Below are 115343 nucleotides of genomic sequence, written 5' to 3'. Positions count from 1 at the left end.
CGCCGTCGCGGAACAGCCGCCCTCCGGCGGCGTCGGACTTCAGCACCTCGACGTGCGGCGCAATGTCGCTCGCGACCACCGGCAGCCCGTACGCGGACGCCTCCAGCAACGTCAACGGCAGACCCTCCAACCGGGACGGTTGCACGAAGCCGGCGGCCCCGCCGTACAACTCGGCGAGCAGGTCGCCGTACGCGAACCCGGTGAAGACGATCCGGTCGTCAGTCCCGGCTTCCCGGCGCAACCGGTCCACGAAGTCGTCGGTGAACGACGACCCGCCGACGATCGCCAGGCGCATCGGGGTCTCGGTACGGCGGAAGGCCCGGATCAGCAGGTCGGCCGCCTTTTCCGGGACCAACCGACCGACCAGCAGCAGGTAGCCGCCGGGGGTCAACCCGAACCGGTCCTGGATCTGACGGGTCCGCGCCGGTCGGGCCGGGTTCACGCCGTTGGGAATGTAGGTCGTCGGACGGCCGAACCGGGCGCCGTAGTGGGCGGCGAGCCCCTGGGAGACCGCCACCCGCTGGTGCGGGACGTACCCGCTGAACCAGTGGGCGCTGCCCAGCACCGCCCGCGCGGCGAGCCCCCACTTGCCCCGCTGGTTGTCCAGCCCGTGCACGGTCAGCACCACGCGCGCCCGGGACAGGGCACGGGGAAGCGGGGCGACCAGGGCCGGCCCGAGCCCGTGGTAGTGCACGATGTCGGGCCGCGCGGTCATGGCCGCCACAGTCGAGGTCGCCGCGTGCACGATGGCGTCGAGGTGCTTGCTCGCGATCGTGTGGGTCTGGCGCAGTCGTACGCCCCGGTAGCCGTCGGCGGGTGTCTCGCCGTAGCTCCGGCGGCAGTAGACGGTGACCTCGTGCCCGTAGCTGGCGAGCCGGCTGGCCATCTCCTCCACGTGCCGTTCGATCCCGCCGTAGGTCGCCGGCATCCCCTTCTGGCCGATCATTGCGATCCGCAGCGGACGCCAGGCGATGCCGGGGTCGGCGGCGCTCGCTCCGGGCGCCCGGGTGGGGGCCGCCCGCTGCCGGGGAATCGCAGGGCTTCCGGCGTGCTGGTCGACATCCTCGGCCTGCAGGTTGGGATGGCCCACGTTGACTCCCGCGTGACTAGGTCCGCGCCCGCCGCCCGGGCAGATCAACACCTTGCCATGAACGGGCCCGTTCGCCAGCTGATCAACTGGATAAAAAATTCATCCATGGGATTCGTTGGACAGGAAATGTCATCCCGATGACATCGGGGTGGACCGTGATGGCACCGGGCGAGACCTCAGCGGGAGGCCGGCTCACCCTGCGTCCGCACCTTGCTCCGGCCCCTCAGCACGGTCAGCGCGACGGAGATCGCTGCGGCGACACCGATGCCGGTCCACAACAGCGGGTCGGTCCGCAGTTCCGCGGGCAGTTGCTGGACGAGGACGAGGACGCCCATCACCACGACGAACCAGCCGAACGACTTGCGCAGGACGTCGGCGGGGATCCGACCGGCGAGCCGCCCGCCGGCAACGCTGCCAGCGACGGCGGCGAGGGTGACCGCTGCCGCGAGGTTCCAGTCGATGTTTACGCTGGACAGGTAGCCAGCGAGGCCGGCGAACGACTTCATCGCGATGACCACCAGCGAGGTTCCGACCGCGACCGGCATCGGCAGTCCACCGAGCAGGGCCAGGGCGGGCACCACCAGGAAGCCGCCGCCGGCACCGACCAGGCCGGTCACCAGCCCGACCACCAGACCGTCGAGGATCACCCGCAGCATCGGCAGTTCGTGCGGCACTGCCCTGCCCTTGGTGTCGCGCCGACCGCGAATCATCGTGACCGCGGTGGCCAGCATCATCACGGCGAACCCGCTGAGCAGGAACGCCGCCGGGATGAACCCGGCCAGGCGTCCGCCGATGTAGGCACCGACCATGCCGGCGAAACCGAAGATCAGGCCGGTACGCCAGCGCACCCGGTTGGCCCGAGCGTGCGGCAGGACGCCCACCACGCTGGTGGCGCCGACAACGAGCAGCGAGGTTGCGATGGCCTCTCTCGTGGGTAGGTCGGCGACGTAGACCAGCAGCGGCACGGCGAGGATCGATCCGCCGCCGCCGAGCAGCCCGAGGCTGACGCCGATCAGCACGGCCAGTCCGACGGTCAGCGCCAGGGTCGGTGTCATGCGCGTTCACCGGTGCTGTCACGCAACTGGCCGACGATGGTGTCCAGGTCACAGGTGGCGCCCCGGTTGTACGGCAGTTTGCCGAGCACCATGCCCATGGCGCAGGTGTTGGTGACAGCGGCGACGGTGAGGCCGGCGCCGATGAGTCCGGCCACCCACTTCAGCTGCGGCACGAACACCGAGCCGAGGATGCTGACCAGCACGATCGAGCCGGCGACGAGGCGGACCTGGCGTTCGAGGTCCCACCGGGGGGTTCCCTGCCTGATCGGCGCGTTGGCCGCCTGCCAGGCGAGGATGCCGCCGTCGAGGACCTTCAGTTTCGGCAGACCGACGCCGGCCAGGGTCTGCTCGGCCTGGGTGGCGCGGGCACCGGAGCGACAGATCAGCACGACGTCCTCGTCCAGGTGGCGGCGCAGCTCTTCGCGGTGCTCCTTGAGCAGGTCGAGCGGCACGTTGTAGGAGCCGGGGATGTGCGACGTCTCGAACTCCGCCGGGGTACGCACGTCCAGCAGGCGCGGCGCGTGGCCGGAGTCGATCAGCTCCCGCAGCCCGGTGGCATCGACGGTGGCGGGGCGGTCGGTCTCGGAAGGGCTCATTTCTCCTCTTTCACGGGCAAGTCGCAACACACATGGCAGGGGGTATCCGACCGACACCTGCGCGGCGCCGGCCGGGGTCCGTCCTGTTCGGGTCAGGCGTCGGTGGCCATCGCCACGCCGGCGCGCTCGGCCCGGTCGAACGTGTCGTCGATGACGACCACCTCGCGGCCGGCGTTCGCCAGCAGCGACGCCGCCGCAGTGGCCCGGTAGCCGGAGCCGCAGTGCACCCAGACGGCGCCGACCGGCACCTCGGCCAGCCGCATGGGCAGTTCAGGCAGCGGGATGTGCAGGGCGCCTTCGATGTGGCTGGCCCGCCACTCGTTGGTCATTCGCACGTCGAGGACCACGTCCGCGGCAGGGAGGCCGGCCGGGACATGCCCAGCGCGGGCCGCCGCGAGAGCCACGAAGTCGGACATCCGTATCTCCCGTAGCTGACCGGGCTCGGCCGCCCAACGCTCCACCTCGCCGGTGACGTGCGCGGCCGGGCGGTCGATGCCGATCCGGACCAGCTCACGCTGGGCCTCGGCGACCTGTCCCGGAGTCTCCGCGAGCAGGGTGATCGGCACCCCCCAGTCGATCAGCCAACCGAGCCAGGTGGCCATCGGGCCGTCCAGGCCGAGGCTGACCGTGCCGGCCAGGTGCAGGGCGGCGTACGCCTTGCGGTGCCGCAGGTCCACCACCCACTGCCCGTCAGCCATCCGCTCGCGCAGCTCGGCGGCGTCGGCGCGGCTCACCGGGGTGAGGTCGACAGGGGCCGGTCCGGCCAGGTTCTCCACGCCCATGTGGGCGTAGTACGCCGGGTAGGCGTCCAGACCGGCGAGGGTCTCCGTGACGAAGTCGTCCGCGGCAACCCGCAGGACCTGGTTCTTCGCCTTCTCCCGGCCGATCGTCGACTCTGGGGCGTCCGATTGACTGGCTGAGCAGAAGCTGCCGAAACCGTGCGTCGGCCACACCTCGGCCCCGTCGGGCAGTAGATCCGCCAGCCGCCTCGCCGAGGCGTGCTGGTGGTGGGCCAACTCGTGGGCGTACTGCTTGCCGAGCAGGTCGGTGCGGCCCGTCGTGCCGAACAGCAGTGATCCGCCGGTGAAGACACCGGCCGGCCGCCAATCGCCGTCGATGGCCTCATCCAGCACGTACGACAGGTGGTGGAAGGTGTGACCGGGCGTACCGATCACCCGCAGTCGGAGCGAGTCGGAGACGGCCACCTGGTCGCCGTCGGAGACGCGCGTCCGCTCGAAGCCGACCTCGTCGGCTGCGGCCACCAGATACTGGGCGCCGGTGATCCGAGCGAGTTCCAGCCCTCCGGAGACGTAGTCGTTGTGGATGTGCGTTTCCACGACATGGGTGATGCGGACGCCCAAGGTCCCGGCGAGGTACATCACGCGGTCGATGTCCCGCTGGGGGTCGACCACGATCGCCACCTGACCGTCGGAGGCGAGGTAGCTGCGATCGCCGAGGGAAGACGTCCCGACGACGGAAACCTCAACTGTCATGTCCACTCCTTCAAGTTCGACAAAGCACTCATACCCCGGGGGGTATGCAAATGGCACACTGCTGCCGCGTTTTCACTTGCACGCCGCCACCCACCCGGGCCGGGGCTACGGCGTGAGTGGGTGGCAGCCTCAGGCGAGGGCCAGGAAGAGCTTCTCCAGCTCCTCTTCGGTCATCTCCGGCTCCTCGCCACGCTCGCGCGCGGCCCCACAGTGCCGCATTCCCGAAGCAATGATCTTGAAGCCTGCTCGGTCGATCGCCTTGGACACTGCGGCGAGCTGGGTCAGCGCCTCCCGGCAGTCCTGACCGCTCTCCATCATTTCGATAACCGCGTTGAGCTGCCCACGGGCCCGCTTGAGCCTGGTCAGCGCATCCGACGTCATCTCCGGTCGAAGCTTCATCGGCACCTCCTGCAACCGACGATACCCCCAGGGGTATCAGTTCGCCAACCATACCCCGATCGGCCAGCGTGCAACGGGACACAGCCGTGCAAGGCCGACGAGCCCCGGCCAATCCCTCAAAGGATCAGCCGGGGCTCGTCGGTGGTGCCCGTCAGACGAGATCGAACCGGTCGAGCTCCATGACCTTGGTCCAGGCGGCCACGAAGTCGGTCACGAACTTGTCGCGGGCGTCCTGGCTGGCGTAGACCTCCGCGAGGGCGCGCAGCTGCGAGTTGGACCCGAAGATGAGGTCGACCGCGGTGGCGGTCCACTTCACCTCGTCGGTGGCCAGGTCGCGGATCTCGTACACGTGCTCGTCGGACTTCGACGCGCTCCACCGGGTCCCCGGGGAGAGCAGGTTGGCGAAGAAGTCGTTGGTGAGCACGCCCGGCCGGTCGGTGAGGACACCGTGCTGGCTGCCACCGACGTTGGCGCCGAGGGAGCGCAGACCGCCGATGAGGACGGTCATCTCGGGCGCGGTCAGGTTGAGCATGTAGGCACGGTCGACGAGCAGCACCTCCGGCTGGGTCTTCTCGCCGGCACGCAGGTAGTTGCGGAACCCGTCGGCGCGCGGCTCCATGACCCGGAAGGAGTCGGTGTCGGTCTGCTCCTGGGTCGCGTCGGTGCGGCCCGGCCGGAACGGCACTGTCACCTCGACGCCGGCGTCCCGCGCCGCCTTCTCCACGGCGGCCGAACCAGCCAGCACGATCAGGTCGGCGAGCGAGATGGTCGCCCCGCCAGCGGAGTTGAACTCCTGCTGGATGCCCTCAAGGGTGGTCAGCACGGTTGCCAGCTGCTCGGGCTGGTTGACCTCCCAGTTGCGCTGCGGCTCAAGGCGAATGCGCGCCCCGTTGGCGCCGCCGCGCTTGTCGGTGTGCCGGAAGCTCGCGGCAGAGGCCCAGGCGGTGGAGACCAGCTGGTCGATAGTGAGACCGGACTCCAGGACCTTCGCCTTGAGGGCGGCGATGTCGGCGTCGCCCACCAGCTCGTGGTCGACGGCCGGGACCGGGTCCTGCCACAGCTGCGGCTCGGCGACCCACGGCCCGAGGAAGCGCTCGACCGGGCCCATGTCGCGGTGCAGCAGCTTGTACCACGCCTTGGCGAAGGCCAGCGCGAACTGGTCGGGGTTCTCCAGGAAGCGGCGGGAGATCTTCTCGTACGCCGGGTCGACGCGCAGCGACAGGTCGGTCGTGAGCATCGTCGGCCGGTGCTTCTTCGCCGGATCGAACGGGTCCGGGATGATCGCCTCGGCGTCCTTGGCGACCCACTGCTTCGCGCCGCCGGGGCTGGTGGTGAGCTCCCACTCGTAGCCGAAAAGGATCTCGAAGAAGCGGTTGCTCCACTGCGTCGGTACGTCGGTCCACGTCACCTCGAGACCACTGGTGATCGTGTCGGCGCCCTTGCCGCTGCCGTGGGTGCTCAGCCAGCCCAGGCCCTGCGCCTCCAGCGGGGCGCCCTCGGGCTCCGGACCCACGTGGTTGTCGGCGACGCCGGCACCGTGGGTCTTACCGAAGGTGTGACCACCGGCGATGAGGGCGACGGTCTCCTCGTCGTTCATCGCCATCCGGCCGAAGGTCTCGCGGATGAAGTGCGCCGCCGCGGCCGGGTCCGCGTTACCGCGCGGGCCCTCCGGGTTGACGTAGATGAGCCCCATCTCGGTCGAGCCGACGCCGGCTGCCATCTCCTTCTCGGAGGCGTAACGCTCGTCGCCCAGCCAGGTGTCCTCCGGGCCCCAGAAGATCTCCTCGGGCTCCCAGACGTCCTCGCGACCGAAGCCGAAGCCGAAGGTCTTGAAGCCCATCGACTCCAGGGCGACGTTGCCGGCGAGCACGAGCAGGTCGGCCCAGGAGATCTTCTGGCCGTACTTCTGCTTCACCGGCCAGAGCAGCCGGCGAGCCTTGTCCAGGTTGGCGTTGTCCGGCCAGCTGTTCAGCGGCGCGAACCGCTGCCCACCGTCGCCGGCGCCGCCCCGACCGTCCTCGATGCGGTACGTGCCGGCGGCGTGCCAGCTCATCCGGATCATCAGGCCGCCGTAGTGGCCGAAGTCGGCCGGCCACCAGTCCTGCGAGGTGGTGAGTACCTCGACGATGTCGCGCTTGAGGGCCTCGACGTCGAGCTTCGCGAACTCCTTGGCGTAGCTGAAGTTCTCGCCCAGCGGGTTGCCCTTGGACGAGTGGGCGTGCAGCACCGAGAGGTCGAGCTGGTTCGGCCACCAGTCCCGGTTGGTGCGCGGACGACCGCCGGTCTTCGGGGTCGGCGAGTCGATCGCCGGGTTCTCACTCTCGCTGCCGTGCGCGGTGACCGAGTCGTGCGCGACCGGGCAGCCGGCCGCTGCCTTCTGGTCCACGCCCTGCGCACTGGTGGGGCCGTTGTCCTGGGTGTCGCTCATGTGCTTCCTTCCGAGCTTGCGGATCTCTGGGGCGTGCGTTCGGTCGCACAGTCGGGGCAGGTGCCCCAGTAGACGACCTCCGCCTCGTCGACCGTGAAACCGTGGTCGCCGGAGGCGGTGAGACAGGGGGCGTGACCGACGGCGCAGTCGACGTCGGCGATGGCGCCGCAGGAGCGGCACACGACATGGTGGTGGTTGTCCGCGATCCGGGACTCGTAGCGGGCGGTCGCCCCGGCCGGCTGGATGCGCCGCACCAGACCGGCGTCGGTGAGCACGCGCAGCACGTCGTACACCGCCTGGTGGGAGACCGTGGGATGGTCCGCCCGGACCAGCTCGATCACCGCGTCGGTGCCGACGTGCGGGTGGTCGCGCAGCGCCGCGAGCACCGCCAATCGGGGCCGGGTCACGCGCAACGAGGCAGCCCGCAGTTGCGCCTCGAAGTCGGACATCACGGGTACGAACACTAGCTCACTTTTTTGGAACGAATCAAGTTTTGCGCCGCTCGTGATGCCCCAACGGCGGACGATTCACCCGAGGTTAACCTGCGGGAGGAAAAAATATCGGACAGCCATGTCGAGAAGTGCCGACCGGCTTCGTCCCCGGAGTGAACGTGACCACGATGGGTCACCACCAGCACCCGAGGAGCATCACGATGGCGAAGTACCTGCTGCTCAAGCACTACCGGGGCGGCCCGGCCGCCGCGGTGAACGACGTGCCGATGGACCAGTGGACCCCGGCGGAGATCTCGGCCCACATGCAGTACATGCGCGACTTCGCGGCCCGACTCGAGGGCACCGGCGAGTTCGTCGACGGTCAGGCACTCGCCCCCGAAGGGACATTCGTCCGGTACGACGGCGAGGGCCGCCCGCCGGTCACCGACGGCCCCTTCGCCGAGACCAAGGACCTCATCGCCGGCTGGATGGTGATCGACGTCGACAGCTACGACCGGGCCGTCGAGCTGGCCGGTGAGCTGTCGGCCGCTCCCGGGGCAGGCGGGAAGCCGATCCACGAGTGGCTGGAGCTGCGCCCGTTCCTGAGCGAGCCGCCCACCATCACGGAGTGACGGCTCCGATGGACGAGACGCTGCTGCGGAGCCTCACGCCGAGCGTCCTCGGGATCCTCGTCCGCCGCGGAATCGACTTCGCGGCGGCCGAGGACGCCGTGCAGGACGCCCTGGTCGAGGCGGTCCGCGTCTGGCCGAGCGACCCGCCGCGCGACCCGAAGGGCTGGCTGACCACTGTGGCGTGGCGACGGTTCCTCGACGCGGCCCGCGCCGACGCCGCTCGCCGTCGGCGCGAGGACCTGGTCGACGAGGAGCCGACCCCCGGGCCGGCCCGCACGGTGGACGACACGCTTCAGCTCTACTTCCTGTGCGCCCACCCGTCGCTGACGCCGTCGTCAGCTGTCGCTCTCACGCTGCGCGCTGTCGGCGGGCTGACCACCCGGCAGATCGCCCACGCCTACCTGGTGCCCGAGGCGACAATGGCGCAGCGCATCAGCCGGGCGAAGCGCACCGTCTCCGGGCTGCGCTTCGACCGACCCGGTGACGTCGCCACCGTGCTGCGCGTCCTCTACCTGGTCTTCAACGAGGGCTACTCCGGTGACGTGGACCTCGCCGCCGAGGCCATCCGGCTCACCCGGCAGCTCGCGGCCGCGATCGACCACCCCGAGGTGGCGGGGCTGCTCGCCCTCATGCTGTTGCACCACGCCCGGCGCGCCGCCCGGACCGCTCCCGATGGCAGCCTGGTGCCGCTCGCCGAGCAGGACCGCAGCCGCTGGGACACCCGGTCCATCGCCGAGGGCGTCGAGATCCTGCAGGGGGCCCTGGCCCGCGACCAACTGGGTGAGTTCCAGGCCCAGGCCGCCATCGCGGCGCTGCACGCGGACGCGCCGACCGCCGAGGAGACCGACTGGGTGCAGATCGTGGAGTGGTACGACGAACTCGCGCGCCTGACCGACAACCCGGTCGTCCGACTCAACCGCGCGGTGGCGGTCGGTGCGGCCGACGGTCCCCGGGCCGGCCTGGCGGCGCTCGCGGCGGTGGACGACGCGCTGCCCCGGTACACGGCGGTGGCGGCGTACCTGCACGAGCGCGACGGCGATCTGGCAAGGGCGGCGCGGCTGTACAGCGAGGCCGCCCAGCAGGCCCCCAACCTCGCCGAACGCGACCACCTGACCCGCCAGGCCGCCCGGCTCAACGCCCGCGGGCGTCGCTGACCGGCATGCGGTCCGGAAAGTCTCCGGAAGTTTCGGCGGCCTCCACTCGGACCGGCGCTCCGCCATCACGACTCCGTGACGACGGCCCTGAGCTCTGATCGACTACTGACCTGGATGGATGCCGCTCGGCGACGACAGCGGTGTTGCCACCCTGTTTCCGAAAATTGTTGACAAGTAGACGGCTGGGTTAATACGGTCGCCATCGACGGCGCTCGATTGTCGTCAGCACCAGCCACCACGACCCACTTTCTCCGGTCGTCGTGCAGGACGACCGGCCCACCACCACCGAGCGGTACGACGCCGTGGCCGTCACCCGACCACCGGCAGCCTGCCGAGGCGTACCGCGCCGCTGGCCCCCGCCAGCCGTCAGAGGAGGCAACAGTTCCATGACCGACACCAGCCACACCAAACCGAGAGGCCGCGGCCGCATGCGGTTGCTCCTGGGCGCTGCGTGCGCCGCCGTCGTGGCCGTCGCCGGCACGATGACGGCCACCAACGCGTACGCCGAGGCCGACCGGACCCTCACCTCGAACCTCACCGGCACGCACAACGGGTACTACTTCTCGTTCTGGAAGGACAGCGGCAACGCCAGCATGACGCTGCGCGCGGACGGCCGATACACCAGCAGTTGGGACCGGAGCACCAACAACTGGGTCGGCGGCAAGGGTTGGGCCACCGGTAACCGACGGACGGTCACCTACTCGGGCAGCTACAACCCGGGCAACAACAACACCTACCTGGCCCTGTACGGGTGGACGCGCAACCCGCTCATCGAGTACTACGTGGTGGAGAACTTCGGCACCTACAACCCGAGCAGCGGCGCGCAGCGGATGGGCACGGTCACCACCGACGGCGGCACGTACGACATCCTCCGCAGCCAGCGGGTCAACGCCCCGTCGATCGACGGCAACCAGACGTTCTACCAGTTCTGGAGCGTCCGCCAGCAGAAGCGCTCGAGTGGCACCATCACCACCGCCAACCACTTCGACGCCTGGGCCCGCGCCGGCCTGAACCTCGGCACCAACCACAGTTACCAGGTGATGGCCACCGAGGGTTACCAGAGCAGCGGAAGCTCCGACATCACCGTCCGGGAGGGCAGCGGCGGCGGCAACCCGACCACCCCGCCCACCACCGGCAACCCGGGGACCGGAAACTGCACCGCGACGCTCTCCGCCGGCCAGCAGTGGGGTGACCGGTTCAACCTCAATGTCGCGGTCAGCGGCACCAACAACTGGGTCGTCAGCCTCGGCCTCGGTGGCGGCCAGAGCATCCAGAACAGCTGGAACGCCGCCGTCAACGGCAACAGTGGCACCGTCACCGCGACGCCGAACGGCAACGGCAACAACTTCGGGATAACGATCATGGCCAACGGCAACTGGAACTGGCCCACGGTCACCTGTCGCACCAGTTGATCTCGACCGGTTCCTGACTGACATCGCACCACTGGCGTGGCGGCCTCGGCCGCCACGCCAGACTGCGTTCGGCAGGCATCCCCCGTCCGCCTCGGCGTCCAGGACGGCCTTGGGTCGACCCCGCTCGACGTGCCCCTTTGCTCTGCACCCGCCGAGGCACCACCGGCCTGCCGCTGAATGGCGCCTCCGCGGGTGCAGAGCAAAGGGCGGAGTCTGCGGGCACGGTCCCGTCGCGAGACGTGGTCGTCGCCACCGCCGGTCACACCTGCGGCACCGCGGTCCCTCCTCCGGCCGTCGATTCGTCCGCCGACGGTGCCGAGGTCGGGTCCGTCGCCGGGTTCTCCGTCGTTTCCGCGGTCGGTGCCGCCGTCGTTCCGCCCGTCGGGGCTGCCGTCGGGCCCTCCGTCGGCTCCGCAGGCGCGCTCTCGGACGCGGTGGGACTCGGCGCGTCCGCAGTGCTCCCACCGGACGGCGTCGACGGGTCCACCGTCCCCTCGCCCCCGGTCCGGGTGGGCGTCGGGGTCGGGGTCGCGGAGCCGGGCGCTCGGACCGGCATGCCAGCGGAACTGCGGGTGGCTGGTTCACCACCGCCGACGCCGGGGCCCGGGTCCCGCTGCGGCGGCACCGTTGGCGACACCGTGGGCGGCACCACGGGAGGCGTCGACGGTCGCCCGGTCGGGCCGGGCATGAACCCGACGGGATCGGCGAGCACCAGGACGGCAGCCGCGGCGGCCAACGATCCGAGAAGCACCGCGAGCGCTCGCGGCCCAGGAGTGGCCGCCCCGCTCACCGAGCCGCCGAGGGCCGACCGGCGGGCAGCCGTGACCTCGGTCCGCACCCCGATCTCGGTCGCCCCGGTCGCAGTGGACAGCGCGTGGTCGGACGGGCCCGCGAGTGTCTGCGCCGCACTGGCCATGGCCGCTGCCGTCGGAAATCGCTGGGAGGGATCCTTGGCCATCGCGGTGGCGACGAGACGTCGCACCTCCGCCGGAACGTCTCCGGGCAGCGGCGACGGTTCCTCCTCGAGATGCCGCAGCGCCACCGCGACGGCATTCTCGCCCTGGTGCGGCGGCCGACCGGCCAGGCAGTGGTAGACGACAGCCCCCAGCGCGTAGATGTCGATCGCCGGCGTGATCTCGTTCTTCGCGACCTGCTCCGGTGCCATGTACAGGGCGGTGCCGACGATCTGGTTCGCCCCGGTCAGGCTCGCCGCTTCCTGCGTCACCGCAACACCGAAATCGACGAGTACGACGTGCCCGTCCGGCTCGATGATCAAGTTGCTGGGTTTGACGTCACGGTGGACGACACCGGCGTCATGCGCGGCCTGCAGGGCACTGGCGGTCTGCGCGGCGATCGACATCGTCTCGGCCACGTCCAGCGGGCCGACCTCGGCGATCCGCTCCGACAAGGGCTGCCCCTGCACGCATTCCATCACGATGTAGGCGAGGACGGGCGCTCCGGACCGGGACACCTCACCGTAGTCGTAGACCTGGGCGACACCTGGGTGACGCAGGGCTGCCATGGCCCGCGCCTCGCGCCGGAACCGCTCACCGAAGCCGCCGTCGGTGACCAACCGAGGTTGCAGCATCTTGACCGCCACGCAGCGGTCGAGGGTTTCGTCGACCGCCCGCCACACGTCACCCATTCCGCCGCTGGCGATGCTTTCGACCAGGCGGTAACGGTCTCCGACGACTTGCCCCACGTTCGGCATATCTTTCGGTACCCCGGACTCCCCGATCTCAAGCACACCGGCACCTCTCGGTCCGGGTGACCGGTGATCGTGTGCCGAGAGGTGCCGGGCACCGCAGGGGGTGACCCGCCCCGCCGCTGGGCGGCGGGGCGGGCTCGGCCGATTACGGCCTGATCAGCTGTTCAGGCGGGCCAGCAGGGCGGTGGCCATGCCCTGCTCACCTCGGGCGTTGGGGTGGAACGGCGCGGCCGAGTTCTGCGGCACCAGACCCTCGACCCAGCGGGTGCCGCTGCCCTTGCACGCGTCGCGGCCGATGGACGGGGTGTAGACATCGGCGTAGGTGGCACCGTTGGCGCTCGCGGCGCTGGCCAGCATCGCGTTGAGCGACTTCTCGATGCCACGCAGGTACGGCACGTCCTGGTAGGCGATCGGGACGACCGGCCAGCAGCCGTAACCGCTGTCCGGCAGGATCGCCGGGTATCCGAGCACCACGACCCGCGCGCCCGGTGCGGCCTGCCGGACCGCCTGGAGCACGGCGGTGACCTTCGGCGTGGCGGCGACGATCCGCGCCTGCAACTGGTCGACACCTCCGGCGGTGTACCGGTTCTTGCACGGAGATCCGAGCGGGCTGCTGACGCTCGCCTCCGCGCAGTCTCCGATGATCCCGGAGAAGCCGATGTCGTTGCCGCCGATCTGCACCGTCACCAGCGAGGTGTTCGACGTGACCGCGTTGAGCTGCGGCGGCAGCGTGATGCCCAGTTGGCCGCTACCGCCGTAGAGGATGTCGTCCGTGGTGGCGCCGGAGCAGCTCACGTCGGCGAACGACGACGAGCCGGCGGACGCCGCCACCAGCGACGGGTAGTTGCGGTTGGACCGGAGGCAGTTGAGGTCGACCTGAGTGGGGATGAGCGGGCCAGCGGTGTACGAGTCGCCCAGCGCGACGTAGCGGCCGGTGGGCACGGCGGCGCTGGCGGGGGTGGCGACGGTGAGCAGCACGCCGGCGGTGGCGACGGCGAGTGCGGCCAACCGGCTGGCTGCCCGCAGGCGGGGCAGGCGGGGACGGGTCATGGCGCCTCCCAGGAGGGATCACGGGGGTGGTGGTGCCCGAGATCCTGTCGCCACCGACGTCACCCGTCAATATCGATGACCCTCACTAAATACCGGTCCAAAGTGTGGGACGCATCGGTGGCGGTCACTCCAGCGGCGTATCACCACCGCCCTCAAGGCAGCGCACTAACCCGCATTTCGGTAGCCGTCCGGCGCCGGCGCCTGGCTCGGCGCGTAGATCACGCGAAGGACGCCCGTCGGGAACGCCTCCGACGTCACCAGCCGCAGGTGGTACGCCGCGTCGCCCTCGTCGAACAGCTTGCGGCCCTTACGGGCGGCCACCGGGTGCACCAGCAGGCGCAGCTCGTCGACCAGGCCTGCGGCGAGCAGTTGCTGGACCACGGAGATCGACCCGGGGATGAGGATTCCCCGGACGCCAGCGTCGGCCTTGAGCGCGGCGACGGCGTCGAGGAGGCCACCGTTGATCAGCTCCGAGTTGCGCCAGGAGAACTCCAGCGGCTGGCGCGAGACGACGACCTTGCGCATGTCGCCGAGTTGCGTGGCGAACGGTGCGTCCTCGCCACCCGCGGCCTCCCGGCCGGGCCAGGCCCCGGCGAAGCTGTCGTACGTCTCGCGGCCGATGAGCAGCACGTCGGCGGTGTCATAGTCCTCGGTGACGGCGCGGCCCATGTTTTCGTCGAAGTACGGGAAGTGCCAGTCCGGGTCGATCTCGGCCACACCGTCGGCCGAGATGAACAGCGTGGAGATGACCTTTGCCATCGCGGGGGATCCCTTCGAGTGGGGTGACGTCGGTAGGTCGACCGGCGCATCGTCCCAAACTCGTCAGTCACCGGCCGCCCCCGATGACGCGTGTCGTATCCCCTCTTTGTCAGCCGGACGTCACGGGAGCGATCCAATGCCACGTTTCGAGCGGCTTCAACTGCCCCAACCCATTCGTCCTCTCGATGACCTCATCGTCGCTTCGGACGTATCCGGCGGACTCAGCGACCCGCTGCGAGGGCACATTGCCCTGCACGATGCTCAGCCGCACTCGGGTGAAGCCGAGTTCTTCGTGGCAGAACCTCGTCATCAACCGCAGAGAACGCGACGCCATACCGCGGCGGCGGTGCGTCGGGCCGATGGCGTACCCCAGCACCCCGATCGCCGCGTGGAGTGCGACGAGGCCAAGCGGCTCCCCGCCGTCGCGCGTCACGGCCAGATCGACAATGCCCTGGGCACGGCGCCGCCGGATTCTGACCAGAAAGGCGTCCGCGTCGAATGGGAAAGGGATATCGGTGTTCGCGGCCATGTCCGGCGCGTCGAAGAGGCCCGGCATGTGCGGCAGATCGGTGTCGAGCCAGTCTCGCAGCACGATCCCCTCAGCTTTCAGTACGAGAGGGGAGGCGGTTGGATCGACCGCTGGCGAAATTGTTGATTCACAACTCACACAACATCCTTACACGGACGTCGCCGCCGGCCTGAGCGCCGGAACCGACCGGCCCTTGGTCGCGAGACGAGGGGCACCGGAGGGGTGGGCTCAACGCGGACTCGACGGAGGCCGATCCGCGCCTTTGTCCAGTTTCGGGACCGCTGATGCGATCGGCCGTTGATTGATCGACTCGCCTTCAAGGAAGTCGCGGCGTCAGGCCGACCGAGATACCGCGACTTCCATGAACCCGAGTGGATCAAGCGCCGGACCGGGCGAGGCCGGCCCAACCGAGCGCCGGGGGCCGGGGCCGGCGTGGTGCGGGCGGGCTCGGCGTGACGCCGAGCCCGCCCGTCACCGTCGTGCTGATCGAATCGGGTCAGCGCTGCAGGGTCAGCAGACCCGGCCGGTACGGCAGGAGGCCGTAGTCGCCGCCGGAGCTGGGGGAACGGCCCTGGTAGAGCAGTTGCAGGTTGCAGGGGTCGACGGTCATGGTCTGGTCGGCGTTGGTGCGCAGCAGCTCACCGTGGCTGATGTCGTTGGTCCAGGTGGCGCCGCTGTTGGCCTTGCCGGCGAACGGGTTGCTCTCGCTGGTGGCCTGCGGCGTCCAGGAACCACCCAGGCTGGTGGCGGTGAACGAGCGGAAGTAGCGGCCCTGCGAGCCGATTGCCTCGACGATCATCAGGTAGCGACTCTGGCCCTGGAGTTTGTAGACCTGAACGGCCTCGAAGAGGTTGTTCGTGGTGTCGCTCATGATGGTCGTGTAGTTGGAGCCGAAGCTGCCCGGGAAGTTCCCGATCGGCATGCTGGCCCGGTAGATCTTGCCGTTGTCACCGGCGAAGAACAGGTACATGTTCTGGTCGTCACCGATGACCGCCTGGTCGATCGGCCCGGTGCCCGAACCGGTGATGCTTCCGCTGAACAGGGTCTGTGCGGCCGACCAGCCGTTCGGGTTGGTGGGGTTGGTCGAGGTCCGGTAGGAGAACGCCGGCCCACCCCACTGGTAGGCGAGCACCCAGATGTTCTTCGGCGCGAAGTAGAACAGCGACGGCGCGACTGTCGCGTTGTTCATCGCGTTCTGGCTGGCCGAGGCCATCTGCGAGTAGTTCGTGAAGAGGCCGAAGTTCATCGAGCCCCACCTGGTCCCGGTGTCGTGGGTGGTGGCGTAGACGAGTTGCTGGCCGTTGTAGGGGGCGACGGTGAAGTCCTTGAGCGACACCCAGCCCGACCTCGGGGTCGCCAGCTGGCCCGTCGACGACCAGCGGTACGTGGACGGGAGGTTGCACGTGGTCGGCGGCGGGGTGGTCGGCGGCGGATCGGTCGGCGGTGGGGTCGTCGGCGGGGTCGTCGTGCCGCCGGTGCAGGCGACACCGTTCAGGGCGAAGCTCGTCGGGTCGGGGTTGCTGCCCGTCCAGGACCCGTTGAACCCGAACGACACAGTGCCGTTGGTCGGGACCGCCCCGTTGTAGCCCACGTTCTTCGCCGTCACCGCCGACCCGCTCTGTGTCAGCGACGTGTTCCAGGACTGCGTCACCGTCTGTCCGGCGCCGTAGGACCAGGTCAACGTCCAGCTGCTCAAGGGATCACCGAGGTTCGTGATCGCCACGTTGGCGCCGAAGCCGCCCTGCCACTGCGACGACACGGCGTAGTTCACCGAACAACCCTCGGCCGCGGCGACAGCCGGCAGCGCCGCGACGACTGTCGACGACACCAGTAGACCGACGCCGGCAGCAACCAGACCGACATTGGTGGCTCTGGATCTGGCCATATAGCACCCTCCTCGCGGGACGGCGGCCTATACATTGGTGGCGGTCGCTGTGCGGTGACCGATTGTGAGCGTTAACAGGCCGCGTCACGCATGTTACGGGAGCGCTCCCATACCCTCAAGCTCATCTATCCCTCATTTTTCACGTCGACTTTTCCGGTGCGGCTGGCCCGGTGACGACGCTCCTCAGACGACCGTCACTGTGAGCACGCCAAACTGATCTCCCCGTTGCACGTAGTGCGGCAGGTAGAACTTCCACGTCACCGTCAGCTCGCGCCCGGCCCGCATCGAGGCCGGCACCTCGGCGACCATTTCGAACACGGCGCTGCCGCCGGCGGGGATCTGCGGGAGCGGGCCGCAGTTCAGCCGGTACAGCTGGGCCGAGTTCACCGCGTCGTTCGTCGCGTCGCCGAGCGAGAACCGTTCGACGAGGTAGCCCGGGCAGGGGTCCAGCGCGAGAGGGCCGTCGGTCGGGTTGCCGAGCGTCACCCGGAAGGTGAGCCGCGACCCGGCCGCAGCGGTCGCCGGCCCCTGGACAGCGACGGTGAGCCGGTCCAGCGGCGAGGACGGGGGCCTCGACACCGCCACCGGCTCGGTGAACCCACTCGCGGACAGCGTCGCTCGCGCCCGCGGGTTCACCCCCTCCCCCTGCGGACAACCCGGACGCTCGTCGGCGGTGACCGGCGCGCGCACCGTGCCGCCGTCGTGCGGTAGCTCGATCGCGAGTTCCACCGGCACGACGGTCGGCTGACAGAACGGCCCGGACCAGTCCAGACGTAGGCTGGCGTGGCCGCCGGCCGGCACGGCGACCACCCGGGTGCGGCCCTCCTCATTGATGCCGTGGGTGTAGAGCATCGGGATCTCGCGGCCGCCGGCGAGCATGGTCGTGGGCACCTCGCCCTGCAATGTGCACTCGACAGTCGACGAGTTCCGCACGTCCACTTCGCCGATGAGCTTGCCGATGGCCGCGTCGAAGCCCCGGGGGGTCTCACCGCCGGTGCCGGGCCGCGTCCAGCTGGTGAGCCGGCCGGTCAGCTGCTCCGCCCGGCACGGCTCGCTGCCGGCGGCCGGCGTCCTCGGGGCGGCGGGCCGCCCGTTGAGGTCCTCGTCGGTGATCTTCAGGTCGGCCCACGGGACGCTGCCGTCGGCGAGCAGTACGGTGGGCGCCGGCGCCGGCGCCACGGCCGTCGGGTCCGAGCGACCCGGCTGGGCGTTCGGCTCGGCGCACGCCGCCACCGCGGCGAGGACGATCAGCAGTGGCACCAGTAGTCGACGCATGCCGTCATCCTCACCCGAACCGACCGCACGAACCTGAGTAGCCGGGCTCAGCGACGATCACTCTCCGCTGGGCCCGGGTGTCTCGGCGATCACCACGGGAGTGCCGAGCTCGACGGTACGGGAGACCGTGCACAACCGGTCGTGCGACTGCTGCAGCGACCGGGGCAGCGCTGTACGGGCCGCGTCGCCGTCCGCGCCGTCGGGGAACGTCACTGTGAACTCGACCCGCAGGTTCCGCATCCGGTTTCCGCCGGCCTCGTCCCGGATCTTGTCACCGGTGACGGCGACGGTGAACTCGGTCGGCTCGGCGCGACGGCTGGTGATGTGGTCCACGTCCACGGCGGTGCAACCGCCGATGGCGGCCAGCAGCAACTCCACCGGGGTGAAACTGCCGTCCTCGCCCGTGCCCAACGACACCGACCCGCCACGGGAGTTCCGCACGACGTAGTTGCCCAGGCTGGTGCGCTCGATCGCCACCGAACGGAAGGTGTCCTCAGTCATGACAGAAAACTACCGGTAACCGCGATCACGAGTACATGAGATGCAAGGTCATCCCGGCATCGGCATGGGCCAGGTTGTGACAGTGGTTGGCCCACACCCCCGGGTTGTCGGCCCGGAACGCCACCTTCCACACCTCGCCCGGACGGACGTCGAACGAGTCGAGCCACAACGGGCTACCGGCCGCCGGCTCGCCATCGCGGGCCAGCACCAGGACGTGGTGGCCGTGCAGGTGCCACGGGTGCACGATCTGCGACCGGTTGACGATCGTGAACAGGACGACGTCGCCCCGGCGTACGACCTGCGGTGCGATGTCCGGGTCGGCCGCGCCGTTGACGGTGTGGGCGTACCGCGGCAGCAGTTTGCGCAGGTCGAGGCCGCGATCGAGGACCAGGGTGAACGTCTTGTCGAACCGGGACCAGGGCGCTGCGGCGGTCGCGCCGTAGCCGAGCGGGTCGAGCACCGGCCAGGCGCTGGTCGCCGTCGACACCGGTCCGGTCGAGTAGACCGCGCGTCCGTCGACGAACAGCGCCACAGGGGTCGCCGGCGCGGTGAAGACCAGGTCGTAGCGGCCCCCGGCCGGGATCAGCACTGCGGTGTCCTCCAGCGGCGTCGGACCCCGCAGGTCGACGCCGTCGACCGCGGCCACCCGGAACGCGGTACCGGCCACTGCGTAGCGGTGCGTCGTGCTGTCGGTGTTGATCAGTCGCAACCGCACCGGCACGCCAGCCTCGACCTGCTCCACTCTCGGCGCGGGCAACGGACGGCCCGCCAGGGTGTGTACCGGCACTGTGACGTCGAGGCCGGTCACCGGCCCTTGTCGCACCACCAGCACACCGTAGAGACCCATCCGCACGCCGACGTCGGAGGCAGAGTGCGTGTGGTACCAGTACGTTCCGGCCTGATCGGCGCGGAACCGGTAGACGAACTCCTGCCCGGGCCGCACCGCCGCCTGCGTCACCCCGGGCACACCGTCCTGATCGTTCGGCACGTCGTACCCGTGCCAGTGCACTGTGACGCCGCGGCCGATGTCCCGGTTGCGCAGCGTCACTTCCACCACGTCGCCGACGGTGGCGGTCAGCTCCGGCCCGGGTACCTGCCCGTTGAACGCCCAGGCCGCGACGTTCCGGCCGTCCGCGTCCACGGTGGCGGTCCCGGCGGTCAGGGTGAACCGCCGGGTAGGTTCGTCGGCGATCCGGGTCGCCGGATAGGCGTGGTCGTGCGGGACGGCGGGCGCGGCGCCCGGGGCGACGGTGAGCCCCACTCCGGTCAGCAGCGCCGCGACGGCCACCGCGAGAGCCATCCGGGACACCGTCCGGGACTGGCGCGCGCCGAGGGCACGTCCCGAGACCACTGTCGCCGCGACGACCCCGGCGACCGCGAGCAGCCCCGCCCCGGCCGACGCCGGATAGCCGTGCAGGATCGTCACGAGCAGGGCGCTGCTCGTGGCGTACCCGGCGAAGAGCAGCGGAAGCGCGACGGCCCGGATGTCGCCCGGGGCCCGCAGCAACCGCGGACCGGCGACGCCCACCGCCGCGAGCGACAGCGGGCCCGCGATCAAGATCTTCTCCGCGGCGAACCACCAGCCGGCGCGGGCGAGGGCGGTGATCGTGATCGCGCGGGCGAGCGTGGCGAGCAGCGCGACGGCAGCCAGTCCCAGTGCGAGCGGGCGGCGGCGGGCGGCGGACGCGGCGCCACCCCCCAGCCAGCCGGCGGTCGCGAGGACCGCGATCACGAGGTCGGCCACGAGCAGCGACCCGGTGCTCATGCCGGCTCCGCTTCCCGGGCGGGCACCCGAGTGGTGTCGGCCCGTTCCATGCCGGCCAGCTTGCGCGCCGCCCGGTGCACGCCGACCACGACGTGCACCGCGATGATTCCGTTGAGCGCGTGCAACCCGCCGATGGTCAGGCCGAGTGGAGTGCTGACACCCGACGCGTCAGTGGACGCCTCGGCCAGCATGGCGATGAGCGGCTGAAGGAGGACGAGGCCGATCGGCAGGATCGCCAGTCCGATGAGCTTTCCCGGCGCCTTCGCCAGCGCGGCGAACACTGCGGTGAGCACTGTGAGAATCGGGATGACCGCCATGCCGTTGACGCTGTGCAGCGCGTACGCGTCCTCACCGGCGGGTCTGGTGAAGCCGCCCACGGCGGCGAGAACGAACTGCACCGCGAACGCGACGAGCAACAGCAAGCTGATGACGACGAGTGCCTTGCGCATGGGTTACCTCCTAGAGGTGCGCCGAGGCGAGGGCCCGGGCGACGTGATCGGTGGCCGTGATCGCCCCGTACGCGACCAACCGCACGAGGTCGGCGTCGGCGGGGTGGGAGAGCCGCCACAGCGCGACGTCCCCTGGGCTGATCGCGCTGGGCGCGAACGCCGCCAGCAACGCGATCCGCGTCCCGATGCGGTCCGTGCCCGGCACATCCCGGACCAGGTCGACGGCCCAGTCCGCGGGCCGGGCCGGGAACCGCCCGTCCTCCCAGCGCACTGTCGCGGTGACGGTCTCGCGCGCCACGTCGCCCAGCAGATCCCCGCCCCGGGTGGCGGCATTGCGCAACGACGCGTAGGCGACGCCCACCGGGCTGTCCCCCGCCCAGGCTGGCGCTGCCGTCGTTTCGGCGTCGAGGAGCTGGAGGCTTCGGCCGGGCTCCTTCGACTCCCGGGCCGCCTTGGCGTAGAGCCGACCCCCTACCGAACGCACCAGTGGGGACCGTTGCAGGCCACCGGGGAGCAGATCGGGGTCGAGCAACGCCGAGACGACCCGGTTGATGAAGTGGAAGGCGAGCAGGGTGCCGGTGATCTCCGGGCGGTACGGGCTGGTCCAGTCGGCGGCCCTGGGGCTGCGGCTCGCCTGCGCCCAGCGGACGAGCTGGGCGTGCCCCGGCTCGGATGGCGTCTCGCCCCGGGCGACGGCCTCGGCCAGCCTCGGTTCACCCAGCGCGTGCAGCAGCAGCACGTGGGCGTCGACGCAGAATTGACAGCGGTTGGCCCTGGACACCGCAGCCGCGACGAGTTCGCGGTCGACCCGGGGCGCGTTCCCGGCGAGTAGCGCCTCCCGCATCAGTGCCCAGGTCGCGGCCAGCACCTCCGGCACGGCCGAGAGCGCCTGGAAGGTCGGCAACGGCCCGAGGAAGTCGTCGCGCGACTGTTGGTAGACCGCTGCGGTGAGGCCGGTGGCCGCCCGTGTCGGGGTGGGAGTGAAGAAGCGGTATGTCATGGGCTCGATGCTTGTGCCGGCGGACCGGGAAAGCGTCGTTCCGCCGCAGACACTTGCCGCGCCGCGCATACCGCGCCCGTGGTACGCCGCAGGTACCACGCGCGCGGGATGCTGCACCGACGACTGCCGTTCTACAGTGCGACCATGCGCCGCGACCTCCCGTACGCCCTCGGCGGTCTCGCCCTCGGCGTCCTCCTGCTCGGCAACGCCGTGCTCACCCCGGACGCCGCGCCGGTCGAGGTGCTCGACATCGCCCTGGTCCTGGCCATGGCGGTGGGCCTGGCGGCGTGCCGGCGCTACCCGGTGGTGGCGCTGGGCGTGGTCACCGTCGCCATGCTGGCCGTTCACGTCCGCGTGCACCCGGGGGTGTCCGCCGCGTTTCCCGTGCTCGGCGCGGTCTACGTCACCGCCTGGCAGGGGCGTCGGTGGGCCGCCGCCGTGGCCAGCCTCGCCTTCCTCGGTGGCTTCCTGGCCCGCGACATCTCGATGGCGCCGGCCGGCCGCCCCGGCCAACTCGTCGCCGAGCGGACGGCCCTGCTGCTGGGCTGGTTCGTGGCGGCCAACGTCGCCGGACTCGTCGCACGGCAGCGCCAGGCCTACCTGGAGCAGGTCGAGCAGCGGGCGATCGAGGCCGAACGCACCCGCGAGGAGATGGCGTTGCGGCGCGCCGGGGAGGAGCGCCTGCGCATCGCCCGCGACCTGCACGACTCGCTGACCCACAGCATCTCGGTGATCAAGGTGCAGGCCGGTATCGCCGTGCACCTGGCCCGCAAACACGGCGAGACACCGTCGCCCACGTTGCTGGCGATCCAGGAGGCCAGCGGCGCCGCGATGCGGGAGCTGCGCACGACCCTCGACGTCCTGCGCGCACCCGCCGACGGCGATCGCGTCGGGCTGGCCCGGGTGGACGAGCTGGCCGAGCGGACCCGCGCGGTCGGCGTACCGGTGCAGGTGACCGTCACCGGTCAGCGCGGAAACCTGCCCGACGAGGTCGACCAGGCCGGGTACCGGGTCATCCAGGAGGCCCTCACCAACGTGGCCCGCCACGCCGGCCCCGCGACCGCGCACATCCAGGTGGCGTACGCCCCGGCGCAGCTGACCGTCGCGGTCATCGACGACGGCCAGGCGTCGCCGGCCGAGCCCCCGACGCCCGGCGTGGGCCTGCGCGGCATGCGGGAGCGGGTCAGCGCACTGGGCGGCACGCTGCGGGCCGCCGCGCACGACGACCACGGGTTCACCGTGCGGGCCACCTTCCCGCTCGACGGGTGCGCGGTGACCGCCCGCCGCGGGGAGGAGCCGGGATGATCCGGGTGCTGCTCGCCGACGACCAGGCGCTGATGCGCGCCGGCTTCCGGGCACTGCTCGACGCCGAGGACCATCTGGAGGTCGTCGGCGAGGCGACCGACGGCACCTCTGCCGTCCACCTGTCGCGATGTCTGCGCCCCGACGTCGTCCTGATGGACGTGCAGATGCCGGGCCTCGACGGCATCGAGGCCACCCGGCGCATCGCCGCCGATCCCGACCTCGCCGCGGTCCGCGTTCTCATCCTCACCAACTACGGGCTCGACTCCTACGTGTTCGCCGCCCTCCGCGCGGGCGCCAGCGGCTTCCTCCTCAAGGACGCCGACCCCACCGACCTGCTGCACGCCGTCACCGTCGTCGCGCGCGGCGACGCGTTGCTCGCGCCGACCGTCACCCGCACGCTGATCAGTGAGTTCGTGGCCGGCCCACCGCCGGCGGTGCCGACGGCCGGACGCGACGTGCTGACCGCCCGGGAGCAGGAGGTCGTCGAGCTGGTCGCCCGCGGGCTGACCAACGACGAGATCGCCGCGCGCATGGTGATCAGTCCGCTGACCGCCAAGACACACGTCAACCGGGCCATGACGAAGCTGCACTGCCGCGACCGGGCCCAGCTTGTCGTGTGGGCGTACGAATCGGGGCTGATCACGCCACGTCGACGGTGATCGCCGTCTCCGCGAGCGGAGCCGATCAGCCCCCTTGGGAACATGAGGGACGGTCGACGCACTAGCATTGCCGCCGTCCGCGACGGCTCTGCTGAATCGAGGCGACATGCGTTGGCTCCGTCGACTGCTGGGCGGTAGGAAGGTCCAGCTCGACCCGGGACGCCAGCAGGCGCTGCTGCACGACGTCCAGTCCCGGTACGGCTCCCACGCGCGGATCCGGTTCAACGAGCAGGTCGACGCGCTCACCGGTTCGCTCGACAGCGACGACGGCCTGGTGGTGGCGACCCGGATCGTGAGTCAGGTCGCCGACGAGGCCCACGTGGACCTTCAGGCCCAGGCCCAGGAGATCCACCGACGGACGGGCCGACGGCTGCTGGTGCACCGCCGTAACTACCGGCCGCTGTGGAAGGAGGCCGGCCCGGCCCTGCGCTGGCCGCTGTTCGCGTTGCCGTGCGGCTTCCACCCGTACGCGCAGGTGACCGCCGCCGTCACTGTGGTCGGCAACCGGGCGCCCCGGCTCGACCGGGTGACCGACCCGAACCCGCTGGTGACCCGCGTGTTCGAGGTGCTCGACCTCACCACCTCCGGCTGGGAGTACGGCCGGGTGCGGGTGGACACCGACGCCGCCACCCTGGCCGATCGACTGATCGTCAGCGCCGGGCGGGTCCTCGCGGCCATGGACGACCCGCCGCGACTGCCGCCCGCGGTCCGGGAGCTGATGCGTCGTAACAACACCGTCGCCGTGCACGATCCGGCCGGCCCTCGGGCGGTCGGCGGGATCAACCTGGGCGCGCGGATGCGGGAGGAGTTCCTGGTCTGAGCCCGGCGGACCCGCGGTGACGACAACTGCGCGCAACCGCTTGCCGCCCCAGTGAGCACCGCTCGACCATGTGCGGATGGGGCCGGAGCGTCGGGTGATCGTCGGGGTCGACGTGGGCACCACTGCCGTGCGGGCTGTCGCGTTCGCACTGGACGGCACCGCACGACACGTCGCCACGCGGGAGTACCCGCTGCTTGAGCCGATGCCCGGCTGGCAGGTACAGGAGCCGGACGTGCTCATGGCGGCCACAGTGGCGGCGTTGTCCGCGTGTGTGGCCGGCACCGCCGGGGCGGAGGTGGTCGCGCTCGCGCTGAGTTCCGCCAGGTACGGCCTGATCGGGCTGGACGCGGCCATGACGCCGGTTACGCCACTGCTGACCCGGCGTGACATGCGGTCGTCGGAGGCGGCCCGTGAGTTGCGGTTGTCCGGCCAGAGCCGGGAGCTGCACCGGTTGACGGGCACACCTGTGCACCCGATGAACCCGTTCTGCAAGCTCCTGTGGTTCGCCCGGCACGAGCCGTACCTGTGCACGGCGACCCGGTGGTGGATCGGCCTCAAGGACTATGTGGTCCATCGACTCACCGGAATGTTGGTGACCGAGTTGTCCTCGGCGTCCGGCACCGGGATGTTCGACGTGCACCGTCGGGGCTGGAGTACCGCCGTCCTCGATCTCGCCGGGTTGTCCGAGAGTCAGCTGCCCCCGGTCCTGCCCACGACGGCGGTGCTGCGGTTGTCGCCGACGGCCGGGCGCGCGGTGGGCCTGCCCTCCGGCACACCGGTCGTCGTCGGCGCGGGAGACGGTCCCTTGCGGAGCCTGGGCGCGGCGGCGATCGACAACACCGTCGGTGGGCTGACGCTCGGGGCTACCGGGGCTCTGCGGACGGTCGTCGAGGGTCCCCTCTCCGAGCCGGTCGAGACGTTCTCCTGCGCTGCGTTGACCGACGACGCGTGGGTTGTCGGCGGCGCGGTCAGCAACGGCGGCAACGTCGTACGGTGGGCGGGGCGTGTCCTCGGTGACGACAGTGCCGTGCCTGCGCTCCTGGATCTCGCCGGGCGGATCGCGCCGGGCAGCGACGGTCTCGTGATGTTGCCCTACCTGCTGGCCGACGAGGCCCCGCTGCAGGGCTACGCAGCGCCGGGCGCGTTCCTGGGGCTGCGCAGCGAGCACTCGCGCGGCCACCTGGTCCGGGCCGCCGTCGAGGGCGTCTGCCTGCAACTCGGTGGTGTCCGTGACCGGCTGGCCGAGCTGACGCCGATCGGCAGCATCCGCCTGACCGGTGGGGCCTTCCGGTCTCCGCTGTGGCGCGAGGTGATGGCTGCGGTCCTGGACTGCCCGGTCCGCGTCGCAGGTGTGGCCGACCACGTCCCCCTCGGCGCGGCGGCGCTCGGGCTCTTCGCGATCGGCCACACCTCCGATCTTCGGGAGGCGGTCACGCAGCTCGATCCCGCTGTCGCGGGCGGCGAGCCCGTCGCTGTCGACCCGGCTCTCGCCGCGGCCTATCGCGGGCTGCGGACGAGGCTGCCCGCGCTCATCACGGTCGCGGGTCGCCTGGGTGAGATCCTCGACGCAAGCGTCGGCCTCAGTGCTCCGGCTCGTCCTTGACCTGCGCCACCAGTTGGGTCGGGTTGACGTAGCGCAGCGCGACGACGAGCAGGACCAGCATCATCGAGGTGTAGATGACCGCCATGGCGTCGACCGACTGCTGGGCCCTGATCCCGGACGCGGACATCGAGTAGTAGAGCGCCACCACGAGGGTCTGCGAGTCGGGCCCCGCGGTCAGGAAGGTGAGCTCGAACATGCCCACGGTCCGCACGAGCACGAGGATCGCGGAGGCGAGGATGCCCGGCACGAGCAGCGGCGTGAGGACCCGCAGGAACACCGTCCGCAGGCCCGCGCCGCACATGCGCGCCGCGCTCTCGATCCGCGGGTCGATCTGCTCGATGAACGGGGTCATGGTCAGGATGACGAAGGGCACCGACGGTACAAGGTTGGCGAGCACCACCCCGGACATGTGCCCGGCCAGGCCGAACTTGTACAGGACGGTCGCCAGCGGAATGCCGTACGTGATCGGGGGCATCAGGATGGGCAGCAGGAACACGAGGAAGATCAGTCGTTTGCCGGGGAACGAGCGCCGCGCGAGGGCGTAGGCGGCCGGCACGCCGATCACCAGCGAGAGCCCCACCACGAGTACGGAGACCTCCAGCGTCACGACGATGACCTGGAGGAGCGCGAACTCGTCCCAGGCTCGGGCGTACCAGCTGGTGGTGTAGCCGTCCGGGAGCCAGGTGTCGAACCACCGCTGGCCGAACGAGCTGACCAGCACGGACGCCACGACGCCGAGCAGGTTGAGGAAGAAGAAGATGACGGCGCCCCACACGATCCAGGCGGCCGGCCGGGCGACGATGCGCCGCCGCCGGTCGGTGCTGGTGGCGGGGGGCCGCGCGGGTGGGGCCTGGGTGGTCGTTGCCATCAGCCCTTGCCTCCGGTGGAGCCGGTGTAGAAGCGGCCGCGAGCGGCCAGCACCACCGCGATGATGACCAGCTCGACGAAGCCCATGATCATGGCAATCGCCGACGCGTACGGGTAGTCGTACTGCTCGTACGCCGCCTGGTAGGCGGCGAGGGAGATGACCCGGGTCTCACCGGCGGGGTTGCCGACCAGGACGGCCGACGGGAACACGCTGAACGCCAGGACGAACGTCAGGCAGAAGGTCGTGGCGAGGCCGGGCATCAGCAGCGGCAGGGTGATCCGGGTGAACCGGCGACGCCAGTCCGCGCCCAGGGTCGCGGCCGCCCGTTCCAGGGTCGGGTCGATGCCGGACAGGTACGAGAGCACCAGCAGGAACGCGAACGGAAAGCCGGTGATCACCAGGGAGAAGAACACCCCCCAGTAGTTGTGGGTCAGCCGCACCGGTTCGTCGACGAGGTGGGTGGCCAGCAGGATCCGGTTGAACCAGCCGGTCGGGCCGAGGAAGTTCAGCAACCCCTGCGCGGTGAGGACCGTGCCGAGCGTGATCGGCACGACCAGCAGCGTGGTGACCAGCCGCTTGCCCCGGAACCGGCCGCGCATCCGGTAGGCGATCGGCACCGCGGCGAGGACGTTCAGGAGCGCGGCGGGCAACGCGATCCGCAGCGTGATCCAGATCGTCCCCCGCTCGTAGGAGTCGGAGAAGAACCGGGCGTAGTCGCTGAACGGCCCGCCCCGGGTCGGCTGGAACGAGAGCGTCAGCCCGTAGAAGAACGGATAGAGGAACAGGGCGATGACGAAGACCAGGGCCGGGACCAGCAACCAGAGCTGACGGTCGACGCCCCGCTCGGCGAGACGGTGCTGCCAGTGCGCCAACGGCCTCCCGGGCCCGGCGCCGCTCACCGCGTCGCCCCCGGCGCATCCGTGAGGCGGTCGGTCGCCGCCGATTCGTCGGCGGGATAGACGAGCAGCCGCTGCGGGTCGACGGCGAGTTTGATCTGGTCTCCCGGCGCGATCCGCTGCTCGGTCCGCAGGTGCAGCAGCAGCCCGGTGTCGGTGCGGGCCTCGGCCGCCAACTCGCGGCCCTGGTACTCCACCACCTCCACGGTCGCCGACATGGCGTTGCGGGTCTCGCCGGGCCCGTCGACGCGGATGTCCTCGGGGCGTACCGCGACCACCGCCTCCACCCCGGTCCGCAGGGTCCCCACCACCTCACCGAGCAGGCGGTGGCCGGACGACTCCACTGTGGCCCTGCCGCCGTCGGACTGCTCCGCCCGCCCCCGCCACAGGTTGCGGTAGCCCATGAAGTCGGCGACGTGCCAGTTCGCCGGCCGGGTGTGCAGCTCACGTGGCGAGCCGATCTGCTGCACCCGCCCCTCCCGCAGCACCACCAGCCGGTCGGCCAGGGACAGCGCCTCCTCCTGGTCGTGGGTCACGTAGACGGTGGTGAGCCCCAGCGACTGGTGCAGCCGGCGGATCTCGGTCCGCATCTCCAGGCGCAGCTTGGCGTCGAGGTTGCTCAACGGTTCGTCCATCAACACCAGGGACGGCTCGAACACGACGGCACGGGCGATGGCCACGCGTTGCTGCTGGCCACCAGAGAGCTGACCGGGCAGCTTGTCGACGTGGTCCTCCAGTCGCACCAGCCGCACCGCCTCCTCCGTACGCCGGCGCGTCTCCTCCCTGGGCAGTCGCCGCATGCGCAGCCCGAAGGCGATGTTCGCCCGGACCGTCAGGTGCGGGAAGAGGGCGTAGCTCTGGAACACCATGCCGAAGCCGCGCCGCTCCGGTGGGAGCGTGTCGATGCGCCGCTCGTCCTGCCAGATGCTCCCCGCCGTCAACGGGAGCAGGCCGGCCAGGCAGTTCAAGGCCGTCGACTTGCCGCAGCCGGACGGGCCGAGCAGGGCGATGAACTCTCCCGCCTCGATCGTCAGGTCCAGTTCGGTGAGCGCGGCCTGGCCGCCGAACCGGCGGGACACCCCGTCCAGCCGCAGCTGGGTGAAGGCGCTCATCCCTGCTTGACCTTGCCGCCGCCGATCTCGCGGTCCCAGCGGCTGAACGCCGCCACCAGGCTCTTGGCGTCGAGCGGGACCTCGGTCGGGTTCCCGGCGATCAGCGCGTCGTACTCGGGGCGACCGAACTCCCGGATCGCGTCCTGGCTCTTCTGCGGCGCCGACGAGAGCTGGACCTCCTTGATCGCCGGGCCCGGGTAGAAGTAGCCCTCGTCGTACGCCTTCGCCTGCTGTTCGGGGGTGAGCATGAACGCCAGCAGGGCCAGCACCGCGGCCTGGGTGTCGGTCGATACGCCCTTGGGCATGACGGCGTAGTGCGCGTCGGTGACCCAGTGGAAGCCGTCGATGGGGGTGATCCTGGCCTCCTTGGGCACCGTGCCGAGCACCCGCGGGTTGATGTCCCAACCGGTCGTGCTGACGATCAGGTGCGCGGTGCCGTTGGCGAGGTTCTTCATCGTCTCGGTGGTGCCGGACGGGTAGTAGTCGACGTACTGGCCCAACTCCTTGAGGAAGGCCCACGTCTTGTCCCATCCCGCGGTGGGGTCCTTGGGGTTCGAGTCGCCCAGGATGTAGGGCAGACCCATCAGGAACGTCCGACCCGGGCCGGAGTTGGCCGGGCGGGCGTACTGGAATTTCCTGGGGTTGGCCCTGGCCCAGGAGAGCAGGGCCTCCGCGCTGGTGGGTGGTGAGGCGAGGCGCGCCGGCAGATATTCGAGCAGGGGCCCTGACGGGTAGTAGGTGACGGTGACGCCCGCGTTGCCGGCGAGCTTCTGCATCGCGGCCGCCGGCTCCAGGTAGTTGCTCATCCCGCCGAGGCGGTCCTGGAAGGTCGGCAACACGTCGATCCAGAGCCCCTGCTCGATTCCGGCCGCCAGGCCGTCGACGCCGGTCAGCACGAGACCGATGTCCACCCGGTCAGCGCCCTGCTGGGCCTTGATCTTCCCGGCCAGCTCGGGCGCCGGCGCTTTCGAATAGGTCACCCGGGAGATCACGTCGGGGTTCTTCGAGACGAACTCGTCGATCATCCCCTGGGTCAGCTGGAGGTTGCCCGCCACGTCGAGGACGTTGAGTGTGACGGCCTTGCCGGGCCGCTGTGGCACCTCGCCGGTGCTGTCGCCAGCGGTGTCACCGGGAGCCTCGGGTGCCCCACACCCGACGGCGCCCACCAGGAGTGACGATGCCGTGACCAGGAGAGCGCCGCGCCGCGAGATACCCATGAGCCGTTCCCTCCGCCAGGTGTCATCCCCGCTGATTGAGGCAGCCGGCGCGCCGCGGCGGCAACGGGTTGCCATGTATTGCCTCGCACGAATGCGATCGGGCAGCCGGATTGTTGCCGGGGCATTGCCGAGTATTCACCGCCGCCATAGCATGATCACGGCGCGTAGCCGGGAGGAGCATGAAGATGCCCGACCACACCAGGCCGCCGGGAACGAGAGTCACGATCTACGACGTCGCCTCCGAGGCCGACGTCTCACCGTCCACCGTGTCCCGCGCCTTCTCCCGACCGAGTCGGGTCAACTCCGAGACCGCCGAACGGATCCGGCAGGTCGCCGAGCGGCTGGGCTACCGGACCAACCCCCTCGCCCGCGCCCTCACCACCTCCCGCACCCAGATGATCGCGCTGGTCATCGCCGACATCACCAACCCGGTGTACGCCGAGATCGTGCGCGGCGCGCAGGAGGTCGCGGCCGATGGCGAATACACCACTGTGCTGATCGACGCCCAGGAGTCCGACCGGCTGGAACGGGCGGCGGTCGAACGCACCATGTCGACAGTCGACGGCATCGTGCTGGCCAGCAGCCGGATGTCCGACTCGGCCATCCGGATGGTCGCCAAGCAGCGGCCGGTGGTGGTCCTCAACCGCGCCCTCGCCGACGTGCCGTGCGTCGTCACGGACGACCCGCGTGGGGTACGACGGGCAGCTGAGCACCTCGGCGAACTGGGGCACGACCACATCACCTACGTCGCCGGGCCGCAGGCGTCCTGGCCCAACGGCATCCGCTGGCGCTCGCTGCTCGAGGCGGGCATGGAGTTGGAGATCAAGGTTCGCCAGATCGGGCCGTTCAGCCCCACCATGGCAGGCGGTGAGCGGGCCGCGCAGGAGCTGTGCGCGCGTCCCGCGACGGCGGTCCTCGCCTTCAACGACCAGATGGCCATCGGGATCATCCGCGGCCTCAGCCGGATGGGTGTCAACGTTCCGGGCGACGTCAGCGTCGTGGGATTCGACAACATCCTCGCCGCCGACATCGTCACCCCCGGGCTCACCACCGTCGCGGCACCGCTCTTCGCGGAGGGCTCGGCCGCTACCCGGCACCTCCTCACGATGATCGAGGGGGCACCCGGGCACACCGGCCGACCAATGGTCCTGCCGGTACGCCTCGTGGTCCGCGACTCGACAGCCGTGCGCAAGCCGAGCCCCGGTCGGGCCCGACCAGCGTGGGTACGGCAGCGGCCCGTTCCCGGCCCGGCGGCCCACCTGCCGTGAGGGCCGCACGGCCCCGCGACAAGAAACGACAACTCGTTGCCGAGGCAGAGCCACGCCGGGAAGGATCGACGCGCATCCATCCAGCAACGTCGTTGCGCTCGCGGGACGGGCCGAACGGCGTCCCCAGCGGACGAACGAGGAGATGGCGATGAACCGAGCTTCGGTGCCCCGGCTACGGCGAACCCTCATCGTGCTGGGCACGGCACTCGCCACCGTCGCGGCCACCCTCACTGTCGCCACCACCGCGCCGGTGGCCGCGGCCCCGTCGTCGCCGGACGACTACAGCGGCTCCGACCTGTGGCTGCGGTACGTGCCGGTCGACGACGCGAAGCTGCTGCGCGACTACCGCCGCGCGGCCACGGCGATCGTGGTCGAGAACGCCGACACCACGAAGGTCCACCGGCACACGACGGACCTCGCCATGGCCCCCGGCTCCGCCGAGAAGCTCGTCGAGACCACGCTGGGCGCCGCCCGCGACGAACTGGTCCGCGGCCTGGGTGGGCTGCTCGGTCAGCCGACACCCGTGGCGACTGTCGACGGCGGCTCGGTCCCGGACGGCGCGATATTGGTGGGCACGCCGACGAGTTCGCCGCTGGTGGGCCGCACCATCGCGACCCGCGACCTGGCCACCGTGGGCGACGAGGGTTACCTCGTCCGCTCGGTGTCGACGGGCAGGTCGCGGTTCACCGTCATCGCCGGCAACACCGACCTCGGCGCGCTGTACGGCACCTTCGCCTTCCTCCGGCTGCTACAGACCCAGAAACCCATCGATCACCTCCGCGTCGCCGAGTCACCGAAGATCAAGCATCGGTTGCTGAACAACTGGGAGACCGAGCGCCTCTACGCGGGCAACAACGCCTCCGGAATCGGCGGGCTGAACGGGGAGAGCGGGGCGATCTTCAACTTCGCCGCGACCGGTGCCAGCGCCGGCCGGAACCTGCCCGTCATTCTCGACCGCTACCTCGTCATGGCCCGCGCGTTGGCGTCGCTGGGCATCAACGGCATCACCATCAACAACGTCAACGCCGACAACGCGTACCTGACCAGCGCCCGCATCGCGCAGGAGGCTGCCCTCGCCGACGCGCTGCGCCCGTACGGGATCAGGCTGGGCCTGTCGATCCGCTACACCGCGCCCACCGACAGCCGGTTCGCACCGGACACGCTGACCAACAGTCAACTCGACCCGTACGGCGCGGATTTCCGGGGCTGGTGGCACCGCCGGGCCCAGCAGATCCAGGCCGCGATCCCGGACTTCATGGGCCTCACCGTCAAGGCCAACTCCGAGGGCCAGCCGGGGCCACAGGACTTCGGGTACGACCACGGTGACGGCGCCAACGCCATCGCCGCCGCGGTGGCACCGCTCGGGATGACAGTGCACTGGCGGACGTTCGTCTACAACGCCGAGGTCGACAACGACCGGCTCAAGCGGGCCTACCTGGAGTTCGGGCCGATCGACGACGAGGTGCAGCCGGACGGCAGCCGGGGGCGCTTCGCCGACAATGTGTTCCTCCAGACCAAGAACGGGCCACTGGACTTCCAGGCCCGGGAGCCCATCCACCCGATGTTCGGCCGGATGGAGAACACCAACCAGGCCCTGGAACTCCAGATCACGCAGGAGTACACCGGCCAGAACTGGATGCTGGCCTACCTCGGCCCGATGTACGAGGAGATCCTCAAGACCGACACGTACGCGACCGACGCGAACGGGAAGCTGCTGAAGAAGCGCCTGGTCGGCAACATCGTCGACGGGACCGCCCAGCACCACCCGGACACCGCCATCGTGGGTGTCGCCAACCTCGGCAACGCCGACAACCTGACCGGGCACCACTTCGCCCAGGCCAACCTGTTCGCCTTCGGACGTCAGGCGTGGGACTGGACGCTCGAATCGGCGGACATCGCGACCGACTGGACGCGGATGACCTGGAGCAACGACCGGCGCGTCGTCGACACCATCCGCGCGATGATGATGGGCTCGTGGGAGTCGCTGGTCAGCTACCAGACGCCGCTGGGCATCGGCCACCAGTTCGCCGAGGGCGTCCACTACCGTCCCGACCCCGCCGACTGGGCCGGGCGTGACGACTGGAGCCCGACCTACTACAACAAGGCCGACAGCGTCGGTCTGGGCTTCGACCGCTCCCCCACCGGCAGCAACCTGGCCGCCCAGTACTTTCCCCGCTTGCAGCGGCGCTACGGGAACATCGACTCGGTTCCGGAGAACCTGCTGATGTGGTTCCACCACGTGCCGTGGGGCCATCGGATGGACAGCGGCCGGACGTTCTGGGACGAGCTGGTCTACCGCTACCAGATGGGCGTGCAGTACGTGACCTGGATGCGGGAGACCTGGGACGCGCTCCGGCCCGACATCGACGCACGCCGGTTCGCTGAGGTACGCGCCAAGCTGGCGGTCCACGAGGCGGACGCCGCCGACTGGCGGGACACGTCGGTGAACTACTGGAAGGAGTTCAGCGGGCGGGACATCCCGGTCGACGACGCACCGCTGTCGGCGACGATCGTCGTGAACGGGAAGACGTTCGGCGGCTTCAACCTGTCGGACGCCTCGTACACCATCCCGGTGCCGGCCGGGGCGTCGCCGACCATCACGAAGGTACGGACGGCCGACCGGAAGGCCCGCTACGAGATCGTCTCCCAGGCGTCCGCCGTACCCGGTCAGGCGGTCGTCAAGGTCACGACGGAGGGCTTCTTCGGCCCCCTGGTGAAGAACTACGTCTTCAACCTGGTGCCCGACACGACGCTGAGGGCCCTGCGGGTCGGCGGCAAGCGCCTGACGTCCTTCGCGCCGACGGTGCTGCGCTACAACGCCCTCGTGCCGGCCGGCACCACCACAGTGCCGACGGTCACCGCCACCACCGCCGACCCCGCCGCCTCGGTCGCTGTCGAGCAGGCGACCGGCCCCACCGGTCAGGCTCGGATCACCGTCACGAACGGCGGAGCGTCGTCGGTCTACACGGTGGACCTGAACACCACCCTCACCGGCAGCGACGAGTTCGACTCGACCCAGCTCGGCCCGCAGTGGCAGTGGGTCCGTCCGGACGAGAGCAGCCGGCGTCTGACCGACGGGTCCCTGGTCGTCACCGCGCAGCAGGGCGACCTCCAGGGCAACGCCAACACCGCGCGGAACCTGGCCCTGCAGGACGTCGACGGCGACTGGACGGCCGAGTCCCGGGTCGTCTTCTCCCGCCCACTCGCCGCCAACAACGAACAGGGCGGTGTGCTCGGGTACGCAGACGACGACAACTACGTGAAGCTCGCCTGGGAGATGGGCAACGCGACAGCGGCCGTCAACAAGACCCGGATCGTCTTCCTGCGCGAACAGAACGGCACGGCGTCCACCCTGGAGATCACCGGAGCCGACGCCCAGCGGATCGTCGGGGCCGACGGCGCCATCTGGCTGCGACTGACCAAGATCGGCGACAGCTACCGCGCCTACTACTCCACCGACGGAAGCGTCTACCGCTACATCGGCTCCCAGACGCTGAACGTGGAGCCGACGAAGGCTGGGCTGCTGGCGTTCAACCGGGCCGGCACGTCCACCGACCTCGACGTCGCCTTCGACTACTTCCGGATCGAGAGCCGAGGGGAGCACATCCGCTAGGTGCTACTGGCGAATTGCGGCTCGTGGGGGTGGAATGCCGTTCCTGTCGGCACGTCATACGGCCCCCGAAGCCTCCAGAACCAGACGGATCTCGGTCAGCTCGTAGTTGGCGCGGTCGAAGGCGGCGGCCATCGGGATGTTCGTAGTGTCAGTGGTCGCGGTGATGCGCTCGGCGCGTTCGTTCGCGTGGAAGCGGGTGATCTCGGCGAGGATCTCGTCGATCAGTCCCTTGCCGCGCTGCTCGGGTACGACTCCGAGATACCCGACGTTGCGGTTGTACGGGGTCGCTGACGGGATGGCCAGGCCGGCGAGAGTGCCGTCGGGCAGCTCCGCCAGCCTCCACCAGGAGCGCTCACCCGGGCAGTCGAGGTAGAACTTCATGTCCTCTTCGGCCAGTTGCCTGGCGCTCTTTGTGCGCAGCTCGTCACGGGTGGCCTCGTCGAGGCTGTCGCCCGACACCCGGACGAAGGCCTCCAGGAACTCCTCGTCGCTGCCCTCGCGGAACGTCAGCCGACCGTCGGCCTCGGGCAGTCCCGCCGCCGGAGTCCACTCGTAGCGCAGACGCTGAATCTCCCGGCTCAGCCCCGTGCGCAGGCCCGCCTCGCGACGCCAGGCCACCGCCTCGCTGAGTTCCGGTCGGCTGCTCCAGTCCGTTGGGAGGGAGAGATTGTACAGCGGCCGCGCACCGAAGGCGGCATGCGCGGCGTCAAGGAGCCTGGTGGCGACGGCGACCGGATCGGCAACGGTGGAACGGACCTGAAGGCAATCGAGCGCTATGGGGCGCTCGCTGTCGGCACGACCCCACCACACCGCACGGGCAAGGACGTACCCGTTCTCGTCCTCGGCAAGCCAGATCCATTCCGGGCGGAACTGGTTGGCACCGAGCTCCTCGCGGATCTTCTCAGCGGTCAGGGCGGTGATGGGACCGTCGGCCGGGTACGCGGCGGCACGGTCCAGGGCGGTGGAGTCCGCAATAGCGGAAAAGAATCTCACTCGGCGCATGATCACGAATGGAAGATGGCAGAGCAATGCATTTCCTGCTGGCGGCCGCTTACCGTCGCGAACATCACCGCGGCGAAGACGGCTCCCGATGTAGGGCGCTCGTCACCCCCAGGGATGCACTATGGGCCGAGGCTTTGACACTGGACGACCGCGACACCGCCGCACGCCAGCGAGCACAGCTCAGGGTCCACTGGGATCACTGCTCCGCCGACTGGCCGACCACCTGGTCGCCAAGAGGGCTGCGCCGGTACAGCACGTGCCGTCCATCGCGGGCGCGAGTGATCAGGCCTGTCGCGTGGAGGACCTGTAGGTGTTGTGACACGGCGCTGGGTGTGACTGTGAGCCGGCGGGCCATTTCCACTGTCGGTAGCGGTTCGGCAAGGAGGCGGAGCAGTCGCGCTCTGGGCGCGCCGAGGAGCGACGTGACGGCGGTCGCGTCGGCGGTCGGTGTCGGCGCCCAGAGCGTTGCTACTCCACGGCAGGGGTACGCCAGCATTGGCGGCTCGTCCGGGCTGACTGGCGGGGCGGGCCTGTGGGAGAAGATGGATGGCACCAGCAGCAGTCCTCGGCCGGCTGCCGCGACGTGATGCCTGCCGATCATCTTGTCGATGTGCAGGACGCCGTCCTGCCAGCGCAGATTCGGGTGCATATCGGCGAAGAGCAGGCGTGCGCCTCCTACGGCCAGTTGTCGGGCGCGGTAGGTCGTGTCCGCCTCCAGGACGAGTCGCATCTGCGGCCAAGTCGGCTTGATCGCTGTTTGCCAATAGCGGTGCAGGCGGTCACAGATGGCGTCGCGGAGTGCGAGCACCGGCTCATCCTCGTTCGCGGTGATTCCCTGAACGACTGCCGGTAGCCCGCCACGCAGGTACAGGGCCAGCAGGTCGCGGCGTACGACGTCCGGAGGTGTTCGGCGTACGGCGGCCAGTTCGTCCTCGAAGGTCGCGGCGAAGGTCGCCGGTCGGGGCGTGAGGAAGTCCGGAACGCAGCGGTCTGGCCCGACCAGTGACATCAACAGGTCGGCGCCGGGCGCGTCGAGTCTGCCGAGAACCGACCTGCGCCAGGGCAGGTGCAGCGCGTACAGGCCAGGGTCGCGTAACACTCGCAGGCTGAGCACGGCCTCGTGGAGCGGCGAGATCGCGAAGCGGGTGTCCGCAAGGTCTTCGACGCCGAGCATGATGCTGATCATTAAGCTGCACACTACATCTCTTGGCGATCGCCGCCGAGGTGCCGTGGACTCTCCGGCATGACACAGATCAACATGACAGACCAGGCCATTCGGCGCACGGCGATTGTCACGGGTGCGGCACGCGGCATCGGTGCCGGGGTGGCCAGGCGTTTGGCGCGCGATGGCCTCGCGGTCGCCGTGGTCGACCTGGTCGAGGACGACTGCGCCGGCACCGTGACCGCCATCACCCTCGACGGCGGAACAGCGGCGGCGTTCGCCGCCGACGTCAACGACGAGTCGGCCGTGACTGCCACTGTCGCTCGGATCGCCGCCGAGTTGGGATCACCGACGGTGCTGATCAACAACGCCGGCATCGGCGGCCCCAACGCCGGCGTCGAGGAGACGAGCACCCAGCAGTGGGATGCGGTCACCGGGGTCAGCCTGCGCGGAGCGTTCTTCCTGACCCGGGCCGTGACCCCCTACATGGTGGCGGCCAACTGGGGACGGATCGTCAACATGTCGAGCATTTCCGCGCTCGGAGATTCCGGCCGCGTTGACTACGCCGCCGCGAAGGCCGGTCTGATCGGCTTCACCAAATCGCTCGCGCTGCGACTCGGGCAGCATGGCGTGACGGCGAACGCCATCGGGCCAGGCTTCGTGGTCAGTGACATGACCAGGGTCGGGGCCCAGCGACGGGGCCGCAGCTTCGAGGAGCACCAGCGGATCGTGGCGCAGACCATCCCGGTACGCCGGGTCGGCCAGCCCGAGGACATCGCGCACACCGCGTCGTACCTGGTCAGCCCCGAAGCCGGGTTCGTCTCCGGCCAGGTCATCTACGTCGCCGGCGGGCCGGTGGACTGACGTGATCGACGCTTTCGGACAGGCGGTTCGCACATGAGTCGCAGTCGCCGCCCAGAACCTGACGAAGGATGATTGTCGTGCCAGCCTCTACCCACCTCCCATCCCTTTCGCCGGATGTGCCGATGCACGATGGCCAGCTCACAGTCTCACTCAACGCGGTGCGTGAGCTGGTGGACGCGCAGTTCCCCGAGTGGCGAAGCCTGCCTATCCGGTGCGTCGCTTCGCAGGGAACGGTCAATGCCATCTTCCGTATCGGGGAACGGTTCACGGCCCGGTTTCCCCTTCAGCCTCATGAGGTCGACGCGGCGCAGGTCTGGCTGGAACGCGAGGCGGAAGCGGCCCGAGAACTGATGGGTCGTACGCGATTTCCCACCCCCGAGCCGGTCGCCATCGGTGACCCCGGCGCCGGCTACCCGCTTCCGTGGTCGGTACAGACCTGGGTACCCGGTGTCATAGCCACCGACGAGGACCCAGGCGACTTGGTCGCGTTCGCGCACGATCTGGCCGATTTCGTCACTGGTGTGCGAGCCATCGACACACGGGGACGCACGTTCACAGGGCAGGGTCGCGGTGGCGAGCTACCAGCGCACGACGGGTGGATGGAAACCTGCTTCGGGCGCAGCGAGGCACTGCTGGACGTCCCGCTGCTCCGCCGGATCTGGAAGGTCATGAGGGAACTGCCGCGGGGCGAGGCCCCGGACAGGATGAACCATGGTGATCTCATTCCGGGCAACGTCCTCGTCTCCGGTGGGCGGCTGGCCGGGGTTCTCGACGTGGGCGGACTGGGGCCTGCCGACCCTGCCCTCGATCTCGTCAGCGCCTGGCACCTGCTGGAACGCGAGCCACGTCGGGCATTTCGGCAGCAACTCGGCTGCGACGATCTCGAATGGGAGCGCGGCAAAGCGTGGGCCTTCCAGCAGGCAATGGGGGTGGTTTGGTACTACCACCAGACCAACGCCGCCATGAGTCGGATGGGCCGACGCACACTCGCGCGCATCATTGCCGATTCAACATCAGCCTGAGTCGGCACGCCCGAACGAGTCGTCGCCGCCAACAATACCGCCGCGTCGGCTGCCGCATACCGCCACAGCACCAACGAAAGCCGCGACCGGGCCCGTCCCCAAGTTGGGACGGGCCCGGTCACGCTCCCCCGAGCAGGATCCGTTGCCGTCAGCCCCCGATCGCGATGGCGAAGACGTGCATGGTCGGCACGTTCGTCGCGGGTCGGGCGCTGATGTTCGGCAACACCACCGAGGCCACCGCCTTGCTCTGCAACGCGACACCCACGTAGTAGATGCAGGCCGCGGTGGCCTGGCGGGTGTTGTTGGGCCGGTTCTGGTAGGCGGACACGATGGCCGCGGTCCCGCCGGAGTGCGGCCCGCCGTACCAGTCGGGCGTGCTCAGCGTGAACGTCTGGCGGGTGCCGTCGGCGTAGACGACCGTGCCGGTCCCGGACACCGCGCCGTAGGTGCCGGTCAGCAGGAAACCGAGCGTGCTGCCAGTGCCGGTCACGCCGATGGTCTGGCCCGAGGCGATGGCGTTGTCGGCGGCCCCGGAGCTGACGTTGGGCCAGCGGAAGTTGACCCCGTTGCGGCTGATCGTGCCGCCCGGGCTGGCGCCGGCCTGCGCCAGGGCCTGCGCGGAGAGCGACGCCCCGCCGCCGTCGAAGTTGCCGACGTTGGTGTTGCTGTCGCTGGTGATGCCGACGTTGCTGAAGCTCTGCTCCAGCGTCGGTGTGGCGACCCCGGAACTGGTGACCCGGTAGGTGCGTCCGCCCGACACTGTGACGTCGATCAGGTCGGACTCGATCCGGGTGGTCCGGGCCGCCGTACCGTCGGCGGTGTCGACCACAGTCACGGTGCCGGTCAGGATCCGGGAGCGCAGGCGGACAGTGCCGGACCGGTCCGGTCGGATGAGGATCTCGGTGGCCACACCGCTCGCCCAGGTGACGCCGACCGTGTGCCCACCCCGACCGCGCAGGCCGGTCACCCGCCCGCTCGGCCAGGCGGGCGGCAGCGCGGGCAGGACGTGCAGCTCGCCGGTGTGACTCTGCAACAGCATCTCGGCGATGCCGGCGGTGGCGCCGAAGTTGCCGTCGATCTGGAACGGTGGGTGCAGGTCGAACATGTTGGGCGCGAGTCGCGCGGTGGTGGCGAGGTAGCGGATCAGGTCGTGCGCCCGCTTGCCCTCTTCCATCCGAGCCCAGAAGTTGATTTTCCAGGCCAGCGACCAGCCGGTTCCGTCGTCGCCGCGCAGCGCCAGGGTCCGCCTGGCCGCCTCGAACAGCTGCGGTGTGCCGCGCTTGGTGATCTGGTTGCTGGGGGCCAGCCCGTACAGGTGCGAGATGTGCCGGTGGTTGGGCTCGGTCTCCACCCAGTCGTAGAGCCACTCCATGATGTTGCCGCGCGAGCCGACCTTCATGGGTGGGAGCCGGTCCCGGGTGGCGCGGACCTGCGCCCGGAAGGTGCTGTCCACGTCGAGGATCTCGCTCGCCCTGGCGCATGCGTCGAACAGGTCCCGCAGGATCTGGTTGTCCATGGTGGGGCCGGCGCAGATGCTGGCGTTCGAATGGTGGCTCAGCTCCGGCGAGTTCGACGGGTTGGTCACCAGGTAGCCGAGGGTCGGCTCGGTCACCAGGGTGTTGAGGAAGAACTGCGCCGCGCCCTTCATGGCCGGGTAGTTCGTCCGCAGGAACTCGATGTCGCCGTTGAACAGGTAGTGGTCCCAGATCAACGTGGACAGCCAGGCGCCACCGGTCTGCCACATGCCCCAGAACGCGCCGTCCACCACCGCGGTCGCCCGCCACGCGTCGGTGTTGTGGTGGGTGACCCAGCCACTGGCGGCGCCGTACTGCACCTGGGCGGTCCGCGCTCCGGTGACGGCGAGGTCTCTGACCATGTCGAAGACCGGGTTGTGACACTCGGCCAGGTTGGTGGTGTTGGCCGGCCAGTAGTTCATCGGCAGGTTGGCGTTGATCGTGTACTTCGAGTCCCAGGAGGGGGCCAGCGAGTCGTTCCAGATGCCCTGGAGGTTGGCCGGCTGGGTGCCGGGCCGCGAGGACGAGATCAGCAGGTACCGCCCGAACTGGAACAGCAGCGCCGAGAACTGCGGGTCGTTGACGCTGTTGTGCTGGGCGATCCGGACATCCGTCGTCTGGTCGGCCGCGGACGTGCGGCCCAGATCGAGAGTGACCCGCCCGAACAACGCCTGGTAGTCGGCCACGTGCCGGCTGCGCAGCTGGTCGTAGCTGCTGGCCCGCGCGGCGGTGAGGCGCTGCCGGGCGATGCCCTGGTAGTCGCCGCCGACGTTGCGGTAGTTGACGTAACTGGAGCCGATGGAGACCAGCAGGATCACGCTGTTGGCGTTTGTCACCCGCAGGGTGCCGCCGGAGCTGGACACGCTGCCGCCGCTGACTGTCGCGTTGGCCAGGGCGAGGAAGCGGACCGCGCCGGTGACGCCCTCCATGTTTCCGGAGACACCGTCGAGACCGATCGTGGTGCCGTCCGGGCTGGACACCGTGGTGCGCTGCGGGCTGTCGAAGGTGGCGGTGAAACTGATCGAGCCGGTCCGGTCGGCGGTCAAGCGGATCGCGATGACCTGGTCCGGCGCGCTGGCGAACACCTCCCGCTGGTGACGGACGCCGTTCAGCACGTACGTCGTCGTGGCGGTGGCGGTGGTGAGGTCGAGCGTCCGGTTGTGCTGCGAGGCTCCGCTGGCGGATCCGAAGGCGAGGCGGAGGTTGCCGACCGTCTGGTAGGCCAACTGGCCGCCGGGGTTACCCATCATGGTCTGGTTGACCAGATCCTGGGCCTGGGTCCACTGGTTCGCGTTGACCAGCCGGCGAATCTCCGCGAGGGCTCCCGCGCCCCTGGGGTTGCTGGGGTCGTGCGGACCGCCGGCCCAGACGGTGTCCTCGTTGAGCTGAAGTCGCTCGGTGTCGACGTTGCCGAAGACCATGGCGCCGAGCCGGCCGTTGCCAATGGGCAGCGCCCGCAGCCAGTCGGTGCCGGCCCCTTCGTCGTACCACAGGGCCATGTCCCCGGCGGCCAACACCTGCGGCGGCGCCACCGAGTCAGCTCGTGCCACGGCGGTCCACGGCACCGGCAGGAGAGCGCCGCCCGCGCCGGCCGCGCCGATCTTGAGGGCTTGCCGTCGGGTCAGGTCTGACATCGATCCTCCAAACGGTGACCAGTCCGGCCACCCCGAAGCGTGACAACTATGGGACTCGACATGGGGATCCGCTTGGTGGCGCCAACCGGGACCCTGCCTGAGCAGGCCGACGCCGGGCCTTGGCGAGCCAGACATCTGATGTGTTTCGGGAAGGTTACTCCGAGGCCACAGAATAGGCAACGGTCGATCGATAGGTGGACGCGCGGCCCCTCTGGCCGGTCAGCGAGACGAACGGGCGGGTGAACAGCGGCAGACCGAGGCGGCACGGCACTGTGATTCGCCAGATCGACGCCCACGGCCACCCACCCCGATGGCCATACATCAGATGTACGGAGACGAGCGGCCGAATGCCGCTGGCACCAGCTCCGACGTACACCCTCGAAACGGCAGCGCAACCCCGCCGGGCCCACGGACGTGTAGTGGGAAATCCCAATCGATGCGTCACTCGGAGGAGCCATGACACTGACCGCGCTCCGCGCCCTCCTGCCCGTCGCCGCGCTGGCCGGCCTGGCCGCCTGCACCGCCACCGCCCCCACTCCCGCCGCCGAGGCGAGCAGCACGCCACCGGCCAGCGCCGCACCCACCTCGCCCGCGACCCCGTCCACCGCCGTCAGCGCGTCACCGACCCGCAGCGCGTCACCCGACACCGCCCGGGCCGTCTGTCCGGTGAGCGCGACGACCCTCCAGCGCGCCTCCGGGTTGGACAGCAGCACCCACCGGATCGACAGGGATCAGATCAGGTGCGCCAGGCAGTGGGCCACTGCCGGTGTGATCGCCGTCGACCCCGGGATGCAGGGCGACGGTGTGCTGTTGTTCAAGCACTCGAACGGTGGGTGGCAGAAGGTGGGCGAGGGCAGCGCACTCGAATGCACCCCGTTCGGCATACCGCCAGAGATCGGCGACCAGGTCGGCTGTAGCGACCACTGAACGGTCGGGTGGCGTCGACGCGGCACGCAGCCTCCCGACGGAGGAGCCCGGACCGGCTGTTGCACCGGTCCGGGCTCCTCTGTCGGTGGAGACGATCAGTCGCAACCCAGTGTCTGCGTCGTGCGGGGCCAGGCCTCCACCCGCTCGGAACCCGGGTAGACCACGTACGCCAGGTTGTCGGAGTCGCTTGCCGCCAACCACAGTTGCTGCCCGTCCGGGCCGGTGTAGTCGGTGGTGCGGGCATCAGCCGGCAACTCGGCGCCCGGGGCGTAGCTGGCGCGGACCTGCGCAGCGAGCCGTCCCGAGGGGTCCCGGACGTACTGCCGGTTCGCCGCCGGGCCGGTCTGACCCGGCAGCGGCCAGGTGACGTGCAGGAAGGTCAGATCCTGCCAACCACAGTGCTCGGACCCCGCGTACGACTCGACGGCCTTGTCCTGACCCGCGCCGTTGCTCCAGTAGGCAACCTCGGCGTCACCCGATCCGCAGGCCGCGACGACGAGAGTGCCGACGATCAACGCCCAGCGGACCGGCCAGCTGGAGCGGAAGCCGGACACCACTGACCCCCTTCGCCGGTGAGCTGCCAGGTGCTGACCCTCGTACCCGCTACTTGTGGGCCAACCTATCAAGCTGCTTGGCGGAGGTGGTGATCTCTGGAGACCGTGACCGTACGAACGGTGACGACCGTGGATCCGCCATGACACCGTGCGTTGGCCGCCGCCCGGCGCGTCGCGTCCGCAATCTGGTTGTCCTCCGCCGGCAGGCGGGTGACCATGGGCGGCATGGCGGGAGGACGGCGGTGAGATCGCCTCTTCAGGGCGGACTACCGCCGGGCGGCGCGGCGGTGGTCGGCGCCGTCGTGGAGATCGCCTGCGACGAGTCGGGTTTCTCGGGTACGAACCTGCTGCACTCGACCGCCCCGGTGATCACGCACGCGAGCGTCGACCTGGTCGTCGACGAGGCGGTCGCGCTCATCACCGCCCTGCGGTCCGGGTTCCGGTTCTCGCCGCACGAACTCAAGTCCGGCCGGTTTCTGCGCGGCTCGGGTGCGCAGGAGGCACTGGAGTGGTTCCTGGCGGCGCTGGCCGGCCGCGCGCACGTCCACCTCATCGACAAGGAGTTCTTCCTCGTCACCCGGATCGTGGACTTCCTGCTGACCGAGCCGTCGTACGCGGCGGGCACCCGCCTGGCTCGCGAGCACCATCCGGCCGCTCTCGCCCTGCACGAGGCCGGACGACCGACCGGAGGCGACTGGGATGCCTTCCTGTCGGCGTTCGTCGACCTGGTCCGGATGAAGCGGAGACTTCCGGTCGACCAGACGGTGCGGCGGTTCTTCCAGGCCCGGGACGCGCTGCGGCGACACGGCCTCGGCACGGTGGCCGACGCCGTCCTCGACGGGCTCCGCCCGAACCATGTGCGGGCCATGGTGGCCCGGCTCGACGTCGACGATCGCACGGTCCCTCCCCCGCTGGAACCGCTGCTGCCGGCGCTGGCCGAAACGGTCCTGTCCTGGAGCGGCGGCCAACGGCAGGTGCTGGTGACCCACGACGAGCAGAGCGCCCTGACGGCCGACCGGCTGACCCGCCTTCAGCGGGTGCTGGCCGCCAACGGCGACGCGTCGGCGGCCGGCGTCGACCGGGCTGAGGCGTTGCCGGACGGCGTGTCACCCCTGGCGGGGCTGGTGATGGTCGACTCCCGCGACGATCCGCGCGTCCAGGTCGCGGATCTCCTCGCGGGAGTGGCCCGGCGGATGCCCGGCATCATCGACGACGCGCTCCGTCAGCCGCCGCCCGTTCCCACCGGGTGACGACAGCAGCCCTGGTCACGACGCGGCACGGGCTCGGAGGGCTTGCGTGGTCGCCGAGTCAGCGGGAAAGAACGCCTCGACGGCCAGCCCGGCGACTGTGACATCCCGCGGCGTACCGAAGAGGGTCGTGGTGCTGACGAAGGACAGCTCCTGGTCACCGTGCCGGTATCGGAGCGGGACGAGAACACGTGAGAGCACATCGCTGGCCGGTGTCGTGTCGACGTCGCCACCGGGATAGCCGCGCAGCTCCTCATGCAGGTCGTACAGGATCGGGTCGTTTGTCGTCGCCGCCTGTTGGTGCAGCCGTTTCAGCAGGTGGGCACGCCATTCGGGCAGATTGACGATGCGCGGTGCCAGGCCGTCGGGGTGCAGGCTGAGGCGCAGCACGTTGATCGGTGGGGTGAGCAGGTGCGGCTGCGCGTCCATGGTGAACAGGGCGACGGCAGGGTTGGCGTCGACGAGGTGCCAGTGCTGGTCCACGAGCAGCGCGGGGTACGGGCGGTGACCGTCGAGGATCTGCCGTACGGCGGCCCGTACCGGCGCCAACTCGGGGTCCCCCAGTTCGTGGCGGGGGTAGGCCGGCGCGTAACCGCCGGCCAGCAGCATCGTGTTGCGCTCGGCCAGCGGCATCTCCAGGTGCTCGGCCAGCCGCAGGATGAGGTCCGGGCTCGGCCGCGACCGGCCGGTCTCGACGAAGCTCAGATGCCGGGCCGACACTCCCGCCTCGATCGACAGGTCGAGCTGGCTCATCCCGCGAGTCCGCCGCCAGTCGCGCAGCAGCTCCCCCACCGGTCGCTTCGGCCGAGTTGAGATCGTCACTCACCGACCCTAGTTCCGCGCCGGCACCCCGGCCATTACCTGCCAGGTAATCGACAGCCCACCACGACACCGGAAAAATCTCTCCCGGCACGACCGATCCGGTACGGCGGCGACCCGGCGACCCACGCCGATCGCCGGCCCCTGCCACCCAGGTCACCGCACCAGACGCAAAGGACGGACCATCATGACCGCGTACGCGCTCGCGCACCTCCGCAAGGCACCCATCCACGACGAGGTGCTGACGTACCTGGAGCGAATCGACGCCACCCTCGCACCCTTCGCTGGCCGGTTCCTCGTCCACGGCGGTGCCGTCGACGTGCTGGAGGGCGACTGGCCCGGCGACGTGATCGTCATCGAGTTTCCGGACCTGAACCAGGCCCGCTCCTGGTACCGGTCCAGCGCCTATCAGGAGATCAAGCCCTTGCGGACGAGGCACCTCACCGGCGACGTGATCCTCGTTGACGGGGTCGAGTCCGGCCACGACTCGTCGCAGATGGCCGCGACCATCCGCCGCGCCACCGGTCGGTAGCGCCCGACGCACGAGCGCCGTCCCGAAGAACCGGATGGCTCGCCGTTCTCAAGGCACCCTGACACCGGCCAGCCGGCCGTAGTCTCATCGGATGCAGGACATCCAGACGCACACCCTGGTCATTCCCGGCGTCGACCTGGTCTACGACGTCCGCGGCCCGCTCCCTCCCACTGGCGCCCATCGTGCGCTGCTCATGATCGGCCAGCCGATGACGGCGGAGGGCTTCACCGCCCTCGCCCCGCACTTCACGGACCGCACGGTCCTCACCTACGACCCGCGTGGCCTGGGCCGCAGCGTCCGCAAGGACGGTCGGTCCGACCACACGCCGCAGCAGCAGGCGGCCGACCTGCACGCGCTCGTCGAGGCGCTCGACGTCGGGCCGGTCGACCTGTTCGCCAGCAGCGGCGGCGCGGTGACCGCACTCGAACTGGTCGCCACCCACCCCGGTGACGTCGCCACCCTGGTGGCGCACGAACCGCCGATCAACGCAGTGCTCCCCGACGCCACGGCCGCCGAGCGCGCCCGAGCCGGCTTCTACGAGGCGTACCAGGCGAAGGGCTCGGGCGCGGGAATGGCCGCGTTCATCGCGATGACCTCCTGGCAGGGCGAGTTCACCGATGCCTACTTCGCCCAGCCCACCCCCGACCCGGCGATGTTCGGCATGACCGCCGACGACGACGGCAGCCGCGACGACCCGCTGCTGTCGCAGAACTCGTGGGCGATCACCGACTACCGCCCCGACGCGGGGCTGCTCACCGCCGCTCCCACCCGGATCGTGGTAGCTGTCGGCGAGGAGTCGGCCGGCACGTACACCGCCCGCACCGCCCTGGGCCTCGCGGCGCTGCTCGGCCAGGAGGCCGTGGTGTTCCCAAGCCACCACGGCGGGTTCCTCGGCGGCGAGTTCGGCTACGCGGGCAAGCCCGAGGAGTTCGCCGCGCGGCTGCGGGAGGTGCTGGACGCGGGCTGACCCCTGCTCAACGGGTTGCGTCGGAGTAGACCTCGACGTCGTAGAGCAACTGCACATCACGGCGGCCGTTGGTGATGCCGACGAAGACCGGGTCACCGGCCGGGGTGCGGCCCTGACGCCACGCCTGCTCCCGGGCGGCCTCCCGCGACTCGTGATGGATTCTGCCCTCGTGATGCAGTTGCAGCACCCGACGGGCGGTGGCGCGGTCACTGTCGAGGTGGACTCGCAGGAGAGGCACGTCGGAACCTCCTTGCGCAACCGTCACTCCAACTTTCCTACGAACAACCACCTTACCGCCGTTAAATTGCCTGTCCATCTGTTTAGGATGCCTCCATGCCCCCCGTCGACCCCGGCATGTCCACCTCGCCCTCGGCGACGCGACCGGACAATCACGCCGCGCCGCCGGTATGGCTGCGCGCAGCGCCGTTGCGGGCGCGGAGGAAGCCACCCCTGACCCTCGATCGCATCGTGGACGCGGCAGTGATCGTGCTGGACGAGCTTGGCGCCGAGGGCCTGACGATGCGCTGCCTCGCGCAGCGGCTCGACGTGACGGCGACCGCGTTGTACTGGCACGTGAGGACGAAGGACGACGTCCTGGACCTGGCCGTCGACCGGATCTTCGGCGATGTGCCCGTTCCGGACGCGAGCGACAGCTGGCTGGAGGACATCCGCGTCCTCGTTCGCGCCTGGCGCGGCGCCATTCTGGACCATCCCTGGGCAGCAGGGCTCGTCGGCCGCCCCATGCTCGGTCCGAACGTGCTGGCCCGCACCGAGTTTCTGCAATCGGCGCTGGTACGCGGCGGCTGTAGCGGGCTGCACCTCGCGGTGGCGACGCGCCTGCTGGCCAACTACGTCATCGGCGCCTCGCTCACCGAAGCCACCTGGCGACGAACCACGGAGCCGGAAACCAGGGCCGCGGCCCGCGCCCACGTCGTCGCGAGCGCCAACGCCTATCCGACCCTCGACGCCTCGGGCCACCTCGACGACACGCGATGGGACGACGACCTGCTGTTCGAGGAGGGCCTCGACGCCATTCTCCGCACGGCGGCCCGGCGGTAGCGAGCGAGCCCACCGGTACCGGTGCCAGCCCCGCACCGCCCGGAACGATCAGGAGGCCGGAGCTCGTGCAGTTGGCCCGACCGGCCGTATCGTGGGACGAGGAGGCGACGATCCGCCGCCTTCGATGAAGGGCCTCCCGCAGCGGCCGAGGAGAACGAGATGACTGGTCTGGCGACCGTCGGCGCCTTCGTGGGCGTCCTGCTCGTCGGTCTCGTGGTCCTGGTCCGTAAGCCGGCCGACGCTCGGTCAGTGCTCAGATGGTCGGCCCTGGCGATCACCGTGCTGGTGGCCGCCGTGCTGACTCCCTTCACCGTGGACGACTCGGGCGCCGCAGCCGGCTATCTGCTCGGCGTTCCCGTCGTCGCGGCGATACTGCCCGTTCTCGCCCAGCGGGTCGGTCGGCTGACCCTGGTCGCCGATCTGGTGGCCGCGCTCGTGATCACCGGATGGGGCCTGCTGCTCGGGCTGGGCATCGGTGGCGCGTTCCTACCAGCGGTGATACTCCTGATCGCCAGCGCCGCGGGCACCTGGGCGCCGCGGCCGTCCACCACCGGTTGACCCGGTGACGCGCGGTCAGCCGTCCGGGGTGAACAGCCCCTGGACGCCGACGACGATCGCGATGAGGCCGAAGATCGCGAGCAACAGCCGGACCCCGGTGGCGCCGTCCGACCGATCGTCGCGCGGCGTCGACCGCCCGGTCAGTCGGCCCCACAGCAGGGCGAGCCCCACCCCGACCCCCACCACCTCGAAGTGGAACACCCGGGGCCCGGACACCAGGTGGACGATCAGGTAGTAGCCGCCGGTCACCAGTGCCACGAGGCCGACCACCCACGCGATCGGGGCGGCCCGACCGGCGAGGCGGCCCAGGTCGTCGCCGACTCGTGGCAGCAGCCGCAGCACCGCCACGGCGAGCAGGAAGCCACCGACGATGTTGGCGAGGTCGAGCAGCAGAGCCATAATCACGAGGAGTCTCCGTTGATCGGGTGATCAGCCGGTGGGAGCGTACCCACGGACCCGGTCGGTTGAAACGAGCCGGACGGCACGCCCCCACGGTGGACTCACCACGTCAGCGCGTGCACCGCCACACCAGCGGCCGATACGCCTGCTTCTCGTAGACCGCCCCGACCACCGTCAGACCGTCGTCGCTGATTCCCTCGGCCGTGTACGTGCCCGCCTCGGTCGCCCGGACCTCGGGGTGGCCCGGCAACCGGCGGGAGGTGCCATCCCGGGCGACGACCAGCGGCGCACCGTCGCTGACCAGCAGCTCACCGTTACCGGCAACGCCGTTCGCCCCGGGGTAGGGCAACAGGTTCACCGCCCCGGTAGCGAGGTTCCACCGGACCGGCAGCATCTGCACGGCGCCGCTGCGCTTGCCGCCGGGAACCATACCGATCGCCCATTCGCCCCGAGCCGAGTCGACCGACGCCCGCGGGTAGCCGTCGGGCACCGCCAGCGCCGACCCGACGCCCTGCGGAGTCCACCGGTAGGGCTGATCGCCCATGGTGCCGACCATCGTGCCGTCCTCGGTGATCCCGGTCGCGGACGACCCCCGCTGGCCGACCAGCCGGTACTTCTGGGGTTGGTCCATCGACCACAGCACAGCCTGGTGCGAGTCGTCGGACCTGCGGGCGGTGCCGACGATGTCGCCCCGACCGTTGACGGCGTGCACGAGCACCGCGTCGTAGCCGGGTGGAGTGGCCAGAAAACGCAGCTTCCCGTCCCGGTACAGCCAGCCGGTGCCGTCGCCGTCGGTGCCGACCACATCGCCACGGGTGCTGACCGCGGCCGCGTGCCGCGCGGCCGCCGGCAGGACGACCGGCCGGCCGTCGGTCCACAGCACGACCCGTCCGTCCTCCTGCCCGGTGCCGATGTCGCCGACGATGTGCCGCCCGCTGGGGTCGACCCTGTTGGCCACCGCGACCGGACCGCCGACCGGCTGCGGCAACCACGACGCCTGACAGGTGATCGGCGGGCGCGGGGCGGCCGACCCGCTTGCGGCGGGTGACACAGCGAGCGCCGGCGGGGTGGGAACTGGCGGGCCGGCGGGCCCGCCGACCTGGACGGCGCCGACGACGCCGACCCCGGCCAGCACCGTCAGTGCCGCGATCCCGCCGACGCGGCGACGCTTGCGGCGCCGCCGGCCGTCGCGGACCGCCCGGCCCAGGTCGACCCGGGGCTCGGGCACCGGCACCGAGCGCAGCAGCTCGGCCATCCGCTGATCGTCCACCGTGGTCATCTCGGACTCCTCACTGACATCTCGGTGACGTCGAGCACCTGGCGGACGGCCGCCAGCGCCCGAGCCGTCTGCGACTTCACGTTGCCCTCGGAGCAGCCCATCGCGGCGGCCGTGTCGGTCAACGACAGGTCGCACAGGAACCGCAGGACCAGCACGGTGCGCTGCCCGCGCGGGAGTCGAGCGAGCGCGGCGAGCAGGCTGTCCCGCTCGGCCAGGTCGTCCTGTGGCGTCACCGGCGAGCGCTCCGGCTCCGGCATCGACCCCAGCAGCCGGACCTTCGCCCAGCTCAACCGCTTCTCGTCGACGAGCTTGTGCACCAGCATCCGATGGACGTACGCGTCGACGTTGTCGGCCCGGCTGACCCGGCGCCAGTTAACGTAGAGCGCGGTAATCGTCTGCTGCACCACGTCGTCGGCCAGATGGGCGTCGCCGCACATCAGGAACGCGGTCCGATGCAGGCTCGGCAGTCGCGCGGAGACGTACTCCACGAACTCACCCTCGGCATCCACCATCGAGGCTCCCTCCTCCGCAAGCTCGACGGGACCGGACGACCATCAGGTTGCGTCCCCGTCAAAGTACGGTCGGAAGCCAGACCACTCGACCGACGCGGCCGGGCCGGTGGTGTCCCGGCCCGGCCGCGGTGCGGGCGGAGCAGCTTTCAGGCGGTCAGTGCGGTGGCGAGTCGGCGAGCCTCGGTCACCAACCGACTCGTGCCGCCGCGCGCCACCACGTCCGCCAGCCCTGGCACCTCGATGAGCACGCCGGTGGCCCTGGCCGTCTCGGCCGCCAGGGCCAGCAGGTCGGGCATGCCGCGAGGCGGGGCCGGCGCCGCCAGCATCGGTGGCAACGCGGCGGCGAGCAACCGCCAGACGCTCAGCCGGGCACCGGCGGCGATCGCGTCGCGCAGCGGTGTGACCACCCTGGTCAGCGTCACCTGGCCGTCGGCCGCCAGTGCGCCCAACTGGCCGCCGACACCCGGAGCATCAAGGTCACCAGCGGCCGCCAGCATCAGCAGGGCGTCGAGGGCGGCCACCCGGTCCACCTCGTGCCGGGCGCACAGCCCGTAGGCCAGCGCCAGGTCGAGCGCCGGACCACCCGCGCCGGCACACTCGGCGAGTACCGGCAGGATCGCGGCGGCATCCTGGGCGTCCTGCTGCGCCGCGCTGGCGAACTCGGGCAGCAGGTGGGCGGCGACCAGCCCCCGGTGCCCTGGTAGCAGCGCCGGCCACAGGTTGCTCGAGTCGCCCGGCCCTCGTCCGATCGGCCGTGCCCGGACGGTGAGCAGCCCGAGCGGATCCGCGACCTCCTCGGGTGGGGCAGTCGTGACGAGGGTGCGCCGCACGGGTAGCCCGTCGTAGCCGAAGTCGTAGGTGTGCCTGCGCTCGCGTCGGTCGACCGTCACCAACTGCTGGACCGTTGCCGGCAGGGCGTCACCGCGCAGCCACCCGGCCAGCTCGTCGCCGGCCGCAGTGCCGAGCGCGGCGGCCCGGCTCGCCAGCGACTCGTCCACGCCGGCGGGCAGTCGCAGCAGGGCCTGGGTGAGATCCCACCGCCACACCGGGCGGTCGCCGAGGGCGGCCACCCGTTCGTAGAGCGCGGTCGGGTCAAGGGCACCGGTGGCGCAGGTCGGGGCGGCCAGCAGGCCGGGGTCGTCCCGCCCGTCCAGGCGCTGTCCGATCTCCGCGAGCCGGGCGCAGTAGACAAGCGTGAGCGCGGACTGGAGCGGCGGGTCGACGGCCGACCGGCGGCGGAACGGGCGCAACGTCCGGGGCAGTAACTGGCTGAGGATGCTGGACCACTGGTCGCGGCGGCTGGTCGCCTCGGACGGCGCGGCGGCGGCCAGCAGGACGCCGTTGAGCTGGACCGACACGTTGAACTGCGACCACATGTTGTCCCAGGCACCCGCCTGGCCCCGCCGCAGCACCGGCAGCAGGGCGGTGGACAGCCGGTCCCGGTCGGTGGTGGTCAACCGAACCAGCCCGTCCAGGACCCGTTCCACTGTCAACGCGGACCGGCGTGGGGTGAGCAGCCCGGAGACCTCCTCGACGAGCTCGTCCACCTCGGTGATCGGCGGTGCGGCGAGCGCGGGCGACACCGGCGGGGGTAGCTCGTCGCCGGCCACCCTCACGGTGACAGTGGCGACCGGCCGGTGGCCGTACCGCTGGGCCAACGCCGTCGCGCGGTCGCTTAGGTCGGCGGCCGGGTGTTCGGTGCCCGAGGCGAGGACCTCGGCGATGTCGGCCGCCCGATCGGGGTTGTGCCGGGCCAGTCGGTCCAGCCAGGACAGCTGTGCCCGCACCAGCGTCTTCTCCGGCCGGCCCAGCACGACCCGCGAGGTGTCCAGCAACGACTCGAACTCCACCGGCCCGTCCGCGTCGCGCAGCGCTCGCTGCGCGAGGCCGGCCACCGGCCCGGGCCCGTCGGCGAGCAACCGCAGGTATCCGCTCGCCCGCGCGGCCACCTCGTCCGGGCTGGGTCGAAGCTCTTCGTGCAGGGCGAGGAACGGACGCAGCGCGCCCGGCCGGTCACCGCGCAGCAGCCGACCCAGCACCCCGTCCAGGAGCACGGCCCGGTCGAGCCGCCCCTCCGCCGCGAGTGCGGCCAGCGTCGCGGGCACCGCCCGCCCGCCGCCGCCGAACCCCAGGTCGGTGCCGATCCCGTCGACATCGAACAGGCGCGGCAGCAGCACGTCCAGGAACGGGTCGGCGCGCAGCCGGTCGAGCAGCGGTGCCCGCCGTTGCTCGTCGGACGACCGTTGCCACCACATCGACTGCGCCCAGCCGACGACGAACGCGTCGCCGGTCGGCGGCGGCACCTTCTCCGCCAGCAACAGCCCGGCGACGAAGCGCCAACCGTCCCACGCTCGGCTGCGGGGCAGCCGCTCGGCCAGCCGGTACGCCAGGTCGGCCAGCCAGGGCACTCCTCGCTGTCGGGCCGCGGCAACCACCGGCTCGGGGTCGGCATCCGTCAACATGATCGACTGCCTGCCGAGCAGGGCGGCGGCCTTCGTCGCGGTGCTCAGCGTGCCCACCGCGGCGACCGCCAGCGCGGTCGCCTCACTCCCCCACGCCCAGTGGTCGCGCCGTTGTCGGACATGGGCGATCAGTTCGTCACCGAGCGCCCGCCGAGCCGGATCGTCCAGGGTGTGCAGCATCGACCCGACGGTCGTCACATCGCCGCGGCTCAGTGCCCTGAAGAAGTCCGTCACACCGCCACCTCCGCCAGCATGGACACCGCGAGGGCGTGCTTGCACGGGCCGCGCTGTCCCCGGTACTTCCCCCACCACCGGCAGGTGCAGGTGAGGTTCCCGTCGGGAAGTCGGCGGACGCGGTAGTCGTCGTCGCCGCTGCGTACCGTGGCATGATCGCCGTCGCGGCGGACCGCGCCCCGCTCGACCAGCGTGCGCGCGCCGACCAGCCGGGGATTGTCCCGCTCGGCTCGGCCGGCGTCGTGCGGCATGACCCGGTGGAAGTACCCGGCGTCGGCGACGTCGTAGCCGACCCGGCCGGCGGTGCCGAGCTGGGCCAGGGCCGCGCGGACCCGGTCGTCGGACAGGCCGGTCGCCTCGGCCAGCGCGGCGACGTCGATCGTCGGATCCCAGGAGAGCAGGGCACCGACCAGCTCCGCGTCGTCGATCACCTCGTCGCTGGCGAGCGCGAGCAACGCGGCCCCCTCGCCGGAGAATCCCCGGTACGGCTCGGGCGAGAGGGTCAGCGACAGCCGCAAGGACCCGGTGTCCAGTTCCCACGTGCTCGGCACCGCCGGTGAGCCGGCGCGCACCGCTGGCCCGTACACCCGCAGGGTGCGGGCGTGCCGGAGCAGCCCGCGTAGCGCCGCGAGCCGCCCCGCGCCGGCCAGACAGACCGCCCCCGGCGTCGGGCGTGAGGTCAGGCGGAGGGTACGCCCGGCCGGCACCGCCCACAGCACTGAACGGTCGCTGCTCCCGGGCAACCGGCGCAGGAACGCCGTGGCCTCGGCGGCGGGGATCTCGGCGCGCGGCTCGAAGCCGGCGGTGAGCACGTGCACCTCGGCGAAACCGCGCATCCAACGCCCCGGCAGCGGGACCTTCCGCTCCACCACCGCACCCTCCATGGTGGAGACGGTGAGGTCGTCCGGGCCGACGGCCAGGTGCAACGGCTCGATGCCACCCACCCGGGCGAGGGCCTCCCGCAGCGGCGGGTTGACGTCCACGTTTGTCGTGCCGTGCCCGGCGATCTCACCGTCGAAGCCGGCCGGGAGCACGTCCATCCGGGCGTACACCCCGCAACAGCCGGAGAAGGACTCGAATCGCAGCCGCTCCCGGCTGCCCGTCACCACCGGGTCGAGGCTCGCCGGGCTGACCGGCTGGTGGTAACGGGTACGGGCCACCTCGGCCACGGCGAGCAGCCCGCCCGCCGCCGCTGCCGGGGTGGTGAGAAACCCGGAGAAGAAGCGCGGATTGGCCGCCGGGCCGCCGCTGGTCTGAAGGTCGAGGCCAGCGGTACGCAGAGCGGACGGCTGGAGATATCGGTACGTCTGGACGGCGTTCACGGGCACACCGTAGAGCCACCGACCGACACCTGGCCGGTCTCAGCCGACGGCGCTGGTCATCCGGCGTACCGCTTCGGTGATGAGCTCCGGTGCGGTGGCCAGGTTCAGTCTCACGTGCCCCCCACCGCCGGTCCCGAAGGCCGATCCAGGGTTGAGCGCCACCCGGCCACGATCGAGAAACACGGTGGCCGGGTCGTCGCCGAGGCCCAGGGCGCGGCAGTCGAGCCAGGCCAGGTAGGTGGCCTGACCAGGTTGGTACCGGACGGACGGCAGGTGCTCGGCGAGCAGCGCGGACAGCAGTCGGCGGTTGTCGTCCAGGCCGGTCAACAGGGTGTCGAGCCACTCGCCGCCGTCGCGGAAGGCCGCGGTGTGGGCGATCACGCCGAGGTGGCTGGTGCTGACGCTGACCCCGAACGGGACGCGGGCGAGGTCTTCGGCCGCGGCCGGACCGGCGACGAGGAGCCCACCGCGCAGACCGGACAGATTCCACCCCTTGGAGGCCGACATCAGCGACAGGCCGTTCTCCGCGCCGGGCACCGAGAGGTACGGCACGAACCGCGCTCCCTCAGCCACCACCGGCGCGTGGATCTCGTCGGCGACCACCCGCACCCCGTGCCGCTGGGCCAGACCGGCGACGGCGGTCAGCTCGGCCGCGCTGTGCACGACGCCGGTCGGGTTGTGCGGGCTGCAGAGCAGGTACGCCGCCGGCCGTCCACCGGTGCGGGCCCGCCGGAACGCGTCCTCGAGCGCGTCGAGGTCGATCCGCAGGGCCTCGCCGAGCGGCGCCTCCACGATCCGGCGGTCGGCGTGCGCCGCGGACTCGTAGAACGGCGGGTAGACCGGGCAGTTGACGATCACCGCGTCCCCTGGCTCGGTGACCAGCCGCAGCGCCTCGACGACACCGTGCATGACGTCGGGCACCAGCGCGGTGCGCTCCACGGCCAGCCCGTCCCAACCCCACCGCCGCGCGGCGAACTCGGCCAACGCCTGCGGGTACGCCGTGCCGGCGGTGTAGCCGGTGTCACCGCGCGCGACGGCGTCGGTGATCGCCCGGGCGACCGGCTCGGCCAGGGGCACGTCCATCTCCGCCACCCAGAGGGGCAGCACGTCGTCGGGGTACTCCCGCCACTTGAGGCTCGTCCGTTGCCGGAGCTGGTCGATCGTGAGCTGGCGGAGGGGGTTGACGGCGGTTGGGGCACCACTGAGCAGGCCAGTCATGACCCGAGCCTATTTCCCCGCGTCCGGCCCGACGACCCGGGCCACCGCTGATTTGTCCACTGTGGTCGTACCGGAAGGATTCTCCGGCGCTCTTTGGCATTGACCTGCGTCTTTGTGTGTGGGCTCCGATCCGTTTCGGAGACGACGGCGAAAGATTGCTGCGGGTCGCTGGTCAATGACCTAGGCTCCCGAATATCCACATCGACGGCCCGCCCTCACGCCGTGCCAGCCACCGACCTCGCACGCCGGCCATCGCAACCCTCGACGCCGATTGGAGTAATCGATGACCTGGCGTCCAACCATTGCCGCACTGGCCGGCCTGTGCCTCGCGGTCAGCGCCACCACACTGCCCGCCGGTGCTGCCGCCAACGCCGAGCAGGTCAGCGCTCACGCCGCGCTCGCCGGTCCGCCCGGCCCACCGCCCGGGGTCTGCCCGACGGGGGCCAGTTACGGCCCACCGCTGCCGGCCAGCACCCTGACGGCCCCACGGATCCGGGGCGGATTCACGTTCCTCGAAGGGCCGGTCTGGGTCGCCGACGGTGGCTACCTGCTGATGTCCGACATGGCCGGCGGCACCGGGCCGTACAACGTCCAGCCGTCGACGATCCGCCGGTTCACCCCGCCGGCGACCTTCGACACGTTCATCGCCAACGCCGGCAGCAACGGCCTGGCGCTCAGCGCCGACGCCCAGCAGCTCGTCGCGGCCACCCACGACCAGCGGAGCGTGTCCGCGTACCGCCTGAGCGACCGGGCCCGCAGCACCGTCGCGGCCAACTACCAGGGCCGGGCGTTCAATTCGCCGAACGATGTCGCGGTCCGCTCCGACGGCGTCGTCTACTTCACCGACCCCAACTTCCAGCGCGGCAACCGCCCGGACCAGATGAGCGGGCGTACCAGCGTCTTCCGCGTCTCCAACGGTCAGGTGTCGCTTGTCGACGACCGGTTGCGCCAACCCAACGGCATCTCGCTCTCCCCGGACGGGTCCGCGCTGTACGTGGGCGCCTACTCCGAGAACAAGATCTACAAGTACGTGGTCCAGCCCGACGGCAGCATCGGCGCCCGCAGCGTCTTCGTGAACTACATCGGCGGTCCGGACGGCGGCACGATCGACTGCGCCGGCAACGTGTACTGGACCTCGGGCGGGGACTCCCTGGTCCACGTCTACTCCCCCACGGGCACCCAGCTCGGCACGATCCGGCCCGGCAACTCCGGCACCACGAACGTGGCGTTCGGCGGCCCGGACCGGCAGACCCTCTACATCACGTCGGGTCCGTGGGGCGACTCCGGGCTGTACAGCGTGCGGCTCAACATCCCCGGATACCCGTACTGAGCGCGGCTGGCTGGCGCGCCGCTGCCGTCGTAGCCCGACGTGGCGGCGCGCCAGCCAGCGGTGGCGGCGATGAACACCACCGCCCCGACCACCATCAGCGCGGCGGCCAGGAAGGTCTGCCGCCGCGCCTCCGACGTCGCCTGACACATCCCGGCCACCCGTACACTCGGCCCATGGCGAACCGCCACGGCACCGGGGAGCCCGGGCGCATCATCGGGGCCGGTCTGCGGATGATCCGTACCCACCTCGCCGCAGGCGACCGGGTCATCGTGGTGACGGCGTGCGAGCACACCCTGGCGCGTACGGTGCTCGACGCGACAGGTCTCGCCGGGGTCGAGCTCGTGGCCTCGCGCATTCACGGGCCGAGGCTGATCGTGCACAACCACGGGGCGACCAAGATGGTTCAGCTCGCCGCCCAGGGGGTGACTCCACCGTGGCCGGTGGCCTACAGCGACTCGTTGTCGGATCTGCCCATCCTCCGCGCTGCCGAGCAGCCCGTGCTGGTAAACGCGAACCCGCGGCAGGCCGCCAGGGCGCGGCGGTTACTCGGCGCCCGGCTGACCACCGTCACCTGGACGGGTGGGCACGGTCCGGCGGAGGAACCTGACACGTGAGCCGGCTCCCGGGTGACGTCCGGCGCCACTGTCGCTGGGCCGCCGGTAGAAGAACGTTCCTCTGCCGGAGCGGCCCAGCGACCCCCCACCAACAAGCGGCGACCCGAGAACCCGCCGCTCCGGGCACCCCACATCCCACAGTTGGAGACCCCCGCCGATGAGAGGCCGCTACGACAACCTGACCCGTACCCGCGCGCTCCACCCGGAGCGCGACTACCTGGACATCTACCAGACGATGCTGCGCTACGAGTTTCCGTGGGACCTGAAGCTCGGGCTCAACCTCGCCTTCAACAGGTCCTTCTCCATCCCCGCCATCGCCGCCGTGCACACCGCCACGGGCGAGCTGACCGAACGCACCCAGCAGCGGATCGACGACACCGGCCTGCTGATGTACGAGATGGTGCTCAACGGCTTCGACCAGCCTCGGGGCCGCGACGCGTTGCGGCGGGTCAACCAGCTCCACCGTCCGTACGACATCAGCAACGACGACTTCCGCTACGTCCTCGGCTGCCTGGTCGTGATCCCCACCCGGTGGTTGCAGGAGTACGGCTGGCGCCCACCCTGCTGCCACGAACGTCACGCCACGTACCTGTTCTACCGGGAACTCGGCCGACGGATGGGCATCACCGACATTCCCGGGTCGTACGACGAGTTCGAGACCTGGTTCGACGCGCACGACGCGGTTCACCTTCAGCCCAACGACGACGCGGCGGCCATCGAACGCGCCACGCGTACGCTGATGCTCACCCGGATCCCGCGGATGCTCGCGCCCCTGGGAAACGCTCTGGTCAGCGCCATGTACGACGCGCCGCTGCGGCGCGCGACGCGGGTCGACAGGCCGGCCTGGCCGGTCCGAGCCGGGTTGCACCTGGCCTTGAAGACGCGCTCGCGGTGGCAACGGTGGTTCGGAGCGCCACGGGCGACCGCGTTGTTCGTCGACGGGATCAAGACCAAGAGCTACCCCGACGGGTACGAGATCAGCCAGCTCGGCCCACGCCACGAGTAACACGTCGGCGCTGCTGGCGTCCATCGCCTCGACTGCGCGGGGGGCGCCAGCAGCCGTCTAGCAGGACGACCGGACGTCGAGGACGACCGGGGTTCTCTGGGTGACGGTGCCGTCGCTGACCCGGAGTTGGGGGACGTACCGACCGGGCGCCGACAGACGCGTTTCGGAGGTTTCTGAAACGCGCTTGACATTGATGTCGACCTTTGGCTGCCTGCGGAGAGTCGGCCGGCCGGATTGAGGCCAGGGCGGGCAGTGCGCCGTGCCCCTGAGAATTTCCTCCCTGCTTGTAACGTGGAATCAGCTTCGACGTATGGATGACGCAAGCAGCCACGGAGGCGACATGACCGATGATCGCCAGGGTCGGCCAGAGGACAGCCGCGATCACCGGATCATGTGGGCCGTCACGCTGGTCACCGCCGCCGCCGGGGTTCCCGCTGCACTGCTGGCCGGGAGGCCCGTCTCCACCACGCTGCTCGGCGTGCTGCTCCTGGTGGCACTGCCGGCCCTGACCCTGTGGCACACCATCCGCGGCGACCTGGCGGGGCACCCCCGTCACTTCGTACTGTCGCTGAGGGTCATCTCCGTAGCTGTTTTGCTGGGCACCGTGATGGCCGTCGCGGTGCCCGCCGGGCGGAATTTCGTCCTGCACAAGGCGTTCGGCTGGCCCGATGAGGACTCGGGGATCGAACAGGTCCTCGCGGTGGCGCCGCCACCCACCTCGCCCACCACGCCGGTTGAGCGGAGCTACCGGCGGGCCCGGATCGTGATCGAGAACCCGTCTGCCCGGCCCAGATTGGTAACCCACCTGGAAGTGACGTCACAACGGAGAGTGCGGCATGCCTGCCATGGCCAGGGAAAAGAGGGCCGGCACACCTACACCATCACAGGCGCGGTGGATCTGAAGTCGGGCCGGGATCAGCGGTTCATCGGCTCGGCGCAGGAAGAGGTCTCGGCCGAGGAGGTAACCGACGAGGAGGCCGGCGCAGCGAAATCCGCTCGCAGCGGAGGGGCCGCCAGCCTGCCGGTGGATGGCAGGATCCGAGTACCAGGCTGCGGCCCGACGGAAGTCGCGTCGATCTCGGTCTCCTTCGACGTGACAGTCGCGCTCGCTCCCCAGTCCTTCACCACGATCGAGGTGGACTTCGCACCGGAACTCCTGCGCGCCGCCAGACTGAGCGGACTGAACCCACGCGACATGTCCGTGACGGCCACTCTCGGAAAGGGTGGCGAAATCAGGCTGCGGAACTGCAGGGAAGACTACTGCTGAGAAGGTCGGCAGTAACGCGCCCGGCGCGGCTGGGACCGGCCCGCCGACTGTCCACTGGGGACAGTCGGCGAACCGGCTCTCAGCGGACGTCGGTGGTGGTCCAGCGTGGGGAGGCGTTGGTGACCGGGACGGTGTCACCGACAAGCGTGGTCACCGCCTGGGTGTCGCGCCGCACGCTGGTGCCGACCCAGAGTTCGACGTCACCGGGTTCCACGACGCGGGTGAACGTGCGGTCGGAGAAGGCCAGGCGGGTGGTGGGCACCGTCAGCTCGACAGTGACGGACTGGCCCGGTTCCAGGTGGACCCGCCGGTAGCCGAGCAGCTGAGCGACCGGCCGGGTCACCGATGCGACCAGGTCGCGACCGTAGAGCTGGACCACGTCGTCGCCGGCGACCGTACCGGTGTTCGTCACCCGCACGGTCACCCCTACCGACCCGTCGGTAGGCACCGTGCTGGGCACGGTGAGATCGCCGTACGCGAACGTCGTGTAGGACAGGCCGTGGCCGAACGGCGCCACCGGCGTCGCCAGCAGGTTCGTCCCCGCGTTCCCCGCGCCGAGGGTGGGGTGCAGGTAGGAGTACGGCTGCGCGCCGGCCGACCCGGGCAGGGTGACCGGCAGCCGGCCCGACGGGTTGACCCGCCCGGAGAGCACTCCCGCGATCGCCCCGGCGCCCTCCTCACCCGGGAAGAACGCCTGCACCACCGCCGCGCAGCGTGAGAGCGCCCAACCAAGGGCGTACGGCCGGCCGGTGAGCAACACGAGGACGACAGGTGTGCCGGTCGCCAGCACCGACTCGACCAGTTCACGCTGGACGCCGGGCAGTTCCAGGTCGTCCCGGTCGCAGCCTTCGCCGACGGTGCCGCGCCCGAAGAGGCCGGCGTGGTCGCCGACGACCAGGACGGCGACGTCCGCGTCGGAGGCCGTGGTGACGGCCTCGTCGAAGCCGGACCGGTCGTCGGTGTCCACGTCGCAGCCGCGTGCCCAGGTGACGAGCTCGCCGCCGAACTCGGCCCGCACGGCGTCGAGCACTGTCGACACCTCGATGCCGGTCTCCACGCCGGGATGCTGGACGAGGACGTGGTTGAGGAACGAGTAGCACCCGAAGAGCGCACTCTGCCGGTCGGCGTTCGGGCCGATGAGGGCCACCCGTCGCCCCGCCGGCAGCGGCAGCACATCCCGGTTGGCGACCAGCACGACCGATTCCTCGGCGAGCCGGCGGGCGATCGACCGGTGCTCCGGCGAGTCGAGGTCGATCGCCGGGGGCGGCTCGTCGCTGAAGGTCGCGTCGAGCAGACCCAGGTCCAGCTTCTGGCGCAGTACCCGCAGCACCGCGCGGTCGATGAGCGCCTCGTCGAGCGTGCCCGTCCGCACCGACTCCCCCAGGGTCAGGTAGGCGTCGCCGGTCGGCAGTTCGACGTCGAGGCCGGCAGTCAGCGCCTGCCCGGCCGCCTCCGAGTGATCGCTCGCCACGTGGTGCAACAGGTTCAGGAACGCCACCCCGTAGTAGTCGGCCACCACAGTGCCGTCGAAGCCCCACTGGTCCCGCAGGACGCCGGTCAGCATGGTCGGGTCGGCGGCGACGGGCATCCCGTCGATCTCGGCGTACGAGTGCATGACACTGCGGGCGTCACCGTCGATGATCGCCATCTCGAACGGGGGGAGCAGTACGTCGGCCAGTTCACGGCGACCGATGTGCACCGGTCCGAAGTTGCGCCCGGCGCGTGAGGCGGAGTAACCGGCGAAGTGCTTGAGGGTGGCGTGCACCCCCTGCGACTGGAGGCCGCGCACGTACGACGTGCCGATGGTGCCGACCAGGTACGGGTCTTCGGCGATGCACTCGTCCACCCGGCCCCAGCGGGGGTCACGGATCACGTCGAGCACCGGAGAGAGCCCCTGGTGGATGCCCAGGGCCCGCATCGAGGCGCCGATCGCCGCGGCCATCTCGGTGACCAGTTCGGGGTCGAACGCGGCGCCCCAGGCCAGCGGGGTGGGGAAGGTGGCGGCCTTCCACGCCGAGAGCCCGGTGAGGCACTCCTCGTGGACGATCGCCGGGATGCCGAGCCGCGTCCCGGTGACCAGGTCGCGCTGGAACTTCCACAACCAGGCCGCGTGTTCGGCCGCGTCCACGGGGCGGGTGCCGTAGGTGCGGGTGAGGTGACCGAGCCCGTGCCGGGAGAACTCCTCGAGCTTGGCGTTCCCGCCGAACTCTCCCTGCATCGGTGCCACCGCCTCGCCGTCTTCTTTCTCCCAGAAGCCGACGAGCTGGGCGATCTTCTCCTCGATCGTCATTCGGCCGAGGAGATCGCGCAGGCGGGCCTCGCCGTCGTGCCCGTCCTGCCGGCCGTGCTCCGGACCTGACTGAGCCGGCGCCGGCCCGCCCACTACCGTGTGGACCTGAGTCATGCTGTGCCTTCCTCTGGTGTGCTCGTACCGCTGCCGCTCAGCCCTTTACCGCGCCCTGCAGACCACCGACGATCTGCTTCTCCGCGAGTGTGAAGAAGAGCAGTGCCGGCAGCATCGCCAGCGAGGTGAAGGCGAGTACGCCTGCCGTGTCGGTCGTGTACTGGCTGGAGAAGTTCTGCACGCCCAGCGGCAGGGTGTGCAGGTTGACGTCGCTGAGCACGAGCAGCGGCAGCAGGAACGAGTTCCAGCTCGCCACGAATGCCAGGACGCCAACGGTGACGAGCGCGGGCCGCGACAGCGGCATCGCGATGCGCCAGAGGAAACCGAGCCGACTCGCACCGTCGATCGAGGCGGCGTCCTCCAACTCTCTCGGGATCGCCGAGAGGAAGGGACGCAGGATCACGATCGTCAGTGGCAGTGAGAAGGCGACCTGCGGCAGGATCACCGCGTAGTAGGAGTTGACCAGGTTCAGGTCACGCAGCATGAGGTAGAGCGGCAGGATCGCCGCACCGGCCGGAAACAGCAGGCCGAGGGTGAAGAAGGTGTAGAGCCCTTCCCGCCCGCGGAAGCTGTAGCGGGCGAGCACGAACGCGGCGGCCATCCCGAGGACGACCACTGCCAGCGTGGTGCCCAGGGCGATGACCGCGCTGTTGAACGCCTGTTGCCAGAAGTTGCTCTGGGTCAGCACCCTGGCGTAGTTGTCCCAGACGAACGGGTCGGGTAGGCCGGCCGGGTCCGCGACGATCTGCGGGGTGGTGCGGAAACCGCCGATGACCACGTAGATGACCGGGGCGATCGACACTGCCGCGATCGCGAGGGCGAGCGCGTAGGTGAGCGGCGTGCCCCAGGAGACCTGGCGGCGTCCGGTGGACGGGGGGAGAACCGAGTTCACGGCCATCGTCACTTCGCCCTTCCGGTGATGGCGCCCTCGATGTCGCGGCGGAGCAGGAACCGCTGGAACAGCAGCGCCGCCACGAACGAGATGACGAACAGGATTACCGCCACGGCGTTGCCGTAGCCCCAGAGCCGGGCGAAGAACCCGTTGTCCACCATGTACGTCGCCATGGTGGCCGATGCGCCGAGGGACCGCACCGCGGGCACCGAGGTCACCCAGATCATGTCGAAGATCTGCAGTGAGCCGATCATGGACAGGAACATCCAGATCCGGATCGTCGGGCCGAGCAGCGGGATCGTGACGTGCCGCTGGATCTGCCACCAGCTCGCGCCGTCGATGGCGGCGGCCTCGGTCAGCTCGTCGGGCACATTGGACAGTCCGGCGAGGAGCAGGATGATGGCGAAGCCGACATACTTCCAGGTGAGGACGGCAAGCAGGGTCCAGATGACCACATCCAGGTCCGCCAGCCAGGCCTGCACAAGGCCGCCCATTCCCAGGGACCGCAGCAGCGCGTCGACGGTGCCGTCGCCGGTCAGCAGCAGCTTCCACATGATGCCGACGGTGACCTCGGCCAGCACGTACGGCACGAACACCAGCAGGCGGAACACGGCCCGCCCACGGAAGCGACGGTTGAGCAGCAGGGCGACGCCCAGGGCGATCGGGCCCTGGATCAGCAGCGACCCGAACACGATGATGGCGTTGTTGCGCAACGCGTCGAGGAAGATCGGGTCCTGGAAGGCGAGGGTGTAGTTGCGCAGGCCCACGAACTCGGTGGGAGGCCCGACACCGCGCCACCGGAACAGGCTGTAGTAGACCGCGAAGCCCATTGGCACCAGCACGAACATCACGTAGATGACGACGGCCGGCGTGGTGAGCCCGATGATCTCGTACCACTTGCGGCGGTTGTCGGCACGGCGGGCGGAGTCGCGCCCGGCCTCGCGGGGGCCCGCCGGCGACGCGGAAGCGCCGCCGGCGGGCATACGGATCTGGTTGGCGGAGGTCACTTGCTTGCGGCCGCCTTCATCGCCGAGACGACCTTCTCAGGCGTCCCGTTGCCGGCGAAGATGGCGACGATCGCGTCGTTCATCGCGGTGCCGACGGTGCTGCCGTAGGCCGTGTCCAGCCAGAGCTGGACGTAGCTCGCCCCGGAGGTGGCCTCCAGGATGGACTTCAGCGCGGGGTCCTTCACGGCGTCCGCCGCACCCTTGACGACGGGAAGACCGGTGCCGGTATCGGCGTAGCCCTTCTGCACCTCGGGGCTCACGATGTACTTGAGGAACTCGACGCACTCGGCCGGGGCGTTCTTGGCACAGGAGAACCCGTCGCCACCGCCGAGGGCCGCCTTCGGGTCACCCGGGGAACCGGAGATCGCCGGCACCGGGAACCAGCCGAGGAACGAGGCGAGCTTCGTCTTGTCCGTGGCCACGGTGTCCAGCGTGCCGCGGTTCCAGTCACCCATGAGCTCCATCGCGGCCTTGCCGTTGGCGAGCATGCCGTTGGCGCTGGTCGGATCGTTCTGGCCCGGGGTGGCGATGAAGTTCGGCTGGAACGGCTTGGTGTCGATGAAGGCCTTCAGGTCCTGGCCGGCCTTCACGAAGCACGGGTCGTCGAAGTTCTTCTCCGCCGATGCCTTCTTGAGGGTGTCGACAGAGCAGGCGCGCAGCGCCATGTTGTACCACCAGTGCGCGGCCGGCCACTTGTCACCGGCACCCACGGCGATCGGAATGACGTTGATCGCCTTGAGCTTGGTGACCGCGGCGTTGAGCTCCTCGAAGGTGGTCGGCGGCGCCGCGATGCCCGCCCTGGCGAACATCTCCTTGTTGTACCAGACGCCCTCGATGCCCATCCGGAACGGTAGGCCGTACTGCTTGCCCTTGACCTGCCAGATCTCCGCGGCGCTGCCGATGTTGCCGACCTCGGTCTTGGCCTGGTCGGTGATGTCCTTGAGGTAGTCGGCCTCGACCTGCTCGGTCATCTCGCCGCCGCCCCAGGCCTGGAAGATGTCCGGCGGGTCGCTGCTCAGCAGCGCGGCAGGGAGCCGGGTGCGCTGGAGTTGGTTCGTCTCGATCGCCTCGATCTCGATCTTGACGGTGGGGTGGAGTGCGGAGAAGTCCTTGGCGACCTTCTCCCAGTAGGTCTTGCCGGGCCCGTCCTGTGAGGCGTTGTGCCACCAGGTCAGGGTCACCGGGTCCTTGTACAGCTCGCCTTGAGGGGCCGCCTCTTCGCCGCCGCCGCTACACCCGGCGACCACGAGAACACTTGTCATTAACAGTGCCAGGACGGCACTCGCACGCCGCTTAATTGCCATCGATGTCTCCTCGACTAGTCAGTCGCGGTACTCGGCCTGCGGCGAAGTTTTACAGTCATGTAACTTGATGTCAATCGGTATCGATAACGTTTTCGAGTCGCTGACGACGCGCCCCCGACGGGGCCCTATCATCATCGACGTGGTGTTTCAGCAGCGCGTCAAGATGTCGGATGTGGCACGTACTGCCGGCGTCTCGGTCGCGACCGTGTCCAAGGTTGTCAACGGCCGCTACGGCGTGGCCCAGGCGACCGTGGAGCGCGTCCAGCAGGTCATCCACGAGCTCGGCTACGAGGCGAGCCTGGGGGCGCAGAGCCTGCGCAGCCACCGCACCAACGTGCTCGGCATCCTGGTCGCCGAGTTCGAGCCGTTCTCGACCGAACTGCTCAAGGGGGCGTCGCAGGAGGTCGCCGGCAGTGGTTACCAGCTGTTGGCCTACTCCAGCGGTGACGGCGAAGGTGCCGCCGTGGGGTGGGAGCGGCGCTCACTCGCCCGGCTCTCCGGCACTCTCATCGACGGTGCCGTGATCGTCACGCCGACAGTGGTCGAGACCGAACACAGCTTCCACGTGGTGGCCGTGGACCCGCACACCGGGCCGTCCGACCTGCCCACTGTCGATTCGGACAACTTCGCCGGCGCCGTGCTGGCGACAAACTACCTACTGTCCCTCGGCCACACGCGGATCGGGCACATCAGTGGACGCACCGATCTGAAGTCGGCGCAGCTGCGCGAGGCCGGCTTCCGCAGTGCGATGGCCGAAGCCGGCGTGCCGGTGGACGAGCGGCTCGTCCGCGTCGGCGGTTTCCGGATCGAGAGCGCCGCCGGCACGGCCGCGGAGCTTCTCGCCCTCACCGACCGGCCGAGCGCGATCTTCGCGGGTAACGACCTCTCCGCGATCTCCACGATGAACGTGGCCCGCGACATGGGCCTCTCGGTGCCCGACGACCTGTCGGTGATCGGCTTCGACAACGTACCGGAGTCGGCGCTGGTCAACCCGCCGCTGACGACCATCATGCAGCCGCTACAGCGGATGGGCGCCGAAGCGTTGCGCCTGCTGGTCGACCTGATCGCCGGCGTCGAACGCGACACCCACATCCGGCTCCCCACCGAGCTGGTCATCCGTTCCTCCTGCCGCCCGCTGCACTGACGCCCGGGGCCGGGCCCTAGACCGGGTAGGAGTCGTCGATCACCATCTCCCGGATCTCGATAATGCCGGGCCAGTGCCGGGAGACCGGGTCGGTACCGCGGCGCAACCAGAGGGTCGCGCCGTCGGCGGCCGTCGCGGTCTCGATGACGTGGTCGGCATCCGCCTCGATGCGGCCGGTCTCGACCGGACCCAGGCCGAGCCTCTCCGACTCGGTCCGCAGGTCGGCGCGGGCGAGGAACAACAGGGCCGCGCGACCCGGGTCGACGCCGACCGCAGCGGGCTCGACGCGGGCCAGCCACGGCTCCAGCGCCTCCACCGTCCCGGCGATCGTGGTCGCCGGGACGGTGACGAAGAGCCGGGCGACGAACTCGGCCTCGGTCGGTCCGATGTCCAAGGTGCGGTCGGGGGTTCGCCCGGTGCCGTGGGTCGCGCCCTCCCAGCCCAGCTCCTGGTCGGCCCGGTTGATCACCAGGTGGGTGGCCGGCGGGTCGGACGGGGCTTCGAGGGTTTCGGCGTAGCGGACGTTCTTCGAGAAGACGAAGTCCTGCTCGCGCCACCCGAAGCGGTGCAGCAGCGGGCGTGCCATGGCGTGCATGGCGCGTTCCTCACTGACCGCGACGAGGCGGCCCGACAGCAGCACGTCAGCGCGTTCGACGTCGACGTCCACCCCGTCGGCGCCGAGCTCGTCGGCGAGCGGGGCGTATCGGCGCAGAGTGGCGGCGGCGTTCCCGGTGCCGCGTTCCAGCCTGAGCATCGCCTTCATCGCGAACGGCGGCTTGTTCCTGGCCACAACTGCCCCCTCATGCCGGTGCGAGCGGTTACCCGACGAGCAGGAACGGGTGACCTGCTCCGATGATCTTCGCGCAGGGACCGTCAGCCCGCACTCCTCGTGCCCGGTCGGATCAGGTAGGTGAGGTGACCCGCCGGCGGTCGAGGTGGGTTGGGCACGCGACAGGGTGGCGAAACGTGAATCTCACCTAAGTCGACAATTCTTCCCCCTAGGTTCGATGCGCAGGACGCCGCCGAACCGGGGAGAGACGTGGACAGCTATCCGGCGATCGAGGATCACGGCCTCATCGGCGACCTGCAGACCGCCGCGCTGGTCACGTGCGACGGGACTGTCGACTGGTTCTGCGCGCCGCGGTTCGACTCGCCGAGCATCTTCGCCGCGCTGCTGGACAAGGAGAAGGGCGGCTACTTCCAGATCGCTCCGCACGACGTGCGGTACGTGACGAAGCAGCTCTACCTTCCCGGCACCCCCATCCTGATCACCCGGTTCATCAGCGCCGACGGGGTGGCCGAGGTGATGGACTTCATGCCGGTCACCGGCGAGCGGGCCACCGACGCGCACCGGCTGGTCCGCATCGTCACCATGGTCCGAGGCAGCATGCGCTTCCGGGTGGAGTGCCGGCCCCGGTTCGACTACGCCCGCGAAGAGCATCGGCTGGAACGCCACCACAACGGTTACGTCTTCCGCAGCCGGTCGGCGACGCTGACGTTCAACCCGGTCGACCCGGTGCGGCGGTTGATCTCCGAACAGGGTGACGTCCACCTTGAGGGCGGCGACCTGGTCGCGTACGGCACGCTGAACGAGGGCGACACCGGCGGGGTGGTCCTGGAGACCGCCGGTGCGGAGCCGCGCGTCATCCCGCCGGAAGAGATCCAGGCCATGTTCGAGTGGACCCGGGACTACTGGCGGCGCTGGCTTGAACGCTCCCGCTACACCGGTCGCTGGCGGGAGATGGTCGAGCGCTCCGCCATCACGCTGAAACTCATGACGTACGCGCCCACCGGCGCGATGATCGCCGCGCCCACCGCCGCGCTGCCGGAGCTGGTCGGCGGGACGCGCAACTGGGACTACCGCTACACCTGGGTCCGCGACACGTCGTTCTCGGTGCACGCGCTGCTCGGCCTCGGCTTCACCGAGGAGGTCAGCCGGTACATGAACTGGCTGGACGAGCGGATCCGCGAGGCCGGCGACCACCAGGATCCACTCAAGATCATGTACCGGGTGGACGGCTCCTCCGACCTGCACGAGGAGGTGCTGGACCACCTGGAGGGCTATCGCGGCTCCCGGCCGGTGCGGATCGGCAACGGCGCCGCCGACCAACTCCAGCTCGACATCCACGGCGAGGCGCTCTACGCCATGCACCTCGCCGACGAGCAGGGCATCCGCGTCTCGCACCAGGTGTGGAAGAGCACCGTCCGGCTGGTCGACTGGCTCTGCCACAACTGGGACCAGCCCGACGCCGGCATCTGGGAGAGCCGCCACCACCCCCGCAACTACACCTTCGGTCGGGTGATGTCCTGGGTCGCGCTGGACCGGGCCATCAGGCTGGCCACCCGCACCGGCCGGCCCGGGGACATGACCTGCTGGACCGAGCAGCGCAACCGCATCTACAACCAGGTCATGGAGCGCGGATACAACCGGGGCCGCGGCACCTTCGTGCAGGCGTACGACGAGACAGTGCTGGACGCGGCGCTGCTCGCCATGCCGGCGGTCGGCTTCGTCACGCCGAGCGACCCACTGTGGCAGTCCACCCTGCAGGCGATCGAGCGCGAACTGGTCTCCGACAGCCTGGTCCACCGGTACGACCCGGTCCACTCCCCCGACGGTCTCCCCGGCCACGAGGGCACCTTCAACATGTGCACCTTCTGGTACGTCGAGGCGCTGGCCCGTTCCGGTCGCCTCGACGACGCCCGACTCACGTTCGAGAAGATGTTCACCTTCAGCAACCACCTCGGCCTCTACGCCGAGGAGATCGCCGCGACCGGGGAGCAGATCGGCAACTATCCCCAGGCGTTCAGCCACCTCTCTCTGATCAACTCCGCGCTGACGCTCAACGACCTGCTCGACACCGAGGCCGACGCCCGCCGCCGCCGGTAGCGCCAGCAGGTTCGGTCAGCCCGCCGCCGGCACGGAGCCGACGGCGGGAAGAGCTTGACGCGCCCACGTCCATCCCGCATCGTCGACGTGCATCGACCATCTCGAATGTATGGACACGGGGGAACCGATGAAGGCCTTCGTCACCACCGTCTCGGCCGCGGCCCTGCTGCTCCTGGCCACGGGCAGCGCATCCCACGGCCAGCCAGCCGCCGACCCGCCCTGCACGGGGCAGATCCACCCGAACCCGGGGTTCGAGCGTGGCACCACCGGCTGGACGGCCGGCCCCCGCATCGTCGTGTTCGGCGACGCGGCCCGGCCCGCGCACACCGGCCGCGCGTACGCCACCTTCGCCGGGTTGGACGTGACCCGTGCCGACCTGCTGCGCACCACCGTCACTGTGCCGGCCAACTGCGACCTGACGGTCCGCTTCTGGGTGCGGACCACCACGGAGACCAGCCGCGGCGACTACCTGAACGTCGGACTGGCGGTCACCGGGATACCCCCGAAGACGAGGTTCTCGCTGGCCTTCGACGGCGGGGCGCAGTGGCGGCAGTACGTCATGTCGAGCGGCACCGCGACGGCCGAGCGCACCGCGACGGTCAGCTTCCTCGCCAGCGAGACGGCCGGCAACGGTGCGACCGCCTTCGACGTCGACGACGCGTCCTTCACGTTGAGCTGACCTGCGCGAGACAGCCCTCCGACTAGGTAATCGCTTTCGGGCCGCGCGATCTCGGCCCAACATCAGCCGCAGGTCAACTCAGCGTGGTTGCGTGGACCAGTCCACCGTCTCGAGAGCGGGGTGGCTCTTGACCGCCTCGACCAGGGGCCCGGCCCCGCTGACCTTGGTGGCCAGTAGGTCGTAGTCCGTCCAGACGAACCAGGACCGATCCGTGGGCCACAGATTCGTCGCTGAGAACGCATAGGACCCTCCGCGTTCTTCGAGCAGTTCGGGGACTGCTGACAACGGCCCCCGCCACACGTGAGGGTTGTCGAAGTCACCGGCCGGCAAGGACGCGTAGAAGGCGACGCAGTCGGTCCCGGGGCCGTCGATCGAACAACGACTCAGGGTGTCCAACAGGGCATCAAGGCTCTCCTCGTCGAGGGACCCTTCGGGCGGTGGCTGGACGGCAACGGGCCAACTGCGGTGTGGGAACCAACGGTGGCATGGCGGGTAACTCCGATCCGATGCCTGTCCCCGCCCCTCGGCGAAATGCTCCGACCAGAGTGCCCGTCGCCAAGGGCTTGCCGGTCGCACGACGAAGCCCAAGGGAATACCGGTATCGGTGGTCTCCTCGTCGAGGTTGATGCCTCCGATGCTGGAATTCTCGTACATCGCATGAAGAATCCAGGTCGACGATTGCCAACCAGCGGCGTCATATCCGGTGGTTGCCTCCCAAGCAGGACGGTCCGCAAGCCAGGTCAACAGCGGGGCCGGAGCCTCAACGCGTTCCATCGACACGCCGCCATCGTGCCGCACCAGCCAGACCGACGCGGTACCGCCTCTGACCCGACGACGACTTCGGCCCGGAGCCCGCCTGCCAACACCCTCGGAACGCACCCGCAGAACAGATGAAGACCGAACTGTCAATATGCGAATCGAGGTTGGTGAGGCCACAGGCAACCTCGGAACTGCAAGGCATTGAGATACCGATCTCTGCCGGCGAATCTCCTGGCCGGTGAGGGAAAGCAACTCTATGCTTGCCGCCGAATGCGCTGCGGCTCATCCGGGCCGAGGGTTACCCCGATACAAGGATTTGCGAATGCACCGGAAGTCTGCTCTGAGCAACGGCACTGCTGGCGTCGGCGAAGGAGCACCTGACGGCCAACCGCCGACCTCTACCGCAGAGGGTGCCGCGCGCCGATCCGCGGTCGCCGAGGAACAGGCATTTCTGGATGTGGCCACGGCCCGGCGCGACAGGCTGGCCGATCACCTACAGGTCGAGCTGTCGTCAGAGGCCCAGGACGCGTTGGAGCGGGCTCGGCAGCGCATGCTCCGGCAGCAGTACGACGAGCTACGGCGAGCAGAGGAAGGGCTGGTCTTCGGCCGCCTCGACGGCCTTGATGGCACAGTGCGCCACGTGGGCCGTGTCGGTCTCCGCAACGACGGCGAGGGCGGTGAGCCACTGCTGGTGGACTGGCGGGCTCCCGCAGCTCGGCCGTTCTACACCGCTACGGCCGTCGACCCACAGGGTCAGGCGCGGCGCCGGCACATCCGTACGACGGGATCGGCCGTCGTCGGCGTGGACGACGAGCCCCTGGACGGGACCACAACGGCGGAACTCGTCGGCGAAGGCGCCCTACTTGCCGCCCTCGGCCAGCGGCGCACCGGTCACATGTCGACGGCGATCTCCACCCTGCAACGCGAACAGGACGACATCATCCGGGCGGAGGCGACCGGCCCGCTGGTCGTCCAGGGCGGTCCCGGCACGGGCAAGACCGTGGTGGCCCTGCATCGCGTCGCGTACCTGCTGTTCACCTACCGCAAGCTGGCCGACCAGGCGGTCCTGGTCCTGGGCCCGTCGCCGCGGTTCCTCCAGTACATCGCCCAGGTGCTGCCCGCGCTCGGTGAGACCGCCGTCGTCTCGGCGACCTGCGACACGCTGCTGGCCGACGTCCAGGTGGGCCGCGACGAGAGTCGGCTTCTCGCCGAGATCAAGGGCCGCGCCCTCTGGCAGCCCGCGCTCGAAAGCTACGTCGCGTCGCTGCTCCCCCGGCCGCGCGAGCTGAAGCTGCGCTGGGAGGGCGACTTCTACGTCATCCCGCCCGCAACGGTGGCGCAGGCGCTCGCCTCGGCGGTGCAGGGACGCCCGTACCACCGCGCCCGCGCGGTGTTCGCCGAGCAGTTGCACCACCTCCTTGCCGATGTCGTCGCCGAGCAGCGCGAGGCGCTGATGGAAGAGATGGAGGAGGGCTTCGAGGACATCCTCGCCCGCGTCGACAGGAGCATGGAGCAGGACCACCAGCCCACCCGGACGTCCACCGGCAGTGACGTCGACGGACTACTTTCCGAGGAGGAGGTCGAGCAGCTCCGTTGTCGTATCGCCGAGAACGCCACCATCGCCCGGTTCATCGAGGCATGGTGGCCCACCCTCGACCCCGAGACCCTGCTGGGTGATTTCCTGACCGACCGCGCCCTGCTGGCCCGGTTCACCCCGCAGCTGTCCCCCGAGGAGATCACCGCCGTCGCCGCCGAGCCCGCCCCCTGGGCATCAAGCGACATCCCGCTGCTCGACGCCCTCGCCGACCTGCTCGGCGAGGTCGACACCCCTCAACCACAGGGCGAGTTCCTCGCCGAACGGGCTCGCCGCCAGCGCGGCTGGGTGTACGGCCACGTCGTCATCGACGAGGCGCAGGAGCTGTCCGAGATGCAGTGGCAGATGGTTCTCCGGCGTTGTCCCAGTCGCTCCATCACCGCCGTCGGCGACATCGACCAGGCCGAGGCAGCCCACCGGCACACCACGTGGGCACAAGCGGTGCAGGCTGCCTTCGGAGACCGCTGGACCGGCGCGGAACTCACCATCTGCTACCGGACCCCGCGCGAGGTCATGGACCTCACCGAACCGGTCTTGAAGAGGGCTGGCAGCCACAACACGCCGCCACGAGCGGTCCGTTCCTCCGGCATCGCCCCCTGGGAGCTCGCCATCACCCCCGCTGAGCTTGCCGGCGCCGCCGTCGAAGCGGTGCGGCAGTTGCGGCTCCGGTGGCACGGCGGCACGGTCGGCGTCATCGCCCCCGCGACCCGCATCGCCGAACTCTCAGCCGTGCTCAGTGATGTGCCGGTGCTCACCGCGACCCAGTCCAAGGGATTGGAATGGGACGCGACGCTGCTCATCGACCCTCAGGGCATCGCCGCCGAACCGCGCGGCTGGAACGGCCTCTACGTCGCGCTCACCCGATGCACCCAGGAACTCGGCCAACTGACACTCACGCAGCAATCGGCACACCCATGACGTCTGTTGGACGCTGTTCGAGATGCGCGCTGTTCTGCTGAACCAGGAACGGTCGCCCACGTCCTGACGAGCGTTCGAACAAGTCCGAACAAGCCGGTGAGCAGCCCGGACAGGCGCGCTTGTGTTCGGGACAGCAATCGGCGGTAGCTGCCCCCAATTCGTCGCCCATACGCTGACCCCAATCACCCGTGACGCCGGCGAATCGAAGCTGGGAAACGAGTTCGCCCACACGGGTCCGGACGTCGGACATGTTCGGCAATGCGTCACCGCTGCCGGCTCATTCGAACGGCAGCCATGCAGAAAGTGAGGCGAGATCTTGAGGAGATCACTGCTAGCGCTGGCAACAGCCATCGTGCTTCCGCTGAGCACACTGGCTGTGCCGACTCCCGCGCTTGCTGCGGGCTGCACGGACACCGATTACATCGAAATGCGGTTCGCGTCGGCCCCATGGCGCTACGGCTACAGCAGTTCGTCCAAGGTGGCCGGATACGCCTACCCCGAATACACCTACACGATGGACGGGCGCTGCACCAGCCCAGCCGGCCTCCTGTGGTACCGAAGGGCAGCGGATCCGGTCGTGGTGTACATCTACAGCGCGCACCGGATCAACTAGTCACGCGCCTTCGGTGATGTGGGCATAGCGCCAAAAGCGCCCTCCGTGCTGGGATTATCGCGCCTCTCGCGGGCCGCATCGTTTCGGCACGAGGGGCGCTTTCCCGATACACCGATCGCACGCGTCTCGGCGTCGTCGAGATCATCGGGGTCGTCAGGGTGAGGACGCACCGCCGCACTGAAGCACGGCTTCCACGATGATCTCACCCTGCTCGCCCCTCCCCCGTTCCCGCCAGCCAGCGGCGTCGCAGGTGCCCGCCGAGCGTCAGTGATCATTGAGCGGTGATGACCCCTGCGGCGCCGCCGGCCGACTCCGGTGTGTTCTCGTTGGCCGTTCCGCCACTGTTCGCCGCGTTGGCCCCGGCGCGGAGCATCCTCATCGCCGGAGCAGGCGGGGGTTTCGACGTGTACGCGGGCCTGCCCTTGGCCTTCGCGTTGTGGCGTGCCGGGGCGCAGGTGCACCTGGCCAGCCTCTCCTTCTCCGAACTTGAGCTGATCGACCGAGACGCGTGGGTGGCGGAGCACGTCGCGGCGGTTCAGCCGGATACCACCAGCCCCGACTGGTACTTCCCGGAGCGAACGCTCGCCCGATGGCTGGCGGCTCAGCAACTGCCGTCGACGGTGTACGCCTTCCCGCCGCTCGGCGTCCAGCCGCTACGGACGGCGTACCGGCACCTGGTGGAACGCCTCGACATCGACGCGGTGGTACTGGTCGACGGCGGCACCGACGTACTGCTGCGGGGCGACGAAAGCAATCTCGGCACTCCGGTGGAGGACATGACCAGTCTGGCCGCGGTGGCCGCGCTGGACGTACCGGTCAAGCTGGTGACCAGTCTCGGCTTTGGCATCGACGCCTACGACGGCGTCAACCACGTCGAGGTGCTGGAGAACCTCGCCGCGCTCGACCGCGACGGCGGCTACCTCGGCGCCCTGTCCATCCCCGGTTCCAGCCGGGAGGCGGAGCTCTACCGCGCTGCCGTCGCTGACGCCCAGAACGCCACCCCGCAGCGGCCGAGCATCGTTCAGGGACAGATCGCCGCCGCCACCAGCGGCGCGTTCGGGGACGTCCGATTCAGCCGGCGCACCGGCGGCGGCGACCTGTTCGTCAACCCGCTGATGGCGGTCTACTTCACCGTCGATCTCGACAAACTCGCGGCCCGATGCCTGTACCTCGACCGCATCGAGAACACCATCGGCAGACGGCAGGTCATCACACGCATCCAGGCGTTCCGCGACGAGCTTGTCGGCGCCCGCATCCCCCGCGCCTTCCCGCACTGATCGCCCGGACGGGCTTCACCACCGTGTTCTGGGGCGGCGTCCCAGCCGATCGAACGGACAGCCCTGCCCAGGGATATCTCCTCGCCCAGAAACCTGTGGCCCAGACACCGCTTTGACGACGGCACGTCAACAGCAGAGCCGCTCGGTGTCACCTGGTTGGTCACTCAACTAGATCGCGCCGTCCTCCACCATGCTGAGCATCACGTCGAGGTCACCAGATCGGATCATCTCTCCCAGGGCCGCCACCATCGCCTCGACACCTGGCCTTGGAATGATGACGGCGGTCGCCGGCTCGTCGTGCTGGCCGGCCATGAATTGAACACGAACGCCCTCGACCACGCGGTCCCATTCCCCTGTCTGACTCACCGGAGCATCATGGCAGCTTCGGACGCTCGGCTTGGGCACCCTTCTGTTCGGCACCGTCGGTGGTGGAATGAACCAGACGCCGCGTCGGCAAGCCTGGTTAACCCTGGCGGCTCTTGGACATCTGCATCGAGCGTGCGGTGGCGCGGGCGGCGGTGTCGATGAGGTCTGCGACCGGGCCGGGTTGCGAGACTGCCACAGCGTGGGAGGCGGCGATCTCAACTGCCGTGGACCCCGCCCTGTCGGCCAGAAAGCGCTGCAGGTCCGGTGGAATCCCCAGGTCCTGGGTGGTGATCAGGGTCCAGGAGGGGATCGTCTTCCAGGCGGCCTTCGTCACGCCCTCCTCCTGGGCGCTCGCCGAGGCGGGCCGCTGCGTCGCCGCCATGATCTCGGCGGTGCCGCGATCGACGTCGGCGGCGAACACCTTGGGGAACTTGTCCTGCAGGATGTACTGGTCCATGGTCGTGCCGCCGTCGCCGGAGGGGATCGGCACCATATTGATGCTGGTGGCGAGCTGACTGCCGGGGTACTTACCGAGCAACCCGATCACGCTTTCGCCTACGTCCGGGCTCACGCTGGCGACGTACACCAGGGCCTTGACGTTGGAGGCACCATCCGCGGCCTCGGTCATGACCAGCCCGCCGTAGGAGTGGGCGGCCATCACGACCGGTCCGGGCAGGCTGTCCAGGAGGGCCCGCACGTAAGCGGCGTCCTTTTGCACACCGCGCAGCGGGTTGGCGACGGCAATGACCGGGTAACCCCGACGTTTGAGGTCAGCGATCACCCCGTTCCAACTCGACGAGCCGGCGAATGCCCCGTGGATCAGCACAACTGTCGGCATCCCAGCGTCCTGCGTAGACGTGTCAGAAGCAGCGCTCATCTGGAGTCCTTTCGAGAGGTCTTCGCCACCCACTGCCTGCGGTAATGAGACCGGACCGACGAGGACGGTGAACGGCGCGTTTCCCCGGCAGCACGCATCAGCCGGCGATCCGTTGCGATGGGTTGCCGCATTTAGAATCCGGCACGGGTCGGGCCGCTGTCAGCGAGATCGAAGAACGGAGTGCCTCCCGCAGGTACAGATCAGACCGAACGTTCTGTCGCTAAGATGGGTGGATGGCGAGCGACGAACCCACTGCCCGACCCTCTGAGGCACGTTCCAAGCTTCTTCGCACGGCGACCAGGATCTTCTACGCGGAGGGCATCCACTCCGTCGGCGTCGACCGGATCATCGCGGAGGCGAAGGTGACCAGGGCTACTTTCTACCGGCACTTCCCCAGTAAGGACGACCTCATCCTGGCCTACCTGCGGGAGGTGCATCAGCTGGAGCGCGGCATGGTCAACGAGGCCCTCGCCGCCAACCGATCGCCTGTCGATCCGCTCCTGGCCATCGCCGGTTCCATCGCTCAGAACATCCAGTCCCCCGGGTTCCGTGGGTGCGCGTTCCTGAACGCCGCGGCGGAATACCCCGACACGAACCATCCCGTGCACCAGGAACTCATGGCCCACCGGCAATGGTTCCTGGACACCATCACCATGCTCATGGCACGGGTCCACGAAGAAACGGCGGATCCCGCAGCGCGCCACTTCGTCATGCTCCGGGACGGCGCCATGGCGGCCGGCTGCCTTTCCGACGCCACGTTGGTGTCCGAGACCTTCCTGCGCGGCGTCGAAGGACTCCTCAGGATCAACTCGGAGCGCCAGTCGGCGGAGTCAGCCGGTTAGCCCCAGCGCGACCACCCCGCACGACTAGAACTGGGCCACCCCGGGTGAGGGGTGACCCAGCTCATCGGCGATGGCGCCGGCGGCCGCACGGCTCAGGTCAGCGGCCGTACGCCTCCAGCAGGCGCAGCCAGACCTCGCTGACTGTCGGGTACGCGGGCACGGCGTGCCACAGGCGCTCCAGTGGGACCTCACCGACGATGGCGATCGTCGCGGCGTGGATCAGCTCCGCGACGTCCGGGCCGACGAGGGTGAGGCCGACGATCACCCTCCGGTCCTCGTCCACCACCATCCGGGCATGCCCCTGGTAGCCGTCGGCGTGCAGCGCGGCCCCGGCGACCGCGGCCAGGTCGTAGTCGACGACCCGGATCCGCAGTCCGGCAGCCTCGGCGGCGGCTGCGGTCAGCCCCACCGACGCGACCTCCGGGTCGGTGAAGACGACCTGCGGCACGGCGCGCTCGTCGGCGGTGGCGACGTGCCGACCCCACGGGCGGTCGTCCGTCATTTCTCCAGTGGCCCGTGCCACGATCACGTCGCCCACCGCGCGACCCTGGTACTTGCCCTGGTGGGTCAGGAGCACACGCCGGTTGACGTCCCCGGCCGCGTACAGCCATCCGTCGCCGATCAACGCGCCGGCACCGTCGACCACCCGCAGGGTGTCGTCGACGGTGAGCCAGGCACCCGGCTTCAGGCCGATCCGGTCGAGGCCGACGTCGTGCGTGTTCGGCGTACGGCCGATCGCGACGAGGATTTCGTCGGCCTCGACCTGCTCGCCGTCGGTGAGCGTGATGTGCACAGTGCCGTCACCGTCGCGGCTCACCGACGTGGCCTCGACACCGAGACGAACCGACACGCCAGCTTCCCGCAGGGACTGCGTGACCCGCTCGCCGACGAACGGCTCCGCCAGAGTGAGCACTCCGTCCCGCGCGAGCACCGTCACCGCCGATCCGAGGCCGGTGTACGCGGTCGCCATCTCCGAGGCCACCACGCCACCACCGATGATGGCGAGCCGGCCGGGAACCTCGCTCGCGGCGGCTGCTTCACGGCTGGTCCACGGTGCCGCCTCGCGCAGACCGGCGATGTCCGGCACCAGGGCGCTACTTCCGGTGGCGACGACGACAGCGTGTCGGGCGGTGAGCGAGGTGGTGGTGCCGTCCGCGCCGGCCACCTCGACAATCCGGTCGGAGCCGATCCGCCCCTGACCCCGGTACAGCGCGATCCCGGTCGAGTCCAGCCAGGACACCTGCCCGTCGTCCTTCCAGTGCGAGGCGAAGGAGTCCCGGCGGCGCAGCACGGCCGCCGCGTCCAGCTCGCCGGTCACCGCCTCGCGCGCACCGGGCAGTTGGCGTGCCGCCCGGAGCGCCGTCTGGCTGCGCAGCAACGCCTTGGTCGGCATGCAGGCCCAGTAGGAGCACTCACCCCCCACCAGTTCCCGCTCGACGATCGCGGCGGTCAGGCCGCCCCGCACGACGCGGTCGGCGACGTTCTCCCCCACCGGCCCCGCGCCGATGACAATGACGTCGTACGTGGCGTTCTGCACGTCAGTTCTCCTTCGCGGCGCGGCCGAGGCGGATGGCCGCGATGAGGAAGAAGATGGCGCCGGGGATGGCGTAGCCGATGGCGTTGGTCAGCGCCGGGTTGTCAGCGGAGGCGGCCGCGAAGAACGACCCACCGGCGACGACGGAGATGCCGCCGCTGATGATCATCGGCCACTGGCCGCCCATCCTGCGGCGGGTGACGCCCACGATCAGCTGAACCAGCCCGGCCACGACCGCCCAGGCGCCCCAGACGCGCAGGACCGCCGGGATGCCGGACGCGCCGGCGATGCCCAGGCCCACCGCGGCGAGCAGGCTGATCGCGACGTTCACGTACAGCAGGGTGGGCGATCCGGTGGCCCGCGACGCGCGGACATCGACGATGGCGGCGGCCACGTCGAACAGCGGGTAGATCACGAGCAGCGCGGCGGTGAGGGGGTTGAGGTGCTTGGCGAGCGGGAGCGTCACGGCAGCCCAGACGATTGCGAAGGCGAAGCGACCGAAGTACAGCCGCCGCAGAGCAGCGGCCGTCGTCGAGATGCCGGGAACGGCAACGGTGGTCATGGTCATCCTCTCGGTGGTTCAGGGGTGAAGGGACGCCCAGCGGGGGTGCGGGCTACCGCCGGGACGGGACGGCGTGCTACTCGATGTCTGAGAACAGCCCCGTGATCTCCACCTGAGCACCCTGGAGTCCACCGAAGACGGCACCGGCAGCGGGCGTCGCGACTGCGGCGGAGGCGTCCTCGTAGCTGGCGAAGTACAGGTCGAGCGTCCGGTACGCGGGAGTGGGCGTGCCGTCCTCCTTCGGCCACACCTTGGCCGACTCGACCCGCTGAAGCTTCGGGAACGTCTCGGCGGCCCGGCGTACGTCGGCGTAGAGCTTCTCGAACTCGTCGGGGTCGGCGGGGTTGCCGATGACGAGGGTGATCTTGGTAGGCATGGCGGTCTCCTTCAGGCACAGCCGCACACCCGGCTGACACCGGGTAGAACGAACGTTCTGTCCCTGAGAACCGTACTGCCGGAAACCCCTGCCGTCAATACCGACCGTTCTATCTCGTCGTGATGCGCGTGGAAGCAGTGCCGGTACGACCTGAACGGGCGGTACGCGCCTCTCCGGGGCATTTACGCCCAACAGGGGCGCACGACCGCCGCGTCACGCCTCGGAGTCCCGATCTCCGGACGTGTCCCGTCCGATCGGCGAGGCGGGAACCTCCAGCGGCTGGCCTCGCCTTCCCAGCGCACCGAGGAACGCGACCAGGGCCAGCACTCCGACCACCACGCTCAGCCCGACCATCGGCGCCCAGTGGATCAACACCGGCGTGGACAGCAACAGGGCGGCCAAGCCGACGATCTGGGATCGGGAGACCTGGCCGAGAATCTCGTGCTCCATCCGCATCCGGGCGACGAGGAAGAGCATCGGACCACCCACCACGAACAGCAGCCAACTGGGCCGCGGCTGCCCGAACGGATGATCGATCACCAACTCGTAGCCCACCGCCGTGACGAGCACGCTGAGCACGATCAACAGATGCGTCCGCTCCGACACCGCACCCAGCCGGCCGGGCATACCCGCCCGGCCGAACGCCTCCGTCAACAGCAGACCGGCACGGTAGAAGTAGATCCGCCAGAGCAGCGCGCTGGTGGCGAACGCGACAGCGAAGGCGGCGGCCCGCTCCGCGGAGTAGTCCGCGCCGCTGAAGACCACGCCGATGACCAGAATCGACTCACCCAGCGCGATGAGGAACATCTGCTGATAACGGTCCGCGAGATGAGTCCCTGCGATCCGCCACCGACCTATCTTCGAGACCCCGAACCACGGCAGCGGCCAGCCCAGTGTCCAGGCGAGGTAGTCGACAGCGAGGGCGACAACCCACAGCGGCAGGCGGAGGTGATCCGGGCCCAACGCGCCGACCAGCCACAGCGGGGCGCTCGCCAACGCCCACACGACAAGCCGGAACGGCACCAGCCGTCGCGGATGGCCACGCAGCGCGACGGCCACCACGAGCGGCCGCACCACCATCACCATCAGATACGCGACCGCGAACGGCAGCGCTCGCTCCTCCATGGCGCGCGGCAGCGTCACCGCCATGATCAGGCCGGCGAACATGGTGCCAACCACGACGGCCTGAATGATCGGCTGCTCCGGTTCGTACCGACTGGTGATCCACGCGGTGTGCGACCAGATCAACCAGAGCGCCAAAAAGAGCAGCAGGGTACGCCCGAACCCGTTGACGAGCGCCCAGCCGGTGTCATCGCTGAGACCGGCGAATCGTTGCGAGACCCGGGTGAGGGCCACGACGAAGGCCAGATCGAAGAACAGCTCCAGGAAGGTCGCCCGACCCGAACTCATCGGAGGGCGCAGCAGTTCGGCACCCCGCCCCGCCGCCATCGTCCGCCTCCGTCCGCCCCGTGCTACCAACGAGCCGGCCGCCAGTGGAGTTGCGTCGGCCGTCAGGCGCCCTTGACCACCAAACGCCCGCGGAACCAAGGTCATACTGGCGCTATGGGCGAGGAATCTGAGCTGGCGATCGCCGCGGTTCGACGCTACGCCGTCGCTTTGCGGCACATCCAGTCGCGCTTGTTCGATGCCTATCCAGACGTCAGCGGCATCAAGGACCTGATGACGGCGGTGAGGCACAAGCGAACGTTGCCGCGAGCGGGCATGTCGAGCACGGGCGTCGAGTACGCGATCCACGGCGCCGGCTGTCAGATGACTGATGAGGTGGGCCGGGTGGTCGACGTCGATCTGGTCGGTGATGTTGAGGCGTTCGACGCCTGGCGGATCCGATGGTTCCTCGACGAACAGTCGGACGCCGGGCCCTCGGTCGAGGAGCTACGCACAGCGTGCTCTCACCTCGCCAGCACTGGTGAACTGTTGGAAGTGCAGGCAGGCAGCTGGTACGCCCTGCCCGATCGTCGGGGAAAGGGCCACTGACCCCGCTTCACCCATGTCGCCGGAAGACCTTCGCCCCGCACGTCATCCGACCCCTCGACGAGGGTCGCTGCTTCGTCTGGCGTGGCCGTGAGGACGGTTATTGACGGCTCATGGCACGAACGCGGAGGGCAGGCCGAGTTCGGCCCGGGCCACCTCGATGAATCGGCGCTCGGCCTCCCAGAGGGCGTCGAACCGATCGGCGGGCAACGCCTCGGCGTCGCTGTCCGCTCGCGCGGCCGCCAGAAGCCGGGCCTGGCGCACCAGCTCCGACGAACCGCTCACCACCTCGACGTGACCGGCCACCAGCCGAAGCGCGGTCTTGGTGCTCTCCAGTCGCTCCCGGTAGCGGCTGCCCTCGTCGTCGAAGAACGGCATGAGATCACCCGGATCACGCGGGCGCGGCACTGCTGTGATGTGGGCGGCCGGGTTGAGGACGTGGGCCACGTACTCCCGGACCGCACCGATGAAGTCGGTGTACGCGTTCAGCCGGATGTCCCGCCACTGTCGATCCTGGTCGCGCCGCCACAGCCGGTCCTGAGCCCGGACGGTGAGCCACCCACCGATCAGGACGGCCAGCATTGTCGTCGTCGCGGTGACACCCGCCTGGATCAGACTCACCGGCACCACCGTTCGTATTGATCGCTAACTCACCCTAACGCCCGCTGTCACCCGCGAAATGAAGCGGAAGTTGACAGGACGTCGTTGGACATCGACTCGAGCCAATGTATCGTGGGAACGCTCCCAGACCGCGTCCACCACCCACCTGCTCGAGGAGCTGAACATGTCACGACGACGTCGTCGCCCGGCAGCCATGCTGGCCGGGTTGCTCGTTCTGGCCCTGGCTGCGTCTCTGTCGCCACCGACGCCGGTGGCCGGCACCGCTGCGGCCGGACCATCCAAACGTGCTGTGCCACTTGCTGAGCTGACCGTGGTTTCCGAACGGGTGGCTTTCGGTCTGCAGCGTCCGATCGCGATCACCGGGCTGCCGGACGGCCGGATGTTGATCGCGGAGAAGAACGGCACCGTCCGCTCCTACCACCCCGACACCGGCCTGGCACCTGACCCGGTGATCGACCTGACCGCCCGGATCGACGCGTCGGACAATGAGCGCGGCCTGCTCGGCATCACGCCTGCGCCGAACTTCGCGCGAACCGGGATGCTCTACGTGGCGTACACGAGCCTGCCGGCCGGCGCGCTGACCCTGGCGCGGGTGCCCATCAACGCTCCCGACCGGGTGCAGGTGCTGCTCACCCAGGAGCACGCCGAGTACGGCAACCACAACGGCGGCCAGGTGGCGTTCGGCCGCGACGGCTACCTCTACTGGTCCCTTGGCGACGGTGGCTACGCGAACGACCCGTTCAAGTCCGGTCAGAACCTGGGCACCCTGCTCGGCAAGATTCTGCGAATCGACGTCAACCGCTCCTGCGGGGGGAAGCCCTACTGCGTGCCCTACGACAACCCGTTCGTCCGCACGCCGGGCGCGCGTCCGGAAATCTGGGTCTACGGGCTGCGCAATCCGTGGAAGTTCTCCATCGACCCGGTCGACAACTCGCTGTGGATCGGCGATGTCGGCCAGGGCCTGATCGAGGAGATCAACCACGTCCGCCCGTCGCAGCGTGGCGCGAACCTCGGCTGGTCCTGCCGAGAGGGCACGCCGGTCTTCGACGAGACGCAGTGCCGGCCGGGTGTGCGGCTGACCGACCCGGTCGTCGAATACGACCACTACATGACGGAGAACTGCTCCATCATCGGCGGCCTGGTGTACCGGGGGTCCGTCACCCCGGAGGCGCGGGGCACCTACATCGCGAGCGACTACTGCTCGACCCGCGCGTTCGCCGTGCGTCCCAAGTCCACGGGTGGCTACGACTCCGCTGAGATCGGCACCTTCCCCACCCAGCCGACGGCGTTCGGCGCCGATGTGAACGGCGAGCTGTACGTGCTCAGTGACCTCCCGGGATGGCTGAGCAAGGTGCGGTTCGAGCGGGTCCAGCCGACCCCCACCGGCGGGGCGACGATCCGCTGAACCTCGGGACATGCCCTTGACGTCCGCGCTACCCCCGGGGGACGGCCGCATCCGGCGGCCGTCCCCCGGCCCGTTCCGATCCGGCGGCGCGCTGCCGCCCGATGACGAGCCGGCTCAGCACCGCCGCCAACGCCCCGGCCACCACCCCGGTGAGGACCCCGGTGACGAGGCTGGAAAACACCGCCGCCACCCGAAAGACCGCTTCCTGCGCCCGCGGGTCAATGTCCCCGAGCCTCGGGCCGGCCGCACCGAACGCCTCGTCCCACAGAAGCTGGTGACCAACCGCGAGAAGGACACCGTGGATCGCCCCGATGACCACCACGGTCAGGAACGGACGCGACGGACGCCGCCACAGCACGGCGGCCACCCAGCAGATCAGCGGTACGACAGCGAGCAGCAGGGCGGCGGGCCGCCCTTCCTCCACGACGTGCAGGTCGTGCAGGACCACCCGCGGTGCGGCCAACGCGGCGAGCGCGACCAGGGCCGGCCACGAGAAGCCGAGAGTACGACGCCCGGCGCTCATCGCTCGACCCGTACCGGCGCGGTTTCCCGGGCGAAGCGCAGCAGGGCGGTGAATGCCAGCGCGGATGTCACCGCTCCGCCGGCGAGGCGCACCCAGTGGCCGGCGACGAACTCCTCAGCGACCTGGCGAAGATACTCCGGGGAGTGCGTGCCGACCGGGTCGACGAACATGATCTCGTTGCGCGGCCAGAAGAACACCACCGAGAACAGGAACTCGCAGGCGATGAAGACCACCGCGGCGGCAGCGACGTACCACCGCAGTCGCCGATTGCGCCACGTGAGGGCGGTCGCGGCGAGGCTCGTCAACACGACCGAGGCGCCCAGCGGTGGGAAGTAGTCGCTCGGGCCTCCGGCGACCAGGAACTCACGGGCCCGGTCCAGCGAGGCGGGTGCGTCCCCGAAGATGTTCGGGTAGAGCATCACGGTCTCGGCGGCGACCCCGCCAAACGACATCATCGCCGCCCAGACGAGCACGATGAGCACGATCCACGTCAGCCTGATACGGGACACAGCAGTACTTCTCCCTGGTTTTCGAGCCCATGCGGGCACGTTCTGTGATGTCGCCGTCGACGCTAGGTCGCCAACTCGGGGACGTCTGCCGCGCAGCCGCGCGAGCTGCCATCGCTTCTCGACGTACGTGCGGGGGCGGGGGTGATGCCTGCGGACGGCAGCGGCGCGGGCCCGCACCGACTTAGGCTCACGGACGTGCAGGCCACCTCACCCACCCGAACCGAGGCGCTGCTCGCTGTGGCCATCCTGGGCCTGGTCACGGCGGCGGTCGTGACCGAGGACGCCCCGATCTCCCAGGCGGCGCTGGCCGGCGGATTCGGGGCCGGTTGGGCCGTACTGCTGCTGGTGGCCCGGCGTTGGACCGTTCCCGCGCTGCTGGCGACGGCCGCCGGCATCCTCGGCTACTACGCGCTGGAGTTGCCGCCGGTCGGCGTGGCCGCCCCGGCCGCCGCCATCCTCTACGTAGCCGCCCAGCGGGGCCGGGTGGTCCCGGCCGCCGCCGTCGGCGGGAGCCTGCTGGCCGTCTCGGTGGTCGCCCGGCTCGTCGAGGGAGACGACATCTCAGTCGTCATCGGTGCGGGTCTCGGCTCCGAGGCGGCCCTGATCCTCGCCGTCATCGCTCTCGGTGACGCCGTCCGCAACCGGCGTTCGCTACGGGTCACGCTGGCCCGGCAGGCCGCCTCGGCGGCCGAGGAGCGCCGCCGGGAGGCCGCCCGGCAGGTCGAGGCCGAGCGGCTGCGCATCGCCCGGGAGGTGCACGACACCCTGGGACACACGATGTCGGTGATCACCCTGCAATCGGCTGTGGCGCGGGAGGCACTTGCCGATGCCGAGCCCGGCCAGGCCGAGGCCGCCCTGGCCGCGATCCACTCGGTGAGCGGCAGCGCCATGGCCGAGCTGCGTGCCACGTTGGGCACGCTGCGTCGCGAACCCGGGCCGCGCGAGCCGGCCCCCGGTCTCCCCCAGCTGCGTACGCTCGTCGAGGGCGTCCGCCGCGGTGGGCTGCCGGTCGAGCTGCGTCTCGACGGCTCGGTCGACGCCCTGCCGACCGTGGTCGGCAGCACCGTCTACCGGATCGTGCAGGAGGCACTGACCAATGTGCTGCGCCACGCCCACGCCACCCGCGCCACCGTGACGATCCGGGCGACCCCGGCCCAACTGTCGGTGGAGGTCGTCGACGACGGCCGGGGATCCGCCGGCGGCACCGCAGCCGAGACGGGTCAGGGGCTACGCGGTATGTCGGAGCGGGTTGCCCTGCTCGGCGGAACCCTCGATGCCGGCGAGGCCGCCGGCGGCGGCTTCCGGGTCTCGGTCCACCTACCGCTGGCGGCGGTCGCCGCATGAGCGACGTACGCGTCGTCCTCGTCGACGACCAGCACCTGGTGCGCACCGGCCTCCGCGCGTTGCTGGAACGCGCCCCGGACATCACGGTGGTCGGCGAAGCCGGCGACGGCCGCGCCGGCGTGGCGGTCACCCGCGAGCAGCGACCCGACGTCGTCCTGATGGATGTCCGGATGCCCGGCGGCGACGGTATCGAGGCCACCCGCCGCATCCTCACCGACCCGACGTTGACCCACGTCCGGGTGGTCATGCTGACCACCTTCGACGACGACGAGTACCTCTTCGACGCCATCCGCGCCGGCGCCGCCGGCTTCCTCCTCAAGGACACCCCGCCCGACGCCCTGCGGGACGCCGTCCGCGTGGTGGCCGGCGGAGACGCGCTGCTGTCACCGGCGGTGACCCGGCGGGTGATCGCCGCGGCCGCCCGCTCCCCCGTCGCGGACCCGGCCCGGCTGACCGGGCTCACCGGGCGGGAACGCGACGTCCTGGCACAGGTCGGCACCGGGCGGTCGAATGTGGAGATCGGGGCGGCCCTGCACCTCAGCCCGGACACCGCCCGCACGTACGTGAGTCGCCTGCTGCACAAGCTGAACGCCCGCGACCGCGCTCAGCTCGTGGTCATCGCGTACGAGACCGGGCTGGTCCGCCCCGGCGACAGCTGAACCTCTCCGCGACGGCGGGGCCCATCCGGCGTACCGAATCGGTGAGCGGCTCCGGCGCGATGGCCCGGCCTTCGACGGCGGGCGACCACCCACGCGATCGGCCGGCCCCGGCTCAGAAGAGGGTCGCCTGTGCCCGATCGTCGAACCCGTGATCAGGCTGCCGGCGTCCCCGCTCCGAGCTGGTCGCAAGTGGACGCCATAATCCGGCGGCCTGGCCCAGCACAACCAGCGTGCGCGCGAGGTTGTTCAGCTGTAGCGCCACTGCGGGTGCCCCCAGCCACGGCGGTCTCGGCGCTAACTTCCTCCGGTGAGCTACGACATGTTCGTTCAACGGTTCGAGCAGGGCGATGCCGCCCCACTGTCGGCTGATGCCTTTCGGGCCGTCTTTGTGCCCTGGGCCGAAAGGCAGGAACCTCAGCACGGCTACTGGCACATCAGCGCCGACGACGGCGGCACCGCAGACGTCTACGCCACCCTTACCGACGACACGCTCTGCAGCCTCATGCTCAGCCGGTTTTCCGCCGGCGCCATTCTCGACATGCTCGTCACGTTCGTCGGACTCGCCGATGCTGTTGTGCTTCCACCTGGCTGCCCCACCTTGCTCGCGCACGAAGGTCAGCGGTACCACCTGCCCGCGGACCTTCGCGCCGACGCCGTGGTCGTTCAGGCGGGCGCGGACGTAGAGCGCATCCTTCAGAGCTGCTAGCGACGAGTGTTCGTGGCGAGGGACGTGATGGAACCCCGTGGGCCCCGCCGTGGCGGTGCTGTCCAGCACCAGCTCAAGCAGGCGGCGTGACCGGGGACCGTAGGCCGAGCCACTGCTCGGCGTCCCAGGCATGGAACCGCTCTACTTCAGTGAACCCCAGCCTCGCCGCGAGGCGCATCGAGCCGACGTTGGCGGTTTGGGTGGCGAGGGCCACCGGCTCGCCGGGAAGGACGCCGTCGCACCAGTCGAGTGCCGCCGCGCAGGCCTCGGCGGCGTACCCGAATCCCCATGCCTGCGGCAGAAACAGGTAACCGAGCTCGACCTTCCCCATGGCAGCCGGGCGGCGGTGCCCCGTTGCTCTTCTGAGCAGGATCTGGCCGATCATCACCCCGTCGAGATCGACGACGAAGCTCCCGGGCCACCGCTCGGGCACCCCGGGCATCTCGCGCTCCAGTTCGGCAGGCAGGCGGGGACCGCCGAGGTAGGCGTTCACCTCTGGCGACGCCAGCAACTCGATGAACGCCGCACGATCCCGGGCCTCGGGCTCACGGAGCACGAGCCTCTCGGTCGTGATCGGGGCAGGCGGCCAAGCGACGTCTCCCAGGTCTGCCATACGCGCAGGCTAATTGCCTCCTGAGCAGCTATCCAGCCCGGACGTGTCACCCGCGTCCCGGGTGTTGTCGGTCTCTGATGCGAGGATGCTGCGAATCGACGGCGGGAGGCCAAGTGGGAACCTGGGACAGCGGACCATTCGACAACGACACCGCCGCTGACTGGTGTGGCGACCTGGACGACGCCGACGTGTCCAAGCGACCGAACCTGGTCCGGGAAGCGTTGACCAGAGCCGCCGGCGAGGCGGGTTACCTCGACGCCGACGTCGCCTGCGAGGCGATCGCTGCGGTCGCGATCGTGGCGGCACAGCAGCCCAGCGGCCAGCCGATCGCATCTCCGTACGCTCCGGAGTTTCTGCACGACGGCGGCCGGGTGGACGTGCCCGACGACGTGACAGCGTTGGCGGTGAGGGCGATCGACCGAATCCTGGCCGCGGACTCCGAATGGCGCGAGCTGTGGGAAGACGCCGACGCCGAGGGCGGAAGCGAGGCCGTTGACGCGCTCCGCGATCTGCGCAAGGTGTTGGCGGCGTAGTGGCTGGGCATGATGCGGCGCTAAGTCACCACCAGTCGAAGTAGCGGCCCGCATGGAAGACCCCCACGCCGATGGCGGCGACGATGCCGACCGCGAGCACGACCGGGGCGATCACCACGCTGCCGGCCGCGATGCCGATGGCACCCGCGGCGATGGCCAGGCCCGCCCCGATGCCGACGCCACCGGCCACCACCCCCGGCGTGTCGCCGACCTCGGCGGCCCGGTTCATGCTGACGTACGAGACGGCGGCCAGACCGATGCCACCGATCACCAGTCCGGCGGTCATCGCGCTGACGGTGGCGACAGTGGCACCGGGCACGGCGATGGCGTACAGCTCGAGGCCACCGCCGACCGCGCCGAGCGCGTCACCGACGCCCATCTCCCAGTCGCCGTGCTGGTAGTCGCCCCACAGGGCGAACGCCGACAGACCGAAGCCGGCGATACCGAGCCCCTTGCCGAGCATGCCGGTCCGGCCCGGCAGTCCGCGCACGTGCTCCGGCGCGGTGGCACTGGCCGGGATGTCCCGCCCGCGTCCCGGGTTGGTGGCCGTGCGGATCGCGTTTCCGGCGCTGGCCGGCGCGTCGGTCTCGGTGATGATGACGGCCTGGGATCGCTTGCCGGCCATGGTGCCGGTCGGGTTGGCCTGGATCGCGGCGTCCGCGTCCCGGGTCGCCTCCCGGGCGATGTCACCGGCCTTGCCGTACCGGTCGGTCGTCTTGATCTGCTTGACCGTGGTGCTGGTCTCCAGGTCGTACTTCGCTGTGTTGTCGCGCCACGGCATGCCGTACAGCCATTCGAGGATGTTGCCGCGGAACGTCCCCCGGCCGCCTTTGAACTTGAAGTTCCAGATGAACTTCTCGGCGGCGGGCGCGGTGTGCGCGGCGGCCCCGCCGACGGCGCCGGGTGCGGCCGGAGCCTTGCCGCCGGAGTCGGCCGGCGGCGCGGCGGGCGGCGGTTCGGGTGGCGGGGCCGGGGCGGGTGGCGGCGGCTCGGCCGGTGGCGGCTCCGGTGGCGGCGGAGGCGGCGCGGGCTTCGGCTTCGGCGGTGCCGGCGGCGGCAGTACGGCGTGCAGCACCCAGGTGCCGCCTGGGTGCTCGGACCAGTTGCCGCCCTCCAGGTTGAGGGTGACGTTTGCCTGGTAGTAGATGACCGAGTTCTTGTTGTTGATTCGCGGGTCGAGGGTTGCGCCGTGGCTGCTGAGGTAGCGGCGGAAGTCCTCCACTGTGGGGTTTTCGGACCCGGTGAAGTGGGACTCCGTGATGGAGATGTCGTGGGTTTCCGGCCCCTTGACAGTGGTGGGCTTGAACCCGGACGGGTCGACCATTCCCACCGGATTGTTGCGGCAGTACCGGAACAGGTTGCCCCCGTCGGCGAAGCCGCCCGGGTCGCTGCTCGCCCACCGTCCGAGCCACGGCACGTAGTACCGGGCCCCGGCGTAGCAGAAGCCGGTTTCGTCGTCCACCTCGTGCCCGCCGAAGCGGTACCGCTTCAGGCTGAGGTCGGCGCCCGAGCGGCCGTAGCGGTACGCGGTCGTGCCGTACGGGTGGTACTCCTCGTAGGAGATGAGCACCCCGGCCGCGTCGGTCTCCAGCGCGGCCGAGCCGAGGTGGTTGGTGAGCTGGTAACGGATCAGCGGAACGCCGAGCGGGTTGGCCGGGTCGAAGCCGCCGACGTCGACGGTCTTGACGTCCACCTGGGCGACCGGGCCGGTGTCGTCGGCGATCGTGGTGGTCCACCGTTCGTGCTGGAGGACACCGGTGACCCTGTTGCGTCGGCGGAACACGGTGACCGCACCCAGGAAGATCCATTCGAGTTGGACGCTGCCCGGCCGGTCCACGACCTTGCGCAGCCGCTGCCCGCTCGCGGCGTAGACGAACCGGGCCTCGCCACCGCCGCCGAGGTCGACCCGGCGGAGCTGGTCGTGGACGTTCCACTCCAGGGCCGGCAGGTGCGGCATGACGGTCAGGTTGCCGACGGCGTCGTGCGCGTACAGGGCCGAGTAGGGGCCGCCGTCGGCGTCGCCGGGGAGGCTCGTGGCGGTCAGTCGGTTCGTGGCGTCGGCCGGGTCGTCCTGGTACGCGTACCGGTAGTGCCGGGTCCAGCCGGCGCCCACCCCGGCCTGCGTCCGGAACCGGTGCCGGAGCACTGTGAGGTTGCCCAGCGGGTCGTACTCGTACTCCTCGGTGTAGGCACGTACCGCGCCGGCATCGGTGAGGCTTCCGGCCGGTGGCACGTCGGTGTGGTCGCGGATCGCGTCGTTGGGCGCCCCGGCCAACTCCCGCCCGCTGGCCCGGACCAACTGGTAGAGCGGGTCGTACGCGTAGTCGCTGGCGGCCGGCACCGCCGCGTTGCCGAAGAAGGTGGGGGCGCCCGGCTCGGCCACCCGGGTCAGGTTGCCCACCGGGTCGTACGTGTAGTGCAGGTCGCGCACTCCGGCGGTGAGCAGACGTTCCAACCGGAACGTCATCGGGTCGTAGAAGTATTCGGTGACCAGCCCGTTGCCGTGCCGGGCGAACCGCCGCCGGCCCAGCGCGTCGTAGTCCTGCTCGGAGAGGAACTCCACCTCCGCGCCCTGGCCGCGCAGCCGGGCGGTGAGCCGGCCCAGCATGCCGCCCTCGAGGTAGGTCGGTCGTAGCTCGGTGGCGTCGGGCAGGGTGACCACTGTCGGACGGTTCACCGCGTCGTACTCGGCGGCGGTGCCGAAGACCTCACTCTCCAGCAGCGGTGCCGCGGCGGCCAGCAGCGCGGCGTGGTCGGGTGCGGCGGCCACCGGCGACCAGTCCGGGCCGTCGACGTGGTCGGTGGCGAGTCTCCGTTCGGCGCGACGCGGGTTGCCCTTGAAGTCCACCTCGGGCACCCGCACCTGGCCCGCCGGGTCGAACACCAGGTACGGCACGCCGTGCAGGCCCAGCGTCGCCGCGTCCGGATGCCGGTCGCCGAAGACCACGTACTGCACGCAGCGCTCCGCGCCGGCGGACTCGCTGACGTACACGCCGACGGGCCGGTGCAGGGCGTCGTACGTCGTGCGGAAGGTCCGGCCGTGTTCGTCCCAGATCCGGCGCACCCCGCCGAGCACATCCTGGAACACCCACCGCTCGCCCTTCTCCGCACTCCACGACCGCACTCCCGCGCCGTGCATGGCGGTGGCCGCGTTGGCGATGTGCCGGCCCAGCGCGTCGTACCCGTCCGAGGACCGGCCGGTGAGGTCTCCCCTGGTGCGGACGCCGAAGCGCTGGCCGGCGCCCCGGTCGGCCTCCGTGTAAACGGCCCGGCCCAGGCTGTCGAAGTGGATCACGGAGGGCGTGTCGGCGTGCCCGGCGGCGAGCCACGCGGCGCGGGTGGCCGGGTCGGCCGGTTCCGGATCGGACACGGCGGGGCTGCCCCGCTCGGCGTACCACTGGCTGTCGAGCACCGTGTCGTTGGCGTCGAACAACCGGTGCGACCAGGCCGTCGACTCGACCCGGCTCAGGGTGCCGTCCGGATACCGGGTCAGCACGGCACGGCCCAGCGGGTCGTAGTAGCGGATCGCGGTGGCGCCGATCTCGCGCAGCGCCGCCGCGTCCTCGTACTCGTGGGTGGTGCTGAAGTAGGGCTGGTACCGCTTCACCGGGTTGCCCTTGTTGTTGACCACCGTGCGGCCGGTGCCGACCCAGCGCGGGTCGGCGTCCACCTCGACGGCCACCCCGTCCTCACCCACCTCCAGGGCCCTGCCCGGATGCACCCGCGACTTGGTGATCGCCACACCACCGGTGCCGGTGCTGTACTCGTAGCTCTCCAGCCAGCGCGAGTTGGTCGGGCCGTGCCGTTCCCGGTGCCGGCCCCGGCTGTACGCGGGCTGGCCGTTGGCCACCCAGTTGAACGGGTCGTAGGTGAATGTCAACGTCGGATCATCGAGCGTGTCGCCGTCCCCGGCGCCGAGCCGGCCGAGCAGCGCCGAGGCCACCACCCGGCCCAACTCGTCGTAGCGCACCGCGCGGCGCTGCCCGTTCGGGTCGGTGACGAGGCTCGGGCCGAGCACCCGGTAGTCGTTGACGGCGGTGGTGACCGACCAGGCGGCCTGGTCGATGGTCACCCGCTCGCTGAGCAGGTGGTAGTCGTCGAAGGTGACCGCCGTCGCCATGCCCAGCGCGTCCCGGGCCCCGTTGGACAGGTAGAAGTGCGCGGCCGGGTCGGCGGGATAGCGCATCTCGCCGGACGGGATCCACCAGTCCGGGCCGCCGTCGAGGTGCACGTAGCCGGCGGCGGCCAGGTCCGCGTCGGTCACCGCCGTGCCGTAGCCGGCGGCCAGCGCGGCCGGGGTGAAGGCGAGCTGGTACGTCTGGTGCCCCAACCCCAGGCTGTCCCACTGCCCGGCCGGCAGCGGCGTCAGCGCGTTGTCCCGGAACCGCACCTGTGACCGGGACAGCAACCTCCGCTGCGCGCTGACCTCGTCGGCCACCACCTCGTACCCGATCGGGGTGGCAGCGGCGAACCCGGCGAGCAGTTCGGCGCGGGTGAACAGCGGGCCGGCCGGGGCCAGCCCGGTCAGCTCGTGCCCGACCGCCTCATACGCGGCGCGGATCCGGTACGCCGGCACCGGCAGCGTCTCGTCGATGTCCGGGGTGTACAGCTGCTCGCCGTACGTGACGTGACGGCGTCGCTGTTCGGCGGTCACCTCGGTGGGCAGCTCCGGGTCGGGCGTGGTGCGGCCGTAGACCACAGCGGCGGCCTGGACGACGGTGCCGTACGGGCCGAGGACCAGGTTGAGCCGGTGGCTGATCCGGGGCTCGTCCGGCTGCCGGTCGTAGGAGAGGCTGACCGCCTCCCGCTCGACGGCGACGAACACCCGCGCGTCCAGCCGCTGCACCTGGTACGTCTGCTCGACCACCCCGTACGGGTGCTCCTGCGCGGCACTGCCGTCGTACGAGTACACCTCCTGCCGAAGGGGCAGGCCGCGCAACGCCCGCCGGCTCTCCCGCAGCTCCACGGCGGAGACTCCGGTCGGCAGCTCCGCGGTGGGCAGGTGCCGGCCGGCGTACCACTCGGCGGACAGGTCGACCGGGGCGCCGGTGTGGTACCAGGTCTTCGTGGTGACCGGTGGCTGGAACAGCTCGGGCGAGGTGTCCTGGTTGCCGTCGACCGCCTCGACGCCCAACACGTGGTCCACGAACGACTCGCCGTCGATCTGCTCGACCATGCCGAAGCCGGCGAACTCCCGCTCGACGCCGTCGTAGTGCCCGTGGTGGTAGCGGTAGCCGGTGACCAGGCGGGTCCCGGCGATCCGGTCCACCTGTTCCACCCGCTCGACGACCTGCACCGGGAACGGCAGCCCGGTCACCCAGGGCTGGCCGGCTCGCCTGTCGGCCAGTTGGAAGGCGGTGGAGGCGGCGTACCGGATGGTGGTCTCGCCGCCCAGGTTGTTCACCACCCGGGTGAGCAGGTGCGGCTTGCCGTCGGCGGCCAGGTCCAGGTAGCGCACCGGGCCGACGGCGTCGCCGGGCAGCGGCGACGACCACACCAGGCAGCCGGTGCCGGTACCCAGCAGGTCGGTCACTGTCACAGTCGAATCGGGCGTGACATGCGGCAGGTCGGGCAGCTCGGCGGGGGCCGACCAGCCGTTGCCGGACTGGTTGTACCAGAGCCGGATCTCCCGCCGGCCCAGGTAGCACAGGTCCATCACGCCGGTGCCGTCCACGTCGGTGAGGAGCACCCGGGCCGGGTCGAACTCGTCCGGCCCGGTGAACCACGGCGCGTCGTCCATCTCGACAGTGGCGCCGAATCGCCCGTAGCCGACGTTGGGCCAGTAGCAGACGGATCCGTCGCGGACCCGGACCAGGTCGGTGAGCCCGTCGCCGGACATGTCGGCGAGGAAGATGCTCTGCCGGTCATCGGAGCGCAGCAGCCGCGGCCCACGGTCCTCGTCCGCGGGCCAGAGCGCGGGTCGCGCCGGGCCGTACCCCGCCTCGGCCAGCGACTCGTGCCAGGAAAGCACCGTGTCACCGGCGATCAGCAGGTCGGCCCGGCCGTCTCCGGTGAGGTCCAGCAGCAGCAGGTCGGGGCTGGCCCAGTCGACAGCGGGCAGCTCGCGGAACGGTTGGAAGCCGGACCAGCCGGCGTCGTCGGTGCGGCGGACGAAACCCGCCGGTACGGTGCCGAGCTGGACCAGCTCGATCCGCCCGTCACCGTTCACGTCGACCAGTTGCTGGCGTCCGCCGGCCAGGTCGGTCAGCGACGGCACGGTGGGCAGCGCGGCGACCGGGCCGATCCGGCCGGCGCCGAGGTTCGGCCGGTAGTAGAGGGCACCCTCGTGCCCGGTCAGCACCCCGGCGAGCCCTTCCCCGTCCAGGTCCACCCACAGCTCGGTCCGCCCGTCCACGCCGGCCGGCAGGTTCTCCAGGCTGCCCCGCTCCAGTTCCCGGGTGGTCGGTGCGATGGTGGCCGGTGTGTATTCGAAGGTCACCGGGGGCAGTGCGGCGCTGGTGTGCCCGCCGCCGGCGGCCGGGGCGTAGCCGCGCTGGGTCACCTCGACCAGGGTGGACAGCACCGGCCCGGTGGCGTATTCCAGCTCCACAGCGCGGACCAGGCAGTTCGCGCCCAGCTCCGGCTCGTCGGGGAAGTGGTGGAACATCAGGATGCGGTGGCACAGCCGGTAGGTGCGGACCTCGAATCCCGCGCGGTAGGTGGAGAACGGGTCCGGTCGGCAGGTCCAGTCCCCGGTGTCGGCGGGTAGCGGGGTGTCCGGGTCGTGCTCGCCGTAGTCGAGGACCACCTCGAACAGCCAGCCGGCGTCGGCGATCTGGGCCGGCGTCAGGTCCACCGGGCGTCGGCCGTCGGGGTCGAGCAGCGGCACCGTGTTGCCGTAACGCACCGACTTGAGGTAGCGGTTGACGTTCCGGTCGGTGCGGTGCCGTTCGTGCGGCCGGTCCAGGTCCAGGCCGGCGGTGTCCTCGGCCTTGTAGGTGTAGGTGGCCGCATTGCCCCGATCGTCCCGGGTCTCGCAGAGCAGCCAGGTGTGCACCCGCCCGCCCAGGCCGATGCGGGAGCCGCCGTCGCGGCCGTACACGGCCAGCAGGTTCGACCCGGACAGGGTGCGCCAGTGCACGTCACCGTCGGAGTCCCGGGTCCACCGCTCGATGCGGGCGAACGCCCCCTCGGTCCGTGGCCGGAACCGCTGCACCGTGTGTCCGGCGACCGGAGTGCCGCCGGGTACCGGGATCAGGTCGTCCTCTCCGGACAGCAGGAAGGTGTCGGTGGCGTCGTAGCGGGGCAGGCCGCGGTCGGTGCGCCGGCTGATGGCCGGCACGGGCAGCTGCCAGCCGAGGCCGAACGGGCCGTTCCCGGCGCCCGAGTCGTAGCTGAGCGTCAGGTCGGGTTGGAACCCGGACCGGCCGCCGCTGACCGGGACGGGAACGGACATGCCGCCGGTCCCGGTGACCGGGTGGGCGGCGAACGTCTCGCCGATGGCCCGGATCGCGCCGCCGCCGGTGGGCAGGCTGATCGCCGGTCCGCCGAGTCCCGGCCCGGTCGCGGCCCGACCGGCCGGCGGCGACCCGGCCCCGGTCGCGTCGGTCGGCGGCCCGCCCGGTCCGAATGCCCCACCCGCCCCGCCGGGAGCGCCGGCGCCGGTCGGGTCGGCGGAGCCGCGCCACCGGGAGCCGGTCCCCGGCCCCCACGATCCGCCGCCGACCGGGTAGCTGGTCGTCACCGCTCCCCCTCAGCCGTCGAGCCGGTAGTGCAGCAGGACGACCAGGTCGGTCAGGCCGTCCGGGTCGGCCGCCAGCGTGACCGGGGTGCCGAGAACCAGCGGGTTGGACTGGCCCACGCACTGCTGAAGGTCGGCGTCCCGGTTCAACGTCACCGGGTCACCGGCCATCGTGAGGTCGTACGTCCCGGGATCACCGTCCACCCGGGCGTACCAGGTCACCTGGTCCACCACCGGCTGGTGGTCGCGGGCGAGGTACGGCAGGTGCTCCGGCCCCATGGTCAGCTCGGTGCTCTGCTGCTGGGTGAGCTGCCACCACTCGTCCGGGAACTGGTGGCGCAGGCTGTATGCCTGGTACAGCCCGGTCCGGCCGGCGTCGACCAGCATCTCGTTGAGCACCTCCCGCAATGAGTCCTCGACCAGGCCGCGCAGCGTCGAGCCGCCGTCGCGGGCCGTGTACCGCAGGTGCAGGATGATGTCGCTGATGCTGTCGTAGTCGAACTGGCGGACCGCCGTCGGCAGTTCCAGCCGCCAGGTGCCGATCGCGCCCTTGCCCTCGAACGGCAGGTAGCGGTCGTCGGCGAAGTTCAGCTCGAACATGCCGCTGTCGCTGAGGCCGCTGCTGGTAGCGATCGACTCGATCCCGCCCACGTTGTAGGCGAACCGCTCGTCGCCGGGCACCTCGGTGTACTTGTCCTTGGCGCTGGTGGCGCTCTGCCGGGCCGCGGTGGCGGTCCGGTACCGGTTGCCGATCAGGGAGAGCTTCGCGGTGACCGGGGTGTACGGGCCGGCCACGCACGGGATGGACAGACTGACAGTGCGGAGCCGGCGGAAGTAGTGCCCCGGGTGGTCCAGGTCGAACAGCGCCTCCGGCACGTTGACCACGCAACTGCCGGTGGCCCGTAGCTCGATCAACGCCGCCGGGTCGAGCTGTGCCAGCGAGACGTGCCGGGTCAGCTCGCGCTCGCGGCTGTGCCGGTCGAGGTAGGCCACCTCCATCCGCTTCAGGTCGTGGCGCAGCGCGTCCGCCACCGTCAGCCCCTTGCGCAGGCTGTCCCAGTAGCCGGGTTGCAGGAACGTGGCCTCGCTGCCCAGCTCGTGGGCGAAGCACCGCTCGGCCTTCTTCGCCACGTCGAAGGCGAGCTGGTACGCCCCGAAGTAGACGGAGCTGGCCCGGCTCACCATCCACTGGTACAGCTCGGTGTTTGTGTACTTGCCGCGCAGGTACTCCTCGGTGGCCCGGGCGTTGTCGGCTTCCCGGTCGTGCGCCGCCAGCTCGTCGGTGAGCATTGACACGTGCAGCCGCCCGGTGAGGAGCTGCTGGTCGATCTGGGTCAGTTCGAGACCGGCCAGAGCCGCCTGGTGTTCCCAGTCGTCCATCCGGCGGCGGTAGCCGCCCTGGTTGGCGGCCATCCCGGCGGCCTTGTCCAGGGCGCGGGCGATCGCCTCCAGGGTCATCACCGCCGAGTCGGCGGCGGCACCGACCTTGTCCCCGCCGAGGGTGAGGGTCACAGTGGGTGAGCCACCGAAGCCGGCGCCGCCGGCGGTGAAGTTCGGAATCAGCTTCAGCCCGCCGGACAGGATGTAGCCCACCGCGATCGCGGTCTCGCCGAGCAGCGACACCCCCGACAACGCGGTGGCGGTGATCTCCCAGGCGTTCATGTACGGCCGGCCGGCGTAGTAGCGTTGCCGCTCCTCGACCACCTTGCGGCTCAGTTCCAACGCCGCGACGTTGCCCTCGGCCTCCGCGATGGTGGCGAGCTTGACCGCCCGTACCGCGTCGAGCAGGGCGATCTCCTGGCCGGCGCGCAGCCGGGCGAGTTGTTCGCCGTCCCGCTTCTCCATGGCCGCGAGCAGCCCGCCGCCCAGCTCACCGACGTACCCGACGAGTTCGGTGGCCTTCTGGGCCAGCACCCGGAACCGGTAGTTCGGCAGCGGTGCGCCGAGCCCGGCCAGGAACGACGAGACGGACATGCCGGCGGCGGCGGCCCGGACCAGCGCCCCCGGGTCGATCGGCGGTGAGAACAGGGCGAGCATGCTCTCCACCCCGTCGATGTTCTGGCAGTTGCGGATCTTGAACAGCCGGTCGGCGATCAGGTCCCACAGCCGGAGCATCTCCTCGTTGGGCGGAACGCAGAAGTACAGCGCCGAATAGCTCAACGGGCTGGGCAGTTCCGCCCCGCCGTGCGGCAGCAGGTCCAGGTCGGGGATCAGGTTCTCCAGGTCCAGCAACGCGTTGCCGAACAGGTCCACCTTCGCCTGGAGCTGGTTGACGGTGGCCGGAGCCGGGCTGACCAGCGGCGGCACCACGCTCGGCTTCGGCCCGAGCAGTTTGTCGGCCAGGATGTAGAGCTGGGTGGCCTGGGTGACGGACTCCCGGGTGAACTGCCGGAACAACTGGTCACCCCAGTCGACCAGGTTCTTGATGTAGCTGACCACCACGGCGAGCTGGTAGGCGACCGGCCGGCTGCGGGCCACCACGTGCGGGTTGAACGGCTTCGCCCGCCACTGCTCCACAGCGAACTTCAGGTCGGTGATGCTGGCCCCCGACGGGTCGGCCGCGATCGCCGTGAGAATGTCGCCGATCCGCTGGTTGAGCAGCTCGGGCACTCCGGTCTGGAAGAACGGCTTGGTGACCCAGTATTTCTGCGGGGCGGCGGCGCCGTCGGCGGTGCCGACCGGGTTGAAGATGTGGTGGAACCAGTTGCGCGCCTCGGCGAACCGCTGGTCCCGGTTGAGCCGCAGCGCGATGTCGAACGGGAGGTGGTAGAACAGCTCCCAGTTGTAGCCCGCGTACGCGCCGTCCGCGGCGAAGTCCAGGTCCTCCACCGGGTACGGCGACACGACCACCGGTGCCGGCTGGTAGGTGGCGGCGAAGTCGAACCCGGTGTTGGTGAGCTGGGTGGTCCGACTCAGCAACGCCGGCACGCCCGACCGGTAGACGGTGGCCCGGAGGAAACACAGCAGCGGGTGGTAGAAGTTCGCGAACCGCACCCCGTACGACAGGGTGCCGTAGACCTCGAACTCGGCGACCAGCCGGTGGTACTCCGCGTCCTCGGTCATCGCCTGCACGGCGGCCGCGAGGTCGTGCGCCGGGTCCTCGGCGTATCGGCGCAGGTACTCGGTGAGCAGCGCCAGCACGTCGCGGGCGAACTGGTCCACGTCGCTGTACGTCTTCTCGATCCGGTCCGCCGGGTCCTCGGCCCGGCGATCGTAGAAGCCCGGGATGATCACGTAACCACGGTCGTAGTCACCGTAGAAGTACGGCATCAGGGTGCCCAGTGGCAGCACCGGCCGGCGGTCGTGGGTGCCTCGGACGCTCTGCGCCAACCCCAGCAGCATGATGATCCAGTCGAGCAACGACATCTGCATGGGGTACGTCACCCGGAACCGGCCGGGCGTCTGCGTCACCAGGGTCTGGAACGCGCCCATCAGCGGAGTGCTGATCGCCAGGTCGTTCTGCTCCCGGATGATCAGCTCGGTGAACCGTTCGGCCAGCAGCTCGGTGTCCTTGAACACCGGCGACAGCAGCAGGTTGCCGGAACCGCCGCCCGGCATCGGCTCCGGATAGCCCCGGCACCCGGTCAACGCGAACGAGCCGACGAACTCGGTGCCGGTGAGCACGCTGATCGCCTGGCCGGCCGCTCCGGCCTCGTACGCGAAGCAGGTGAACTCGTCCGCCGCCGGGAGGTCCTCCCGGTAGCCGCTGGCCGGGTAGTACAGCGCGTCCTTGGAGATCTTCTTCGGCTGCCAGCGGTCCTGCGTCCGCTCGCCGATGGCCAGCTGGATCCGCCACCGCCGGCGCGGCCGCTCCGTCTCCGTGCCGCCCGGCGGGATGCCGTCCGGGTCCGGAATCTGGGAGGTCTGCGCCGTGTCGGTCTCCTCGGTGAAGACCGGCCAGGCCAGTGTGAGCCGGCTGTTGCGGTCGAAGGCGAGCAGGTGGTCGCCCGCGATGTCCAGCGGCACCCGCCGCCACGGCGTCCAGTACCGCTCCCGCTCGAACTGCCTGTGGTAGTACACCGTCGGGTCGCCGCCCCGGGTGCGGGCGAACACGTGCATGAGATGCCTGTCGTGCTGGTAGTAGCAGGCCATCACGTCCAGGTGCGCCAGGTCGTCCAGCTTCTCCAGGTACGCGATGGTGGCGTTCTCCACCGCCAGGTCGGTCAGCTCGTCCTGCTGCAACTGGTCGTCCAGTTCGGTGAACAGCTCCGACTTGTCGTCCCGCAACTCCGGCAGGATCCAGTTCTCCGGATACAGGAAGATCTTCCGGTTGGCCTCCCAGACCCGGTAGTTGGCCATCCAGTTCCACTGGTCCCAACCGGGATCCTCGGTGACCGCAGCGACGCTGTCCGGCTCCAGGCCCAGCAGGCAGCGCTGCACGAACAACTGGACGGTGGCGTGCGCCTGCACGATGCGCGACGTCGCCATGCAGGCGCCCATCTCGACGTCGATGAGGAAGTGGTCGTACAGGTCGTTGGTGTCGCGCAGCCCCGGGTTCTCGGCCAAGAGGTACGCGACCAGCGCGTCCCGCTTGGCCACCCGCAGCCGGTCCTGCACCCCTTGGAGCACCCCGAACCACTCGGCCTCGGCGTACCGCGCCTTCAGTGCCTGCCGCATGGTGGCCGCGCCCGCCGCCGTGGTGACCGGCTGGCCCAGCGGCACCGCCGCCGCCACCGGTAGGCCCAGCCGGCGCAGCAGGGTCAGCGCATCGGCCAGCCGCTGGATCGTCGCCGGCGACCGGTACGCGGTGAGGTCCACCGCCGACAGTTCGAGGTGGGTGTCCAGGTCGGCCAACACTGTGGCGTCCCAGCCGCCGAGCTGCGCCAGATGGGTGTGGACCTGCGTGGCGGTGGTGCCGGCCGCCAGCACCAGGTCGAACAGCCCGTACACCGTCCACGGCGTGGCGGCGTCCAGTGGGTTCGCCACCGGCGGGTAGGTGCGGGCCAGTTCGACCCCGGCGGCCAACCGGATCCAGTCGGCCAACGGGGCCGGCGGCCGGCCGGTCTGGTAGGGCACCCGGTCCGGGGCCAGCCAGCCGAGCGACCCGGCGTTCGCCAGCAGCCAGCCGAGGTCCGCGTCGGGCACCGTCAGGTGGTCGACGAGCCGGCTCAGTACGTGCAGCAGGCGCAGTGCCCGGTACTGCTCGTCGAACCCGGCCGGGGTGACCGCCGGCGGCGCCGGCGGCTCGTTCACCAGGTCCACCAGCGTGTCGTCGGTGAGCACCGCGAGCAGCGGTCGGGTCAGCTCCGCGCCGGCCAGCGCGGTGGCGGCGGCGTCCGTCGAGAACCCGAAGGTGTCGGCCACCGCCGCCACCGCCAGCTCCTGCTTGGTACGGGTGTACGCGTAGCTGGACAGTGCCGTGGTGATGGCCAGCAGCAGGGTGGTCTGTTGGGCCTCGGTGGGGCTGGAAACGATCGCGGCTGTTATCGGTGTGGTGTCCACCAGGGCGGCGAGCTTCGCGTCGACGAACTGCGCCGGGGTGGTCACCGCATCGGTCCAACCACCGTCCACGATCGAGGCGAAGCCGGCCAGGTCCGCCTCGGTCATCCCGGGCACGGTGGCGAGCAGGGCACGCATGCCCGGCAGGTTCTCCTCGGGGGGTGCCGCCGGGTCGACAGCGGGTCGGGTCGCCGCGTACCCGCTCTGGTAGCCGGCCTGCAACCCGGTGAGCACCGCGGTCAGCGTCTCGTCCGGCAGGTCCCGCGCGGCCAGGTCGTCGGCTTCGTGTCGGAGCAGGTAGCGCAGGTCCGCCGGGCGGATGCCGGTGCCGGCCCGGGCGGCGTCGAACCGCTCGACGAAGGCCAGCGCGGTGGCCGGTGCGGTGAGCGGATCCGAGCCGATCAGATCCTTCATGATCAGGTACTCGGTGGCGCTGAGCCCGAGCGCCCGGGCCAGCAGCGTCCCGGCGTACACGGCGTGCAGGCCGGCGTTGCTGACGATCGCCGGCGCCGGAAGGTCCGCCACTAGCAGCCCGGTGTCCGCCGTCGTGGCCCCCAGGCAGGTCGCCAGGTACGCCTCGTGCGCCGACAGCAGGACACCCGAACCGGGTGTGGTCAGCTCCGCCTGCTCGTTGGCGAGCACGTTGGCCGGCGCGAACGCTTCGAGGACCGGGCCGTTCGCCGAGTTGCGGAACACCTCGGCGTACCGCGACTCGTCCAGCGGGGCGAACAGGTCGACCACCTCGGGCAGCGACAGCCCGAGCCGCGCCGCGAGCCGGTGCAGCGCCGCCACAGTGACCAGGAAGTCGTCGTCCAGGGCGCCGCCGCCCAGCGCGTCGGCCCGGATCGCCCGGTCCAGCAACGGCGGGGTCCAACCGGTGCAGGCCGGCGCGCGCAGCAGGCGCAGGAACCGGTGGATCCGGTCCAGGCGCGCGTCGGTGAGCTGCTGGATCCGCTTCGCGCTGAGGTCGGGCCCGGTGTCCAGGTGCTTGACGAACATGGCGTTCCCGGGATTGACCCAGCCCAGCGCCAGCAGCTCGGTCATCTCCCGATAGTCCAGTCGCGCCCGAGCGAGGAAGTTGTCCACCCGGGCGATGCCGCCCAGAGCGCCGAGCGGCGCGGTGTTCCAGATGTCGTCCTGAGCGGCCGCGTCGGCGGTGACCACCAACTGCCGCTGCGCGTCGCTGATCCCCAGTTCCTCGGCCGCGATGGCCTCGCCGCTCGGGCCCGCCAACCGGCGCAGCGCCCGCATCACGTCGGCCCGGGCGACGTCGAACTGGGCGAAGTAGCTGCGGGTCTCCTCGTGCGCCAGGTCGAACGGCAGGGCGAACGCGTACCGGCTGCCCGCCAGCAGGGTGTAGGCGGCGGCGTTCACGTACTGCGGCGCGGCCGCCAACTCCAGCGCGGTGCCGGTGGTCTGACGCAACCGGCGCACGAACCACCCGCCGGCCCCGTCCGGGGTCGCCTTGGCCACCACGCCGATGTCCCGTACCACGCGGGCCCCGGCCAGGTCCGGCTCGTACACGAGGGAACGGTCGGTGAACGGCCAACCCTGGCCCTGCAACAGGCTCAACAGCCCGGCCGACGGCGCCTCCACCGGATCGACGCCGCCGCTCAGCGGGCCGGCGAACGCCAGGCCCGCGTCCGGCGCCACCGCCTCCTCCAGCAGCTCGCACACCAGGTCCAGGTAGGGCAGCGGAAGGTCGGTGTTCTCGCAGCTCAGATCAAGGTCGCCGAGGTCCGGCCGGCGACCGTACAGGACGTCCCGGGCGACCTTGGTGGCCGGACCCGGCGTGTCGGCGTCGGTGACCAGCCGGTTACCGAGGAACTGAAGGACGTCCACCAGGTACGCGGCGGCGCTGTGCACGCTGCGGCACGGCTCGCAGTAGCTGGAGTCGGCGAGCTGGAACAGGCTGGCCAGGTTGGGAAAGTCGGCGCTGACCGGGGTGAGGTCCGGGGCCGCGGAGCCGCCCAGGGCCCGGACCGGCAGCGCCCGCGCCGCGCTCTGGAGTTCGCCGGCCAGCAGCCCGCTCGCCACGTGCACGTCCACGGCCCGGCGATACACCGACCGGGCCTGCTCGTCGCTGAACCGGCCGGTGTCCGCGGCGGTGGCCACGAACCGCGTCTCGCCGAGGGCGTGGATCCGGGCCGCGGACGGCACTTCGGCGGCCAGCAACGCCGTCGTCTGCCGATAGGTCGGCGCCAGCTTGAAGATCCGCTGCGCGGCCTTGAGCGCCGGCCGCCCGGTCCGCAGCCGCTCCGGGTGGTCCCGCAGCAGCCGCTCCACATTGCCGGTCGCGAGGTCGAAGTCCGGATTCGCGGTGAGCAGTTCGAGCACCACGTCCCGGTGCCCACCGAAGGCCCGCTCGGCGACGCTGGCCCGCCCGTCGTTGCCGGCCTGTTCCTCGGGCTCGGGCCGTCCACCGGGGCCGGGCCGATCGCCGCTGCCGTCGAGTCGTTCGCCTCCGGCGTCGGCAGCGGCTGCGGGGTCGGCAGCGGCTGCGGGGTCGGCAGCGGCTGCGGGGTCGGCAGCGGCTGCGGGGTCGGCAGCGGCTGCGGGGTCGGCAGCGGCTGCGGGGTCGGCAGCGGCTGCGGTGCCGACCAGGGCACCTGCGTCGCGTTCGAGCTGGGCGGTGAAGGCCGTGGTGGGATAACGCTTCTCCAGCTTACGGGCCAGCGCGCCGGCGTGCAGGTCGATCAGCTCCGGCCGGACCGGCTGACCGGCGACCCGGACATCAGTGGTGCTGTCGCGCAACACCCGCCGCCAGTCCGCCGGGGCCAGCCGGGCCAGCCGGCGTACGTCGGCCGGCCGCTCGATTCCCTCACGGTCGCGGACCCGGTCGACAATCGTCTCGTCGTAGCCGAGCACGTCGGCCAGCACGCTCGCCGCGCCGGCCGCCTCGGCGGCAGACCGGTCGGGAAACGCCGCCGCGTCGGCCAGCCGGGCGATCAGCCCGGGCAGGTCACCGGCGGCGTCGGCCGCGAGGAGACTCTGGACCCGCTCGTGCGCGCCGTCGGCGAGGAACCGCTCCACCCGCCCGTACAACACCTTCGGCCGTTCCTGCGCAACGTACTCCTTGGCCTCCGGCCGCACCCGGGCCAGCATGTCGAGGATCCGGTCAAGCTCGCCGAGCAGGTCCTCGGGAACGTACCGATGGCGCACGGCGTCAGCGACGGCGTTCCGGACGATGTGCTCGTCCAACAGGGCGATGTCGTAGTACAGCGGCCGCAGCTCGGTGTTCAGATCGACGTCGAACCGGGCGAGCGCGGCGCCGGTACGGCTCGTGGTCAACAGCGTCCGCTCCGCGAACAGCGCATAAGCGAACACCGCCGGCAGCTTGTAGGACGCGGCCAGTTTCTGCGCCACACCGAAGTGCGCCAACGCCGTCGCGGGCAGCCCGGTCTCGGCGGCCAGGAACGTCACATCCTCGGCCTCGTCGTCCTGCCGCAGCTCGTACAGCGGGACCTGGCCGAGCAGCGGGACGATCGTGGCGAGGATCCGCTCGTACTCACTGCGTTCCCGGTCCCCGCCACCGGACAGATCCACTGTGAGCACAGCCAGCTCGGGGGCGTTGAACAACACCGCGCTCAGCGGCGGGTCGGACAGGAGGCGATCACCAGCGGACACCCGGACGAACAGGTCAGCGGACTGCTTCTCGGAGCGGGTGAACCGGTCCCGCGAATAGTCGACGCGATACAACCCGTCGTCCCCGGTGGTCGCCTCGCCGAGCTGCTCGGCGTGCCGCAGGTCCCGGTCGAACGCGCCGACCGTCAGAGCGTTCGCCGGCTGCCCGTCGACCCAACGCACCCGACCCACCACAACGAACCCCGACGGCGGCTCGGCCAGCACCATCTGCACCGCGTCCCGGGTCGCCCCGTCCACAGTGCCGGTCACCGGCAGCTTGTGCGTCCGTTGGAACTCGGCGACCCCACGACGGGTGCTCGGCCCGTACCGGGCGTCGACCAGTTCGTCGGTGGCGATGTCGACGGGCATCCGCAGCAGCGCGGTGTGCAGCCGCCGGACGTCGTCGCTGGGGCGGTGCCGGCGCGAGCCCATCGGGGTGGTCATGAGCATCTCCGATCGTCCGACAGCCGGCGACGGCGGCTGTCTGACGCCGGTGCGACCGAGTGCTACCTGGCATCCTGCGGAGCAGACGGGCCCGCCAGCGTCGCACTGTCCGAGATCCGCCTTCCCGTCTGGCTGAACGGCAGCGGGCACTGCCGGTACGGCCGGTGGCAGAGCCGGCACTTCGCGGTTGTATTCGGAAGGGCGCGGGCGGAGCGAGGCGGACCTGCTGCACGTGCGGTACGAGATCCTCGACGATGCGCTGGTCGCCACTGCCAACGACGAGATCGTCACCGACATGACCAGAAGCGGTCGTGACTTCTTCGATCCGCTACGGGCCCGGGTCGAGGAGCAGGGCGCTGTGTGGGGCTGGCTGGGCACGGCGTACCCAACAGATGCTCGACATGGTCAAGAGGAGGCTCTCGCACTGCGCTCACTCGGTGGCCAGCGGAACCGGCTGCCCTTGCCTCGCTTCGAGGACCACCCGCTGGCGCAGAGGTTGAGCCAGGTTCAGAGTGGCAGTTCGCGTGTAGCCGGCAAGCGTGCATACCTCGTTGGTGGCATGAGGCTGGGCGATGACGATGACGACGACCCCGTTGACCGATTCGACCGCCTCAGCGTGGTAGTCGGCACCGCAAGGTCTCGTTGCCGGTCCCCGAGTGCCGGTGAAGGTGACAGTCAACCGGGTACCAGCCCTGGCACCGGTGGCTGATTCGATGGAGATGCCAGGTGGGGAGTTCCATGGCGGCGGTGTCACAGTAACGGTGGCAGAACCACGCGCGTTGCTGACCGCCTGGTCATAGCGGGTCAGGGCCTCGCCCGCTTGCTGGCGCATCTCGCCCAAGCTCTCACCCTTGGGTAGCACACCCTCGTGCGGGTTGTTCACCTCGGAGCTGCAGCCACCCAACACTGCCGCTGCCGCGGCCCAGAACAGCCAGCGGCGTCGGACCACCATTGCGCCACCTCCGCAGCTCATGTCGAAGCTCATCGCTGCGGACCTGCCGCAGCAATCAGTGGCCTCGATCCCAGCGGAGGAAGCATGACAGCAGTTGCCTGAACTCGTGCGGGTGCTCGATCGCCGGCACGTGCCCGCATCGGCCGAACACGTGCAGACGGACATCGGCCAGGTGTTCGAGCAGGGGCGGGGCTGCCGTCCCGAGGGGCGTGACTCGGTCGTCGGCGCCGTGAACGAGCAGCACGGGCGCGCGCACCGCGGCCAGCGTTCCTGCCGAAAGGGTGAGATCGTCGACCCATCGCGCCCTGGGTGGAGGGAACAACGACGCGAATGCGGCCGCCCCCTCTCGCATCGCGGTTGCACGGGCATCGACTGCCGAATCGGTCACGAGTGCCTGGTCGAGGACGAGGCGACTCAGCATGTCTCGTGCCCCGAGTGGGCCGGCGGGGGCGGCCCAGACCGCGTCGAGTTCGGCCGACAGCGGCGCCCCGGGGGCGCCCATCGTCGCGACCGCCACGACACGGGTGACCTGCTGGGGGCGCGCGGCCGCCAAGGCCAGCGCCACGGCACCGCCCATGGAGTGACCCACCACGGCGTAGTGCTCGATACCGAGAGCGTCCATCAGGCCCGCGGCCTGCTCCGTCCACAGCCGGAGCCCACCCCTGGAGCCTTCCGGGACAGGTGTACGGCCGAACCCCGCCTGGTCAGGAGCCACCAGGTGCAAGGACGTGCCCAGCGCCTGCGCTGTCGCTGCCCAGGCGCCGGACCCGGTCGTGCCGGGTCCGGAGCCGTGCAGCATCAGCACCGCGGGCCCGGTGCCGCTCTCCAGGAGGTGGACGGGAGAGCCGTCGACTGTGACTGTGCGAAGTGCCGTCACCGGGGCAGGCCGGGTGTGCTCATGCCGATGCGGGGTCGACCGACTTCGAGAAGAGCTCCATCATCGCCCTGCCGAACTGCGGCATGTCGGGCCATCCCCGGCAGGAGACGAGGTTGCCGTCCACGACGTCGGGAGCGTCGATGACCGTCGCGCCCGCGTTCTCCATGTCACCGGTGATGGGCGGGAAGCACGCCGTCTTTCGACCCTTCAGCAGCCCGTAGACCGCTGGCACCTGCGCGCCGTGGCACACCAGCGCGATGGGGAGGTTGCGCGCGAAGAAGTGCTCGGTGATGCGCCTGACGTCGGCGTCGACCCGGATCCACTCGGGGGCACGTCCCCCGGGGATGATGAGGGCGTCATAGCGCTCGACGTCGACCTCGGCCCAGGGCACGTCGACCGGCAGCTTCCGGCCGTTCTTCTCCACGTAGGCGTCGGAGTTGGGGTCGAACTCGTGGATGACCAGTTGCACGTCACGCATCGTCCGTGACGAGACGTCGACGTCCCAGCCGCCCTCCTGCACGCGATAGTAGGGATACATGGTGTCGAGCTCCTCGGCGGCGTCGCCGGTCAGGAGCAGCGCTCTGGGCACCTGCTTCTCCTCGCATGTCGGTGGCGGGTGAGGTGGATCCAATCCGATCTGATCGATCGGGGTCAGCATTCCTCGGCCCGGTCCGCCCGTCAAGCCTCTACCGCTATTGCGCCCACGCCCTCGACCTCGTCGAAGAATCGTCGGAAACGCTCGCCGGACCGCAGGATGTGTCGACGCATTGCGTAGGCGGCGGCGTCGGGGTCACGCGCGGCGATCGCGGCCACAACGTCCTCGTGCTCGGCCATGGCCAGGTGAGTGACCTGGGTGTCGTGGTGAAGCCGGAAGAGGTGCACGTGGCTGTGCAGGCGAGCGAGCGCTTCCCGGATGACCTGGTTCTCGGCGCTCAGGGCGACGAGATCGTGAAACGCGGCGTCGCGTAGCCCGAAGGCGCCGTAGGCCATCGGGCCCTTGCCCTCCTCCAGCTCCGCCATCTCCTCCAGCATTCGTCGCAGGCCGGCCACCTGCTCGGAGGATGCGCGTTCGGCGGATCTGCGTGCCGCTGCCGGCTCGAGGAGCAGGCGGACCTCGAGCATGTCCTCGAATCGGTGACGGGTGATCTGTGGTGGGATGCGGTAGCCGGCATGGGGAACACGCACGACCAGACCCTCGGCCTCCATGCGGTTCAGAGCGTCTCGGATCGGCGTCTGCGAGACCCCCAGCTCTCGCGCCAGGACGTCGATCGTGACGCGGGAGCCAGGCTCGATCCGTAGCGACATCAGCTGTCCGAGCAGCGTGTCGTACACCTCGTCGGCAAGCCGGCCGCCGGATCTTCCCGGCGGCGTTCCGCCCGTCACGGCCCTACGGCCCCGCGCGTTCATCGCTTCGTCGTCCATCGTGACGTGAGGTCCCTTCTTGCGCCTTCGCGAACCTATTGACACCAGTCACCACACTGCGGCATGCTGACGCCCCCACGCGATCGTATAGGAAAAGCGACGGACGTCCGCCATCTGCACCATCGCGGAACCGCCCGCCACCGCCCTACTTCGGTCGCCTGGAGCTCCCACGAGCATGCTCGACGTCCCGCTCGGTTCGTCACCGGGCCGCAGCTGGGCCGAAGGACCTTTCGACGGCATGAAGACCCGGCGCATCGCGGCGCACTCGTGACGCCGGCCCGCGGGTCGGCCCACGCGACAGCCCGGCAACACGCCTGAACCACCCAGCAACTGCTCGGCGAAGCACATAGCGAGGCTCTAGAAGTCCCCACCCCAGAAAGCAGGCCAGAAGATGCGGTATCCACAGCGAACAGGACGAATGTCCATACGCGGTCGAAAGGTGCAGCTGGCGACGGCGGCCATGCTGCTGGTGGCCACGACCGTGGCGGCTTGCGGTGACGGCAAGGACGACGGCGCGAAGGCGAGCGCCCCGAAGGCGCCGGCGACCATCCCGGAGCTCACCACGGCCCCGCAGACCCTCAGCTTCATCTGGTTCGACTGGCCCCCCGCCCAGGCACTGGAAGCCTTCGCGAACACGGAGTACAAGAAGGAACGGCCGAACGCGACCATCAAGGTCAACACCGTGCCGAACGCGAACTGGCACGACGCGATGTTCACCCAGTTCGCCGCGCGCAAGACCGACTTCGACATCGCGATCCTGGATTCCCAACACATCGGCGAGGCCGTGACGAACGGCAACATCCTCGACCTCACCGACTTCGTCAAAGAGAACATCGACGTCAACGCCTACAACCCGTACCTCCTGGCGGCCTACGGCCAGTTCCCCCAGGCGGAGACCGGCAAGCGCGACGAGAACGCCAGCCTGTACGGACTTCCGCTGCTCGGCGACACCTGGACGATGATCTACCGCAAGGACCTGATCGGCGACAAGCCACCGCAGACCTGGGACCAGATGATCGCGGCCGCCGAGAAGTGCCAGGCGGACAACCCCGGCGTCAGCGGGCTGGCCTTCCACCAGGCGAACGGCTCCGACGCCGCGGCCGTCACCTACAACACGGTCAACGGCGTCTACGGCGGCAACCTCTGGGACTCCAAGTCGCGCAAGATCGACGGCGTCCTCAACGACGCTGCGGGCCAGGAGGCGATGGACGTCCTGGTCAACAAGATGAAGCCGCTGACCGCCAAGGGCTCCGGCAACTGGTTCATCGACGAGGTGAACGCGGCGGTCGCCCAGGGCAAGGCATGCATCGCGTTCAACTGGATCGCCGCGAGCGGCGGCCTGCTCGATCCGAAGCAGTCGACACTCGGCACCACGCGGAAGCAGATTCTCGACAAGCTGGGTTTCGCCACCCTTCCGAGCCAGAAGACGAACCTGGTCCCTCTCGGCGGTATGGGCATGCACGTGTCGGCCTACTCCTCCAAGGAAAAGCAGGCCGAGGCCCTGAACTTCATGAAGTGGTTCGAGCGGGCTGACGTCCAGAAGAAGTGGGCCGCGGCCGGTGGGGTGCCATCGCGTACGGACGCCCTGGAGTCGCCCGAGTTCCTCAACGCCGGGCCGTTCAACCAGGTGTACACCGACTCGGTTCCGCGGATGCGGGACATGTGGAACGTGCCCGAGTACGCGCGCCTCGTCGACATCGAGAACACCAACGTGAACGCGGCTCTCAACGGCGCGAAGAAGCCGAAGGATGCGCTCGACGACATCGCCAAGGAGCAGCAGAGCGTGCTCGACTCGAGCAGCCGCAAGGGCGGCGGCGGACTGTGAGTGACGCCGTCCCTCTGACGACCGACCACCCCGGGCAGGTGGCATCCGCGCCGCCACCTGCCCGGGGTCGGTCCCGCCGGCTGAGCGACCGCGGGCTCGCCGTTGCCTTCATCTCCCCCGCGATGCTGCTGTTGCTCGCCATGTCGGTGTTCCCGTTGCTGTGGGCGTTGTACCTGTCCTTCACCGACTACTCGGCCACCCGCGGGGGGCCCGCCAATTTCATCGGGTTCGGGAACTACACCGCCATCCTGACGTCGGCGCAGGTCCACACGAGGGCCCTGACGACGTTGATCTACGTGGTCGGCGCGGTCGGCCTGCAGACCGTGCTCGGTTTCGGCATCGCCTACCTGATCTCACGGCGCACGCACGGCCGAGGAGTGCTGACCACCCTGTTCCTGGTTCCGATGATGCTGTCGCCGGTCGTGGTCGGGCTGTTCTGGCGATTCATGCTCGACGCGCAGTTCGGCGTGATCAACAGCATGCTCGGCTCGGTCGGTCTGGGGCAGGTGGAGTGGCTCACCCGGCAGCGGACGGCACTGCTGTCCCTGGTCGTGGTCGACACCTGGCAGTGGACGCCGTTCATCATGCTCATCGCACTTGCGGGCCTCACCGCGGTGCCCAAGTACCTCTACGAGGCCGCCTCGATCGACCGGGCGTCCGAGTGGTTCCGGTTCCGCACCATCACCCTTCCGCTGGTGTGGCCACTGCTGCTCATTGCCGTGATGTTCAGGGCCATCGAGGCCTTCCGGCTGTTCGACCTCGTCTACATCCTCACCAACGGAGGCCCGGGTGTCTCCACCGAGACGTTGTCGTTCCACATCTACAAGGTCGCGTTCCTGGGCTTCAACACCGGAACCGCCTCGGCGTACGGGATTCTCATGGTCCTCGTCGTCATCGTCCTCACGCAGCTCTACCTGCGCTACCTGAACAAGCTCAAGGAGGGCTGATGGCCGTCTCCGTCGACGAGGCCGTGTCCGCGGGTCCTGCCCGGGATCACACGCCTCCCGCGCGCCGATTTCGCGGCCGGGGCCGCTCCGCGCTGGAGGTCGCGCTGCTGACCGTACTGGCCGTCGTGATGCTCTTTCCGGTGCTGTGGATGATCGAGACGTCCATCAAGGAGAACCGTGACGTCTACGCCATCCCGGCGAAGTTCTTCGACTTCGACGTCACTCTGGACCACTTCAAGGACGTGTTCGTCGCCCCGGACGGTGGTCGCTCGGCCTTGTCCGTCTCGTTCCTCAACTCGGTGGTGGTCGCCGGGGTCTCCACGGTGCTCGCCACCGTGCTGGGGGTCCCGGCGGCCTGGGCCTACTCACGCTTCGCCGTGAAGGCCAAGAAGGACCAACTGTTCTTCATCCTGTCCACCCGCTTCATGCCGCCCGTGGTGGTCGTGATCCCGATCTTCCTCATGTACCGCCAGGCCGGACTCATCGACAGCAAGCTCGGCCTGATCCTCATCTACGCCGCGTTCAACGTCCCGTTCACGATCTGGATGATGAAGGGGTTCGTCGACGAGGTGCCCGCGGAGTACGAGGACGCCGCCATGCTCGACGGCTACACCCGTCTGCAGGCGTTCTGGCGATACACCCTGCCGCTGCTCGTACCCGGCATCGCCGCGACGGCGGTCTTCGCACTCATCTTCTCGTGGAACGAGTTCGTGTTCGCCACCTTCCTCACCTCCAGCGACAGCGTGCGGACGGCCCCACCCGCCATCGCCGGCCTCATCGGCGGCACCACTACGGACTGGGGTCTCGTGGCCGCCGCCTCCATGGTCTTCGCCCTACCGGTGCTCGTCTTCGCGTACCTGGTGCGCAAGCACCTCATCGCCGGTGTGACGCTCGGGGCGGTGCGACGCTGATGGCGGGCATCGAGGTGAGCGCCCTGCACAAGCGCTACCCGGACGGGACGGTCGCGGTTGACCACGTGGACCTGTCCATCGGCGACGGCGAGCTGTTCGTGATGCTCGGCCCTTCGGGTTGCGGCAAGACGACCACGCTGCGGGCCATAGCCGGCCTGGAGAGGCAGACGACGGGCGACATCCGCATCGGCGACACGCTGGTCAACGACCTGCCGCCCGCCGAGCGCGACATCGCCATGGTGTTCCAGTTCTACGCTCTCTACCCGCACCTGAAAACCCGCGACAACCTGGCGTTCCCACTGCGGGCCGAGGGGCTGCCCAAGCAGGAGGTGCACAAGCGGGTCGACGAGGCCGCCCGGCTGATGCGGCTCGGGCCGCTCCTGAACCGGCGACCCCGCCAGCTGTCCGGCGGGGAGCAGCAGCGCGTTGCGCTTGCTCGCGCCCTGGTACGACGACCGCGCGCATTCCTCATGGACGAACCGCTCACCAATCTGGACGCGGAGCTGAGGGCGGACATGCGCACGGAGATCAAGCACCTGCAGGGGGAACTGGGGGCGACGATGGTCTACGTCACCCACGACCAGGTCGAGGCGATGTCGCTCGGTCACCGAATCGCCATCCTCAACAAGGGCCGCGTCGAGCAGATCGGCACGCCGCTGGAGGTCTACGACCGCCCGGCGAGTCTGTTCTGCGCCGCGTTCATCGGCTCCCCGCCGATGAACCTCATCGAGGTGGAGGTGGCCGACGGGAAGCTGCGCGGTCAGGGCGGACTGGTCCTCACGCCACCGCCAGGCCTGCCGCGCGACCGTCACCTGGTCGCCGGCGTCCGGCCGGAGGCGCTGGAAGTCACCGCACCAGGGGCGGAACGCTCGGTCCCGGCCCGCGTGGTCTCGGCGGAGTGGCTGGGCGACGAAATCATCTACGTGGTCGACCACAGCGGCCAGCGCGACGTCCGGGTTCGGATGCCACCGACTGTCCGTTTCGCCGCTGACGCAACTGTCGGGCTGCGGCACACCGGCGGGACCCCGGCGGTCTACGACGTGAGCACGGAAGAACTGGTGGCCTGATGGGAACCGTGGCAGCGCAAGGGCTGTGCAAGTCCTTCGGCAAGGTCCAGGCCCTGGACGGGGTGACGCTGGACGTACCGGACGGCTCGTTCTTCGTCGTGCTCGGGCCCTCCGGGGCCGGCAAGACGACGACCCTGCGAGCGATCGCCGGCCTTGAGAAGCTTGACGCCGGATCGGTGCATCTGGACGGCAGGGACGCGACCGGTGACACCCCGGCCGCACGCGACCTGGCCATGGTCTTCCAGAGCTACGCCCTCTACCCGCGACACACGGTGTACGAGAACATCGCCTCACCGCTGCGGGCACGCCGCTGCTCGTCGAGTGAGATCGCCGCCGCCGTCGAGCAGATGTCGAACCTGCTACACATCGAACGTCTGCTGCAGCGTCGTCCCGCGCAGTTGTCGGGCGGTGAGATGCAGCGCGTCGCCCTGGCCCGGGCGCTGGTCCGGCGCCCGCGCGCGTTCCTCATGGACGAGCCGCTGACGAACCTCGACCTCAAACTCCGCGTCGAGATGCGCACCGAGCTCACCCGCATCCACCGGAGCCTCGGCGCGACCTTCGTCTACGTGACCAACGACCAGGTCGAGGCCCTGTCCATGGCCGACCAGGTCGCGGTCCTCAAGGAGGGGAAGGTGCAACAGGTCGGAACGCCGACCGAGGTGTATGAGCGTCCCGCCAACCAGTGGGTCGCCGGGTTCGTCGGGAGCCCGCCGATCAGCCTGCTCGCCTGCCACGCCG

At 70.2% G+C, this 115343-nt stretch carries 94 protein-coding genes (2 of these 94 running past the window's edge); 39 read left to right on the top strand and 55 right to left on the bottom strand.

Going from position 1 to position 115343, the window contains the following annotated elements; translation table 11 throughout:
* From IW249_RS22240 to IW249_RS22210, 7 genes are all read right to left on the bottom strand, one after another.
* Window positions 1-1090, bottom strand: the 5' portion of a protein-coding gene (locus IW249_RS22240; protein WP_196922523.1) for a glycosyltransferase family 4 protein. The gene continues 203 nt to the left of window position 1, outside the view; only the first 1090 of its 1293 coding nucleotides appear in the window; its start codon is at window positions 1088-1090; its stop codon lies off the left edge, out of view.
* A 176-nt stretch (window positions 1091-1266) separates the two neighbouring features.
* A complete protein-coding gene (locus IW249_RS22235; protein ID WP_196922522.1) occupies window positions 1267-2145 on the bottom strand; it encodes a sulfite exporter TauE/SafE family protein in 879 nt (292 codons plus the stop codon).
* On the bottom strand, window positions 2142-2741 hold the full coding sequence (locus IW249_RS22230; protein ID WP_196922521.1) for a rhodanese-like domain-containing protein: 600 nt from the start codon (window positions 2739-2741) through the stop codon (window positions 2142-2144). Before IW249_RS22230 ends, IW249_RS22235 begins: the two co-directional genes overlap by 4 nt.
* 92 nt (window positions 2742-2833) lie before the next feature.
* The gene (locus IW249_RS22225) at window positions 2834-4234 is read right to left on the bottom strand and encodes an MBL fold metallo-hydrolase (RefSeq protein ID WP_196922520.1); all 1401 of its coding nucleotides are present in this window, start codon (window positions 4232-4234) and stop codon (window positions 2834-2836) included.
* Window positions 4235-4363: 129 nt separating this feature from the next.
* The gene (locus IW249_RS22220) at window positions 4364-4633 is read right to left on the bottom strand and encodes a metal-sensitive transcriptional regulator (RefSeq protein WP_091406954.1); all 270 of its coding nucleotides are present in this window, start codon (window positions 4631-4633) and stop codon (window positions 4364-4366) included.
* Window positions 4634-4784: 151 nt separating this feature from the next.
* Window positions 4785-7061 (bottom strand): catalase/peroxidase HPI, encoded by a 2277-nt coding sequence (katG, locus tag IW249_RS22215; protein ID WP_196922519.1) that lies wholly within the window; start codon window positions 7059-7061, stop codon window positions 4785-4787.
* A complete protein-coding gene (locus IW249_RS22210) occupies window positions 7058-7513 on the bottom strand; it encodes a Fur family transcriptional regulator (protein WP_307788836.1) in 456 nt (151 codons plus the stop codon). The genes katG and IW249_RS22210 overlap by 4 nt, the downstream gene beginning before the upstream one ends.
* Before the next feature lie 200 nt (window positions 7514-7713).
* Here IW249_RS22210 and IW249_RS22205 point away from each other — a divergent pair, with 200 nt between their 5' ends.
* From IW249_RS22205 to IW249_RS22195, 3 genes are all read left to right on the top strand, one after another.
* Window positions 7714-8124, top strand: a complete 411-nt coding sequence (locus tag IW249_RS22205) for a YciI family protein (protein WP_112641697.1) — start codon at window positions 7714-7716, stop codon at window positions 8122-8124.
* A gap of 8 nt (window positions 8125-8132) precedes the next feature.
* Entirely contained in the window at window positions 8133-9278 is a 1146-nt protein-coding gene (locus IW249_RS22200; protein WP_196924905.1) for an RNA polymerase sigma factor, read from the top strand.
* Window positions 9279-9664: 386 nt separating this feature from the next.
* Window positions 9665-10690, top strand: a complete 1026-nt coding sequence (locus IW249_RS22195) for a glycoside hydrolase family 11 protein (protein WP_196922518.1) — start codon at window positions 9665-9667, stop codon at window positions 10688-10690.
* A gap of 259 nt (window positions 10691-10949) precedes the next feature.
* Here the strand turns inward: IW249_RS22195 and IW249_RS22190 are convergent, their stop codons facing one another.
* From IW249_RS22190 to IW249_RS22145, 10 genes are all read right to left on the bottom strand, one after another.
* Complete coding sequence (locus tag IW249_RS22190; protein ID WP_372432990.1) at window positions 10950-12392, bottom strand: serine/threonine-protein kinase; 1443 nt, start codon at window positions 12390-12392, stop codon at window positions 10950-10952.
* Between the two features lie 162 nt (window positions 12393-12554).
* Window positions 12555-13448: an SGNH/GDSL hydrolase family protein gene (locus IW249_RS22185; protein WP_196922516.1), complete on the bottom strand. Its 894-nt coding sequence runs from the start codon at window positions 13446-13448 to the stop codon at window positions 12555-12557.
* Window positions 13449-13613: 165 nt separating this feature from the next.
* Window positions 13614-14207: a dihydrofolate reductase family protein gene (locus IW249_RS22180; protein ID WP_196922515.1), complete on the bottom strand. Its 594-nt coding sequence runs from the start codon at window positions 14205-14207 to the stop codon at window positions 13614-13616.
* 109 nt (window positions 14208-14316) lie between these two features.
* Window positions 14317-14799 (bottom strand): GNAT family N-acetyltransferase, encoded by a 483-nt coding sequence (locus IW249_RS22175; protein WP_196922514.1) that lies wholly within the window; start codon window positions 14797-14799, stop codon window positions 14317-14319.
* Between the two features lie 433 nt (window positions 14800-15232).
* Complete coding sequence (locus IW249_RS22170) at window positions 15233-16621, bottom strand: glycoside hydrolase family 62 protein (protein WP_196922513.1); 1389 nt, start codon at window positions 16619-16621, stop codon at window positions 15233-15235.
* 183 nt (window positions 16622-16804) lie between these two features.
* The gene (locus IW249_RS22165; RefSeq protein ID WP_196922512.1) at window positions 16805-17896 is read right to left on the bottom strand and encodes a hypothetical protein; all 1092 of its coding nucleotides are present in this window, start codon (window positions 17894-17896) and stop codon (window positions 16805-16807) included.
* A 57-nt stretch (window positions 17897-17953) separates the two neighbouring features.
* Window positions 17954-18397 (bottom strand): OsmC family protein, encoded by a 444-nt coding sequence (locus tag IW249_RS22160; RefSeq protein WP_196922511.1) that lies wholly within the window; start codon window positions 18395-18397, stop codon window positions 17954-17956.
* 25 nt (window positions 18398-18422) lie between these two features.
* Window positions 18423-20162 (bottom strand): multicopper oxidase family protein, encoded by a 1740-nt coding sequence (locus IW249_RS22155; protein ID WP_196922510.1) that lies wholly within the window; start codon window positions 20160-20162, stop codon window positions 18423-18425.
* Window positions 20159-20611, bottom strand: a complete 453-nt coding sequence (locus IW249_RS22150; RefSeq protein WP_196922509.1) for a DUF6220 domain-containing protein — start codon at window positions 20609-20611, stop codon at window positions 20159-20161. The genes IW249_RS22155 and IW249_RS22150 overlap by 4 nt, the downstream gene beginning before the upstream one ends.
* 10 nt (window positions 20612-20621) lie before the next feature.
* On the bottom strand, window positions 20622-21611 hold the full coding sequence (locus tag IW249_RS22145) for a carboxymuconolactone decarboxylase family protein (protein ID WP_196922508.1): 990 nt from the start codon (window positions 21609-21611) through the stop codon (window positions 20622-20624).
* 144 nt (window positions 21612-21755) lie between these two features.
* Between IW249_RS22145 and IW249_RS22140 the strand changes: the two genes are divergently transcribed.
* From IW249_RS22140 to IW249_RS22125, 4 genes are all read left to right on the top strand, one after another.
* On the top strand, window positions 21756-22916 hold the full coding sequence (locus tag IW249_RS22140; protein ID WP_231392615.1) for a sensor histidine kinase: 1161 nt from the start codon (window positions 21756-21758) through the stop codon (window positions 22914-22916).
* The gene (locus IW249_RS22135; protein WP_196922506.1) at window positions 22913-23575 is read left to right on the top strand and encodes a response regulator; all 663 of its coding nucleotides are present in this window, start codon (window positions 22913-22915) and stop codon (window positions 23573-23575) included. Before IW249_RS22140 ends, IW249_RS22135 begins: the two co-directional genes overlap by 4 nt.
* 106 nt (window positions 23576-23681) lie before the next feature.
* The gene (locus IW249_RS22130) at window positions 23682-24395 is read left to right on the top strand and encodes a hypothetical protein (protein ID WP_196922505.1); all 714 of its coding nucleotides are present in this window, start codon (window positions 23682-23684) and stop codon (window positions 24393-24395) included.
* A 76-nt stretch (window positions 24396-24471) separates the two neighbouring features.
* Window positions 24472-25998, top strand: coding sequence for a gluconokinase (locus IW249_RS22125; RefSeq protein WP_196922504.1), 1527 nt, complete (start codon window positions 24472-24474; stop codon window positions 25996-25998).
* Here IW249_RS22125 and IW249_RS22120 read toward each other — a convergent pair.
* From IW249_RS22120 to IW249_RS22105, 4 genes are read right to left on the bottom strand one after another with little or no spacing between them, the layout of a single operon-like run.
* The gene (locus IW249_RS22120; RefSeq protein WP_196922503.1) at window positions 25976-26866 is read right to left on the bottom strand and encodes an ABC transporter permease; all 891 of its coding nucleotides are present in this window, start codon (window positions 26864-26866) and stop codon (window positions 25976-25978) included. The genes IW249_RS22125 and IW249_RS22120 overlap by 23 nt on opposite strands.
* Window positions 26866-27738, bottom strand: coding sequence for an ABC transporter permease (locus tag IW249_RS22115; RefSeq protein ID WP_231392614.1), 873 nt, complete (start codon window positions 27736-27738; stop codon window positions 26866-26868). The genes IW249_RS22120 and IW249_RS22115 overlap by 1 nt, the downstream gene beginning before the upstream one ends.
* A gap of 23 nt (window positions 27739-27761) precedes the next feature.
* A complete protein-coding gene (locus IW249_RS22110) occupies window positions 27762-28874 on the bottom strand; it encodes an ABC transporter ATP-binding protein (RefSeq protein WP_196922501.1) in 1113 nt (370 codons plus the stop codon).
* Window positions 28871-30091 (bottom strand): ABC transporter substrate-binding protein, encoded by a 1221-nt coding sequence (locus tag IW249_RS22105; RefSeq protein ID WP_196922500.1) that lies wholly within the window; start codon window positions 30089-30091, stop codon window positions 28871-28873. The genes IW249_RS22110 and IW249_RS22105 overlap by 4 nt, the downstream gene beginning before the upstream one ends.
* Window positions 30092-30276: 185 nt before the next feature.
* Here IW249_RS22105 and IW249_RS22100 point away from each other — a divergent pair, with 185 nt between their 5' ends.
* Window positions 30277-31359, top strand: coding sequence for a LacI family DNA-binding transcriptional regulator (locus tag IW249_RS22100; RefSeq protein WP_196922499.1), 1083 nt, complete (start codon window positions 30277-30279; stop codon window positions 31357-31359).
* Between the two features lie 148 nt (window positions 31360-31507).
* A complete protein-coding gene (locus tag IW249_RS22095; RefSeq protein ID WP_196922498.1) occupies window positions 31508-34972 on the top strand; it encodes an alpha-glucuronidase family glycosyl hydrolase in 3465 nt (1154 codons plus the stop codon).
* 54 nt (window positions 34973-35026) lie between these two features.
* On the opposite strand, the gene IW249_RS22090 is transcribed toward IW249_RS22095, so the two are convergent.
* Both IW249_RS22090 and IW249_RS22085 read right to left on the bottom strand, forming a co-directional pair.
* Window positions 35027-35974 carry a GNAT family N-acetyltransferase gene (locus IW249_RS22090; protein WP_372432988.1) on the bottom strand — a complete coding sequence of 316 codons (948 nt, stop codon included), beginning with the start codon at window positions 35972-35974 and terminating at the stop codon, window positions 35027-35029.
* A 196-nt stretch (window positions 35975-36170) separates the two neighbouring features.
* Window positions 36171-37160 (bottom strand): ArsR/SmtB family transcription factor, encoded by a 990-nt coding sequence (locus IW249_RS22085; RefSeq protein WP_196922497.1) that lies wholly within the window; start codon window positions 37158-37160, stop codon window positions 36171-36173.
* Between the two features lie 72 nt (window positions 37161-37232).
* Between IW249_RS22085 and IW249_RS22080 the strand changes: the two genes are divergently transcribed.
* On the top strand, window positions 37233-38000 hold the full coding sequence (locus IW249_RS22080; RefSeq protein WP_196924903.1) for an SDR family NAD(P)-dependent oxidoreductase: 768 nt from the start codon (window positions 37233-37235) through the stop codon (window positions 37998-38000).
* A gap of 77 nt (window positions 38001-38077) precedes the next feature.
* Window positions 38078-39022 carry an aminoglycoside phosphotransferase family protein gene (locus IW249_RS22075; RefSeq protein ID WP_307788668.1) on the top strand — a complete coding sequence of 315 codons (945 nt, stop codon included), beginning with the start codon at window positions 38078-38080 and terminating at the stop codon, window positions 39020-39022.
* Between the two features lie 148 nt (window positions 39023-39170).
* On the opposite strand, the gene IW249_RS22070 is transcribed toward IW249_RS22075, so the two are convergent.
* Entirely contained in the window at window positions 39171-42170 is a 3000-nt protein-coding gene (locus IW249_RS22070; RefSeq protein WP_196922496.1) for a glycoside hydrolase family 95 protein, read from the bottom strand.
* 456 nt (window positions 42171-42626) lie between these two features.
* On the opposite strand from IW249_RS22070, the gene IW249_RS22065 reads away from it, so the two are divergent.
* Complete coding sequence (locus IW249_RS22065; protein ID WP_196922495.1) at window positions 42627-43097, top strand: hypothetical protein; 471 nt, start codon at window positions 42627-42629, stop codon at window positions 43095-43097.
* A gap of 95 nt (window positions 43098-43192) precedes the next feature.
* On the opposite strand, the gene IW249_RS22060 is transcribed toward IW249_RS22065, so the two are convergent.
* Window positions 43193-43651, bottom strand: coding sequence for a hypothetical protein (locus IW249_RS22060; RefSeq protein WP_196922494.1), 459 nt, complete (start codon window positions 43649-43651; stop codon window positions 43193-43195).
* 242 nt (window positions 43652-43893) lie between these two features.
* On the opposite strand from IW249_RS22060, the gene IW249_RS22055 reads away from it, so the two are divergent.
* Entirely contained in the window at window positions 43894-44901 is a 1008-nt protein-coding gene (locus tag IW249_RS22055) for a hypothetical protein (RefSeq protein WP_231392613.1), read from the top strand.
* 15 nt (window positions 44902-44916) lie between these two features.
* Here the strand turns inward: IW249_RS22055 and IW249_RS22050 are convergent, their stop codons facing one another.
* Complete coding sequence (locus IW249_RS22050) at window positions 44917-45720, bottom strand: helix-turn-helix domain-containing protein (protein ID WP_196922493.1); 804 nt, start codon at window positions 45718-45720, stop codon at window positions 44917-44919.
* Window positions 45721-45904: 184 nt separating this feature from the next.
* On the opposite strand from IW249_RS22050, the gene IW249_RS22045 reads away from it, so the two are divergent.
* Together IW249_RS22045 and IW249_RS22040 are read left to right on the top strand one after the other, a co-directional pair.
* Complete coding sequence (locus IW249_RS22045) at window positions 45905-46249, top strand: DUF1330 domain-containing protein (RefSeq protein ID WP_196922492.1); 345 nt, start codon at window positions 45905-45907, stop codon at window positions 46247-46249.
* A gap of 91 nt (window positions 46250-46340) precedes the next feature.
* The gene (locus IW249_RS22040; RefSeq protein ID WP_196922491.1) at window positions 46341-47216 is read left to right on the top strand and encodes an alpha/beta fold hydrolase; all 876 of its coding nucleotides are present in this window, start codon (window positions 46341-46343) and stop codon (window positions 47214-47216) included.
* A gap of 7 nt (window positions 47217-47223) precedes the next feature.
* Here the strand turns inward: IW249_RS22040 and IW249_RS22035 are convergent, their stop codons facing one another.
* Window positions 47224-47454, bottom strand: a complete 231-nt coding sequence (locus tag IW249_RS22035; protein ID WP_196922490.1) for a hypothetical protein — start codon at window positions 47452-47454, stop codon at window positions 47224-47226.
* 95 nt (window positions 47455-47549) lie between these two features.
* On the opposite strand from IW249_RS22035, the gene IW249_RS22030 reads away from it, so the two are divergent.
* Both IW249_RS22030 and IW249_RS22025 read left to right on the top strand, forming a co-directional pair.
* On the top strand, window positions 47550-48275 hold the full coding sequence (locus IW249_RS22030) for a TetR/AcrR family transcriptional regulator (protein WP_231392611.1): 726 nt from the start codon (window positions 47550-47552) through the stop codon (window positions 48273-48275).
* Between the two features lie 159 nt (window positions 48276-48434).
* Entirely contained in the window at window positions 48435-48833 is a 399-nt protein-coding gene (locus tag IW249_RS22025) for a hypothetical protein (protein WP_196922489.1), read from the top strand.
* 15 nt (window positions 48834-48848) lie between these two features.
* On the opposite strand, the gene IW249_RS22020 is transcribed toward IW249_RS22025, so the two are convergent.
* The 6 genes from IW249_RS22020 to IW249_RS21995 all read right to left on the bottom strand — a co-directional run bounded on the left by IW249_RS22020 (window position 48849) and on the right by IW249_RS21995 (window position 56259).
* Window positions 48849-49232, bottom strand: a complete 384-nt coding sequence (locus IW249_RS22020) for a hypothetical protein (RefSeq protein ID WP_231393890.1) — start codon at window positions 49230-49232, stop codon at window positions 48849-48851.
* Between the two features lie 109 nt (window positions 49233-49341).
* Window positions 49342-50511 (bottom strand): hypothetical protein, encoded by a 1170-nt coding sequence (locus IW249_RS22015; protein ID WP_196922487.1) that lies wholly within the window; start codon window positions 50509-50511, stop codon window positions 49342-49344.
* A complete protein-coding gene (locus IW249_RS22010; RefSeq protein ID WP_196922486.1) occupies window positions 50508-51023 on the bottom strand; it encodes a SigE family RNA polymerase sigma factor in 516 nt (171 codons plus the stop codon). The genes IW249_RS22015 and IW249_RS22010 overlap by 4 nt, the downstream gene beginning before the upstream one ends.
* A 146-nt stretch (window positions 51024-51169) precedes the next feature.
* Window positions 51170-53719, bottom strand: a complete 2550-nt coding sequence (locus tag IW249_RS22005) for a hypothetical protein (protein ID WP_196922485.1) — start codon at window positions 53717-53719, stop codon at window positions 51170-51172.
* Complete coding sequence (locus IW249_RS22000; RefSeq protein WP_196922484.1) at window positions 53716-55041, bottom strand: SWIM zinc finger family protein; 1326 nt, start codon at window positions 55039-55041, stop codon at window positions 53716-53718. Before IW249_RS22000 ends, IW249_RS22005 begins: the two co-directional genes overlap by 4 nt.
* Window positions 55042-55080: 39 nt before the next feature.
* Window positions 55081-56259, bottom strand: a complete 1179-nt coding sequence (locus tag IW249_RS21995) for a MalY/PatB family protein (protein ID WP_196922483.1) — start codon at window positions 56257-56259, stop codon at window positions 55081-55083.
* Between the two features lie 283 nt (window positions 56260-56542).
* Here IW249_RS21995 and IW249_RS21990 point away from each other — a divergent pair, with 283 nt between their 5' ends.
* The 4 genes from IW249_RS21990 to IW249_RS21975 all read left to right on the top strand — a co-directional run bounded on the left by IW249_RS21990 (window position 56543) and on the right by IW249_RS21975 (window position 60476).
* Entirely contained in the window at window positions 56543-57589 is a 1047-nt protein-coding gene (locus IW249_RS21990) for an SMP-30/gluconolactonase/LRE family protein (RefSeq protein WP_196922482.1), read from the top strand.
* A 173-nt stretch (window positions 57590-57762) separates the two neighbouring features.
* Window positions 57763-58203: a haloacid dehalogenase-like hydrolase gene (locus IW249_RS21985; protein WP_196922481.1), complete on the top strand. Its 441-nt coding sequence runs from the start codon at window positions 57763-57765 to the stop codon at window positions 58201-58203.
* Window positions 58204-58360: 157 nt separating this feature from the next.
* Window positions 58361-59209, top strand: coding sequence for an oxygenase MpaB family protein (locus tag IW249_RS21980; RefSeq protein WP_196922480.1), 849 nt, complete (start codon window positions 58361-58363; stop codon window positions 59207-59209).
* Between the two features lie 340 nt (window positions 59210-59549).
* A complete protein-coding gene (locus IW249_RS21975; protein WP_196922479.1) occupies window positions 59550-60476 on the top strand; it encodes a hypothetical protein in 927 nt (308 codons plus the stop codon).
* Between the two features lie 79 nt (window positions 60477-60555).
* Here IW249_RS21975 and IW249_RS21970 read toward each other — a convergent pair whose 3' ends face one another.
* The 4 genes from IW249_RS21970 to IW249_RS21955 are packed head-to-tail and all read right to left on the bottom strand — an operon-like array spanning window position 60556 to window position 66041.
* Window positions 60556-62880 carry a beta-xylosidase/alpha-l-arabinosidase gene (locus tag IW249_RS21970; protein ID WP_196922478.1) on the bottom strand — a complete coding sequence of 775 codons (2325 nt, stop codon included), beginning with the start codon at window positions 62878-62880 and terminating at the stop codon, window positions 60556-60558.
* A gap of 37 nt (window positions 62881-62917) precedes the next feature.
* The gene (locus IW249_RS21965; protein ID WP_307788667.1) at window positions 62918-63784 is read right to left on the bottom strand and encodes a carbohydrate ABC transporter permease; all 867 of its coding nucleotides are present in this window, start codon (window positions 63782-63784) and stop codon (window positions 62918-62920) included.
* Window positions 63781-64779, bottom strand: coding sequence for a carbohydrate ABC transporter permease (locus tag IW249_RS21960; protein WP_196922476.1), 999 nt, complete (start codon window positions 64777-64779; stop codon window positions 63781-63783). Before IW249_RS21960 ends, IW249_RS21965 begins: the two co-directional genes overlap by 4 nt.
* Window positions 64776-66041 (bottom strand): extracellular solute-binding protein, encoded by a 1266-nt coding sequence (locus IW249_RS21955; RefSeq protein ID WP_231392609.1) that lies wholly within the window; start codon window positions 66039-66041, stop codon window positions 64776-64778. Before IW249_RS21955 ends, IW249_RS21960 begins: the two co-directional genes overlap by 4 nt.
* 181 nt (window positions 66042-66222) lie before the next feature.
* Between IW249_RS21955 and IW249_RS21950 the strand changes: the two genes are divergently transcribed.
* On the top strand, window positions 66223-67227 hold the full coding sequence (locus IW249_RS21950) for a LacI family DNA-binding transcriptional regulator (protein WP_196922474.1): 1005 nt from the start codon (window positions 66223-66225) through the stop codon (window positions 67225-67227).
* Window positions 67228-67243: 16 nt separating this feature from the next.
* Here the strand turns inward: IW249_RS21950 and IW249_RS21945 are convergent, their stop codons facing one another.
* The gene (locus tag IW249_RS21945) at window positions 67244-68017 is read right to left on the bottom strand and encodes a hypothetical protein (RefSeq protein WP_196922473.1); all 774 of its coding nucleotides are present in this window, start codon (window positions 68015-68017) and stop codon (window positions 67244-67246) included.
* Between the two features lie 249 nt (window positions 68018-68266).
* Here IW249_RS21945 and IW249_RS21940 point away from each other — a divergent pair, with 249 nt between their 5' ends.
* Window positions 68267-70114, top strand: a complete 1848-nt coding sequence (locus IW249_RS21940; protein ID WP_196922472.1) for a glycoside hydrolase family 15 protein — start codon at window positions 68267-68269, stop codon at window positions 70112-70114.
* A 127-nt stretch (window positions 70115-70241) separates the two neighbouring features.
* On the top strand, window positions 70242-70793 hold the full coding sequence (locus IW249_RS21935; protein ID WP_196922471.1) for a hypothetical protein: 552 nt from the start codon (window positions 70242-70244) through the stop codon (window positions 70791-70793).
* Between the two features lie 78 nt (window positions 70794-70871).
* Here IW249_RS21935 and IW249_RS21930 read toward each other — a convergent pair whose 3' ends face one another.
* Window positions 70872-71573 carry a hypothetical protein gene (locus IW249_RS21930; protein WP_196922470.1) on the bottom strand — a complete coding sequence of 234 codons (702 nt, stop codon included), beginning with the start codon at window positions 71571-71573 and terminating at the stop codon, window positions 70872-70874.
* 301 nt (window positions 71574-71874) lie between these two features.
* On the opposite strand from IW249_RS21930, the gene IW249_RS21925 reads away from it, so the two are divergent.
* From IW249_RS21925 to IW249_RS21915, 3 genes are all read left to right on the top strand, one after another.
* Entirely contained in the window at window positions 71875-74064 is a 2190-nt protein-coding gene (locus tag IW249_RS21925) for a HelD family protein (protein WP_196922469.1), read from the top strand.
* Window positions 74065-74491: 427 nt separating this feature from the next.
* Window positions 74492-74677 carry a hypothetical protein gene (locus IW249_RS21920; protein ID WP_196922468.1) on the top strand — a complete coding sequence of 62 codons (186 nt, stop codon included), beginning with the start codon at window positions 74492-74494 and terminating at the stop codon, window positions 74675-74677.
* A gap of 284 nt (window positions 74678-74961) precedes the next feature.
* Window positions 74962-75954, top strand: coding sequence for a DUF1152 domain-containing protein (locus IW249_RS21915; protein WP_231393883.1), 993 nt, complete (start codon window positions 74962-74964; stop codon window positions 75952-75954).
* 168 nt (window positions 75955-76122) lie between these two features.
* Here the strand turns inward: IW249_RS21915 and IW249_RS21910 are convergent, their stop codons facing one another.
* Together IW249_RS21910 and IW249_RS21905 are read right to left on the bottom strand one after the other, a co-directional pair.
* Entirely contained in the window at window positions 76123-76320 is a 198-nt protein-coding gene (locus tag IW249_RS21910; protein ID WP_196922467.1) for a hypothetical protein, read from the bottom strand.
* 97 nt (window positions 76321-76417) lie between these two features.
* The gene (locus IW249_RS21905) at window positions 76418-77158 is read right to left on the bottom strand and encodes an alpha/beta fold hydrolase (RefSeq protein ID WP_196922466.1); all 741 of its coding nucleotides are present in this window, start codon (window positions 77156-77158) and stop codon (window positions 76418-76420) included.
* Between the two features lie 272 nt (window positions 77159-77430).
* Here IW249_RS21905 and IW249_RS21900 point away from each other — a divergent pair, with 272 nt between their 5' ends.
* The gene (locus IW249_RS21900) at window positions 77431-78039 is read left to right on the top strand and encodes a TetR/AcrR family transcriptional regulator (RefSeq protein ID WP_196922465.1); all 609 of its coding nucleotides are present in this window, start codon (window positions 77431-77433) and stop codon (window positions 78037-78039) included.
* A 97-nt stretch (window positions 78040-78136) separates the two neighbouring features.
* Here the strand turns inward: IW249_RS21900 and IW249_RS21895 are convergent, their stop codons facing one another.
* The 4 genes from IW249_RS21895 to IW249_RS21880 all read right to left on the bottom strand — a co-directional run bounded on the left by IW249_RS21895 (window position 78137) and on the right by IW249_RS21880 (window position 81960).
* Window positions 78137-79576 carry a dihydrolipoyl dehydrogenase family protein gene (locus IW249_RS21895; protein ID WP_196922464.1) on the bottom strand — a complete coding sequence of 480 codons (1440 nt, stop codon included), beginning with the start codon at window positions 79574-79576 and terminating at the stop codon, window positions 78137-78139.
* Between the two features lies 1 nt (window position 79577).
* Entirely contained in the window at window positions 79578-80135 is a 558-nt protein-coding gene (locus IW249_RS21890) for a hypothetical protein (protein WP_196922463.1), read from the bottom strand.
* 76 nt (window positions 80136-80211) lie between these two features.
* A complete protein-coding gene (locus IW249_RS21885; protein WP_196922462.1) occupies window positions 80212-80511 on the bottom strand; it encodes a hypothetical protein in 300 nt (99 codons plus the stop codon).
* Between the two features lie 213 nt (window positions 80512-80724).
* Window positions 80725-81960: a low temperature requirement protein A gene (locus IW249_RS21880; protein ID WP_196922461.1), complete on the bottom strand. Its 1236-nt coding sequence runs from the start codon at window positions 81958-81960 to the stop codon at window positions 80725-80727.
* Between the two features lie 114 nt (window positions 81961-82074).
* On the opposite strand from IW249_RS21880, the gene IW249_RS21875 reads away from it, so the two are divergent.
* A complete protein-coding gene (locus IW249_RS21875) occupies window positions 82075-82506 on the top strand; it encodes a DUF6896 domain-containing protein (RefSeq protein ID WP_196922460.1) in 432 nt (143 codons plus the stop codon).
* Window positions 82507-82614: 108 nt separating this feature from the next.
* On the opposite strand, the gene IW249_RS21870 is transcribed toward IW249_RS21875, so the two are convergent.
* Entirely contained in the window at window positions 82615-83124 is a 510-nt protein-coding gene (locus IW249_RS21870; RefSeq protein WP_196922459.1) for a hypothetical protein, read from the bottom strand.
* A 163-nt stretch (window positions 83125-83287) separates the two neighbouring features.
* On the opposite strand from IW249_RS21870, the gene IW249_RS21865 reads away from it, so the two are divergent.
* Window positions 83288-84529, top strand: a complete 1242-nt coding sequence (locus tag IW249_RS21865) for a PQQ-dependent sugar dehydrogenase (RefSeq protein ID WP_196922458.1) — start codon at window positions 83288-83290, stop codon at window positions 84527-84529.
* 28 nt (window positions 84530-84557) lie between these two features.
* On the opposite strand, the gene IW249_RS21860 is transcribed toward IW249_RS21865, so the two are convergent.
* Window positions 84558-85052, bottom strand: a complete 495-nt coding sequence (locus IW249_RS21860; protein ID WP_231392608.1) for a hypothetical protein — start codon at window positions 85050-85052, stop codon at window positions 84558-84560.
* On the bottom strand, window positions 85049-85561 hold the full coding sequence (locus IW249_RS21855) for a DUF1772 domain-containing protein (protein WP_307788666.1): 513 nt from the start codon (window positions 85559-85561) through the stop codon (window positions 85049-85051). The genes IW249_RS21860 and IW249_RS21855 overlap by 4 nt, the downstream gene beginning before the upstream one ends.
* Before the next feature lie 195 nt (window positions 85562-85756).
* Between IW249_RS21855 and IW249_RS21850 the strand changes: the two genes are divergently transcribed.
* The 3 genes from IW249_RS21850 (at window position 85757) to IW249_RS21840 (ending at window position 88270) form a co-directional block, all read left to right on the top strand.
* Window positions 85757-86905, top strand: coding sequence for a sensor histidine kinase (locus IW249_RS21850; RefSeq protein WP_196922457.1), 1149 nt, complete (start codon window positions 85757-85759; stop codon window positions 86903-86905).
* Window positions 86902-87564: a response regulator transcription factor gene (locus IW249_RS21845; RefSeq protein ID WP_196922456.1), complete on the top strand. Its 663-nt coding sequence runs from the start codon at window positions 86902-86904 to the stop codon at window positions 87562-87564. The genes IW249_RS21850 and IW249_RS21845 overlap by 4 nt, the downstream gene beginning before the upstream one ends.
* Before the next feature lie 307 nt (window positions 87565-87871).
* A complete protein-coding gene (locus IW249_RS21840; RefSeq protein ID WP_196922455.1) occupies window positions 87872-88270 on the top strand; it encodes a hypothetical protein in 399 nt (132 codons plus the stop codon).
* Between the two features lie 73 nt (window positions 88271-88343).
* On the opposite strand, the gene IW249_RS21835 is transcribed toward IW249_RS21840, so the two are convergent.
* The gene (locus IW249_RS21835) at window positions 88344-88883 is read right to left on the bottom strand and encodes a GNAT family N-acetyltransferase (RefSeq protein WP_196922454.1); all 540 of its coding nucleotides are present in this window, start codon (window positions 88881-88883) and stop codon (window positions 88344-88346) included.
* Window positions 88884-88996: 113 nt separating this feature from the next.
* Here IW249_RS21835 and IW249_RS21830 point away from each other — a divergent pair, with 113 nt between their 5' ends.
* Window positions 88997-89416 (top strand): DUF4259 domain-containing protein, encoded by a 420-nt coding sequence (locus IW249_RS21830; protein ID WP_196922453.1) that lies wholly within the window; start codon window positions 88997-88999, stop codon window positions 89414-89416.
* Window positions 89417-89441: 25 nt separating this feature from the next.
* On the opposite strand, the gene IW249_RS21825 is transcribed toward IW249_RS21830, so the two are convergent.
* The 6 genes from IW249_RS21825 to IW249_RS21800 all read right to left on the bottom strand — a co-directional run bounded on the left by IW249_RS21825 (window position 89442) and on the right by IW249_RS21800 (window position 109855).
* The gene (locus IW249_RS21825; RefSeq protein WP_196922452.1) at window positions 89442-97100 is read right to left on the bottom strand and encodes a SpvB/TcaC N-terminal domain-containing protein; all 7659 of its coding nucleotides are present in this window, start codon (window positions 97098-97100) and stop codon (window positions 89442-89444) included.
* Window positions 97101-97109: 9 nt separating this feature from the next.
* Complete coding sequence (locus IW249_RS21820) at window positions 97110-106604, bottom strand: Tc toxin subunit A-related protein (protein ID WP_196922451.1); 9495 nt, start codon at window positions 106602-106604, stop codon at window positions 97110-97112.
* A 430-nt stretch (window positions 106605-107034) separates the two neighbouring features.
* Window positions 107035-107589 (bottom strand): hypothetical protein, encoded by a 555-nt coding sequence (locus IW249_RS21815; RefSeq protein ID WP_196922450.1) that lies wholly within the window; start codon window positions 107587-107589, stop codon window positions 107035-107037.
* A gap of 22 nt (window positions 107590-107611) precedes the next feature.
* Entirely contained in the window at window positions 107612-108355 is a 744-nt protein-coding gene (locus IW249_RS21810) for an alpha/beta fold hydrolase (RefSeq protein ID WP_231393879.1), read from the bottom strand.
* Between the two features lie 97 nt (window positions 108356-108452).
* Window positions 108453-109091 carry a DJ-1/PfpI family protein gene (locus IW249_RS21805; RefSeq protein WP_231392606.1) on the bottom strand — a complete coding sequence of 213 codons (639 nt, stop codon included), beginning with the start codon at window positions 109089-109091 and terminating at the stop codon, window positions 108453-108455.
* A gap of 20 nt (window positions 109092-109111) precedes the next feature.
* A complete protein-coding gene (locus tag IW249_RS21800; protein ID WP_196922448.1) occupies window positions 109112-109855 on the bottom strand; it encodes a GntR family transcriptional regulator in 744 nt (247 codons plus the stop codon).
* 439 nt (window positions 109856-110294) lie between these two features.
* Between IW249_RS21800 and IW249_RS21795 the strand changes: the two genes are divergently transcribed.
* The 5 genes in view from IW249_RS21795 to IW249_RS21775 are tightly spaced (at most 38 nt apart) and all read left to right on the top strand, a layout consistent with a single transcriptional unit that may run on beyond the window.
* A complete protein-coding gene (locus IW249_RS21795; protein ID WP_307788665.1) occupies window positions 110295-111680 on the top strand; it encodes an extracellular solute-binding protein in 1386 nt (461 codons plus the stop codon).
* A 38-nt stretch (window positions 111681-111718) separates the two neighbouring features.
* On the top strand, window positions 111719-112627 hold the full coding sequence (locus tag IW249_RS21790) for a carbohydrate ABC transporter permease (protein WP_307788664.1): 909 nt from the start codon (window positions 111719-111721) through the stop codon (window positions 112625-112627).
* Window positions 112627-113538 (top strand): carbohydrate ABC transporter permease, encoded by a 912-nt coding sequence (locus tag IW249_RS21785; protein ID WP_196922445.1) that lies wholly within the window; start codon window positions 112627-112629, stop codon window positions 113536-113538. The genes IW249_RS21790 and IW249_RS21785 overlap by 1 nt, the downstream gene beginning before the upstream one ends.
* Window positions 113538-114605, top strand: coding sequence for an ABC transporter ATP-binding protein (locus tag IW249_RS21780; RefSeq protein WP_196922444.1), 1068 nt, complete (start codon window positions 113538-113540; stop codon window positions 114603-114605). The genes IW249_RS21785 and IW249_RS21780 overlap by 1 nt, the downstream gene beginning before the upstream one ends.
* Window positions 114605-115343, top strand: partial view of an ABC transporter ATP-binding protein gene (locus IW249_RS21775; protein WP_196922443.1) — the 5' portion only. 338 nt of this gene lie beyond the right edge of the window; 739 of the gene's 1077 nt are visible here — the first part of the coding sequence; the start codon lies at window positions 114605-114607; its stop codon lies off the right edge, out of view. Before IW249_RS21780 ends, IW249_RS21775 begins: the two co-directional genes overlap by 1 nt.

Origin of the sequence: Micromonospora vinacea, from assembly GCF_015751785.1 — a bacterium.
GTDB lineage: Bacteria > Actinomycetota > Actinomycetes > Mycobacteriales > Micromonosporaceae > Micromonospora > Micromonospora vinacea.
This window is presented reverse-complemented; position numbering and strand designations above follow the sequence as displayed.

Bases quoted from the DNA above. Each gene is read 5' to 3' on its own strand.
- IW249_RS22235 (WP_196922522.1), bottom strand. From the start codon at position 2,145: ATGACACCGACCCTGGCGCTGACCGTCGGACTGGCCGTGCTGATCGGC.
- IW249_RS22230 (WP_196922521.1), bottom strand. From the start codon at position 2,741: ATGAGCCCTTCCGAGACCGACCGCCCCGCCACCGTCGATGCCACCGGG.
- IW249_RS22225 (WP_196922520.1), bottom strand. From the start codon at position 4,234: ATGACAGTTGAGGTTTCCGTCGTCGGGACGTCTTCCCTCGGCGATCGC.
- IW249_RS22220 (WP_091406954.1), bottom strand. From the start codon at position 4,633: ATGAAGCTTCGACCGGAGATGACGTCGGATGCGCTGACCAGGCTCAAG.
- katG (WP_196922519.1), bottom strand. From the start codon at position 7,061: ATGAGCGACACCCAGGACAACGGCCCCACCAGTGCGCAGGGCGTGGAC.
- IW249_RS22205 (WP_112641697.1), top strand. From the start codon at position 7,714: ATGGCGAAGTACCTGCTGCTCAAGCACTACCGGGGCGGCCCGGCCGCC.
- IW249_RS22200 (WP_196924905.1), top strand. From the start codon at position 8,133: ATGGACGAGACGCTGCTGCGGAGCCTCACGCCGAGCGTCCTCGGGATC.
- IW249_RS22195 (WP_196922518.1), top strand. From the start codon at position 9,665: ATGACCGACACCAGCCACACCAAACCGAGAGGCCGCGGCCGCATGCGG.
- IW249_RS22185 (WP_196922516.1), bottom strand. From the start codon at position 13,448: ATGACCCGTCCCCGCCTGCCCCGCCTGCGGGCAGCCAGCCGGTTGGCC.
- IW249_RS22180 (WP_196922515.1), bottom strand. From the start codon at position 14,207: ATGGCAAAGGTCATCTCCACGCTGTTCATCTCGGCCGACGGTGTGGCC.
- IW249_RS22170 (WP_196922513.1), bottom strand. From the start codon at position 16,621: ATGGCCAGATCCAGAGCCACCAATGTCGGTCTGGTTGCTGCCGGCGTC.
- IW249_RS22165 (WP_196922512.1), bottom strand. From the start codon at position 17,896: ATGCGTCGACTACTGGTGCCACTGCTGATCGTCCTCGCCGCGGTGGCG.
- IW249_RS22160 (WP_196922511.1), bottom strand. From the start codon at position 18,397: ATGACTGAGGACACCTTCCGTTCGGTGGCGATCGAGCGCACCAGCCTG.
- IW249_RS22155 (WP_196922510.1), bottom strand. From the start codon at position 20,162: ATGAGCACCGGGTCGCTGCTCGTGGCCGACCTCGTGATCGCGGTCCTC.
- IW249_RS22150 (WP_196922509.1), bottom strand. From the start codon at position 20,611: ATGCGCAAGGCACTCGTCGTCATCAGCTTGCTGTTGCTCGTCGCGTTC.
- IW249_RS22145 (WP_196922508.1), bottom strand. From the start codon at position 21,611: ATGACATACCGCTTCTTCACTCCCACCCCGACACGGGCGGCCACCGGC.
- IW249_RS22140 (WP_231392615.1), top strand. From the start codon at position 21,756: ATGCGCCGCGACCTCCCGTACGCCCTCGGCGGTCTCGCCCTCGGCGTC.
- IW249_RS22135 (WP_196922506.1), top strand. From the start codon at position 22,913: ATGATCCGGGTGCTGCTCGCCGACGACCAGGCGCTGATGCGCGCCGGC.
- IW249_RS22130 (WP_196922505.1), top strand. From the start codon at position 23,682: ATGCGTTGGCTCCGTCGACTGCTGGGCGGTAGGAAGGTCCAGCTCGAC.
- IW249_RS22125 (WP_196922504.1), top strand. From the start codon at position 24,472: ATGGGGCCGGAGCGTCGGGTGATCGTCGGGGTCGACGTGGGCACCACT.
- IW249_RS22120 (WP_196922503.1), bottom strand. From the start codon at position 26,866: ATGGCAACGACCACCCAGGCCCCACCCGCGCGGCCCCCCGCCACCAGC.
- IW249_RS22110 (WP_196922501.1), bottom strand. From the start codon at position 28,874: ATGAGCGCCTTCACCCAGCTGCGGCTGGACGGGGTGTCCCGCCGGTTC.
- IW249_RS22105 (WP_196922500.1), bottom strand. From the start codon at position 30,091: ATGGGTATCTCGCGGCGCGGCGCTCTCCTGGTCACGGCATCGTCACTC.
- IW249_RS22100 (WP_196922499.1), top strand. From the start codon at position 30,277: ATGCCCGACCACACCAGGCCGCCGGGAACGAGAGTCACGATCTACGAC.
- IW249_RS22095 (WP_196922498.1), top strand. From the start codon at position 31,508: ATGAACCGAGCTTCGGTGCCCCGGCTACGGCGAACCCTCATCGTGCTG.
- IW249_RS22090 (WP_372432988.1), bottom strand. From the start codon at position 35,974: ATGCGCCGAGTGAGATTCTTTTCCGCTATTGCGGACTCCACCGCCCTG.
- IW249_RS22085 (WP_196922497.1), bottom strand. From the start codon at position 37,160: ATGATCAGCATCATGCTCGGCGTCGAAGACCTTGCGGACACCCGCTTC.
- IW249_RS22080 (WP_196924903.1), top strand. From the start codon at position 37,233: ATGACAGACCAGGCCATTCGGCGCACGGCGATTGTCACGGGTGCGGCA.
- IW249_RS22070 (WP_196922496.1), bottom strand. From the start codon at position 42,170: ATGTCAGACCTGACCCGACGGCAAGCCCTCAAGATCGGCGCGGCCGGC.
- IW249_RS22065 (WP_196922495.1), top strand. From the start codon at position 42,627: ATGACACTGACCGCGCTCCGCGCCCTCCTGCCCGTCGCCGCGCTGGCC.
- IW249_RS22045 (WP_196922492.1), top strand. From the start codon at position 45,905: ATGACCGCGTACGCGCTCGCGCACCTCCGCAAGGCACCCATCCACGAC.
- IW249_RS22040 (WP_196922491.1), top strand. From the start codon at position 46,341: ATGCAGGACATCCAGACGCACACCCTGGTCATTCCCGGCGTCGACCTG.
- IW249_RS22030 (WP_231392611.1), top strand. From the start codon at position 47,550: ATGCCCCCCGTCGACCCCGGCATGTCCACCTCGCCCTCGGCGACGCGA.
- IW249_RS22025 (WP_196922489.1), top strand. From the start codon at position 48,435: ATGACTGGTCTGGCGACCGTCGGCGCCTTCGTGGGCGTCCTGCTCGTC.
- IW249_RS22020 (WP_231393890.1), bottom strand. From the start codon at position 49,232: ATGGCTCTGCTGCTCGACCTCGCCAACATCGTCGGTGGCTTCCTGCTC.
- IW249_RS22015 (WP_196922487.1), bottom strand. From the start codon at position 50,511: ATGACCACGGTGGACGATCAGCGGATGGCCGAGCTGCTGCGCTCGGTG.
- IW249_RS22010 (WP_196922486.1), bottom strand. From the start codon at position 51,023: ATGGTGGATGCCGAGGGTGAGTTCGTGGAGTACGTCTCCGCGCGACTG.
- IW249_RS21995 (WP_196922483.1), bottom strand. From the start codon at position 56,259: ATGACTGGCCTGCTCAGTGGTGCCCCAACCGCCGTCAACCCCCTCCGC.
- IW249_RS21990 (WP_196922482.1), top strand. From the start codon at position 56,543: ATGACCTGGCGTCCAACCATTGCCGCACTGGCCGGCCTGTGCCTCGCG.
- IW249_RS21985 (WP_196922481.1), top strand. From the start codon at position 57,763: ATGGCGAACCGCCACGGCACCGGGGAGCCCGGGCGCATCATCGGGGCC.
- IW249_RS21980 (WP_196922480.1), top strand. From the start codon at position 58,361: ATGAGAGGCCGCTACGACAACCTGACCCGTACCCGCGCGCTCCACCCG.
- IW249_RS21975 (WP_196922479.1), top strand. From the start codon at position 59,550: ATGACCGATGATCGCCAGGGTCGGCCAGAGGACAGCCGCGATCACCGG.
- IW249_RS21970 (WP_196922478.1), bottom strand. From the start codon at position 62,880: ATGACTCAGGTCCACACGGTAGTGGGCGGGCCGGCGCCGGCTCAGTCA.
- IW249_RS21955 (WP_231392609.1), bottom strand. From the start codon at position 66,041: ATGACAAGTGTTCTCGTGGTCGCCGGGTGTAGCGGCGGCGGCGAAGAG.
- IW249_RS21935 (WP_196922471.1), top strand. From the start codon at position 70,242: ATGAAGGCCTTCGTCACCACCGTCTCGGCCGCGGCCCTGCTGCTCCTG.
- IW249_RS21925 (WP_196922469.1), top strand. From the start codon at position 71,875: ATGCACCGGAAGTCTGCTCTGAGCAACGGCACTGCTGGCGTCGGCGAA.
- IW249_RS21920 (WP_196922468.1), top strand. From the start codon at position 74,492: ATGCGGTTCGCGTCGGCCCCATGGCGCTACGGCTACAGCAGTTCGTCC.
- IW249_RS21915 (WP_231393883.1), top strand. From the start codon at position 74,962: ATGACCCCTGCGGCGCCGCCGGCCGACTCCGGTGTGTTCTCGTTGGCC.
- IW249_RS21905 (WP_196922466.1), bottom strand. From the start codon at position 77,158: ATGCCGACAGTTGTGCTGATCCACGGGGCATTCGCCGGCTCGTCGAGT.
- IW249_RS21900 (WP_196922465.1), top strand. From the start codon at position 77,431: ATGGCGAGCGACGAACCCACTGCCCGACCCTCTGAGGCACGTTCCAAG.
- IW249_RS21890 (WP_196922463.1), bottom strand. From the start codon at position 80,135: ATGACCACCGTTGCCGTTCCCGGCATCTCGACGACGGCCGCTGCTCTG.
- IW249_RS21885 (WP_196922462.1), bottom strand. From the start codon at position 80,511: ATGCCTACCAAGATCACCCTCGTCATCGGCAACCCCGCCGACCCCGAC.
- IW249_RS21880 (WP_196922461.1), bottom strand. From the start codon at position 81,960: ATGGCGGCGGGGCGGGGTGCCGAACTGCTGCGCCCTCCGATGAGTTCG.
- IW249_RS21875 (WP_196922460.1), top strand. From the start codon at position 82,075: ATGGGCGAGGAATCTGAGCTGGCGATCGCCGCGGTTCGACGCTACGCC.
- IW249_RS21865 (WP_196922458.1), top strand. From the start codon at position 83,288: ATGTCACGACGACGTCGTCGCCCGGCAGCCATGCTGGCCGGGTTGCTC.
- IW249_RS21860 (WP_231392608.1), bottom strand. From the start codon at position 85,052: ATGAGCGCCGGGCGTCGTACTCTCGGCTTCTCGTGGCCGGCCCTGGTC.
- IW249_RS21845 (WP_196922456.1), top strand. From the start codon at position 86,902: ATGAGCGACGTACGCGTCGTCCTCGTCGACGACCAGCACCTGGTGCGC.
- IW249_RS21835 (WP_196922454.1), bottom strand. From the start codon at position 88,883: ATGGCAGACCTGGGAGACGTCGCTTGGCCGCCTGCCCCGATCACGACC.
- IW249_RS21820 (WP_196922451.1), bottom strand. From the start codon at position 106,604: ATGACCACCCCGATGGGCTCGCGCCGGCACCGCCCCAGCGACGACGTC.
- IW249_RS21815 (WP_196922450.1), bottom strand. From the start codon at position 107,589: ATGAGCTTCGACATGAGCTGCGGAGGTGGCGCAATGGTGGTCCGACGC.
- IW249_RS21810 (WP_231393879.1), bottom strand. From the start codon at position 108,355: ATGCTGCACGGCTCCGGACCCGGCACGACCGGGTCCGGCGCCTGGGCA.
- IW249_RS21805 (WP_231392606.1), bottom strand. From the start codon at position 109,091: ATGCTGACCCCGATCGATCAGATCGGATTGGATCCACCTCACCCGCCA.
- IW249_RS21800 (WP_196922448.1), bottom strand. From the start codon at position 109,855: ATGGACGACGAAGCGATGAACGCGCGGGGCCGTAGGGCCGTGACGGGC.
- IW249_RS21785 (WP_196922445.1), top strand. From the start codon at position 112,627: ATGGCCGTCTCCGTCGACGAGGCCGTGTCCGCGGGTCCTGCCCGGGAT.
- IW249_RS21780 (WP_196922444.1), top strand. From the start codon at position 113,538: ATGGCGGGCATCGAGGTGAGCGCCCTGCACAAGCGCTACCCGGACGGG.